Origin of the sequence: Campylobacter sp., assembly GCF_052169515.1 — a bacterium.
Lineage (GTDB): Bacteria > Campylobacterota > Campylobacteria > Campylobacterales > Campylobacteraceae > Campylobacter_A.
This window is the reverse complement of the sequence record NZ_JBQNCH010000004.1, coordinates 1-99,573: the sequence shown is the minus strand read 5'-3', so window position 1 is coordinate 99,573 and position 99,573 is coordinate 1. Positions and strand designations below refer to the sequence as shown.

Here is a 99,573-nt window from a genome sequence, read left to right as displayed (position 1 = left end):
TGGAGCTCATAGCGGGACTTGAACCCGCGACCTCTTCCTTACCAAGGAAGTGCTCTACCTCTGAGCCATATGAGCGAAAACGCTTGGCTGAGATGATTTTAATCAACATAACAAACAACTAAAATTTATGAAAATAAAATTGGAATAACTGTGTTTAGTAAAATCTAGATACAGCTCCCAGTTTATCTTCCCAAATTTGGAGCGGGAAACGGGGCTCGAACCCGCGACCCTCAGCTTGGAAGGCTGATGCTCTAGCCAACTGAGCTACTCCCGCATAACAATGGTGGTGAGACGTGGATTCGAACCACGGAAGACATAGTCAGCAGATTTACAGTCTGCCCTCGTTGGCCGCTTGAGTATCTCACCTTAAACATTAATAAAATTTTTTGGTATTTTCTGGTCAAACACTGTTACAAAAATGGAGCTGGTGAACGGACTTGAACCGCCGACCTACTGCTTACAAGGCAGTAGCTCTACCAACTGAGCTACACCAGCACCTGTTTTGTGAAGTGGCAATTATAGCCCAAAATAAAATAAAAGTCAAGAATAATTTGAAAAATATTTCACAATAGTTAAAAATTTAAAATGCTGGATCAAAAATCCCATCAAAACTCTTTTTTATATAACACAAGTAATCATTTTAACTGTAAAAATTTTTACATCAATAGTTTTAAGCTCTTACAATAATTCTAATTTTATTTTTTTTAAAAGCTAAAATTTCTATAATTACGAAAAAAACAAAGGACTTAGTATGCAATTTCTACCTTGGGCAGTGATTTTATTGCTGATTTATGTGATCTACTTTTTAATGATTCGCTACGAAAAAAAGATCGCTACGCTTAGTAAATTAATTGAGCAAAACAGCATGGGCATCAAAGAAAACAGAGATCTTATCGGTCAAAATAGATCACTCATAGAGAAAAATAAACACAACATCGAGAAAAACGCAAAAGATATAACAACAAACGTTGAGAAAATAGATATAGATTTGGAAGACTAGTTCTTTCAAATTTTTATCGTTGTAGACTTTTAAGGTCTACGCTCTTGCTTTTGTTGCCGCATGCTTTCTTGACTAGCGATTAGCATACCTATAATAAATAATTTTATACATCTAATTGCTTCATTAAAAGTACAAGCCCTATTCTATCTTTTACATTTAGCTTACTGTAAATAGATGTCGTGTGGGCTTTAACTGTTCTTAGTGTAATGCCTGTTTTTTCAGAAATTTCATTATTTGTTAGACCCTGATAGATTAAATTTGCAATCTCTCTTTCCCTTGAACTAAGCTCAGAAAGATCGGCCTTTTTGTCTGCCTTTTCGCCTTCGCTATTTATGTATGAGCCAGTTAGTTCACCTATCATTGCTTGGATAAATTCTGGATAAAGCCAAATATTTCCATTAGAAATAGTCTCAAAGGCATCCTCAAAGTGCATCTTTCTCATATGAGAATTTGCATAACCTTTGATTCCTAGTGCGAGCAAGCGTTTGCCCTCATCTATCTTTGGCCTGTTTGAGAGTATGAGTATTTTTATATTTGGATATTTGTCGTTTATGCTTTTTATAGTGTCGTCAATATTGTCTTTGAAAATATCAATGTCAATGCCTACAATATCAGCATCCAAGTGGGAGAAAAATTCTTTTCTATTATGAATAAATTTTATATTATTGTTGTCGGTAAAATAACCTCTCCAAATATTGTTTAATGCACTGCTTTGCGTAAATAAAATAACTTGCATTGCCCTTTTCCTTGGATCACCTACATTACTCTTTCATAAATCTTTTTACTATTTGCAAAAATTTCTATATGGCGACTTTCATCATTTTTGTTTATTTTATAGTCTATTGATGAAAGAAATCTGGTAACTACAGTGGATTTTTCCTCCAGAAAAATAGTCATTTCAAAAAGACCTTGTGTTATAGCATACTTATAAGGAGTACTTAAATTTAAAATCCCTGAGTCAAAATCAAATTTATCTAAAGCTTGATCATAGCCTTTAATCACAATTTTAATACTTTTTACTATATCATCGTAGATTATTATATTTTCAAACAGCTTGTTGCCTCTCTTGGCAACATCTGCTATTTGTAAAAAATTCATCTCGCGATCGCTAAATTTAAACCGTTCGATTTCATCATTAACTATGTCACAAGAGCAACCATCTCTTATAATATATAAATTTTGTAAGTTTTGAAATTTTAAAATATCATACTCACTAAATTTCTTATTATAAAGAGCGGTCTTGCCCATTATCTCTCCGTTAAAGCATTTTGTTTTGCCTTCAAAATAGGCTTTAACAAGTAATCAAGTATTGTCTTTTTACCGGTAATAATATCAGCTGAAACTATCATGCCGACTTTTATTCTAAGCGGTTTTTCTTCACTACCAAGGTAGTTTTTATCGGTTTCGATTCTAACCAAATAATAACTTTCCCCAGTTTTCTCATTTGTCTCAGTATCGGCACTAATCTGTGTTACGGTGCCCTTTAAACCACCATAAATACTAAAATCATAAGCTGTAAATTTAACCATAGTATCAAGTCCAGGCCTCAAAAATGCAACATCAGCTGGCTTTACTTTTACTTCAGCTACTAGCTTGTCCTCAAGAGGAACAATCTCAGCAATATTTTCGCCAGGCTTTATAACTCCTGATACTGTATGAACCATCATTTTACTAACAATACCGTTTACTGGAGATCTTACATATGTTCTCTCAACCCTATCACTTAGGCTGATTTGTGACTCGTTTATCCTAGCAATCTCCGCCGAAACCTCGTTAAGCTCTTTTTTTGCATTATTTTTAAAAGCAAGCTTTGCTTCTTCAATCTTATTTTTCGCTTCTTTTATAGTTGACTCAACTCTTGGTACAGCAAGAACAGCAGCATCAAGCTCGCCTCTTAAATCATTTACACGCCTTTGAAGTTGAATGTATTCAACTTCGCTTACAAGACCTTTTTTAAAGATTGGCTCCATAATGGCTTTTTCTTTTAAAACAAGGTTATAGCTATTTTGAGTTTGGGAAATTTTATTTTTTAGTTCAACCAATTCACTTTGACGTTGATGAATTTGCTCTGTCAAAATTCCTATCTGTTCATTTAAGTGATCGATATTTGAATTATGCAAGCTTATCTCATATCTCACGGCTTTGCTATTATTTGCATCCCTAGCTTCATTGTAGTCAAATTTCTTATCGTTTGCCTCAGCATCAAGTCTCATAAATTTTGCTTGAAGTTCATCGAGTCTTAGCTTTGACTCGCCGTAGCTACTTGTAAAATTTTTATTATCGAGTCTTATTAGGATTTGATCTTTCTTGACTTCATCGCCCTCTTTTACAAAAATTTGATCAACTATACCGCCTTCGAGATTTTGTATCGCTTGGTTTTTTCCAGATGGGATGATCTTGCCACTACCTCTTGTGATCTCATCTATTTGTGCCCATGAAGCCCAAATAAGAAGCCAAAATATAGTTATGGCAACTGCATAAAGTATCTTTTTTGATGTTGATGGGGCTTTTGCCAAAACAGCCTCAGAAAGACTTGACATAAATCTCAAGTCATAAGCATCGTAGTTTTTTGTTTGAATATTTGACTTTATATCATCGACACTATTTAAAATTTTATCACTAGCGTTCTCTTGCTCTTTTATATTGATTTTACAAACCGATCTCTTATCGACTTCTGGTTGTTCATTTTTTTTATTTTTGATATCTTCTTGCATAATTATTTCCCACTAAGTCTAGCTAAAACTTCATCCCTTGGACCATCCAGTAAAATCTTGCCATTATCCATAACTATAAGCCTATCAACAAGATCTAGCATTGATGTCCTATGCGTAACAAGCAGCATCGTCTTATTTATGGTATTTGTCTTTAAATTTATTTTTAACTTATTTTCAACTGTATTATCAAGAGAATTTGTTGGCTCATCAAGCAAAATAATAGGACTATCTAATAAAAATGCCCTAGCCACAGCTATGCTTTGACGCTGTCCACCACTTATGCCATCGCCTCTTTCAAAAACTGGCATATCAAATCCAAGCGGATGAGCATTTACATATTCATCAACTCCGCTTACTTTAGCTGCTCTTATGATCTGTATATCGTCAACATATGGTGCTTTTTGAACAATATTTTCTCTAACCGTTCCTTTAAAGAGCACAACATCTTGCGGAACATAGCCGATATTTCGCCTAAGATCGGCTGGATCGATTTGATTAATATCAATACCATCGATTAGCACTGAGCCTTCGGTTGGTGAGTAAAGTCCCAAAATGAGCTTTTGCAAAGTAGTTTTTCCAGAGCCATTTTTGCCTATAATGCCAACTTTTTCACCTGGTTGAATAACAAAATTTATCCTATCAAGCGAACCTTTTGTGGTATCTGGATATGTAAAGCTTACATTTTTAAACTCGATCTTTCCATCAAAAGAATTTCTTCTAACAAATTTTTTACCTTCTGGCCTTTCAACAGGCATTTGCATAATCTTACTAAGGCTTTGATATGCTGTTTTTGTCTGCTCAAAATTTGCAGCAAGTGAAGCAACCTGTCCCATAGGAGCGATAGCGCGAGAGCTAAGCATAACCGCAGCGATAAGACCACCCATTGTAAGATGCGTATCTTGTATCATATAAACGCCAAGAACGATGATAGCAATAGTATTTAATTGCACTAAAAAAGATGTAACAGTCGTTATCGAAGTTGTAATAATTTTTGATTTGATACTTCTGTTTGCTATCTCACCGGTCGCTTCTTCCCAGTTCCACTGTACATGTCCGCTAGCACCAAGGGTTTTAATAGTCTCAAGGCTACTAAGGCTCTCTATCAAAATTCCATTCTTCACAGCCGAAGCCTCAAATGTACTTTTGATTGCATTTTGAAGCGGATCTTTTATAAAAAATGTGTAACACAAAATAGCCATCATAATAACAATTGGCACAAGCACAATATAGCTTCCTATAAAATAAGTAACTACCAAGAAAATGATAGCAAATGGTAGGTCAACGATAGCAGCAAGCGAAGCTGATGAGAAAAAATTTCTCACCGTATCAAACTCTTTTAGGTTGCTAGCAAATGAGCCAACTGATTTTGGTTTATTGCTAAATTTCATATCCATAACACGTTCAAATAAAATTGAACTCATTATGATGTCGCTCTTTTTACCGGCAATCTCAAGAAAATATGATCTTACAAATTTTAAAAATAGATCTATACCATAAACCACACTCACGCCAAGAGCTAAAACCCAAAGCGTCTCAACAGCATTATTTGGCACAACACGGTCATAAACATTCATCGTAAAAAGCGGACTAGCAAGAACAAATAAATTTATAATAAAACTTGCAATTACAACATCAAAATAAATTTTCTTTGAACGTTTTAGCGTTCCCCAAAACCAGTGATCATTGCCCGCATCAATTAACTTTGTCGAGCTAGTATCTTCTGGAACAAATTCGCGTTTGAGATAGTAAGCATATCCCAAATACTCATCCTTAAGCCTACTCATCTCTATCGCGCTACTACCTGTTGAAAGCTCTGGAGTAATGATATTTGCCATCTTTCTATCCGCACTAAATGACTCTAAAATGCAAGCTTTCTTTCCGCGAAGCATCAAAATGCAAGGCAATACCAAAGGTGAAATTTGTTCAAGATCTTTTCTTACAAGAGTCGAAGCAAAACCGGCACGAGAGGCAGCACGAGAAAATAATGACCTTGAGCTTTTAAGTGAAAAAAGCTCAATATCCTCGCCATCTTTTACCGGCAAGCCAATAGTCAAAGCATCGGCGCTATATGGATTGTTATGAAGCTTGGTAAAGATAACCAAGCATTGAAGTAGTTCGTCTTTTATCTTATCACTATGCATCTATCATCCAATATTTTTAATTTCATCTATATAAATTCCTTGCATATTTTTAATACCAAGATCAATTAACTTTTTCTTTTGTTCTTCGCCTTCTACGCCAATCGCAATCAAAATAATATCTTTTGAACTCAAGACAACATCAAGAGACTGTTTTGTATTTACTCCCGACTTATCACTTAAAAAGTCGATTAAGACATTTGACTGTATTTTTACGTAGTCTGGATTAAATTCTTTTAATTTCTCAATCCCTTTTGCATTAAGCTCAAAGTGGTCAAAGCCAAAACCAAAGCCAAGTTCTTTTAATTTTTTAGTAAGTTTAACTATACTTTCTATGCTAATATCGTCTTTATTTGGAATTTCTATATAGTTTTTATGCTTTGAAATTTGACTTATTTTCTTAAGTGCGATTTCAAGCTTTGAAAAACTCTCATCAGAATTTAATATCTCTTTTCCTAAATTTATAGCCAAATGCCCATTAGGCAAGATATTTTCAGGTAAAATTTTAGCCACTCTGTTTAAGATGTGAAGATCAAGCATAGCACCCAAATTTAGTTCATTTACCATTGGCATGAAATACGAAGCCATACGCCATACACCTTCTTTATCCACAAGCCTCAAATAAAGCTCATGTTGTTCAAAACTTGAGTCAAGGTCTATCACTTTTTGAGTAGCAAATTTAAATTCATCATCTTTTATCGAATCAAAAATAAGCTCTTTGTATTTCTCTTTACCAATGACTAGAGTATTTTGATTTTCATTAAATACTTTACAAGTAAAGCTTCCAGCAAGTCTTGCACTAGCCAACGTAACGTCCGCAGAAGTAAGAAGTGTCTTAATGTCTGTATTTGGCGAATACTCAACAATAGCAGAATTTACAGGACATTCATAATCACTTAGTGCAAAGTTTGCATAAAGCTTTTTAAATTCGCTCATGATATCATCGTTTAAAGTTAAGAAATTTGATGAGTTTTTACCATAAGATAGTACGATAAAATCATTATCGTTCAGTCTTGCTACGATTGCATTTTCGTCATTGTGTGCTAATTTTTCTTGTAAAATTTGAGCTATCTTTATTATAATGCTTTGCCATTTTTCAAAGCCGAGTGCACTTTTTAAACCCACTAGATCTCTAAAGCTAACAAGTAAAACAGCACCACTTGAATATTCCTCGCTAGCTAAATAGTCACTAAACTTAGCTTGAAAAAATCTTCTATTATTGGCACCACTCATTGTGTCTTTATATAAAAGCTCTTGATATTTGCTAAGAGTAGCAACCTCTCTCTCAAATATATCTTTTACTTTACTAACCATAGAGTTCATAGCCAAAACCATCTTCTTAAGGTCTGCCGTAAATGGAATTCTTTTTTGGATAATAAATCTATTATCAAGTATCGCTTCGGCTTGATCTTGAACTTTCATGAGTGGTCTAAATATGGCCTTGAGTGCAAAAAATGCTACTACAAGCGTAATAATTATCATTAGAACAAGAAAATTAAAAATATTTTTTGAATTTGAATAAAGCTCATTATATGCAAGTGCCGTACTACCTTGAACATATAGCGTGCCAAACTTTGCCCAGCCATTCATTATCTCGCTAGATGCCACAGGTGCTTCAAACTTAGCTATTTTATAAAACCACTCAGGAATATCTTTAACAACTGTTTGTTGGGAGTTCTCTATAAGCACCTTACCATCAACATCTTCAAGTTTAATAAGCTTATATCTACCACTATCAAACATAGAATTTATCATTGTTTGAGCCAAAGACATATCCTCTGGATCAACAATAGGCTTTAGAGCAAGTCCAAGTGAGTTTGCCGTATGTCTTGCGTTTTCGCCAAGTTGATCATTAATGTATCCATTTAGGCTTCTAAAATTTAAGTAGCCAACAGCCATAAAAATCATGATTCCAAATGTTATCACTGCGATCATAATTTGTTTAAATAGCGTCATAAATCCTCTTTTCCTATCCTATCTATTAGTTCCATCCACTTAGGATTTTGTTTTTTATTTCCACCCGGTATCGCCTGACCAAGACCTTCTTGTTTTGCTAAATATAGTGAATCACCGTTAAAACTATAAACTGGAACGAGATCTGTTCTTTGTGTTGCAATTTTTATTTTACCATTTATGTTATCTAAAATTAATGGAATAGATTTTGGTGTATCATAGTATGCTAAAACCATATGAGCTTGATTATATTTTAAAGCTTTAACATATGTGAAGTATAATTTTTGAGTTGGAATTCCTAGTTGCTTTAGTGTGAAATATTTTGCGATAACATAGTCTTCGCAATCACCAGCACCCTTTCCTATAAATTCCATTCTGGTGGCCCAATAATCTTTTTTGTGCCAAAGTTGCATATCATCAACCCATCTAAAAGAGTTAAAAAAGTCATTTACTTTTATTAATTTCTCTTGTTCGGTTGCATCTTGCAAAGATGTCATTAAATAATTTAAGCCCGATGCTCTTCTTCTAGCATCTTCTCCATAAATCTTAGCCACCTTTGCTATAGTTGTTGATTTTATAAAATCCCCAATAGCGCTTATTGACAATAATAAAAAAAGGACGCTTGTTATAAGCGTCCAAAATTTTGTTTTGACCATCATGGTCATTATTTTATTTTAAATTATCTTAAATCGTTTTGAATGCTGCAAGCGCCTTGAATATATCTCTTCGCAAAACCTGGTTCAAAACTATCTGAAATCATACCCATATTATCAAGCAATCTATATTTTGCATAAGCTAGCGCTGTTTCGGTAGTAGCAATCTCTTTTAGCGCTGAGTTGTACTCATTTTCAGCATCAAGCAAGTTAATAAGATCTCGACGACCAATTCTAAATTCATCCTGATAAGCATCAAGTGTAGCTTTTGCATATTCAACGTGCTGATTTAGATAACCCATTTTCTCTTGGCTAAGAATATAGTTTTGCCATGAAAATTCCAAAGACTCCTTAAGCTCTCTTACAAGATTATCCATAGTTTGTTGCTCTTGTTTAACAGCAAGTTGGCTTTTTTCTTTATCTAATTTGTCGTTGCCTTTATTGTAAAGGTTGTAGTTTAGTCTTAAAAGCGCATCAAATGTTTGCTCTTCATAATTATCATACAAAACATTTGAATGATCATAAACACCAGATACAACAAGGTCTAATTTTGGTAAAAATGGTGCATTTTTCTCTTTTACTACGGACTCAGCCATAGCAATATTTGACTTTTGCACTAAAAGTGTTGGGTTGCAAAGAACTGCTTTGTCATAAACAGCTTCTTTTGTGTTTGGTAATACAACATTAAATTCTGGCATTACTAAATTTTTAGCAGCAATTTTTCTTCCATATAGTTTTTCAAATGTAGAAAGTGCATCTTCATAGTTGTTTTTAGCTGCGATGTAGTTTGATTGAGCCAAAGTATAGCGTGATCCAGCTTGTCTTTCTTCAGAAGCTACACCATAGCCCGATCTTGCTCTATCTTTAATTTGGCTATAAATTTCTTCATGGCTTTTTACATTTTCTTCTTCAATATCTAAAATTCTCTTAGTTTGAAGAACTTGTAAATAAGCGTTTGCAGTGTTTAATGTTAGTCTATCTGCAGCTTGAGCTACCGCATAGGCTGCAGAATCAAGTCTTGCACTTTGAGAATTGATTCTATTTTTATCAGCTCCGCCATTGTATAGATTTTCAACCAAAGTTAAAGATGCGCCAGAAACTCTTCCATCTCCTCTTCTTGTTGAAACTCCGTCATCAAGACGCTTTTTCTCATATCCCACTCTAGCCGCTGCATCAAGTGTTGGATAATAGGCATTTTTTGCCATTTTTAGATCTTTACCAACTTGCAAATAGTTAAATTCTGTGGCTTTTAGGCTTGGGTTTTCATTTAAAATAGTTTTTACAACTTGATCTAAAGTTAAGACACTATCATCAACTTGTGCTACCGGTTTTGCTTCTGTTGATATTGTTTGCTCTATATTAGATTTTTGAGCTGATTGACTTTTTGTAATAGGTGCTTTTGCTCTCATTAGAGCATCTTTATATCCTGATTCGTTTTGAACTTTAGCCAATAATTCATTAGCTTCATTTTCAGAAACTGGAACTGTGTCAACATATAAAAATTTTCGTCCACCAACCTCATAGATACCTGTAGTTAGTCTGCTATCAGAGATTTTGCTATTAACTTTATTAACAGCGCTATCAACTCTAGCCTGATTATCATCTTGTGCAAATGAAGCCAGGAAAATCCTATAAGAGACATCTTGAGCATATAGGAGTGTTGCTGCAGCCAAAGCACTAATTGCTAACATCTTTTTCATAGCTAAGATCCTTTTACCTTTTTATTAACAAGCCTAGACTTGAACTTTTTCGTACTAATTATACACCAAGAAATATTAAATGTATTTTAAATATTTTATGACAAAAAAATAATTTTTATATCGTTTTAGAGAATCGTCTCAAACTCTCAGGAATTTTCTTAAGATACTCATCAAAGCACATTGCAATATTACGTATTATTAGTGTCCCTGTTTCATTTACGTTAATTTTTGTGGGTGTAACATCAACAAATTCACTTAAATTTTTTAGCTCCGCAAGCTCTTCCTTAAAGTGCTCAAAGAAATTTATATTAAATTCATCCTCAACTGACTTGATATTAAGTCCAAAATTACTCATTAAGTTCATAATCACACTCTTTCTAAGCAGATCTTCATCACTTAGATAAATTCCCTTTGCATATGGCAGTTTTCCACTATCAATTGCTTTTTCGTACTCATCCATATCTTTATAATTTTGTGCATAGTGTCTTTTGCATTCGCCTATGCTGGTCACTCCAATACCAATCAAGTCGGCACCACCTTTTGTCGTGTAGCCCTGGAAATTTCTATGTAAAGTACCATTTGCCAAAGCACCAAAAAGTTCATCATTTGACTTTGCAAAATGATCCATTCCGATCATTTTATAGCCATTTTTAGTTAAAAACTCAGCTGTAAATTTCAAAATCTCAAGCTTGACTTCAGGATCTGGCAATGTCGTCTCATCAAATTTACGCATTGACTTTTTTATCCATGGCACATGAGCATAGTTAAAAACTGCAAGCCTATCTGGATCAAGTGTGAGAGCAAGCTCAAGTGTCTTTTTAAAACTATCTAGACTTTGATATGGCAGACCGTAGATTAGGTCCATATTTATCGACTTTATGCCCTTTTCTCTAGCCATTTTTACAGCATTTTGAGTGATCTCATAGGGCTGAATTCTGTGAATTTCTTTTTGCACCTTTTCATCAAAATCTTGCACGCCGTAGCTTATGCGGTTAAATCCATGAGAAACAAGTACATCAAGTTGCTCTCTTGTTAAAAATCTTGGATCTATCTCGCAACTTATCTCGGCCTCTTTTGAGAAATTTTTAAATTTGGATTTGATTAATGTAATAATCTCATCAAGTTGTTCGGCGTTATAAAATGTCGGTGTGCCGCCACCAAAATGCATCTGCAAGACCTCAGTGCTGGTGTCCAGGTGACGAGCTAAAATTTCAAGCTCTTTTTCTATATATCTTATATATCTCTCTTTGCGGTCCTCTTTGCTAGTGTAAATGACGTTACAGCCGCAAAAATAACAAGCACTTCTACAAAATGGCAAGTGCAAATATAACGAAAGCGGTCGCTTTAGATCACGGCCTTCAAGCTCTTTTATATATGCCTCATAGCTAAATTTATCACTAAACTCTGGTGCTGTCGGATAGCTAGTATATCTTGGCCCTGGCCTTGAATACTTCACATAAGCACTAAAATCAATCATCTGCTCTACTCCTTGCCATTTGAATCACCTCTTTTATGTCTACAAATAAATTTGGGTGCTCTTTTTTGATATTTTTTACTAGTTTGTCAAGATCAATATTAAATTGTCTGCTTTTTTTATCGCTTGCAATCTTTTTTATCTCATCCATAGCAACTACCCAAACATCACTAAAATCAACCGGTATATTTTGCCAGATCGTCTTTTCAAGCCTTAGATCAAAATTTTCTTTTTGAGACTCTTTGTAAGCCTCAATCAAAGCCGAAAGCGATTTTACAGAGATTACTGTGTGTAAATTTTGATTTTCATCAATGCCAAACCATGGTTCTTTTGAGTCCCAAGAGCCACTTTTTAAATTTAAAATATGCTCATTTGGATTTTTGGTTGACACTATTTCAAAGATCGTCTTTTCAGGACTACTCAACCCAAGACTATTGCCGATCTCATCTATCTCATCATATATACTTTTTTCTTTGCTCATCTTCTTCTCTCATTTAGCCAGACCATTACACCTTTTTGGGCATGAAGTCTGTTTTCAGCCTCGCTAAAAATTTCATCCGCGTGCTTCTCAAAAACTGTCTCGCTCACCTCATAGCCTCTATAAGCTGGTAGGCAGTGCAAAAATATCGCATCTTTTTTAGCTAAACTCATCAAATTTTCATCCACGCAGTATCCAGCAAAGTCTTTTAGTCTCTTTTCTTTCTCAGCCTCTTGCCCCATCGATACCCAAGTGTCCGTAGTCACTACATCGGCACCATTTACCGCTTCTTTTATATCATCTGTGATAAAAATTTTCGCACCTGAAATTTTTGCGTTTTCATTAGCTATCTTTAAAATTTCAGCGTCCACCTCGTAGCCTTTTGGTGTGGCGACTCTTAGCTCAAGTCCTAGCTTGCTTGCTAGCATGAGCCACGAGTGAGTCATGTTGTTGCCGTCTCCTACGTACGCAACCTTCTCTCCTGCGCTAAATTCTAGCATCGTGAGATAATCCGCCATAAGCTGCACTGGGTGAAATTTATCGCTTAGGCCATTTATAACTGGCACGCTTGAAAATTTAGCAAATTCTTCTAGCGTTTCATGCTTATCGACCCTTAGCATAGCCATGTCGCACATCCTGCTTATCACTCTAGCGGTGTCACGGATTGGCTCGCCACGGCCTATTTGTATATCATTTTTGCTTAAAAATAGCGCGTATCCGCCAAGCTCGTGCATGCCAACATCAAAGCTAACTCTAGTTCTAGTCGAGCTTTTTTCAAATATCATCGCAAGCTTTTGATCTTTTAGATATGGTTTAAATTCTCTAGATTTCGCCTCTTTTTTTATCTTTCGAGCTAAATTTATCATCTGTAAAATTTCATCTTTGCTAAAGTCATTTAGCGTCAAAAAATGCCTCATCTTAGCCCCTTAAAATTTTAGCTGCTTCTTTTGCGTGGTATGAGATTATTAAATTTGCTCCTGCTCTTTTAAAGCCAACGAGCGTCTCCATCATAACGCGATCATAGTCGATGATGCCAGCTTTTGCACCAGCTTTTAGCAGTGCATACTCGCCACTTACGTTATATACACAGATCGGAAGAAGGGTTAAATTTCTAAGCTCTCTAATGACGTCAAGATAGGCAAGTGCTGGCTTTACCATCAAGATATCAGCACCCTGAGCCTCGTCTTGCAAGCTCTCATTTATCGCTTCTAGGCGATTTGCACTGTCCATTTGATAGCTCTTTCTATCGCCAAAGCTTGGTGCACTCTGTGCCACGTCACGAAATGGTCCGTAGTAAGCTGAAGCAAATTTAGTCGAGTAGGCCATCACTGGTAAATTTTCATAACCGTTATTATCAAGCGTCTGTCTTAAAGTAGCGATAATGCCGTCCATCATGCCGCTTGGTGCGATCATGTCGGCGCCATTTTGAGCGTGGATCAAGGCTTGTTTGGCTGAAATTTCAAGCGTGGCGTCGTTGTCGATAGTGTTATGCACGTGATCGATAATGCCGCAATGACCGTGGTCTGTGTACTCGCAAAAGCAAAGATCTGTGATGACAAATAAATTTGGAAATTTATCCTTTATAGCTCGAAGTGTCGTAGCTATGATGCCGTCATTGCTTAGTGCGTCGCTGCCAACACTATCTTTTAGGTTTGGTATGCCAAATAAAATGATCGACTTTATGCCTAAATTTACTATCTCTTCGCACTCTTTTAAAATCTCATCGATACTCATTTGATAAACGCCAGGCATCGAAGAAATTTCGTTTTTTACGCCTTTGCCCTCAACTACAAAAAGTGGATAAATAAAATCATTTACGCTAAGGCTTGTCTCTCTTACCATATCTCTTAGGGCTGGATTTATTCTCAATCTTCTAAAACGTTTAAACATATTTTTGCCTTTTCTTTGTTAAAATGCTTGATTTTTAGCTAGTTTAGCATAGTTGGAGTAAATTTAAAATGAAAATAGAAATTTCAAATGTAGCAAATCTACCTTCAAGATTTGGGGCTTATAAGGTTCAAGCTTTCAAAGAAGGAGCAAAAGAGCATTTAGCGATTTTTAAAGAGCCTTTAAGCGAAGTTGTAAACCTTAGAATTCACTCTGAGTGCCTAACTGGCGATGCGATCGGGAGCCTAAAATGTGACTGTCGCGATCAGCTTGAAGCGAGTCTAAAATATATTGAAGAAAATGGCGGCATGGTCATATATCTTCGCCAAGAGGGCAGAAATATTGGGCTTTTAAACAAGATAAACGCTTACAGCCTCCAAGACAAGGGCTTTGACACGATAGAGGCCAATCACCAGCTAGGCTTTAAAGCTGATGAGAGGACATACGAAGTGGTTGATTTTATCCTAAATCACTACGGTATAAAAGAGATAAATTTACTCACAAACAACCCTTTAAAACTTCATGGTTTAAAGTCAGCAAAGATCGTAAAACGCGTGCCTATTATCATAAAACCAAACAAGTTTAACGAAGAGTATCTTCGTGTAAAAAAAGAGCAAATGGGGCATATTTTGTAATGAAAAATGAGCTTTCTCTGCCAGCTAATTTTGACGAAAAAATAAAAATTTACGCTCAAATTTTTACAAAATTTAATGCCGTTCATAGTTTAAGTAACTATAAAGATATAGGTGAGCAAGTACTTGATAGCATAGAACCGCTTGAAATTTTTGACCTAAGTGCCAAAACTGCGATAGATGTAGGAAGTGGAGCTGGCTTTCCAGCAATATTTTTAGCACTCGCAATGCCACAAACCAAGTGGCACCTTTTTGAGCCAATAGCCAAAAAGTCGTCATTTCTAAGCTACGCTAAAATCGAGCTTGGCTTAGAAAATCTAGAAGTTCACAGCCAAAAGATCGAGCTTACAGATAAATTTACAGCTGATCTCATCACCTCAAGAGCGCTTAGCAAAACAAAAGAGCTTATAAGAATTTGCGATGGGTTTTACGATGAAAAGACAAAATTTCTCATCTACAAAGGTTCAAGCGTCATGGAGGAAATTTCAGGCATAGACGCGCAAATTTATAATGAAAAGAATAGAAATTATATATTTTTTAATCTAAAAAATCATGGAGAAAGACATTGAAATACTTGCTTTTTGCGGCGATTTTAGTTGCGATTTACATTATATTTTTTAAGAATAGGAAAAATAGCGACAAGATAAGCAGCAGTAACTTCGAAGAGTGTAGCAAATGCGGTGTCTTTACAGACATCGATCAAATGGTGCTGCGAGACGGAAAATACATCTGCAAAGAGTGCATAAAGAGTGAAAGATGAAAATTTTAGGTGATGAACTAATCAAATTTGAACCGCTGTTTCTTTGCAAAAGCGAGACTGAAGTCCTAAGCGGTAGGCAAAATCTTTTTAAATTTGATAGAAATTTGATAAAAAGATCGATAGCTCTTGGCGCTAGTTTTAGCGTCTTTGCCTCAAATTTAAATGAAGCTATCATCGCAAATGCGGCTGGAGCAAAATTTATTATTGCCGATATTGACATTGCAAAAGATTTAGCAAAGATTGCTGAGAGTTATTTATTTGACGCGCTTATAGCTGTTTTAATAAAAGACGAAATCGAGCTGGTAGAACTTGCAAAATTTAACATCGATGCTGCGATCTTACCAAGCGCTATAAAACAATAAGGAAAAAAATGGAAATTTTTAAAACCGCTTTTTTGATGGTTGCTTTAATGTTAATATTTATCGCTATTGGCGGATATGTTGGTGGCGAACAAGGTATGATGATCGCTTTTTTGATGGCAGCTGGCACAAACATTTTTTCATACTTTTTTAGCGATAAGCTTGTGCTTAAAAGATACAATGCTATCGCTGTCAATAAAAGCAACGCTCGCGGCCTTTATGAGATCGTCTCTCGCCTCACACAAAAGGCGAATTTGCCGATGCCAAAAATCTATATCATCCCAGAACAAGTGCCAAATGCCTTTGCTACAGGTAGAAATCCAAGTCATGCAGCCGTAGCAGTAACTGAAGGGCTTTTAAAAATTTTAAACGAAAACGAGATAGAGGGTGTGCTAGCCCACGAGCTAAGCCATGTAAGACACTACGACATACTAACTGGCTCAGTCGCAGCCATACTGGCTGGAGCAATAGCAATGGTCGCAAATTTTGCCAAAATAGGTACCGTAGCCGGCCAAAATCAAAACTCACAGCGAAATAGTAATGGCATAGTTATGCTAATCATCGCGGTCGTAATGCCAATAGCTGCCACTATCGTACAAATGGCAATCTCAAGAGAGCGCGAATATAAAGCAGACAAAGGTGCCGCCTTGCTAACTGGGCATCCAGAGTGGCTAGCCAGCGCACTAACCAAGCTTGAAAACTACTCAAATTCTTACGTCATGCAAAACGCAAGTGAGCAAAGTGCTCATATGTTTATAGTAAACCCGTTTGGCTCGCTTACCGACAAGCTTAGCGTGCTTTTTAGAACGCATCCAAGTACCAGTGACAGGATCGCTGAGCTTCAAAGGCTTGAACGCGAGATAAAAAGAGGTATGTAAAAATTTAGCTCTTAGTGAAATTTGAGCTAAATTTCTCTACCATATTTTTCGGCTTTAAACTTGTATACAGACAATTAAAAATTTTAAAATTTATAAACGAGTGATTTTGGCTCTAAATTTAACCACAAATTTCACTGCAATTTCTTACAGTCACGATCTTCTATAATATATTCAAAAATCAGCTCGCCATTTTCTGAATAAAAAAGCTCATCTAAGGTGACACCGATACTTAGCATATTTAATATCTCTTTGTCTTTACAAGCGGTTCGCAAATTCTCTTTTTTGATAGCTTCGATAAACTCTAAAAGCTCTTTTTCTTCAAGTCTTTTGATCTCTTGCTTTCTAGCATGTTTGATGACATATCTATAGATAAGTGTATCGCCAACATTTAAGATATCATTTAACGTAAGTGTTGGTGTACAGATAAATGGAAGCTTTTTTTTATAATATGCTGCGTGATTTTTCGCTGCCATATCTGGCGTAAGCGCCAGAGCATGCAAGCAAAAAAATAACAAAACAAGGACTACTCGCAACTACTCTTGTCCAAATTTAGATCAAAAAGGTGTTTGCCATCAAAGCCATAGCTACCACTTAGTGTAATACCACGATTTAGTGCGGCCCTAGCCATATTTGAGTTGCAAAGCGCGTCTTTTCCATTCTTATAAAACTCATCTTTTAAGGCTAAAATTTGAGCTTTGTTGTAGTTTTTTAACTTTTTAGTTTTTGTCTCGTTTAGTAAAAACTCACCGTGTATATTTAGTCCATTTGCACTTACATCTTTTAGCGTTATCATCTCATCAACTCTACTTGGCAAATTTGGCTTTGCTACCTGCACAACAAACGCTGGAATTTGTTTAGTATCAAGCTGATTTAATATCTGCTCATAAATCTTAAACTCGCTTTCTTGCACACCAAAAGCAAAAGTTGTAAGGAGCAATAAAACAATCTTTTTCACATACTGCCTTTATATAAATTTTCTAGTAATATTTGGCGAAAGCTTTACCAAAATGTCATAGCTTATCGTATCAAAAAATTTTGCCCAAATATTTGCGTTCTCAAACACACAGACCCATTCGCCGTTATCTTTGCAGCTAAAGCTATCCATTGAAATTTTGCCTAATATTGGCTCGTTATTAGCAAGTCTTAGTTCGCCGTTGCCATTATATCTAAGTAGACCATCGCCATATCCAAGATCATATGTAGCCAAATTTATATCTTCTTTTGCATTAAATTTAGCACCATATCCAACACTTTGGCCACTTTTTAAAATACGCTTGCTAACTCTTTTGGCCCAAAGCGAAAGAACCGGCTTTAGATCCAAATTATCATTGAACTGAGAGTATCCATACTGGGCAATACCAATACGTACCATATCATCCTCAAGTTCGCCTGCTCTTTCAAGTGCAGCAGAGTTATGTGAGTGAAAGATGGGCTTTTTAAAGCCAAACTCTTCACAAAGAGATAAAATTTTCTTTTTTGCAGTTCTAAAATTTTCCCTTTGCACAAAATAATCAGCGTTTACTTCATCGCTTGCACGAAAATGGGTATAAGCGCCCAAAAGCTCTAAATTTCTTCTTGCTAAAATTTCAAACGCATAGTCAAGCTCACTTATATCAAGACCATTTCTATGCATACCAGTATCGATTGCAAGATTAATTTTTGTATTTTCTTTTACATTTAAAAGCGCGTCCACATCATTTATAGCATATACAAATTTGTCACTTTCATTTCCATTTGGAATGTGAGAGAGAATTAAAATATTTTTAAAAATATCAGCAATCTCATTTGCCTCAAACTCATTTTTTACAGCACAAATTTCTATGCCAAATTTTTTAGCCTCACTAGCAACAAGCCTTACACCATGACCATAGGCATTGTCTTTTAATACGATGATCACTTTCTCTACACCACCTGCTTTAGCAGAAATTTGAGTTAGATTATGGATATAAGCTGCTTTGTTTAAGCGTATTTCAGACATTAAAGCTCACATTATAAGCTTTATAAACATCTGGCAAAAGCTTTCTTACGTTGTAGTCAAATGCATAAAACTTGCTATAAATTTCTTTTAGATCGGCTTCTTTGACCTTGCTAAAGTCAAAAACATCGGTACCATTTACCTTTGGCACTTGTCTGTCTAGCTCAGCAAAAAAAGCAGCCCTTGCCTCTAAAATTTTCTCTATTTTTTCTTTTACGATTTGAGATTTTTCTTTATCCACCTTTACTCCTCTATAAAAATTTTCATATTATCATTGTAGAGCTTTACATAAAGTGTCTTTTGACCTGCAAATTTATGAGTATCTGAAACATAATCTTCATAAAAACTTACACGGAAAAGCTTATCGTTTTTGAGGTTTGGATAGGGCGTAATAAGGAAATTTGAAAAGGCAATTCTTTTTTTCTCTTTTTTAGAAAAGATCGCTCGTTTCATATTTTTAAAATTTTCCAAGCTCATGCCATCATATCGCTCGAAATCTTTATCGTAAAATTTGAGATAGTTTTCGATGTCGCTCTCACTCCAGGTTTTTTTCCAGCCAAAAAGTCCAGAGATTATCACAGCTATATCGTTTGCACTTGCTTCTGGACGCTTATCCTCGTAAATAAATGCTAGTGTTTTTTTGTGATCTATCACTTCGTCAAACTTCATTAAAATATCATTTTGCATAGCCACGCAGCCTTTGGTCTTTAGCTCATCCGTCCTTTGACCATCAAGAGGATAGCCGTGTATCCATATTCCGCCGCCGTTGCGTTTTGCTAGTTTATCAAGCAAATTTGGATACGAAAGTGAAAAAGCGAGTGGTCCAAGATATCTGTCATTTGGCGTAAATCTACGTGTTAGCTGATAGACACCAACTGGCGTTTTTAAGTCGCCCTCTAGTAGCTTGTCTCCGTTTTTACCGACAATAACGTTTGAGTTAAAAAGCTTTTTTAAAGCACCGTTGCTATACGAAATCACTTCAAGCTTTTTGCTAGTCTTATCGACGACGCTTAGCAGTATTTCGTTGTCATAATATCCATATCTTACATCCTTGTCCTTAAGCTTTTTTAGCCAGTAATCCTTACTTAAAATATTTTTTTCAATGGCTTCAATAACGGCAGCTGAGCCATTTTTTAAGTAAATTTCTTCATAATTTTGGGCAAAAAGACAAGGCGATAACGCGATGAAGAAAAATATAATTTTTTTCAAGTGAAATGTCCCAAAAAGTAAAATTTAGTCCGTAATTATAGCCTAAAAAATTTATATTTTTAGAATTTAAATGTAAATTAAGCGGTCTTAAATATATAATATGAAAACTATTATTAATTTTATCACAAAGGAAAAAAATGAAAAAAGTTGTTTTTGGTGCGCTGCTTGCGGCTTCTACTCTTGTGGCGGCTGATATAAGCCTAGATAATGTTAGAGCTAGAGATACAAAGCCTGGCACAAACAATAGTGCAATTTTTATGGATATCAAAAATGATTCAAATTCTGATGTAAAACTTATTGGGGCTCATTCAAGTGTTTGCAAAAGTACAGAGATCCATACTCACAAAATGACTGATGGCATGATGGCTATGATTCAGATTGAAGATGCGGTGATACCAAAAAAAGGTGAAACAAAACTAGCTCCAGGCGGTCTTCACATTATGCTTATGGATCTAAACAAACCACTAAAAGATGGCGATAAAGTTGACTTGGAGCTAAAATTTAGCAATGGTGAAAGTATAAAGCTTGATAACATCGGAGTAACTAAAAACTTTAAATAATGAAAAAAATCATAACTGTTTTTTCGTTTATATTTATTGTTGTTGGCATCTTTTGGATGAGTTATAATTTTATAACTACAAGCACGGAAGATCCGCCAGAATTTGCCGACGTAAATAATTCGCTAGATCCTCTAAAATGTGATCTAAACAATAAAGCTTGCGAGATGGAGTTTAATGGCCAAAAGCTAAAAATAGACATCTCTCCAAGACCTATTTACGCCATGAGACCTTTTAGCTTTAAAATAATCAATGGTGCAAATTTGGGTCTAAAAGATCCTAATCTTGTAATAGATGGCATAAATATGGACATGGGATCAATCAAGACAAGACTTGAGCAAAAAGGCGATAATCTAGTTGCTCAAGTAGTACTAAGTGCTTGTGTTGTTGAAATTATGAGATATAGATTTAAAATACTTGATGGCAAAAAAGAAACTGGTTTTTTTGTAGATTTTGATCTAAAATTGTAGGAGATTATGATGAAAAAGACATTTTGGGGCTTGGTGATAATCTTAATTTGTGCAAGTCTTGCGCTTTTGCTAATAAAGCCGAATAAATATGATTTTAAAGCACTTTCACAAAATGGTGAAGTGAGTCTTAAAAATTATAATGGAAAGTACAAAGTTCTATATTTTGGTTATCTCTTTTGCCCCGATGTCTGCCCTACTGCGCTCTCTTTAATTGGCGATGAGTTAAATAAATTAAAAAGAGATGACTTTGAGCTACTCTTCATTACACTTGATCCTGAACGCGACACTCCTGAAAATTTAACACTGATGGCGAAAAATTTCTATAAAGATGCTGATGGGCTAAAACTAAATGCTTTAAAAGAAGTGGCGAAAAACTACGGCGTAAAATTTCAAAAAGTACGTCTTGAAAACTCTGCCATGGGATATTCGGTCGCACATAGCTCATCGATATACCTGATTGATAAAGCTGGAAATTTCTACAAAGAAATTTCAAATCTAACAAATGAAAACATTGCAGAGAATCTTTTAAATCTAATTAAAGATAGGCCTTAAAAGCTATAAAATTCTAGTAGCCTATCTGGATTAGTAGAAATTAAAATTATTTTTGTCTACTTGCCAAGAAGCAAACAAAGAGGATTTAAAAATTTATAGAGATAAAAATAAAAATTTCCAAAACGAATCTAAGAGCTTTAACCCCTTTTTTATTACTTAACCTTATAGTGCACACTGCCGCCATATGCAATATTTTCAGCTTTTACATTATCGTTCATTAAAATTTCACTTATTTTGCCGCTTTCTTCTAGTTTTTGTCTATTTTCTTCGGCATCTTCTTGATAGCTATAAACCATTGCAACGCTTACTACGCCACTGATAGCCTCTATGACTTTAAAATTTCTTATCTCATCCTCAATACCATTTGAGCTCACTACAACCACGATCCTATCATCTGCATCAGCTATGATCTCGCACTCTTTTAGTTTGCTTATTTCAGCTTTGACGCTCTCGTTTTTATTATCTGTATAGACTATCAGACTTGAAATATTCATCTAACTCTCCAAAATAAAATTTTCTTCTCATAGGCAGAAGTCACCACCTCGTTATCGCCTATAAAAACTATGCTATTTATAGTGCTTTGTCCGGTTTTTAACATTGCTATCTTCTCTAGGCTCACACTATCAACTAAATTCACATCACTCATCTCATCACTCATATATGCTGCGATCTTTCCGTCATCGCTAAGCCCAACGCCATAAACCAAAAAGCCAGTATTTATCTTTTTTAGGCTTCCTGCTGAAAAAATTCCAGCTATCCTGTCAGTACTTCCGGTGATTAGTACATTATTTTTATAAGCGATATCGTAAATGTTGTCGGTATGGATATCTAAAACTTGATCCATTTTTTTAGTTTTTATATTATAAAGATAAACTTTTCCACTCTCACATCCAATGGCAAGCGTATTCCTATCTTCGCTTAGCTCCATATCTGAAAGCATTGCGATTGAAATTTTAAAGTTTTCATAAATTTCACCGCTTTTTATATTTAAAAAGTAAATTTCATTGCTAATTGAGGCAAGCACAATGTGTTCGTCATCTAAGAAAAGAGCTTTTTTTATCGCTTGATTCGATAGTTTTATACTCTTCATCTCACCATTTTCTCTAAGATAAAGCACCTTTGTCGCATAATCGCCCTCACTAAGTATAAGAGTTCTGCCGTCAAGTTCATCGACACTTAAAATTTTTGGCCTCTCATGCTCGCTTACGTAAGTTTTTATATCATCTATCTTTATGATCTCTTCAAATTTATCTTCTTTAGGATTATAAATTTCAACTGTTCCACCATCAGTTGCCACAAAAAGTTTGCCGTTTATTAGCGTAGTGCTAAGCACATTTGCACTAGCCTCTATTTGTTTATATGGTGTCGTGATCTCGCTTGCAAAAGCAAAACCTAAAATACAAAAAAGAAAAAACAAAGCTCTCATAAAGCCTCCATTTGAAGTGAATTTTTAAAACAAACATCAAAGCACTCGCCACAGCTCACGCAGTTTTGATTAACAATAGGACGAAAAACGCCAAGAAATTCAACCGCTTTAAATTTACAAGCATCAAGGCAGTTATAGCAGATCGTATCATTCCATGCTAGACAGCTGCCAACATCTATGCTGACTTTTGCATTTATACTCTTTGGCGAGTTTAAATTTAATGTCGTTTTGCCAATGCTTTGGCATGCTTTTGCACACTCTTCACAAAAGTCACAGCCTAGCTTTTTAACTTTAAAAACAACTCTTTCGTTTTCAAAGCTAAGAAGCTCTTTATCGCAAGCATTTATGCAGCTAGCCTCACAACCATCACAGTTAAATTCTCCACTAAAAAATGGCGGAGTTATAAATTTGGGAGCAGGTTTTGCCCCCAAAATTTTACTAAAAAGCTCGCGCCTACTTTGCATTATTTAATGCCGTCATTTAATACGTCTAGTAAATTTGACTTATGTGATCCGTTTTTATCTCTAAAGTCAGGCTTAAATTTATTACCAACTAGCTGTGTAACGCCGTTTTGTTGCTCGACGTGGCAAGTCGTACATACATATCTTTCATCATGAAGCTTGCCCGCAAGGTCTTTTTTGTTTCTAATGTCGTAGAAGTGTGACGCAGGGATCGGAGTAGCTCCACTATCTTTTGCAAACTCAGGCATATGGCAAGTTACGCACATATTCATATCTTTAGTGATAGGCACTAGACCCTCAGTGTCATGTGGGATAAATGGTGGGGCATTTTCAAAAGATCTATCAAACCTCTTCGCCATACCAGCTGGTTCTTTTGTGTAGTTGACATCTTTTATAGCAACGTCTTTCTCATCTAGCAAATCAACGTTTCTAAGGCCAATTTGCGAATCATTAATACTTGGATTATTAAATGCACATGCCGCAAAAAAAGCTGCACATAATGCTCCAAGTACCATTATTTTTATTTTCATTTTTCTCTCCTTAAATTTCTAATACTAAATTTTAAAGCCCCATCTCCACAAACATCGATACATCTACCACAGCTTATGCATTCGCTTGAGCTAACCGAGCGGCTTTCTTTGCCGATCATGTCAAGTACTTGCATTTCAGGACATATGAGCTTACACTTCATACACTTTGTACAGGCCTGGGCATCATGTTTGACTCTAATAAGAGCAAATTTTGATATCACTGCATAAAATGCACCAAGCGGACAAATGTGTGAACAGATGCCACGCTTTAATACAAACATATCAAAAGCGATAATGGCGACCGCTATACCCAAAGCACTAAGCGAGCCGTAAATAATACCACGCTGGACAATACCCACAAAGCTAATGCTCTCGAACGCAGGAAATGATAAAGCAAGACTCAAAACAAGAGTCAAGGCCAATAAAAAGTAACGAAATTTTTTACTTACGTTTAAAATTTTCTCACTCTTAAAGCCAAATTTTTCTCTTAGCTTAAAAGCTATGTCAGTCAGTAAATTTACTGGACAAACCCATGAGCAAAATACTCTTGGGGCGATGATGGCATAAAAGGCAAAGATAATGATTGCTCCGATGATTGCATTTATACCAGCACTAAAGCTTGCAAGTAAAATTTGGAGCAAAGCAAACGGATCGCTTAGTGGAATTTTTCCAAAAAGCAAAGATGAGCTTAAATTTCCGCTAAGTATCTTAACCCCATAAATATTTCCTAGAATAAATAGCGCTAGGATAGAAATTTGAGTTATTCTTCTTAAGATTAAAAATTTCATAGCTCACCACCATTTAGATAATTAGTCGCTTTTTTAATGTCAAGCTTTATCTTGCTGTCTGTATCATCTATGCGCTTTTCGTCTTCTTTTATCCAGCCTTTTACGTAGTTATCGCCAACCTTACCAAGCACCGCGTCACGGTTTAGCACTGTTATAGCTGCTTTTTCGGTGATACAGGCTCGCTCACAAACACCGCACCCAGTACAGATATCGCTATCAACCACTGGAAGCAAAAACGCATGCTTTTGTGTTCTTTCGTTGCGACGATACTCTAGATATAAAGCCTTATCTAGAAGCGGACAGGCCCTATAACAAGCATCACACTGTATACCCCAATAGGCCACACAGTTTTTCATATCAACAACTGCAACGCCCATCTTAGCCTTATTTATATCGAGTTTATCGTTTGTGCTTACTAAATTTAAATCCAAGGCACCAGTTGGGCAAACTGGCACACAAGGAATATTTTCGCACATATAGCAAGGAATTTTTCTAGGCTCAAAATAAGGCGTTCCAATACTCACACCATCTCCCAGAGAGGCAAGCTTGAGCGTATCAAATGGACATGCTTCCACACAAAGTCCGCACCTAATACAGCTTTCTAAAAACTGCTTTTCGTTTTTTGCACCAGGAGGTCTAAGAAGCATGAGCGGCGAAGCTTTGGCACTAAGCGACCATATAAAGCCTCCACTAAGCGCCAAAATCGCAGCCTTAGCTCCAAATTTTAAAGCCTCTCGCCTACTTGAAAATTCCATATCAGCCATATTTACGCCTTATAAATTTTAACCGCACACTTTTTATAGTCAGTCTCTTTTGAGAGTGGGCAAGTAGCGTCTAGTGTTACTTTATTGATAAATACGTTTTCATCAAACCAAGGCACATAGATAAGACCTACTGGCGGCTTATTTCTACCTTTTAGATCGACTCTTGCTTTTACCTTACCACGACGTGATTCAACCCAAACGATCTCGTTTTGCATTACGCCAAGTTTTTTAGCATCATCCTCATGCATGTAGCAAAGTGCCTCTGGAACAGCCCTGTAAAGCTCAGGAACACGCATAGTCATAGTGCCTGAGTGCCAGTGCTCTAGAACACGGCCAGTACATAGCCAGAATGGATACTCCTTGCTTGGCATCTCGCATGGATCCATATAAGGGCGGAAGAAAATTTTTGCTTTATTTGCAAGAGATGTTTTATCTTTATTTGTAACGCCTTTTAGATCTCCTGTTGGAAGTGCTGCATTTTTGTTGCCATAGAATGCAAATTTCTCATTTGGAGCAGCTTTTTTAGCATATGGGTCAAATTTAGTGTTAAATCTCCACTGAGTCTCTTTACCATCAACTACTGGCCATCTTAAACCTCTTACCTTATGGTATGTGTCAAAGTCAGCTAGGTCGTGGCCGTGGCCAACGCCAAATTTTCTATACTCTTCCCAAAGATATTTGTGAACGAAAAATCCATATCCTTTAAATTCTTTACCATCTGAACCGATCACTTTTCTGCTATCACCAAATACTTCTGTATTGTCGTAGTTTTCCATAATAGGATCGTTTGCACTAAATTTCTTAGCCTCTTCGTTAGCAAAAAGTACATCAAATAGCGTATCTTCTTCGCTATATCCCATAGCTTTTGCAGCATCGAGCACGTTTGGAAGTGTAACTTTGTCATTTACTTTTTTCTCACCCCAAACATCTTTTAGCTTAAAGCGCTTACTAAACTCCATCATTTGCCAAATATCAGGCATCGCTTCACCAACAGGAAGTACTTGTTGTCTCCAGTGTTGTGTTCTTCTCTCAGCGTTACCGTAAGCACCCCATTTTTCATAGATCATCGCAGTTGGAAGAATAAGGTCGGCTACTTTTGCAGAAATTCCTGGATAAGGATCACTTACAACGATGAAGTTATCCATCTCACGAGCCGCTTTTATCCAGTGGTTTGCGTTTGCAGTATTTTGCCATGGGTTGTTTACTTGAACCCAGATAAATTTAACCTTACCATCTTCAAGATCACGCATCATTTTTACGTAGTGAGAAGCTAGTACACCGCTTAGTGTTCCGGCAGGAAGTTTCCAAATTTTTTCAGTTATCTCTCTATGTTTTGGATTCTCAATAACCATATCAGCTGGCAAGCGGTGAACAAATGTTCCAACCTCTCTTGCTGTACCGCACGCACTTGGTTGACCGGTTAGAGAAAACGCTCCTGAACCTGGAAGTGCTTGTTTACCGAGTAAGAAGTGAACCATATAAGCTTGCTCATTTACCCATGTACCACGTTGGTGTTGGTTAAAGCCCATCGTCCAAAAACTAACAACTTTGCGGTTTTTCTCTATATAAAAATCAGCAAGTGCTTTTAGTTTTGCTTTAAACTCATTAATGTCTTCGTTAGGATCGCCTTTTGCCACCTTTGCTGTAAAGTCAAGCGTGTAAGGTGCAAGAGCTTTTTTAAACTCTTCAAATGTTATTTGCCAATGTGCGCCAGCTTTTGCAGCATTTTTATTTTCTAGTGTATCACCAGCTTTTAGTCCAAGATATGCAAGTGTAACACCCTCAGCCTCACTTACCACCTTTGACTTCTCAGTAGCAGCAGTATCTAGCTCGCTTGGAGCATATTTTTTATGATTAATGTCTGTGCGAAGACCATATCCGATATCGGCTGGACCAGTTGTAAATACACAGTGTTTTTTAACAAATTCTTCATCAATCATCTCTGGGTGGTTATAAACTATCTCACGAGCAATGTAGTTCCAGATAGCCAAGTCAGATGATGGAGCAAAAATGATCTCGATGTCAGCTAGATTTGAAGTTCTAGTTGAATATGTGCTTAAATTTACTACCTTTACTTTATCAGGATCGCTAAGCTTTCTATCGCTCACGCGTGCCCAAAGGATTGGGTGCATTTCAGCCATGTTTGCGCCCCAAGCCACAATAGTATCTGTAAGCTCAATGTCATCAAAACAGCCTGATGGCTCGTCTATACCAAATGTTTGCATGAAACCAACAACTGCACTTGCCATACAGTGTCTTGCGTTTGGATCAATACTGTTACTTCTAAAACCACCTTTTATAAGCTTAACAGCAGCGTAACCTTCTGGAATAGTATATTGACCAGAACCTAAAACTCCGATACCGTGAGGTCCTAGTTCATCATATGCTTTTCTAAACTGAGCCTCCATGACATCAAATGCTTGTTTCCAGCTTACTTGCTTAAATTTGCCTTTTTTGTCAAATTCTCCTTTTTCGTTTACACGTAAAAGCGGATGAGTGATCCTGTCTTCGCCGTACATGATCTTAGCATTAAAATAGCCTTTGATACAGTTTAGACCGCGGTTTACCGGTGCTTCTGGGTCACCTTTTACAGCTACTATCTTGCCCTCTTTGGTTGCAACCATGATGCCACATCCAGTTCCGCAAAATCTACAGGCAGCTTTGTCCCAACGCCAGCCTTTTTCTGCTTCGCTTGCTGCACTTAGCGAGCTTGGCACAGCTATACCAGCACTTGCGCAAGCAGCACTAGCTGCGGCACTCTTTATGAATTCTCGTCGATTCATTCTTTCTCCTTTAAAGATTTAAAACAAGTTTAATTAATATTAACCTTGCTAAACTTATTTACAACTGATTTACATTGATTAAAAATTTAAAAGCTTAACTACAAATTTTAGATATTTTTTTATATAAAATTATTAATACTTGCGTAAAATACGTATTTTAAAAGAAAATATGGTCCAATAAAAGCTAAAATCTTTAGAGTAGTTATCAAAAAGCTTAATAAAATATATTAAAATTATTTTTAAATATTTGAGTAAAAAGGTAACATAAAAAGTTAACAGAAATTTTCTATACTTTATTAAAAAAAACAATATCTACACGATTTAATTTTCAATAAAGATATAGCACATTATTATTTACTTGGATTTATAATTTATAAAGTTATTTAAAGTTAATTTCATCCCCTAATCAGGGGATGAAATATTAATATAAAACTCATAAACTAGCAGTTTATAAGATTAAAATTTATTCTTTCTAACGTCAGCTACTATGGCTCTAGACATATCATCTATTTGAACAGTGATTTCGTTTGTTTCGGCCACAATATTGACATTTTGCTTTGTAATATTATCGATCTGGCTTACGCTTTGATTTATCATATTTATGCCTTCGCTTTGCTCCCTGATGCTTTCACTCATCTCGTTGATGCTTTGAGCTAGTACGTTTGCGTTGGCTTCGATTTCGCCAAGTGATTTCTGAGTTCTTTCGGCTAGTTTTCTAACCTCATCTGCAACGACGGCAAAACCGCGTCCGTGCTCGCCTGCACGCGCTGCCTCGATAGCCGCGTTTAGAGCTAGTAGGTTTGTTTGGTCGGCTATATCTCTAATGATAACTATGATGTTTTTGATCTCTTCGCTTTGTCTTATGATGTCGCCGGTCTTTTGACTGATAGCGTTCATCGAGCTACTCATCTGCTCGACTGCAGCAGCGCTTTCTTGTAGCGAGCTTGCTTGTACGTTAGCGCCGTTTGTGAGCTCTTTCATCGACTCGGCCAAAATGCCTGCTTTTTCTTCTAGCAACTTAGCTTGCTCTAAATTTATATTGAGCATATTTGTGATCTCTTCGCCTAGCGAGTTGATGCCCACAGCCATTTTGCCACTATCATCAAGCCTTTTTGTAAAGTCTTGCGCTTTAAAGCTATCTAGCAATCTTATAACCTCATTGCTATTTTCGGCAATCGCATCTTTTAGAGCCGTTTGAAGCTGAGCAAAAGTAGATTTTAGCTGATTTAGTGCAGGGTTAGAGGTATGCGCGTCAAGAGTTGCCATAAAGTCGCCCGCTTTTATCTTATCCACAAAAACGTTTGCTTCTTTGATAAAGTTATTTTCAGCGACATTTGACACCTCTACTTTGCTTATATTTTCATTTATAAGCGCCGCCATAACTCCAAATTCGTCCTTTGTGGCCACATTTGCCTTAAGCGGCTCTTTGGTTTCGTAATTTAGATATTTAAAAAATGCATCTAGCGCGCTTGATATGATACCAAGAGGCTTCAAAAAATATCCAACTATAAACACCAAAATAACAACGATAATCGCTATAAATACGAGTGAAGATATTGACTGGTTTAACAAAACACTATCTAATATAGGATCGTAATCTTTTACCGAATTATCTGAGCAAATAAGCCAATTTGCTTTATCGTATTTTTGGCATGAATAAATTTTTTCATCACCACCAAATTTATTAAAAAATGCTTTACCACCGTCTTTATTGTAGTTATTTACGATAAATTCGATAGCTTTTTTTAACTCTGGATCAGAAGATGAAATATATTTATTATCAGGATGATAAACCAAAAGCTGCGACTCCAAATCTATTATTACTGGGACGCTAGTTTTTGACTCTTTTGATTTTGTTAAGCTGCTTGCGACATCATCCAAATACAAATCCGCAGCTACTACGCCGACAACTTTACCGTCTACCACGATCGACTTTGCCAATGTCAAAGTATACTTTCCACTCGACTGAGCTACATATGGAGCCGTAAAAATGAGTTTATCCTTAGAGACACTTTGTTTATACCAAGTTTTTTCTCTGGAGTCGAATTTGTCCTTTTCAGGTGTCAAATTTAAAAATTTAGGTCCCTTGCCCTCTTGAGCGACTGCGTCATAAAGCTCGCCATTATCAGCAAAACCTATAAAAAACTCTGGTATATCTACCGTAACAGCCATGGTCATCAAGCGATCTTTAAGTTGTTCTCTATCTGTCATAAGATGAGGATTTTCCTCTATATATCGCGCTAGACTCTCTACTGCAAAAACCTTAGTACCAAGATACTCTTCAGCATAAACCTCCAAAGAACGCGATATGGCCTCCTTTGAATTTGCCGAAACATCCAAAATAGTATTTTTAGTACTATTGTAGTTCATGGCCGCAAATATAGTAAATAGTACGGCCAATAATGCAAAAATGATAAAAGCTATCTTGTTTGCTACCTTTTTCATCTAAACCCTCCTTTGATAAATTTTATTTTAAAATTTCTTTTTTCTCACCTCTTGTACGATAGCTTGAGCCATCTGATCCACTTCAACAGTAACTGCGTTGGTGTCGTTTGCCACCCTAACGTTTTGTTTAGTTAGCTCATCTACCTGAGATACGCCTTGATTAATTAAATTTATAGCTTCGCTTTGCCATTTGATACTTTCACTCATTTCGTTAATGCTTTGAGTAAGGATATTTGCATTAGTTTCTATTTCGCCAAGTGACTTTTGAGTTCTTTCAGCTAGTTTTCTAACCTCATCGGCAACTACGGCAAATCCTCTACCATGTTCTCCTGCGCGTGCTGCCTCTATTGCTGCGTTTAGAGCTAGTAGGTTTGTTTGGTCGGCTATATCTCTAATGATAACTATAATGTTTTTGATCTCTTCGCTTTGTCTAGTTACGTCACTAGCTTTTTGACTAATAGCATTCATAGAACTGCTCATCTCTTCTATGGCTGCTGCACTTTCTTGAAGAGAATTTGCCTGTGCACTAGCACCTTGAGTTACATGTTTCATAGATTCTTCTAAAATTTTAGCTTTTTCTTCTAAAAATTGAGCTTGTTTTAGATTAAATTCAAGCATTTTAGCTATTTCTTCACCTAGCTCGTTTGTTACAAGCTCGACATCGCCTTTGGCGTCTGCGATCCTTGACGTGAAATCAGATTTTCTAAAATCGTTAAAAGCTTTTTGGATTACGTTTAGATCGCTACCGACTTTGTGCTCTAAAACGTCTAGCATTTTATTTAAAACGTCTTTTAGCTCGACTAGTTTCGGGTTGGCCGGGTTGTCGGTTATCCTAGCTCTTAAATTTCCGTTTTCTATCTGTTTTGCGGCCTCTACGGACTGAGATACCGCTCTAGCGTCTTGGTTGGCGTTGTCGCAAATTTTAGCTATATTGTCGTTTATCAGCTTGCTCATTACGCCAAATTCGTCTTTTGTATTTACCTTTGAAACAACTGGCTCTTTTATCTCAAAATTTAAAAATTTAAAGAATCCAACCAAAGCATCTGTGATTGTTTTGATTGGTCCAAGTGATCTTTTGAGTAAGAAGTATACGACTGCCGACAAGACAACTATAAATACGATAGCTAAGATAAGTTGAATTTTTAAGATAGGGAAAGTATGCGAGCTAAATATGCTTTGATTCATTGCCGTTATTGCCAACCAGCCTTTGTCGTTTAGTTCTAGCACATAAGCGTAAACATCTTTACCTTTAGTATTTTTATATTCTATCAGTCCATTTTTATCAAATTTCTTTTCTTGATATTGTTTTACTAAACTTTTAGCAATATCATGAGGTTTGCCTACTAATTCCTTGTTTGGGTGCATGATGACATTACCCTGTTGATCAATGACAAAAGCATAACTGTATTCAGTCTTACTAATTTGAGATATTTTGTTGCTCAGCTCTTCAATAGACGCATCTATACCGGTAACTCCAACATTTTTAATAGGTGTAGCAAAGGTTATAACCATTTCGTTTAATGAAGCAGATATATACGGATCAGTGTATATTGACTTACCTTCGGCTTTAGCTTGCTTATACCAACCTCTGACTCTCGGATCATATCCAGGTTTATTTTTTTGACCAGTTGATCTAAACATAGCTCCATCCTCATAGCCAGCAAAAATAAGAGTAATCTCTTTTCCAGATACTGCTTTTGCTTGAGCTAAGGCTAAATTTATTCCATTAGCATTTAGTTCGCCATCTTTTTCACCTATTTGAGTAAGGGTATCGGCTATTTTTTCTATAGCATATTGATTGTTATCAAAAAAGTTATTTAGCGTTGCTTTTACATCTTTTAAAATTTGCTTTTGAGTTTGGATTATTAGCTCCACTGTTTTATCGTGAGCTGTATTGTAACTAGCTAAAGATATTGCTGAAAACGACACAAACAGTGCTAAAATCAGCATTAGTGATATTTTATTTGCTATTGAGCGCATTTACTTTTCCTTTACAAAAAATTTTAAGGTGTGATTCTATATTTTTTTATATTAAATAGTCTTAAATAATATTAATTACAAAATAGCAATGAATATATTAGTAATAATTTTGGATTATTTTTTAATTTTAGTTGGTCAACATCAGTGATAATAAAATTAGAATTTAGGAGTCAAAACCCCTAAATTCGATACTCTAAAAGTTAAAATTTATTCTTTCTAACATCAGCTACTATATTCTTAGCCATGTCATCAATTTGAGCAGTTATATCGTTGGTATTATTTACAATAGAGATATTTTGATGAGTTATCTCATCTATTTGAGTAACTGATTGATTTATCATATTTATACCTTCACTTTGCTCTCTAATGTTTTCACTCATCTCATTAATACTTTGAGCTAGAACGTTTGCGTTAGCTTCGATTTCGCCAAGTGACTTTTGAGTTCTTTCAGCTAGTTTTCTAACCTCATCGGCAACTACGGCAAATCCTCTACCATGTTCTCCTGCGCGTGCTGCCTCTATTGCTGCGTTTAGAGCTAGTAGGTTTGTTTGGTCGGCTATATCTCTAATGATAACTATAATGTTTTTGATCTCTTCGCTTTGTCTAGTTACGTCACTAGCTTTTTGACTAATAGCATTCATAGAACTGCTCATCTCTTCTATGGCTGCTGCACTTTCTTGGATGGAGTCTGCTTGTTTATGAGCTCCGTCAGTTAATGTTTTCATCGATTCAGCCAATACTTTAGCTTTCTCTTCTAGCATCTGAGCTTCTTTTAAATTTTCACTTAGCATATTGCTTATAGCATCTCCTGCGCTTTGAAGACCGACTATCATATCTTTTAGATCGCTTTCTAGTTCAGGTTTTAGCTCTACTCTAGGTGTATAGTCATTTTTATTGTAAGAGGCTAAAACTATAGCTATACCTTTTAAATTTTCAGAAATTGACGCAAAGAATTTATTTAACAAATCTTTTAGCTGAACTAAAGCTGGATTATTAGGAACAGAATTAATCTTAGCGCCCATATGCCCTTTTATCATAAGATTTGCTATACCGTTCATCTCATCTATTAATGCACTATCTTTTTTAACGCCACTAAGCACTTTTTCTATATTTTCATTAATGGCCTCACTCATTCTGCCAAATTCATCCTGAGTGCTTACTGCTATCTTTTCAGGAGCTTTTGATGTCTCGTAAGTGATAAATTTAAACGCATCTTCAAGACTTGTCTGGATAGTTTTAATCGGGCTTAGTGATCTTCTAAGAAGCACAAATACAATGCTCGAAAGTATGACTATAAAGACTATCGCCAAAACCACTTGGGCTTTTAGTAAAGGCATAGTATTGCTTGAGAATGTATCAGCTCCAATAGCTGCAACAGCTAGCCAACCTTGATCGTTTATAGGAAGAATTTTGGCAGTTACGTTTTCGCCCTTGTCGTTAACATAAGAAATAAGGCCGTTTTCGTCAAATTGCTTTTCTGAATATTGTTTTGAGAGATATAGTGTAGACTCAACTGCCTTACCGACAATGTCTGGATTTGAATGGATCAGTATCACGCCGTCTTTATTCATAACGTAAACGTAACCATACTCAGTCTTGCCCATATCAAGGATTTTTTTGCTTAGAGCGTCTATTTTTAGATCTATCGCCGTAACACCCACAAATTTACCACCATCATATACAGGCACTGCAAATGTCATAACCAAAATCTTATTCATAGCATCTATATAAGGCTCGGTATATATAGCCTGATTAGCAGCTTTTGCCTGTATATACCAGCCACGTTTACGAGGGTCGTAATTATCCTTTTCAGGAACTAATTTAACATTGTTAATTAGGAAATGATTTCCATCAACTTCTCTACCAAAATAAATATCGCCTACTACAGAATTTGACCGATCTTTTTCTAGCGTTAATGTCTTTAACAATTCATCTTCACTATGTTGGACTTTTTGAATACTTGTCCCAAGTTTTTTTACTGTGTCAATATAGTCTTTTAAGAACGAATCTGTGACCGTTTTGACATCCTTTAAAATTTGCGCCTGATTTTGGCTAACAAGCTGAATAACCTTGTTCTCAGCCGTGTAGTAACTGACTGCTGAAATAGCAGCAAACGAAATAACAAGTAGCGAAATTATAATTATCGCTATTTTAGAAGTTATGGACTTCATCTTTCCTCCTTTAAATAAAAATCTGTTTAATCTATCCAAAAATAATTAAAACTAAAATTAATTTTATACTACATTTAACGCCTTTTAAATAATTAATCAAAAATTGTATCTATTAAGGTAAAAAAGTGAGTTTTTTTAGTGATTATTTTATCTTTAAAAGTCCGATAATTTGGCTTTTAAAAAGACTTTATAAAAATTTATAACTGATCATTCAAATCTAGAAATTTTTATTTCAAAATCAACAAAAATTATACCTATCACCTCAACATCCATTGCAAAACACAAATTTATAGAACTATGGGCTTTAAATATAAATTTAAGCTTTTTGTGAATAGAAGATTTGTTTTAAATTTTAAGTTCAAAAGCAGGAGATTGCTCCCCTGCTTTTAATATTATTTAGAAATTTTTGGCTCAACAAAAGCTGTAAGCTTTAACGCCTCGCCACCTTTATATTTCTCGATATTTACAAGAGCTGTGTGACTGATGTTGCCGTTTGCTAGCTTACTTGTTGGGATATCTATGGTTAATACGTTTGCACCGCCGTTTTTGCAAATTCCACTATCAAAGCCGTCATACCAAGCGCCCTCAGCTAGTTTTACAACGCCCTCTTTGATGTTTTTAGTCACGTGAGCACCTGCTAAAACCTCACCACGTGCATTAAATACACGCACCAAGTCGCCGCTTTGTACACCAAGCTCTTTTGCGTCTTTTTCGTTAATCCAGATAGGCTCGCGGTTTGCGATAGCGTAGTTGTCACGAAGTGAAGTTTGGCTTAATTGTGAGTGCAAGCGGTCAGTTGGGTGAGCACTTATCATGTGGAATTTAGCTGGCTTATCTTTCATGCCTAGCCACTCGATCGGCTCAAACCACATTGGGTGCGCCTTGCAGTCGTCGTAACCCATTTTTTCAATAGTCTCTGAGTAAATTTCTATAAGACCGCTTGGGGTTCCAAGAGCATTTAGTACAGGATCTTCTCTAAATTCGCCAAATCTCACCCAGCTATCGCTATCTTGAGATGAGGCAAATGTAACTGGCTTGTTCTCGTTCCAAAACTCTTCAAATGGCTTCATATCAGTAGTTAGCTCTGGCACAGCCTTGACCTGAGCGTAGGCTGCGTCATAGTACTCTTTGATCCAGTCAAACTCATCCTTGCCGTTATCTGTGTAGGCAACGACTAAATTTTTAGCATAAGCCTTGCAAAGATCGATAAAAATTTGGTAGTCATCTCTTGCCTCGTGGTATTTCTCAACGACTTGTTTCATCGGTACGATGTTCATATTTGAGTAGTCACCAGTCATGGTAATGTCGTTTCTCTCATACTCTGTAGTGACTGGGAATACGATATCAGCCATTTTTGCTGTCGGTGTCCAGTATGATTCATGTACGACAACTGTTCTTGGCTTTCTCCACGCTTTTAAATTTGTATTTGTATCTTGGTGGTGCACAAGTGGGTTGCCGCCGACCCAGTAGATAAAATCAATGTCTGGATAAGTGATCTTTTTGCCGTCGTGGTCGATCACCTTACCAGGATGTAGCAATGCATCAGCGATACGAGCTACCGGGAAGGCATAGTTGGTTGCCTTTTGTAGCCAACTTTGGCCTGTACCTGCTGCTGCAGCTGCCTTTGCGACGAAGCGATCGCGTTTGTCAAACTCGCCTGTGTCTGTGCCGATAAACTCGCCTTTATCGTTAAATTTACCCACACTTGCGCTATTTACGCCGCCAATGACTGCGCCCTTGCATGTTGGTGCGCCACCGTTTGAGTAGTGATAGCTTAAGCCAAATCCTCCACCCGGAAGTCCTATCTGACCGATCATAGCTGCTAGTGTCACCATCGCCCAGTGTGGTTGCTCGCCGTGGTGAGCGCGCTGCATACCCCAACCACTCATTATCATAGTGCGGTTTGCGACAAATGTATCAGCTAGCTCTTTGATAGTATCTTTGTCGATACCACAAATTTTACTCGCCCACTTTAAATTTTTAGGAGTGTTGTCTGTCTTGCCAAGTAGATATGGAAGAAATTTATCAAAGCCAGTTGTATAGGTCTCAATAAAATTTTTATCATACTTGCCGCTCTCGTATAGGTAGTGCATCATACCAAGCATCATCGCTGTGTCGGTGTTTGGCACTGGGGCGATCCACTGGGCCTTGTCGAAGTATTGCGCTGTGTCGCTTTTGATAGGGTCGATAATGATCACTTTGATATCTTTTTTGTTTTTTAGCTCTTCAAAGTATTTAAAGCCTTGCTCATCAGTCGATGTCCAAGCTATACGAAGTGTCGCAAGTGGGTTCGCACCCCATATGACTACGACTTTTGAGTTTTCAAGCACGACTGGCCAGCTAGTTTGCTGCTCATAGACCTCGATACTACCAACAACGTGAGGCATGATGATCTGGCTAGCACCTGTTGAATAGTCCCCTAACGAGCCAACAAAGCCGCCACTAAGGTTCATAAATCTATGAAGCAAAATTCTTGAGTTATGCACGTTTCCGCTTGACTTCCAACCGTAACTGCCTGCAAAAACGCTTTGCAAGCCCTTTTGCGCTCTTGTCTTTTTAAGCTCTCTTGCAACTAGCTTGATCGCCTCTTCGTAAGGCACCTCAACCCACTCATCCTTGCCGCGAAGCTCTGGCTTTGGATTATCTGGATTTTCAAGGTAGCTCTTTCTAACTGCTGGGCGTTTGATACGACTTTTGTAGATCATATCTGGTGTGTAGTGCTGAAGTGGGTTGTAAATTTCACTTGTTTTTTGGATAGGCTCTGACTTTACTGCTACACCGTTTTTGGTTGTTACTTTTAACATACCCCAGTGAGCGGCTGTGATAACCTCGCTATCTCTTAAAACACTCTTTTTTATGCTATCAGCAAATAAATTTGAAGCTGTTACGCTTGAAAGCAAAGGTGTTGCTGCAATTGCTGTAGCGCCTTTTTTTAGAAATTCTCGTCTGTTCTCGTTCATCTTATCTCCCTTTCATTTTTAACTTCTCGCTTGAGCAAGCCCAAGCTCCGACAAACCCCATCGGTTTGATCCCGCACTAAAGCCTAAGATCGCAAGTCTGCGATCTAAATTTTGATTTTTCTTAAGTAAAACCTTTTAAATTTAAGCCTTTTTCCTTGCTAAATTTAGTGAAATTTAGCCTGCTAGGTTTTACTTATTTGCCTAAATTTACGTCAGATGAGTGTTTTTGAAGGTATTCAACAACCAACCACTCGTCTTTTTTCTCTATTGCAGTTCTGCCGATCATTGATTTTAGAAGTGATGGCCATTGGTTTGCGTTGAAATGTGTGGTTTGAGGCAACGCATGGCAAACACCACAGCCCTCTTTATACATCTTATCAGCTTTTGCAAACATCGCATTTACGTCAGCACTAAAACCATCTTTTTGAACAAAAACTGTTGTTTCTACCTCATTCCATTTGCCGTTTTTGCCCTCTTTTATGACTTTGATGTCAAAAGGTGCAGTTTTAGCAAATGCCACTGAGATGATCCTAACACCATCAGCAAAATAAACTACGTTGCTAACGGCTGGATTTTGATAGCCTTTTACTTTGATCTGCGCTCTATCGCCGCTTGTTTGTAAAATTTCAACTGCATTGGTTGGTAGCAGTCTACCTATACTTTTTGTTGAGCCAGCATCACCGTAAACATCTTTTACAACATCTGTGTAGTTTACACTAGCACCAAATGCCGCACAAGCCACGATGGCTGAAAAAATGATTTTTTTCATATTTCTCCCTTCAAAATGAAATCATTCAAATTTTAGGAGCTTTTTGATTAATTATAAATTAAAATTAAAAATATATTTTAAGAATAATGCAGAAAATTTTATTTAAAAATGAGTAAAAATACGCCAGACACGATAAGACAGATGGCTAAAATTTCTTTTAAATTTAGCCTCTCACCAAGAAAGATGACAGCCAAAATGATAGCAAGCACAACGCTAAATTTATCAACCAAAGCCACTTGATAAACCTTTCCTACTTGCATTGCTTTAAAATACATGAGCCAAGATAACCCAGTAGCTATGCCACTAAGTATGAGAAAGAGCCAGTTTTTGGGACTTAGAGAGCTTAGTGGCTGCCATTTTTTAGCCACGCTTAGAAGTAAAACAAGCATAAAAACGACAACTATCGTTCTTATAAATGTTGCAAAATCGCTGTCGATGTCCTTTACGCCAAGCTTTGCAAAGAGTGCAGTGAGTGCAGCAAATATAGCTGAAAGAGCTGCGTAGATAAACCACTCTGGCATCTTTTTCCTTATAAATTTAAAGGGGCTTTTGCTTCACCCCACTGTAAATTTAACCCTCGTACTCGCTTAGCATATCGATAGTCGGCGCAAAAAAGAGTGCACCAGTTACTGGCGTGCTAAAGTCAAGTAGCCTATCTGAATTGCCTTTTGGCTCGCCTATGAACATCTTTTTAAGCATTGCCTCAACGGTCGAAAACGTACTCGCATAAGCTATAAAGTAGGTGCCACTCTTGCTGCCCTCAGTAAAAGGCATATTGCCGCGCACGACCTTTTTATCATCGCCAACATTTGCTGCGGCTGAGTGAGAGTTGCTAGGCTTTTCATCCTCGCTCATCTCGATATCAAGCTGCTTTGAGCGGCCTATCACCTTTTCTTGCTCGCTCACGCTTGTGGCGTTCCACTCTTGCATTTTATGAAAGTATTTTTGCACAAAAACGTAGCTTCCGCCCTTAAATTTAGCATCCTCGTCGCCCACTTTTGCAAAAAGATCTCTATCCTCGCCATCAGGATTTTCAGTGCCATCAACAAAGCCAATAATCGCTCTACCGTCGTGGTATTTAAAGCCTTGCACCTCGTCTATAAGATCAGCAAATTCATATAGCACACCCTTTACACTTTGTGCCATGTCAAAGCAATCAGCCGCATTTAACGCACGGATATGAATGTGCAAATCACCTTTTGTGCTAACAGCCTCGTGCTTGTCGCCCTTGATCGCTTTAAAATTTACAAGCTCTTTTGGCAGTGCCTTTGTGATAGCTAGCTTTTTCCACGCATCGTGTCCAATGCCAAGGACACAGTTTACATTTTCGCCCGCACCAAATCTAACCTTTGCGGTTTTGTTTAAATTTATAACCAAAGCACAAAGTCTAGCAAAGCCCTCTTGGCACGCCTTTTTATCATCTTTTAAAACCCAAGTTTGAAAGACGGTGTTATTTCCTGGAGTTTGTGTAACCTCTTGTGAATTAAAACTCATTTTTTCTCCTTTAAATTTATGCGATATTTTCTAAATTTAGCTGTGAATTTATCTGCTCATCGTTATCATCAAAAACAAATTCGACCTTGTTTGCCCCAAAGCTCTTTGCGATCGCTTCAAGCGTGTCGCGAGCCGATTTATGGATCTTGCTTTGAAGCTGTGAGATAAGACGGACGCTCATCTTTTTTACTTCACTTCTAGCCTCTTCTATAAGTCTGTTTTTGTCCTCTTCTGTAAATGTGCTTCCAAAAAAACCATTTAGCGAATCAGGCAGTAAAAATGGTATAAATTTGCCATTTTTCTCATCATAAAATTTCATATCTGCGATTGAGAATTTATACTTACATGTGGGCATTTTTATTTTATAGCTAGAGTTTGCGATCTGCATGATCTCAAGTTTTGGGCTAGTTAGATCGTAAATGAAATTTATCTCAAACTCAAATATCATCGAAAGCTTCTTTTCGCTTACCAGCCACCTTAGATACTCTTTGCCAAAATTTCCAAACGCATGGTCGGTTTTTGTGACGATCTCTTTGCTATATACCTGAAAGACAGATAGCTCACCGATACTTTTTAGCTGTGAAATTTCAGTACTTACAGATAAATTTTGACTCTCATCTTTAGTCTTTTTTAAAGCCCTGCTCGCCCTATAAAATGCAAATGCAAGGACCGCAAGCAAAAGGGCTAATATCAAATTTATATATTCACTCATTCTTTCTCCTTTAAAGCTTTCTATTTTAGCTTAATTTTGTAAAGCAAAGGTGAAATTTTACTTTTATTAAAAATCATATTTACATAATTCTTTTAAGATATAAATGTAATTAATAATACTTTTGTGATAATATCTTGATCATTTTTTCATATCTTATAGTAAAAATAGCGTAAAAAGGGATTATTAAAGTAAATTTTATCATAAATTTTAATATTTTAATTAATAATTTATTTTAAGCATATTACAATCCTTTTAAATTTTATGCAAAGGATAAGATGTGAAAAGACCCATTTTAAACAAAAAATGTATTTTGATAAGCGCGGCTTGTTGTGCTCTTTTGTTTGCAAATTCACTAAATGCCAACGATCAAGAAAGTGGTAAATTTGGCGACATAAGCAGCTGGGAGAGCGCTGAGTATAAAGCATACTGGGGACTAAAGCGTATAAACGCAGCTATCGCTTATGCTCTTGGAGCGACAGGCAAAGGTGTGACGCTTGGTGTTATGGACTCTGGCGCATTACTTAGCCACCCTGAACTTAGTGACGGTAGGATAAGCGCACTAAAAATTTCTGGTAGCTACTACAAAGACGGACAAAAATATCCAGATACTGAGTACGGCAACTCACCTTATCTAAAAAAAGGAAGCAATGACAAAAACAGAGCTGACTTTGGCGACTTTAAAAAAGGTGAAAAATTTGAGGCTGATGGCAACTGGATCGCTGGTGTAAACGACTCGCACGGCACACACGTAGCTGGCACAATTGCTGGCTCAAGAGATGGCAAAGGGATGCATGGTGTAGCATTTGGCTCAAAACTTATAGTAGGAAATACTGGCGGAACCGACGGTATGACATATGGACCAAACCAAGACTACAACTTCTTTTTAGCATCTTATGAGGGACTAGCCAAAGGTGGTGCAAGAGCTATAAATAATAGTTGGGGTTCAAACCGCAAATTTTATAAAGCTTATGAGGGAGCAACTGGATTTGATGGCGGCAATAGCTTAGATATAAAAGACCTTGATGCAGCTTATAAAAGCTACTATCCATTTGTTACAAAAGGCAAAAATTTCATAGATGCTGCTTATGAAGTCGCCAAAAAATACGGCATCATTCAAGTCTTCACTGCCGGAAATAGAAATGGCATGAAAGAGTCATACACAAGAGCAATGCTTCCATATTTTCGTCCAGATGCTGAAAAATACTGGATAAACGTCACTGGAGTGACAGATGGCGATGCACAATACTTTAACACAGCAGGTCACTCAAAATGGTGGAGTATCGCAGCACCTGGTAAAAGTATAAAATCAAGCACAGTTGATCCTAAAAATGGAGAGGCAGGATATGACAGCTGGGATGGTACATCAATGGCAGCTCCACACGTCACTGGCGCACTTGGTCTTGTCATGCAAAGATATTCATATATGAGTAATACTCAAGCAAGAGATGTTCTACTAACTACCGCAAGACAAGTTAGAGATGAGTTTAAAAAGCCAGCTGATACAAGAAGAATTTCTGGTTTTACTGCACCACTTGGCGTACCTGATGAGCGCTGGGGCTGGGGAGTACTTGATATGTCAAAGGCTATGTTTGGACCAGGACAGCTGCTAGGTGTATTTGATGTAAGTCTAGACGTAGATGATCTTTACTCAAATAATATCAGCGATGTAGCTATAAAATATAGAAAGACTGAAGATGAAGCAGAGGCACAAATTTGGGCTAATCGCAAGGCCGAACTTAAACAAATGTCAAATTTAACAGCCGAGCAAAGGGCTGAACTTGATATAGGCAATGCTAGAGAAAAAGCGAGAGAACAAAGAGCTAACGAAGGCTATGAAGGGACTCTTATCAAAAGAGGTCTAGGCACTCTAAAACTAGCAGGTAACAACTCATACACTGGCAAGACTATAATAAAAAGTGGCAAAATCACAGCACTAAATCAATCACTAAAATCAAGCGAAGTAGTAGTTGAAAATGGTGGTGCACTTGAGATTGTTAAAGAGATGAGCGTTAGAGAGATTGATAAAAATAAATTTTCTCAAAAGCTATCTTTTAAAGATGTAACTAGAAAAAGTACAAGTGACACAGTAAAAGCTACTATAAAAACAGGTGGTAGTTATATCATCTCAAATAATGCAGCAAATTTAAATCTAAATTTTGAGAAGAACTCTATTATAGATATAAGCGAGCCAGATGTAGATGTCATGAAAAGACTCTATGATGATAGCTCAAAGGAAAAAACTTACGCCGTAACTGGAAATTTTAGTGGCTACAACGACACCATCTCAAAAAAATACGCATTTTTTGACCTTACTAGAAATTATAGTGACAGCAAGCTAGAGCTCACATTCAAAAAATCAGAAAACACGATGACAAGTATCGCAGCTAACGATAACCAAAAGAGAGTAGCACAGCTCATAGAGAGCACTGCTAGCAGGCCATCACTCCTCGCTTCTCCGTTTAGAAGTAGACCAGCAGTCATCACGAGCGACTTGTATAGACACTTCATCTACGCTACACCAAAACAAGCAAGTGACACACTAAAAACATTTGCAAATAATGCAAATTTAGCTCAACATAATGCATTTTTACTAGAAAACATCTTGCTCAAAAATGCAATCATCAACCATGAATTTGATCCATTCAGTGCAAAAGCAATCGATGCGAGTGGCATGAAATTTTGGTCAAATACCATGGCTAACGCTATGAAATCTGATGATGTAAAAGCAAACTCATTCACCCAGCTTTTTGGATTTGACGGTAGCGTAAATGATGCTTTCACACTTGGTGGTGTGCTTGGTGCTAGCAACGAAAAAGTAAAAGAAGATGGCGATGATGCCTATAAAACAAAAGGCACAAGCATTGGCATCTACGGAAAAAGCCAGATCGCCAGTACAAAACTAGACCTCGGTCTCATATACACAAATGCAAAACGAAAAACACAAAATGGTGCTACAATCGCAAGCTTTTACTCAAATGAACACGTAAAGAGCAAAGAAAAAGCACTTACTACTTACGCAAATTTGGCACTAACTAGCTTTAATAGTGCGAATTTCTCACTAAATCCTTATGTGGGCGCAAGCTATCTACGTATGAAAACTGATAGCACTAGCCAAAATGTAGGAATTTTCAGAATGGACGTTGATGAAAAAGCTAGAAATTTAGGCATATTTAGCTTAGGCTTAAATCCTAGTGTGCCATTTAGTCTTGGCAACATGAAGATGAAATTTGAAGCAGATGTAGCCTACAACAGACTAGTCGGCGATACAAGAGCAAATATCGGCGTAAATATCGCGAATGCTGGATACTTGGAACTTGAAGGAAAAGAGGTACGCGATCTTGGCACAGCTAGCCTTGGTATAAAAGCAAATGTTTATAAAAATATAAATTTGGGCCTATCTTACACAGGTGCTTTTGCTAAAGATGTGAAGTCAAACAGCGTAAATGCAAAATTTGAGATATTGTTTTAGTAGAAGTTATGCTCGCTACTTTAAAGGGTAGCGAGCCATTAAATTAAAATAGTTGAGTGAAAGAAAAACCGTTTTTAGTAAGAACTTCTTTGATCTTTTCTTGATGCTCAAGGCCCTTTGTCTCAAGCGTGATCGTGATATTAGCGTCACCGTAATCAAGCCTTGTTGAAAAACGGTCGTAATCAATCTTCACGATGTTTGCGTTTGCTGATTTTAGGCTATCAGTTAGGCTCATGAGCGCTCCTGGCTTATCTACAAGAGTGATTTGTAATGTCATCTTGCGGTGAGACTTAATAAGACCCTTTTCTATAATGATAGAAAGAACTTGCACATCGATATTTCCGCCACTTAGCACCACGCCTATCTTTGCACCTTTTTTAAATTTTATCTTATCATGCATAAGTGCTGCTACACCTGCTGCACCAGCACCTTCAACTACGATCTTTTGCGTCTCTAGCAAAAACAAAATTGCAGTCGCAATCTCCTCGTCATCGACTTGCACAAACTCATCTACGCACTCAACGATATTTGCCAGTGTGATCTCGCTAGCGTCACGCACAGCTATGCCGTCTGCTATGGTGCGGACTGATTTTGAGTTTATGCTCTTTTTAGCACCATAGCTATTAAACATAGCTGGAGCACCCTTTGCACCAACGCAGACCACTTTTGTCTTTGGATTGACCTGCTTTATGCAGCTTGCCACGCCGCTAGCTAGCCCTCCGCCACCAACTGGGACGATGACCATGTCAAGGTCACTGATCTCATCAAGCATCTCAAGCCCCACAGTGCCCTGCCCTGCCATGACGTACTCGTCGTTAAATGGATGAACAAAGGTCATGCCTTTTTCTTTGGCATAATTGACCGCAAAAGCGTATGCCTCATCAAAGTTGTCGCCCTTTAAGATGACCTCTGCGCCAAGGTCCTTTGTGCCAGCAACCTTTAGAAGTGGCGTAGACTCTGGCATGATGATGCAAGCATGCACGCCAAATTCCTTTGCACTTATAGCTACTCCTTGAGCATGGTTGCCAGCACTTGCAGCCACAACGCCACGTTTTCTCTCCTCATCACTTAGGCTAGCTATTTTATTGTACGCACCTCTTATCTTATATGCGCCAGTTCTTTGTAAATTTTCTTCTTTCAGGTAAACACTTGCGCCTAAAATTTTACTAAGCTTTGCACTCAGCGCAAATGGGGTCTTAGTCACAAAATGACCGATCGTGATCTTTGCTTGGATGATTTTATTTAGTGAAACCATTTTTTTCAAATTTTCCTTTTTAAAATTATTCTTTTGCCCTTAGTAGCACGCCACACTCGATGTGATGAGTGTTTGCGAACTGATCAAAAATGGCAAATTTTATCACTTTATGGCTTTTACAAAGCTCATTTAAATTTTCTTTCAAAGTCTCTGGGTTGCACGAAATGTAGATGATATTTTTGAAATTTTTGATGAAATTTACGACACTTTCGCTTAGTCCTGCACGAGGCGGATCGACAAGTACGTGCGAGAAGTTAAAGTCGCTTAAATTTATCTCTTTTAGCCTGTTAAATTCCCTAACGCCAGCAAATGCACTCATAAGCTCATCAGCATCCATTCGTAAAAATTTGATATTTTTAGCCTCGTTTAGCTCGCAGTTTTTAATGGCATTTGCGATCGAGCTTTTTGAAATTTCAGTGGCAAGAACGTTTTTAAATTTAAACGAAAGCGGAATGGTAAAATTTCCATGTCCGCAGTAGAGCTCAAGGAGGTCATCGCTGCTTTGCACGCACTCTTTAGCCCAAGCTATCATCTTTTCATTTACTGCTCTGTTTGGCTGGATAAAGGCATTCTCAGAGAGGCTAAATTTATAAATTTGCCCTCCAATATTTAGCTCGTCTATCAAATTTAGCTCACCACTTAGCAGCTTTTGCCCGCAAGATCTAGCAAGTATGGTGATATTAAGCTTATTGGCTAAATTTTTAATCTCTGTTTCAAACTCACTATCAAGCTTTTTGTGATAAAGCAACGTGACTAAAGTGCCGCTTTTGCAAGAGATAAATTCTACTCCAAAAAGCTTTGTACGCAGCGTCTCACTCTCTTGCAAACTTTTAAGTAAACTTGGCATAAGAGTAGAAATTTGCTCGCAAACCTTTGGGCACTCATTTATAAAAATTCTCTTACCTTTTTCGCTTGCATGCATAGTATAGCTAAGCTTAATACCTTCGTGCCAGATGCCAAACTCAGCTCTCGTGCGGTAGTGCTTTGGATTGGAGCCAAACACATCAAATTCGCCATCATAAAACTCTGAAAAATTTTGTTTTACAAGATCAGTTTTAAATAAAATTTGCTCATCATAAGGAGTAAAAAGAGTGCAAGAGCCGCACTCTTTTAGATAATTGCAATCCAAATTTATGCTTCCACCTTTTTACCGACAAATCTAACTAATGCCCAAATCGCTAAAAATCCGCATGGAAGTGCTATCCAAACGCTAACGCCAAATGCAACAGGTAGATAGCCGACTAACACACTCACCGCACAAACGCTTAAAGCATAGACCATTTGTGTAGAGACGTGGTCGATGTGGTTACATCCTGCACCCATTGATGAAAGTATCGTAGTATCCGAGATCGGAGAGCAGTGATCACCAAAGATCGCACCTGTAAGTACGCCTGATATATTTACAATCATATATGCATGCATAGCATCTCCGTCTAAGCCGTAATTTTTACCAACAGCGTAAGCTAGTGGAATAGCTAAAGGCATCAAAATACCCATCGTGCCGTAGCTTGTTCCTGTTGAGAAGCTTATAAATGAACCAAGGATAAAAACAGCCACTGGTAGGATAAATTTAGGTGTTGATGAGCTTAGTAGATCAACCAGATATCTTGATGTACCAAGCTCTTTTATAACAGCGCTAAGACTCCACGCAAGAAGTAAGATCACAACTGTAATTATCATAGTTTTCCAGCCTTTTACCCATGTGCTGATAGCCTCTTTTACGTCAAAAATTTTACGCCAAACGCCCATTGTGATAGCTACAATACTAGCAAGTAACGCTGCTTGAAATAGCGATGTAGCTGAGTCTGCCTCACCAAAAGTATCTTTAAAAGTAGAAAATGCAAGTGGGTGCTCAAGTGCATTTTTAAGAGCATCACCCTCAAGTGCAGCAAGGCCACTAAAGTAAAAACTAGTAAAAGCACCAATAACTAGCACAAGAAGTGGCACGACAGCGTTTGAGGCGCTTAGTTTTACGCCTTCTTTTGGCTCAAGTGTTTTATCTTCTAGGTCTTGGATTTGGGTTTTACCTGAGTGAAGTTCGCCCTTTCTGGCACGTCTTTCAGCTAATAGCATTGGGCCGTATTCACGTTGCATCAAGGCAGTACAAACTATAAAAAATAGTATAAAAAGGTTGTAAAATCTATATGGAATTGTCTCGATAAATATAGAATAAGCGTTAATTCCAGTCTCTCCAACTAGCTCATAGCCCTTTTCAATGAGTGAAACCTCAAGGCCAACCCATGTCGAGATGATAGCTATGCCAGCGATCGGTGCCGCAGTAGCATCTATGATGAAGGCTAGTTTTTCGCGGCTTATTTTAAATTTATCACTTATTGGTCTCATGATAGGACCTACGATTAAGGCATTTGCGTAGTCATCGAAAAATACAAAAATTCCCATGAGCCATGTTGAAATTTGAGCTGAGATACCTGTTTTTGCCTTTTTGCTAAGCCAAAGGGCAACCGCCTTTGTACCGCCCATCTTTGTGATGAGTGCGACCACACCACCGATACAAAGCACTTGAAGCAAGATACCAGAATCAGTCTTATCAGCCATTGATTCAACGACCCTTGAGACGATACCTGTAAAGCCTTTTACGATGCCCATAAAGATGTTTTCATTGATGATATTTATAAGAAACGTTCCGCTAAAAACACCGATAAATAACGACAATATAACGTCTTTTGTGATAAAAGCAAGTGCTATTGCCACAACAGGCGGTATAAGCGTAAATACGCCATAAATTTCAGCGTTTCTCTTTGCCACTTCTGGATCGACACCAAAAAGCGCAACGCTAAAAAAAAGTAATAATAAAATTTGTCTCACAAGAACTCCTTAAAATTTTTCTATCGCAAGCCCAGCCCAAGTCTGCGTATTTGCCATGACTTCGACTCTGTTTATATTGACACTTCCGGGCATATTTAGACAATTTACCAAAATCGTCGCGATATCCTCAGATGTGATGAAATTTGTATTTTCATAAAGGCTATCTGCCTTTGCCTTATCTCCCCTAAATCTAACCTCGCTAAATTCAGTCTTGCAAAGCCCTGGCTCAATGTTTGTCACCCTAATATTTGTGCCGACTAAATCATTTCTTAAATTTAAACTAAACTGCTTCACAAAGGCCTTTGTGGCACCATAAACGTTGCTTCCAGGATACGGCCATGAGCCAGCTGTCGAGCCTAGGTTAAAGATATAGCCCTTTTCTTGTTTATAAAGTAGCGGCAAAACCGCCTTTGTAGAGTAGATAAGACCCTTGACGTTGGTGTCTATCATCGTCTCAAAGTCCTCTACCTTCGCATCTATCGTCTTTTCAAGTCCAAGTGCCATGCCAGCGTTGTTTACAAGCACTTCAATGTCCTTAAATTTATCAGGCAAGCTCTCAACCGCTTTAAAAACAGCTTCTTTATCACGTATATCAGCTACGATGATATGCGTATCGCCAAGCTCGCTTGCAAGCTTCTTTAGCCTATCTTCTCGCCTTGCAAGAGCGACTATCTTGTAGCCCTCTTTTGAGAGTCTTCTGGCGATCGCCTCGCCAAATCCAGATGTTGCACCGGTTACAAAAGCTGTCTTTTTCATGATTTTTCCTAATTAAAATTTGGTTTTAAACCCAAGTTTTCTAAAAATTTGATTGTCTTTTCGTTTTGTTCTTTCATGGCATAGTCAAGCGCGTTAAATCCAGCGTCATCAGTGGCATTAATATCAGCACCATTATCCATCAAAAGTTTTAAAATTTCTGGTGTTGCGTGAGCTGCTGCATGCATAAAAACACTTCTATTTGTGTGTTCTAGACCGCATGTATCTTCAACTTGCGTCATACCCAAATTTATCATATTCATCTTGGCATTTTCGTCTATGTAACTCTCGTTTACATTGGCACCATTTTTTAGCAAAAGCTCACAAAGTGGCTTATCGCTAAACTGCACAGCATAAAAAAGCACACTTTTTCCAAAGAAATTTTTATGATTTACATCAGCTTTATTTGCAAGTAAAATTTTTACATTTTCTATATTTTTTAGCGCAAAAAATAGCGGCGTCTCATCACCTAAATTTACATCCGCTCCACGCCTTATGATCTCTTTTATCATATCGCCACTCTTTTCATTCAAAAGTGCAATATTAAGCAAATTTGTAAGCTCAGCGGTACTGAAATTTTTCGAGTAAAGCAAATTTGCAAGCTCATCAAAACTTATCTTTTGGGCGATCATCTTTTGTTCAGGGGTTAAAATTTTAGCCTTATTTATATTTTTGCCAACACTAAATGTCAAAAACTCATTTACTACGCTGGTTACGTAATACGCAGCACTTGGCGTATCAAGTCCAAGGCTTTCATAAAATTTTACAAGCGGAGTTTGAGCATTTTTATAGGCTTCTAAAAATTTTTTATATTTTAAAAAATTAAACAAACTTTCATTTGCCCAGTATCTAAAATACTCCATCCTAGCATCTTTTTGCTCTTCGGCAATATCAGGCTTTTCAAGCTCCTTTGCATAAAATTCAGGTGCGAATGACGCTTTTAGCAAAAGCCATCTAAGCTTATTTAAATTTTCTTTATAAACGCCATCGCCGACACAGCTTTGAGACTCGCTTCTCACAGCTATACTAGTATCAAAAAGCTCTTTTATCTCTTGTAAATTTATAAGTGAGCCATCGCAATAAAATAGACTCTCATTTATATATGCAAGCCCGTTTGGAGTAGTTTTAAAGCTCTCTTTTTTGGCAAGATCACTGCACTCTAAAGCGTGTAGATTTATCAAAAAACAAACGCTAAAAAAGAGAAAAAAACCTACTTTTTTCATCAAAGCTCCTTAAAATTCCGCGATATTGTAACAAATTTATATACTAAACTCACTTATTTCATTAAAATTTAGATATTTATAAATTTTATCTTTGTTTAAACTAAGACTTTCTCTTACTATACTTTTATACTCATCGATGTTTGGTAAACGCCCAAGTAGCGCACAAACAGCAGCTAGCTCGGCACTTCCTAGATAGACCTTCGCACCCATACCCATTCTGTTATCAAAATTTCTAGTTGAAGTAGAAAATACCACTGCATTGTCGTTTACTCTTGCTTGATTGCCCATGCAAAGCGAGCAGCCTGGCACTTCTGTTCTTGCATTTAATCTTTTAAAAATTTCATAAACGCCTTCATCTTCAAGAGTTTTTTTGTCCATCTTTGTCGGCGGTGCGATCCAAAGCCTAGTTGTAAGCTTGCTCTCACGCTCCAAAATTCTAGCAAGTGCTCTGTAATGGCCGATATTTGTCATACAGCTTCCCACAAAAACTTCATCGATCTTATGCACTCTTTTGTTATCAGCTAAAATTTCACTTAAAGTAGCCACATCATCTGGATCATTTGGACACGCCAGGATCGGCTCATCGATCTGAGCTAGGTCGATCTCTAAAATTTCAGCGTATTTTGCATCTTTATCGGCTCTTAAAAGGGTTGGATTTTCAAGCCATTTTTGCATTTTTTCTTTTCGTCTAAGCAGGGTCTCACGGCTTTCGTAACCAGCTTTTATCATTGCGTCTATTAGCGCAACGTTTGAGCGAATATACTCCACAACGCTAGCCTCGCTTAAATTTACCACACAAGCCGCAGCCGAGCGTTCAGCTGAAGCATCACTTAGTTCAAACGCCTGCTCTACTTTTAGATTCTCAAGCCCTTCTATCTCTAAAATTTTACCTGCAAAAACGTTCTTTTTGTTTTTCTTCTCAACACTTAAAAGCCCTTTTTTTATCGCAAAATACGGTATCGCATTTACAAGATCACGAAGCGTCACGCCCTCTTTTAGCTCGCCTTTAAATTTGATCAAAACCGACTCTGGCATATTTAGTGGCATCATTCCAAGTACCGCTGCAAACGCCACTAGACCACTTCCCGCTGGAAAACTAATGCCAATAGGAAATCTCGTGTGACTATCGCCGCCAGTACCCACCGTATCAGGTAGTACCATGCGGTTTAGCCACGAGTGGATGACGCCATCGCCTGGCTTTAAACTCACACCACCACGCAAGTTTATAAATTTTGGCAAGTTCTCATGCATCACAAGATCACTTGGCTTTGGATATGCGGCCGTGTGGCAAAAGCTTTGCAGAACAAAATCCGTGCCAAAACTAAGACTAGCAAGCTCTTTTATCTCATCTCTAGTCATCGGCCCTGTTGTATCTTGCGAGCCAACAGTTAAAATTTCTGGCTCCACATAAGCCCCAGCTCTAACACCAGCTACGCCGCAAGCCTTGCCGACCATCTTTTGAGCCAGCGTATAGCCACCGCTCTGCTCCTTTGGCTGGTCTGGCTTTATAAAAATTTGCTCCTCGCCTAACCCAAGTGCTTCTCTAGCCTTTTTGGTCACTTGGCGTCCTATCATAAGCGGTATCCTACCACCTGCTCTTATCTCATCACTTAGAGTATTTGGGTTTAGTTTGAAATTTGCCACGAGTTTTTTCTCGCCGCCAATAAGCTTATAAATTTCGCCTTTAAATGGATAAATTTCTATCTCATCGCCCATCTCAAGCTCATTTACATTTGCAACTATCGGCAACGCACCGCTGTCTTCTGCTGTGTTAAAAAATATCGGAGCTATGGTCGTGCCAATCACGATGCCGCCCGTTTTTTTGTTTGGCACACCCTCTATCTCATCGCCCAAATGCCACTGGATCGAGTTTATACCACTCTTTCTGCTGCTGCCAGTGCCAACTACGTCGCCAACATACGCCACTTTTTTACCACGAGCTTTAAGTTCTTTTAAAATTTCTAGAGCCTCAGGCATCTTTTTTACAAGCATTGCTTTTGCATGAAGTGGTATATCAGCCCTTGTATATGCCTCGCTCGCTGGACTTAGGTCATCAGTATTTGTCTCACCTGGTACCTTAAAAACGACAGCGTTTATACAGGCTTCAATTGGCTTTTTATGCGTAAACCACTCTGCATTTGCCCAAGAAACAAGCACCTCTTTTGCAAATTTATTGTTGCTACTTAGTTTTACCATCTCGTCAAAATATTCATGCACCAGGATAATATTTTTTAGCTCATTTGCGGCAGTGCTTGCGATAGTTTCGTCGCTATTTTTTAGAGCTCGCACCAAAATTTCTACATTGTATCCGCCAAGCATCTTGCCTAAAATTTTAATGACACGCATAGCGTCAAGACCGCCAACAGCAAGTCCATCTATCACTTCACCAAGAAAGTTTGCCTTTATCTTTGCAGCATCATCAACGCCAGGATTGATGCGAGTTTCAAGCAAACTTATAAGAAATTTTAGCTCGCTTTGCGCCTTTTCATCGCCACTAGACTTGCTGGCAAACTTTATTAGCTCGCAAATTTCACTTGTTTGCTTGGCATTTAGCGCAAGCGGTGGCACGCCCTCTTTTTCTCGCTCGCTCACGTGTTTTTTGTAGTCGGTAAAAAAGCTCATAAAATTCCTTTGTGGTTTTTTGCTCGTTATTTTTGGTCTAAAAATCGCTAGTTTTGCTTGCATTTTATCAAAAAGCAAAACAAACTAAAGTAAAATTTGCCCAAATTTTCAAATTTAAAGGAGCAAATGTGTCAAAAGCTTACCTAAAATCTCCCATTGGAATTTTAGAGATCGTTGCCAGTAAAAATGGAATTTGTGAGATAAATTTTGTAGATAAATTTGAAAAAATAGCGATAAAAGATGAAAATTTAAGGCTTTGCCTTGATGAGCTAGAGGCTTATTTTAAGGGTGAGCTTAAAAAATTTAGCATTAGACTTGATATAAAAACAACTAATTTTAGAGCAAAAATTTACGAGGCCTTACAAAAAGTACCATACGGAGAAACGACCACATACGCGGCCCTAGCACTTGCTGTAGGTCACAAAAATGCCTACCGAGCAGCAGGATCAGCAAATGCTAAAAATCCAGTGCCTATTATTGTACCTTGTCACAGAGTACTAGCTAGTAACGGACTTGGTGGCTACTCTGGCGGAGATGGCCTACCAACTAAAATTTGGCTTTTAGAGCATGAAGCAAAGCATAAATAGCTAAAATTTACAGCAAAAAATCCATCAAATTTTAAAATTTATGAACGAGCATATCACGGCTCTAAATTTAGCAGCGAGCTTTGCAAGACCTAGATTTTATAAAAATATCTTACAAATTTTAGTAGTCCGCCAAAGCGAATAAAAAAGTTTTAAAATTTATTTTTTATTCAAGAGTAAACAAGCTAGCCTAAAATTTTTACTTCGTAGTATATTTATAAAAATTTCCTAGCCCAAAGTGAGGCCAAATAGGGCTAGGATTTGGATTATTTTTTAGTTACAAGAGCGTTTTTTAAGACATCGTCTATCGTATCTACGGCAATGATCTTCATGTCGCCTTTTACCTCGGCAGGTATATCGACAAGGTCGCGGTCGTAGTTTTTACGAGGTATCAGAGCTGTTTTGATGCCAGCTTTGTGAGCAGCGATGAGCTTCTCTTTTAGACCACCGATCGGCAGCACTCTACCAGTTAGCGTAATCTCACCAGTCATTGCTATGTCGTGTCTTACCTTTGTGTCGGTTAGTATAGATGCGATCGCGGTTGCCATCGTGATGCCAGCACTTGGTCCATCTTTTGGTACAGCGCCCTCTGGTACGTGCAAGTGAAGATCATAGCGCCTATAAACATCGCTAGCTTCGAGCTTGCGCTTGTCGTCATCTAGTTTTGGCACGATTGCCATTGGTACTTTTAGTTTTTTGTTATCGATCAGCACTTTAACGACGCTAAATGCGATGTGAGCACTCTCTTTCATTACATCACCTAGCTGACCGGTGATTTGCATGCTGCCTTTACCCTGGATCCTTATAGCCTCGATCCTTAGTACGTCGCCTCCAACGCTAGTCCACGCTAGGCCATTTACTAAGCCGATCTGATCTTTTTTATCAGCTGGCTCTATCTCATAGACCTTTTTCTCTAAAAATTCTTTTAAATTTTTAGCCGTAACGCTGATCTTGCCCTCATTTTTTTTGGTGAGGATATTTTTGGCGACTTTTCTTAATATATCAGCGATCCTACGACGTAAATTTCGCACGCCACTCTCTCTTGTGTAGTCGCTGATTATGAGCTCTAGTGCATCTTTGCTTATGCTAACATCGCTTGGTTTTAGTCCGTGCTTTTTAAGCTCCTGAGGCAAGAGATATTTCTTCGCGATCTCAAATTTCTCTTGTGGAGTGTATGAGCTAAGCTCAATAAACTCCATCCTATCTCGAAGTGCAGCCGGAATCATGCTCACATCATTTGCCGTGGCGATAAAGACAATCTTGCTAAGGTCAATATTGAAATTTAGGTAATAATCTCTAAATTTGTTATTTTGCTCAGGATCTAAAATTTCAAGTAAAACCGCAGTCGGATCGCCTCTATAGCTTCTGCCAACCTTATCGATCTCATCCAAGACAACCACTGGGTTCATCTGCTTGGCTTCTATGAGCCCTTGCACAATACGCCCTGGCATAGCACCTATGTAGGTGCGGCGGTGACCTCTTAGCTCGTTTACATCCTCAAGTCCGCCAAGAGCGATCCTAACTAGTTCACGCTTTAGTGCCTTTGCGATCGAGTTTGCAAGGCTAGTTTTTCCCACGCCTGGAGGACCTGCAAAGCATAAAATAGCGCCATTATTTACTTTTTCGCCAACACCCCTAAGCTCCAAAAGCTCACGCAAGGCAAAATACTCCTCTATGCGCTCTTTTGGCTTTTCAAGACTGTAGTGATCGGCATTTAGATGCTTGCTCACTTCGGTGATGGATGATTTTTTCTTAGCTATATTTTCAAATGGAATTTCTAAAACCCAGTCAAGATAGCTTTGTAAAGTGTTTGCGTCAGCTGAGTCTGGGTGCATACGACTAAGTTTATCTATTTGTTTTTTGATCTCTTTGTAGGCATCCTCAGCCATAAATTTTTTCTTCGCATCAAGTTTTTTGCGGTACTCTTCAAGCTCCTCTTCACGGCTCGTATCCGCTCCAAGCTCAGCTTGAATTTGCTTTAGCTGCTCCTTTAAAAAGTACTCTTTATTTGTCTTGTCGATCTTTGAATGGACTTTATTTTTTATCTCTTTTTGAAGCTTATTTGCCTCGATCTCTTCGATAACATAGTCGATAAGTTTTAGCAAGCGTTGCTCTAAATTTTCCTCTACAAAAAAGCTATAGGCAATCTGTTTTTTTAGGCGAAGTGCACTTGAAACCAGGTCACAAACCCTGATCGCTTCAGCACTCTCTTCGATCGTCTTTAAAAGATCTGGTGGAAAAAAGTGGCTAAACTGCGAAAGCTCTCTTACTTTTTCTCTTAAAACAACGATGAGAGCATCAGTTTTGACCTGTGATGGGCGCTTGACGTGAAGCATATCGACGATACCACGGAGCGGATTTATGCCTGATTGTTTTAAAATTCTGCCCTTGTCGATGCCCTGAAATAGTACTTTTACACGTCCATCAGGTAGTGGCACACGACGCATTATAGTGCCGATCACACCAGCATCATATATTCCCTCAAAATCTCTAGCGCCATCTTGTTGAGGTTTTGTAGGCACTACAAGGATCGGAGTCTCCTCTTGTATAGCAAGTTCAAGTGCCTTTAAATTTTCTTCATCGCTTAAAAAAAGCGGAGTTATCATAAATGGATATAAAAATAGCTCATCCTCAACAATTATAGGAATTTCAGTTGGTAGGCTTCTACTTTCGTTTATTTGCAAAATTTCTCCTATTCAAAAAGTTTTCTATACCATGCTACGTCAGGCTTGATAAGGTCAGAATTTCTAAACGGCGACTCTTCAAGTTTTTGCTCATAAATTTTAGCCGATATGTCCCTGCCTGTTCTATTATAAAGATCAGCTATTTGCATATCTAAAAAGTAAAGTGCGAGCTTAAATTTTATAAGCATTGTCTCGATTAGTGGCTTATATTCAGTATTTGGATACATATAAAGAAATTTTTCGATCTCGGTTACGCTATCTTCCATAAGCTTTTGATTACGATTTGGCTGAGTAAATGAGTCAAAATTTGCTTTTATCTTTAGGTACTGAGCAAACTCTGTTTTTGGGCCATTATCGCCGTATCTTTTGATGTACTCATCAAGATAGTGATTTGCCATTAGATACTCCTCATCGTTTGCATGTGCTTGAGCAAGGATGAGTAAAATTTGCTCTAAAAGTGGGCTTGCCACATGTTCGCTTGCCATTGAAACATAGTGTTTGTCGGCCGCTTCAAGATCGCCATCTTTTATATCGGAGATAACCTGAGCATACCACTCATCAGGGGTTAGATTGTAAAGCTCGGTATATTTCTCAGCACAACCACTAAAAAGGCCTAAAAGAGCTACGACCGCTAGAAATTTAGAAAATCTTTTCATGCTTTTCCTTAAAAAGTTTAAATTCACGTATTCTACATTTTTTGCCATTATTTTTGTATAAATTTTTTAAAACTATGATAAAATACGGTAACTTTACAAAACAGGAGTTAGTATGATTTTTAATGTTAAAAGCCCTATTTTAGGCTTTGAGCATATCAAGACGATGGAATTAATTGAGCTCGATAAATTTTTTGTTAAACTGGCAAGTAAAGATGATGAGACGTCTTTTACGATGATAAATCCTTTTGCCTTAAGAAGCTACGAATTTGATATCCCAAGCTATTATGAAGACCTTATGGATATAAAAGAAAGTTCACAGCTTAGAATTTATAACATTATCGTGGTTGCACTTCCGCTTGAGAAATCAACTGTAAATTTTATAGCTCCTATCGTTTGCAATATGGACAACATGACATTATCTCAAGTAGTTTTAGACATTACCAAATATCCTCAATATGGACAGGCTGAGGTTATAGAAAATTTCATACAAAAATAGTTTTTTAAAAAAATCTAAGGACAGATTTTTCTTGTTATTTAGAGGATTGTTGTGAAGAAGATAGTATGTTTACTCTGCTTTATTACCACGTTTAGTTTTTCTGCATTTAGAGCTTGTACGACAGCAGAAGCAGCTTCAATAGGTTGTGGCGGTTTACTGTATTCTTGTTATATAGATTTAGAAGAATATCAAGATGGCTCTTCTAAAAATATCCCACACTGTATAAAAAAGCACAATAGAACTTGGACAATAGACACGGTTAGTTTTTACCCATCGGGCTTAGCAAAAGATCATTATCACATTTATGCAAAGCAATCTTCTCCGTGGGGACATGAACCGTTAATTGGCATGACAGATGATAACTCCAAAGCCTTGCGGCAAAGAACAATAAATAGCAAGCTCAACACCAGAGTAAATGGTGATATGGCTACCATTGGCGGTACTGTTATTATTCCAGAAAATGGCGAATATAATTTTATTCCAGATATAACTAATGTGGCAAAAACATCATCTACAGCGAATAGAAAATTTTTAAATGATGGTGGATTTACACGGCGTAGTGACAACGTACTTTGTCAAAATGCATTTATTTACAATCCAAACTATCATCCTTATTGCCAAAATTCATCATCCTCTACGTTTGATTTTAGTGATAAAAATACCTTTATACAAAACAACTTAAAAGGCAGCAATGTAGTATACGCTAGGCTCTACTGGGGTGCTTCACTATATCAAAACTGGCTTGTTAAAGATACTGGAACAAATTTATATATGAACGCCTTAAAATATATAAAAGGATATAGCAAGATTGATTTTAAAGTTCCTGGAAATCCAAATCCAATCACAATAGATGCCAAACCAAAAGATGTCTTTTGGTTTGGCTCTTTTAGTCAGTATGCACCAAAATCAATGACTCTTGAATCATACAATCAAAATGAATCCAATAGTTACTCCGTAAAAGCTGGAATAAACTACCAATATGTAGCAAGTGCTGATGTTACAGATTTAGTCAAAAATTCTCTTGGAACTAGCACGCAAGATAGGACATTTTATGCTGGTAATATCAGAGCCACTAGAATTCCTATCGGCAATGAATTTTTGGACCCCAACGATGGAATATATAAGGTAAATAGCTCTACAAATAGAACATTAAAAAAACATATGGCACACTACTATTTTCACCAGTAAAGAGACAAAAAGGCTATTGGATACAGTCAATAGCTCCGCAATTTGCAGCTTGGAGCTTGGTTATTATTTATAATTTTGATGATAAAACCGCCATGGCAAACAATATAGAACCAAGACTTATTAGCATATTTGATGGTTTTGAACAACTAGCTGCGGACTGGATAAAGTCAAGCGATCCATACGGCACAGTAAAAAGCTCAACCGTAGATGTAAAATTTGAAAACATCTATACGCCAAAAGCAGGTGACAAGGATGCCTCTCTTACAATGTTTTCTTTTGGTGGTAAACCAGAAACAAAAGGCGAAGATATCGAAATAAAAAATGTTGGTAGCTATCAGAGCATAACAAGCACAAACAATGCACAAGGTGATCAGTTTAACTCCACTATGACAAAATTTGGAAATTTTATAAATCATGGCAAAAAATTTCACTCTCAAGCAGACTTAGACATCTTTAATATAACAGACAAAATGTCGCATGGTCAAAGGGAGGCAGATGTAAGATTTACAGTCACAACGAAAAAAATCTCAGGCAGTACCACCAATGTCACTAGTGCTGACCGTATAAATTTAGCTCTAGTCGGCTTTTCTACTCGCATATATAAACCAGATGTTTGCTACATGGAATACATTTACGCAAAACAACCTGGAGATACCCATTTTACAAAAGTACAAGAAAATACGCCTATTTCATTATCTCCGAATACTGTTTTAAAAACTTTCGTTGAAGTGACAAATGGCACAAATGAAAATGCTCAGGATTTTGCCCTAAAAGCTACAATAGACCAAAGCCAAGTTTATAATCCAAATTCGACTTATATATACGCAAATAAATCATCGCAAGGGCCTAGTGATCTCCTCACTATGTCAGGACAACTGCATTATAATGACAACACAGGCTTACAGCAGTTAAGCGGCAACGATTTAACTTTTTACTTAGGACAAGGTGCAGCTGCTAATAAAGGTGGAGAAATTTTAATGCACCAAGGCAACTATGCCTATGCCATATATGAAACTACCCTTAAGTCTGCTTTTAAATCAAATAGCTATAAAGCCACAGTCGCAAATAGTGATATAAATTTAGACCCTTATGATACGTATATAAAAAGATGCACTGACCAAAACTATAACATCGCCATAAGTGCAGACAAACCAAATAATTTTATCCCAAGCAATAGACAAGACAACGGCACAGCAGCTTTTAAAACCAAATATAAAAATAGACTTCTAACTCAAATAGTCACCAAACCATTTAATGTCTACATTACAAACTATGGGCCAAATAATAATAAAACGGCACCAGACACTCCAGTAGATGTAAAAGTAGAATTAGTTGAATCTTGTACCGCCACAACAAATTTATATGAAAAAGATATAAGATTTGATGGAGTTAGCGATGTTTTATTACCAGGTATTCATATTGACAGAGCCTATAAAAGTGTTAAATTTAGAATTTCTCATCTTGACTCTACAACACATACAACAAAAATAGCATGCGAAAAATTAGATGATTTTGCCATAAGGCCAAGTCACTTTAGGTTATGGGACACTGAAACAAACACTGCTAATACGAACAATATACTAATAGGTGGCAAACCCTATGATAATATTGCTCTTGCCGCCATGAAACCGCTTGATAGCGGTCTAGCAAATGGATACACAAACAACATAAGTGGCTCCAATGGAGAGATAAGGCTTTTACCAGCATATAGTGCAACTTGCGATCCTAGCTTTTTGGAAGTAGAAAATAAACTAAGCGTAGATTTTAATGACAAAAATAAAGCGTTGGGTAAATTTTTTCGTCATACATCAAGTGGAACTGTTGGTTTTTCATACTCAGATATAGGCGATACATATTTTCATGTATTGGATAAAGATTTTACCTTAACCGATCAACATGCGCCAGCAAAAGCTGATGATTGCGTAAAAAACTCAACTAGCAATGATCCTGCACAAGATCCAGCACAAGAAGGAAGAATTGGTTGTAATATAAAATTAGAGGGAGATAGAGATTATTACTTTAGACCAAAAGATATAGAAATAAGCAATTTAAAGATAATAAAAGATGGCGAAATAACATATCTTGATAACCAAGGTATACAAAAAGCAAAAATCACCTTTGATGTGGTTGCAAAATTATTTGATGACTCACCTGCAAAACTTTACAATGAAGATTGCTATGCAAAAAATATGAACTTTGATATAAAATTAGATAGAGTTCCTTTAAATTTTACAGACAATGATGGCAATGCTGGTACACTAACAAAGGCCAATGAAGAAATTTTATTTTTTGAGATCCCTGGCTCAAATACCAGAAAATCAATAGATCCAGGCGCCACAAAGGCGACATTTTATGTGGACAAAAAGACATTTGTAAGTGGCAAAGCAAAAGGTGAAGTCTATTTTAACTTTGACAGAAAAGTAAATCGCCCTAAAAATCCTTTTACTGTTTCAAGCGATGACTTTAGCTTTAGTGGTATGTCCAATGGTACAAATGAAACAAAAAAATATGAGAAATCGCCTACTAAAACATCAGTAAAATTCTATTTTGGTAGGGTTTATGCTCCATTTTACGAAGGACTTTATAGCGGTTTTTATGCCAAAATTTATTATGGTGCTTACTGCGATGGATGCGATAAAAATGCCTACATGAGAGATGATGGTAAATTATGGCAAGACTTTCCAGCTGCACCATTTTGGTCTACTAATCCTAAACATAGCGCAGGAGTGCTTAGCTATCATGACTTTAGCTTTACAAATACTTATAGCGGTACCGTTTTAAGAAATGATGTAGGCAGTATAAATAATGGTGAGCAGGTAATATTTATAAGCAACCCTGAGTTTTAACACGCTTTTAAATTTATATCAAAACTATTTTCAAAGCAAGGTAGTAAATGACCTAGAAGCACAAACCGAGATCGCTCTAGAGCAAATTTCAGTGCTGCTTAGCCACAGAATAAAACAAAGTGTTATTGCCAGAAAACACGACGGGAGCTATCTAGCACTCAATGATAGTGGTGTAAATTTAAGTAGCGATTTTGAAATTTTAGAATTTATCCCAGCAGCATATGAGCTGTTTGACGGCATCAACGAATATAAAGGAGATGATGCTCACGGAGATCCAATCATCGAAGAAGGCATATATAGCGGTTATGCAGATCTTGCAAATAGTTCTATTGCAGATGGATTAAAAAGCCCCGGAAGTAAATTTAACAACGCTTTTAAAAATGGTGTAAAAGACCTAACCTGTGAAAATGATAGCGACGAAGAAGATATAAACAGTGGCGCCAGATGTATAAACGCCGATGATGAAAATAGCGGTTTAGTAGCGATATTTTCTAGCATACTTTATAAAGTTAGTACCAGCTTTGGCTACCAAGAAAATTTTAACCCAAATCAACTTGATATCGCAAAAGTGGGCATACAATCTATCGATACGCTTAAAATTTCAAATGATTTTAAAAATAAAAAAATTTCAGAACAATATAAACTTGCCTACACAGCAATCGCCATAGCTCCGGCTGAACAAAGCGCCAAGGATATACAAAACGGTGTTTTTGATCTTAAAATGTACTACAACTATAGACCATGGCTAAATGAGAGTTTTAAAAAATTTAGCTCAACATCCACAAAGGCTATCAAAGCCGAAAGTGCAACACTAGCCAAACATGTAACAAGGTTTGTTTTACCGAAAAAAACGGAGTTATCGCACTTAAACTTTGTGTCAAAGCAGAAAAATCAGAAATAACTATTTGTAAATCAAAGGCAGTGTATTAATGAGAAAGGGGGTTACATTATTAGCGGCGATATTTTTCTTGATTGTAGCGGCATCTATCGGCACCCTTGCTCTTTCGATAGCTAGTACATCGGCTAGGCAAAGTAGCGAAGTTTATCTAAGAGAGCAAGCGCAGCTCGTTGCTCAAGCGGCAGCAGAATATGCAATGTTTGAAATTTTTAGAACAAATTTTGAAGACAAGTGCCTAAAAGAGGTCAATGGTGTATTTAATAATATATTTGACTTTAATGTAAAAATAACTTATTTTGGAGATATCGGTATATGCACTCCACCAACCATCATGCCTGGCACTGAGGGAGTCGCAAGCACTGGCAATATGATCTTTGATGTTTTTGTAACATCAAAAGATAAAAAAACACCAAATCCTATAAATTTCCACAAGCGCACTCTTCAGAAACTTTAAAATTTTATAAAGATTTTAATTTAATTTGTTTTTAGTTTTGGCGTGTTATAATCTCATTACTTTCTATAAAGGAGATTGCAATGAATATAAGCATTGTAGGAAAACAATTTGAGCTAACAGAGCCGATCAAAAACTATATCCAAGACGCTTTTGATACACTTGGCAAATACAATCTTGACATCATTTCTGCAAGATGTGTTGTCGCAGCCGATGAAAAACAAGGCAAGAAAGGTTTTAACGCAGAATTTTCTCTAAATATGGCTCATAAAGATACGATAGTTGTTCGTCAAAAAGACAAAGATCTTTATGCTGCGATCGATCTTGCTGTCGAAAAAGCTTCAAAAGTTTTAAGAAGAGAGCATGACAAGAAATTTACCGTAAAAGGCAAAGCTGATGACAAAGACTTTCGCTCAAGAATAGGTGAAGAAAAGATCGAGGGTGTCGAGGAGATCGTGCCTGTGGAGCTTGAAATTTATAAACCACTTGAAGTCGAAGAGGCACTTGAGAAACTAAAATCAAGCGATAAACAATTTTACGTATTTAATGACGTTGACGCAAAAATGCGTGTCATCTACAAAAGAACAGACGGAACTTTCGGTCTTTACTAAAAATAGGGGCAGCTTTGCCCCTAAAATTTATGCCAATCCACTATAAATTTTCTTCCTGGAACCCAAGTATAGGTTGTAGCAAAACAAGCCCTAGTTGCAAAAAACTGCTACGACAGCAAAATTGCTTTAAATTTTCAAAAAAGAGGCGTTAAGCTCTATAAAGATGGCTTTCATGCGAGCAACTTTTAGAAGATCTTGGCTAGCTAAATTTAAACGGCATAAACTGGGTTGCAGCTGGTGGAGAACACGGCAAAGAAGCACGTGCCATGAAAAAGGAGTGGATACTTTCCTTAGAAAATGAGTGCAAAGATCAAAGCGTGGCATTTTATTTTATGGGCTGGGGAAGTGTAGATGAATGTGGCAAATGGCGCAACAGAGCAAACGAGCTAAAAACGCTTGATGGCGTCAGGTATAGAGAATTTCCAAAGATAAAAGAGAGACAAGGCTCTCTGCTTGATTTTTAAAATATCCAATAATCAAAAAATACAATCTACTAAATTATTTCTCTAAATTTTCACTAACCTTTGGTGTAAAAGCCTTATTTATCTTTCTTACCCAAATGATTAGCGAGATAAACAAGATAAAGTAAAGCACATAGCTAGCTATCGGCCAACTAGTATCAGTGCCACTTTCTTTTAGAGAGATGACATTTCTAAACTCGTTTAACATAGAAATTCTATATCCATAATATTTTATGGTGACGTTTCTATCGCTATTTGTGAAGCCCTGGGCTTTAGCTTGCACATCGGCTGAGTTAAATTTAAAATAAAATGGGAATCCCCATGCAGTATCTTCATTTCTATAGGCCATAACTTTATCTGGATTTTGAGGACTTTTAGTGTAGATAAAATAGACATCTCTAGTAGGGCCATCAGCTGGGTTTTTGGCGTCAATTATGCCGTCCTTATCCATACGTTTTACATCACCACCGGTTATAAAAACGCTATCATAATGCGGAAACGAATAATTAACCGCAAGTGCTAACAAAAGGTGCAAGAGGACAATAAAAGTAACGCAAATTCTTCTAAAAAATGTAATCATTTCTTTCCTTTAAATTTACGCTATTTTATGAAAAGATAGCTTAAATAAAGGGGTAAAAATACCCCTTTAGTTTTAAGCTTTTTTATTAAGTATAAATTTTAGAAGTTGCGCAAAGAAGCTAATACCACCGATTATTAAAATCGTATCGCCAATCATTCTAACCCATCTTAAATTTTGTAAGTGTGATTGTTGTAAAAGCTCAGCGCTTCTTGCATACCACATGCCATGCTCTAGGCTTGCAAATGCTTGATAAATTCCTATTGGAAGTAACGAAAGCACGATCATTAGCATAAGACCTATATTTAAGCCCCAAAAGCCTATTTTCATAAGTTTTTCATCAAATTCTTGACCTTTGAATAGATAAGTAGCCACTAGCCAAACAAATCCAAGAGCCAAAAATCCATAAACACCAAATAGTGCAGCATGTCCATGAACTGGAGTCGTATTTAGGCCTTGGATATAAAATAGTGAAATCGGAGGATTTATCAAAAATCCAAACACACCAGCTCCTAGCATATTCCAAAAAGCAACTGCGATAAAGCAATAAAGTGGCCATTTTAATGTCTTAGCCCAAGTTTGAGCAAACTGAAGTCTATAATGCTCATAAGCTTCAGCGCCAAGCAAGACAAGAGGAACTACTTCAAGTGCCGAAAAACTAGCACCAACTGCCATTATAGGTGTTGTGGTACCTGCAAAATATAAGTGGTGGAATGTTCCTGGGATTCCACCTACCATAAAGAGTGACGCGCTAGCAAGCGTTGAAAATGTAGCAAATCTCTTTGAGACAAGTCCAAGACTAACAAACACAAAGGCAAGTGAAGCAGTAGCAAAGACTTCAAAAAAGCCCTCAACCCAAAGGTGCACAACCCACCAACGCCAGTACTCCATCACTGGAAGTGGGCTTCTTTGACCGTAAAATAATCCTGCTCCGTAAAATAATCCAACTGCAACAGCTGAAGCTGCAAAGATAGCAAGTAAATTTTTGTCACCTTTATTTTTAAATCCACCAATAAATCCACGAAGTAAAAGTAGCATCCAGATGACAAGACCGACAAATAAAATAATCTGCCAAACACGTCCAAGCTCGATATACTCATATCCTTGATGCCCTAGCCAAAAGCTTAAATTTATAGGCATGATATTTGCGATTGCCAAATACTCACCAGCAAAACTACCAACCACAAGGATTAGTAATGCATAAAATAACAAATCTACACCAAGCTTTTGAAATTTTGGATCTTTACCGCCATTTATAATAGGAGCTAAGAAAAGTCCAGCAGCTAAAAATCCTGTCGCAATCCAGAAAATACTAGCCTGGATATGCCATGTTCTAGCAAGTGAATAAGGAATGTAGGCTGATAAATTTATGCCATAAAATTCCTGTCCTTCGACAGTATAATGTGCTGTAAAACCGCCTATTAAAATTTGAAATGCAAAAAGAGCCAAAGTCACAAAAAGATACTTTTTAAGAGCTTTTTGAGATGGAGTTAGACTAAGCTTGCCAAGCGGATCTTCACTAACAGCCTCCAACTTTTCATCATCTTTTTTGCCATAAAAAGAGCTAAACCAAACAAGAAATCCAATACCGGCAATAAGTATCACGACGCTTGCAACTGACCAAAATATATTCTCACTTGTTGGCACATTGTCGATTAGCGGCTCATGTGGCCAGTTGTTTGTATATGTAGCATCACTGCCAGGTCTGTTTGTAGCAGTTGCCCAAGCCGACCAAAAGAAAAAGTTATTGAGATCATCTCTATCAGCAGCATTTGGAAGAGTATTTTCTTTCATTGCATAAGCTTCTCTTAAAGGCTTAAATTTAGGGTCATTACCAAAAAGTGAAGCATACTCGCTAGCTACTTGCTTGATCGCTTTTAGTCTGTCAGTACTTAGCACAAAACTATCATTTTTTACGCCATTTTCTCGGTACTCTTTTTTAAGCAAAACTTTTAAATTTGCCTTTTGCTCATCGTTTAGATCAGCGTATTTTGAGTGATAAATTTCATCTGCCTTTATCTGCAAAAATGCAACTAGCTCTTTGTGAAGCCAGTCCGCACTCCAATCGGGTGCTTGATATGCGCCATGACCCCAAATAGAGCCAACTTGCATACCACCTATACTTTGCCAGGCCTCTTGACCTTTATATATGCTCTCTTTGTCGATCACGACATTGCCATTTTCATCTGTAAAATTTACAACTGGAGGCGAGCTTCTATAAACCTCAACGCCGTAGTAGCCTAAAATACCAAAGCAAACTACTAGCACAGCAACAAGTGCTAGCCAATACTTTCTGTATTCACGCATTGATTCTCCTTTTTTAAAAATTCAGGCAAAGTTTATCCCATTTTAAAAAAGCAAATAATGACATATGTCAATAAAAGGAGAGAATTTATCCTATTAAATTTATAAGAATTTACAATATATGCAAATTTTTCATAATGTATATGCAAAATTTACATAGAATTAATATAAATATTATTAATATACATGTTTATACTTCAAAAATAAAGGAAAAAATATGCAAACAAATTTTATGCATAAAGTAACCAAATTTAGCCTTGTTGCTTCACTATTTATGGCTCTTAGCCTAAACGCAGCTGAGTCTGCAAGAAGCATCACTGATATGCAAGGTGTCAAAGTAAGCGTACCTGAAAAGGTAGAAAAGATCGCTGCGCTTTGGCACGCAAACAACGAGATCATCCTAGCACTTGGTGGTATGGATAAGGTTGTAACAACAACAGATCTTATTAAGAAGAACAAGTGGTTTGCCCTTGTCTATCCAAAGGTAAAAGACCTACCAGCTGCGCTAAATGGCAAAGATATTCAAGTAGAAGAGCTACTTAAGCTAGCACCTGATGTTGTCATAGTTTCTAGCAAAAATTACCAAGAAGAGCTTACTAAAAATGGCTTTAGCGCGGTAAATATGATATATAGAGACTATCCAGATATGGAAAAAAGTATCTATGCAACAGCTGAAGTTATCGGCACTGACAAGGCTAGAGCTTTGGCTGAAAAGCTATCAAACAAGATCCATGAGAACTCAAAATTTGTAGAAGCCAAAACAAAAAATATCCCAGCTGACAAGCGTCCAAAAGTACTTCACCTTCTTGGTGGCGCAAATTTATTAAAAGTTGATGGAACAAACACTATCCAAAACACTTGGATAAATTTAGCTGGCGGCAAAAACGCAGTGGCAAAAGAGGGCTCTATGATCGAGCTTACAGCTGAAGAGATCATCAATGCAAACCCTGATATCATCATCGTTGGCGGCAATGACACAGACGCTTTAATAAAAAATGTCAAAGAGCACCCTGCATTTTCAGGCTCAAACGCTGTGAAAAACGGCAAAATTTATGGCAACCCAAAAGGTGTATTTGCTTGGGATAGATATGGCGCTGAGAGCGTGCTCCAAATTTTATGGGCGGCAAAAACTATCCAGCCTGATCTTTTTAAAGACCTAGATATGAAAGCAAAAACAAAAGAGTTTTACAAAGAGTTCCTAGGCCACGAGCTTACCAACACAGAGTATGACTACATGCTAAAAGGTCTAAATCCAGACGGCAGCAGCAAATAACATATGAAAAACGCAAATTTTTCACTAGTTGCTATATTTTTAGCCCTGCTCACGCTTCTTTGCGCCTTTGTAGCGCTTGGTATCGGTAGATTTTACATACCATTTAGCGATGTCTTTAGCGTGCTAGCTCACAGCTTTGGCTATGGCGAGGGCGCAGCTAGCAACATCACAAATGTGATAGAAAATTTGCGTATACCTCGCATCATCGCAGCTATCCTTGTTGGAGCCGCTCTTAGCGTGAGCGGTGCTGCCTATCAAGGCGTCTTTAAGAACCAGCTAGTAAGCCCAGATCTTCTAGGCGTATCAGCAGGTGCTTGCGTGGGAGCTGCCACTGCGATCATCTTTGATCTATCGCTATTTTGGGTGCAGGCTTTTGCTTTTGGCTTTGGCCTAGCAGCTGTTGCTATCACGCTAGCCATACCAAAGATGATGGGGCGCACAAGCACGCTCATGCTAGTTCTTTCTGGTATCATCGTAAGCGGTCTTATGGGCTCGGTGATCGGCTTTTTAAAGTATGTCGCTGATCCTGAAACAAAGCTACCTGACATCGTTTACTGGCAGCTTGGTAGCCTTGCAAAGCTTGATAGCGAAAATTTAAAATTTATAGCCCCAGTGATGATCATCTGCGCCATTTTACTAATCGCCATGAGCTGGCGTATAAATTTGCTATCTCTTGGCGACGAGAGTGCGGCTAGACTTGGCGTAAATGTGGCTTTTGAACGTGCTATCGTTATCATTTGCGCTACACTCCTTACAGCATGCAGCGTCTGTATAAGCGGAATAGTCGCTTGGGTGGGGCTTCTTATGCCACACCTGGCGCGCATGCTAGTTGGTGCAAACAACATAAAAAGCATGCCAGCAAGCATATTTATGGGTGCGATGTTTTTACTATTTGTAGATACATTAGCTCGTAGCATAAGCGTAAGCGAAGTGCCTCTTGGCGTACTTACTGGCTTTATCGGCACAGTATTTTTCGTCTGGGTCTTGTGGCGAAATAAAAAGGTTGCGTGATGCTTGAAGTTAGAAATTTAAACTTTAGCTACCCAAATGGAGCTGGCAAACTAGAAAATGTAAATTTAAAGATAGGTGCAGGTGAAATTTTAACCATACTTGGGCGAAACGGAGCTGGTAAATCAACCACCCTTGGACTGATAAGCGGCTCACTAAAACCAGTATCTGGAGAAATTTTTCTCGATGGTAAAAACGTAGAGAGTCTAAGTAATAAAGACCGAGCAAAGATAATGGCATATGTGGCTCAAAGCGAGATCACAGAGTATGACTACACAGGGCTTGAGTTTATCACGATGGGTCGTGCAGCACACCTTGGTATCTTTGCAAGACCTAGCAAAGAGGACGAGGAGATAGCTAAAATTTATACTAAAAAGCTTGAGATCGAATATCTTGAAGAGAGATTTATCACTCAGATGAGCGGTGGTCAAAAGCAAATGTGTATGATCGCACGTGCGATGGCAGCCCAACCAAAGATGATTATATTTGATGAGCCAACGAGCGCGCTTGACTTTGGCAACCAGTATAAATTCCTACGCACCGTTAAGTGGCTAAAAGAGCTTGGCTACTCGGTTGTGCTAACCACTCACAACCCTGACTTTGCTGTGCTTCTTGGCGGATATGTCGCTCTTGTGAAAGGTGATGGTGAGGTTGGATTTGGTACGGTTGATGAGATCATCAGAAGTGAAAATTTAAGCCAGCTTTACGGACTAAATTTAAACGTAAGCTACATCGACAAAGTCCAAAGAGAGTGCTGCCTAACTTATCCACTTTAAATTTACCTGCTTTCAAAAGGATAAATTCTTTTGAAAGCACTTTTTGTACTTTTTTGTTATTTCACACATACTGCCTTTGGAGTAAAAATGAAAAATAATTTTGATTTTATTTTTTTGCATTGATAGCAAATGCGGCTGATAAATTTGATTGCCCTAAACGCTATTGTAAAGAGATGAAGAGTTGTGAAGAAGCATATCACTATCTAAGAAACTGTGGACGCAGTGGCTTTGACCGTGATCGTGACGGCATACCATGCGAGAATATATGCAAAGAACGTAGAGTAAAAAAATAATTTTATTAAAATTTACTCCACTAAAATTTAAAGCTAACAAAATCAAATCAAAAATTTAGGTTAAATTAAAAGCAACTAGGCGCTATTTTTAGCAAGCGCCGCCACTCTAGCCTTTGCTGCCTGTGTGATATCATCCTCGTAGTCATAGAAGTTAAATGTCGCTCCATGCTGGACAAAGCCGTTTAGTATGTCGCCACTTTGTCGGTTTTTCAGATCAAGCTCGGCCACCTTAAAACCGTCATTTGTCGCACAAAATTCTTTTAACCTAGCAGGCGTCTCTTTTAGCTTGGTAAACAAAAAGCAGTATCCATCGCCGCCGTTTCGCCCCACCCTGCCGCGCAGCTGATGAAGTGTGGCAAGCCCCAACCTCTCAGCGCCCACGATCACTATCGTATTTAGCCTTGGCAGCGAAATTCCGACCTCAACAACAGTGGTTGAAAGCAAGATTTCACCCTCTTCCCTAAAACGCCTTAAATTTTCCTCTTTTTCCTTATCCTTGCCGTGCGTGACAAAGACATTTTTGAAATTCTTTAGCCAAAAGCCCTGCGCCTCATTTAGACTTTGATAGTTTGAGTTCTCGCTGCTCTCAACAAGCGGATAGATGATAGCCACTTGAAAGCCGCCCTCAAGCTGCTTTTTTATGTGAGTTAGCAAAAAGCCAAACTCGCTAGCGCCTAAAATTTGGCTCGTTATATTTTTTTTAAATGGCATCTGCTTTAAAAAGCTAAAATTTACAATCTCAGACTGAATGAGACTGAGCGTCCTTGGTATCGGCGTGGCTGAAAACTGCACAAAATTTGCCCGCTCATCCTCGTTTGAGGCGAGCTCCTCTATCTTTTTGCGTTGATTTGAGCCAAAGCGGTGCTGCTCATCGACCATGACTAGCGGTGAGTTTGGCAGCTCGTGAAAGAGCAGCGCATGCGTGCCAACGATCAAATTTGCCCCACCAAAATCTATCTTTTTCTCTCCACTTTGAACCAACATCACATTCATAAATGGCGGCAATAGCCTCTTTGCTTCGTTAAAAATTTGCTCGCTTAAGATACTTGTTGGCGCCATCAAAATGGCACTTTGAGGATATACGCTAAGAGCAGCTGCCAAGATCACTAGCGTCTTACCGCTTCCCACGTCACCCATTATGACGCGCCTTTTTGCCTGCACAGCACTAAGGTCGTCTCTTATGTCATTTATCGCGCTTATCTGGTCATTTGTCGGAGTAAATGGCAAGCTTTTAAGCCAAGAGCTTATATCAAAAAGCTCTATTTTAGGACTTTTAAAATAAGTTTTTTTCGCACTTAGCTTTTTTATGTAGTTAAAAATTTCTACAAATTTTAAAATGTGCGCGCCCTCATTGTCATTTTTTAGGTGGTATAAAATTTGTACGCTTTGCTCGTCTAGCTTTTGCAAATCAGCCAAAAATTTAGCTTCTCTCTCATCTAGGCCCTCAGCTAATAAATTTTGTAAATTTATATATTTTAAAACAAGCTTTTTGACCTCATCATCTTTGAGCTCGGTCTTAAATTTAGGCACGATCTGGCCTATTTTTGTGGTGATTTTTGGATTTACGATCTGCCACGAGCCAAAGGCGTAGGAGCAAAGCCCATATATCGCCATCTCTTTGCCAACCTTAAAAGCACCGTAGTGCCAAGACTTTGCATTAAAAATGACGATCTTTACGCTACTTTGCCACTGCTCGCAAAAGGCAAGTGCTGTTAGCATACCAGGACGCGAGGCGAGCGAGGTGATCTTTACATTTATGCAGATATGCCCTTCTCTTGGGCTCTTAGCGATCGTCGTATCCTCAAAGCCCTTTGGCAGCACGAGAGCAAGGTCAAGTAGGCTAAGCACGCCTATTTTTAGAAGTTTTGCCCTATCGCTTGCTTCAAATTTCATTTTTTAAAACGCAAAAACTTAGCTCGTTTATCTCTGCGTGGGCTTTTATGAAGCTATTTAGCTCGCTTAGCGAAAGGGCTGAAATTTTATCTAGATCCTTTAAAAACACCCCAAGCTCACCATGCTCATAAAACTCGCCCTGCGCGATATCAAGGCGTTTAAATAGCGTCTCAAGCCTAAGTGGCAACGAGCCAAGTAAAAATTTCTTCGCCTGCTCAAGCTCGGCATTGCTAACGCCTTTTTTACTAAATTTTAAAATTTCCTCTTTTATAACGGCGATGGCCTCATCTTTTTTCTCATTTTTTGTCTGCATGTAGCCATAAAGCTGGCTGTAAGAGAGATTTAGCAAATTTCTAGCGTAGGCGCTATATGCAAGCCCTCTTTTCACGCGGATCTCCTCCATGAGCCTCGAGCCAAAACCGCCCTCACCTAAAATAAATGTCGCCACTGCGGCCTTGTATTTCTCCTCAGGTTTTATGTTAAATGGTGCACCAAAGTAGATATATGCCTGCTCGCTTTGCCTTACTATCTCGCTGGTTTCGCACTTGTTGCTTGGACTAAAACGCTCTAGCTTTCGCACCTTGCCAGGCTCTAAAATTTCTAAAACCTTAGCCAGTTCTTTTGTCTGCTTCTCATCGATGTCGCCGCCTAGCACACAGAGTAAATTTGAAAGGTCTAAGTGCTCGTTTAAAAATTTCCTCACATCTTCAAGCGTTATAGCTTTAATGCTCTTTTTCGTGCCGATACTTGGCTGGGCAAGCACGCTTTTTGGGTATAAAAGCTCAAAAAGTCCCTGCCTTGCCACGTAGTCAAAGTCATTTTCATTTGCTGCGATCTCGCCAAGTGTGACAGTTTTGCACCTATTTAGGATCTCATCTGTCAAATTTGGAGCGCTCAAGAGCTCTTTTAGTTTGCCGCACGCAAAGGCAAAATGTTCTTTTAGGCAGTTTAGATCGATGCAAAATGTCTCAAAGCCACAGCTTGCGTTTAGGCTGATCGCCCTTACCTCAAGCTCTTTGGCAAATTTAGCCGATCCTAGCTTTATATCGCCCTCGTTTAGTAAATTTGCACTAAGTCTAGCAAGGCCTGCAAGCTTACCATTTTGAGAGCTACCGGCTGCTTTTAAAACAAATCTGAGGCTCACTACTGGCATCGACTTTGAGTTTTCAAAAACGACTGGAATTTTTACATTTTTTACATCGATATCTAAAATTTTCATCTAAAATTTCTCCAAAATATCATAGTTTGTGTTGCGCTTAGCTGGAATTTCTCCGACATCTTTTATAAGCTCGATCATCTGGTCTTGATTCATCCTAAAGCTTGCCCCTGCGGCTTTTACGACGTTTTCTTCCATCATTGTGCTGCCAAGGTCGTTTGCGCCAAAAAGAAGTGCTAGCTGGCCTACGTAGCTGCCCTGAGTGACCCAGCTGCTTTGGATATTTTTAAAGTTATCCAAAAAGAGCCTTGAGACGGCAAAAAGCCTTAGATAGACGTTTGAGCTTTGCTTTTTGATCTCTGGAAATTCTTGCATGAGCTTTGTATTTAGCCCCTGAAAACTCCAAAGTATAAACGCCCTAAATCCAGCCGTTTCATCTTGTAAATTTCTGATATGCTCCCAGTGCTCCACGATCTCACGAGTGCTCTCAACCGTGCCAAACATCATCGTCGCAGTCGTCTTCATGCCAAGCTCATGCGCCTCTTTGTGTATGCGAAGCCAGTCTGCGGTGTCGCATTTTTTTGGCGCAATGATATCACGCACTCTATCACTTAAAATTTCTGCTCCAGCCCCTGGCATCGAGTATAGGCCCTTTTCGTTTAAGCGTCTTAAGACCTCTTTTGTAGAAATTTTTGAAACTCTTGCGATATAGTCGATCTCAACAGCCGAAAAACCATGTATCGTGATACTTGGATAGTGTTTGCTTATGTAGCTTAAGAGCTCCTCGTACCACTCGATCTTTAGCTTTGGATGAACACCGCCTTGAAATAAAATTTGCGTGCCGCCAATGGCGATTAGCTCCTCGATCTTCTTGCCGATCTCCTCAAAACTTAGCACGTATGCGTCTTCCTCTTTTGCGTGGCGGTAAAATGCGCAAAATTTACAATCCACCCAGCAGACATTTGTATAGTTGATGTTGCGATCTACAATGAAGGTTGTAATGCCCTCTGGATGAAGCTCTTTTTTTCTAGCTAGCGCCATCTTACCAAGCTCGTGAAGCGGTGCATTTTCTATAAGATCGATGGCCTCATTTACACTAAGTCTTTTCAAATTTAACCTTTTATTTTGCTTATTTTTGGGCGAGAGTTTAGCCAAAAATGCTTTTAAATATGATAAATCATGTCGTTACCAAATTTTTAACTTTAGCAGATAGAATATGCAAACTTTTTGAAGGAGTAAATATGAAAAAAATCGTTTTAACCGTAATTTTTGGCCTATTTTTAGTTGGTTGTGCCAAAAGTGAACCAAAACCGGCAAATTATGAAAGCTGTGGCTGTCCGCATCACAAAGAGATGAAAAGTGACATGCAAAAAACAAACCATCATCATGACTGCATGATGCATGGGTCAATGCACGGCAATATGCAAGGCTGCCCTGTTCACGCAAAATAATAAAGTGCCATTATGGCGCTTTATTTTAATATCACCTTGTCGCCTTTGGTGCCAAGAACCATCACTTTTTCTCCGTTAGCTAAATTTCCGTCGTATTTCCAAAGAGTACCCTTAAAATAGACCATATTTTCTCTAATCTCGCCAACGCCGGCCTCGTCTAAAAATTCCTCATTAAAGCTCTCTTTTCTAGCCATAAATTTGCTCTTTAATGGCGCTTTTAAGAGTGCCAGCAAGACAATAGCAAGTGCTGAGACGCCTAAAATTTGATATGGCCACTCAAAGGCAACTCCAAAATTTACTACTCCAACAACAATAAAAGCCAGTCCGAAAAATAGCAAATAAAATGAAAAAAGCGTAAATTCAAGGGCGCATAAGAGTGCACCAATGGCTATCATTATATAAGGGCTGATCACGCCTTATCCTTAGCTAGAAAATTTTTCAAAACACTAAGTGAGCCTATTAGCTCAGTAGCCTCGTAAGGGACTAAAATTTTATCTTTTGAGCCATTTTTAGCTAGCTCACTAAATGCCCCAACCCTGTCGCGCGCTAGCAGAAATTCAGCCGCATTTGCGTTTTTGCTCATGCTGTCATTTATCATATCCATCGCCTCTTTTTGAGCCGTTGCGATGGCGATTTGCTCATATTTTTTCGCATCAGCCATACGCTCGATCGCCTCTGCTTGAAGCACTTTTTCTTGTTTTAGCGCCTCAGCGTTGCGGATAAGCGCCTCTTTTTCAGCCAAGGCTTTTAGCTCGATGGCGCGTTTTTCACGCTCAGCTTTCATCTGCATATTCATCGCCTCTTCGATGCCAAGTGGGACAGAAATTTCAGAAATTTCTACACGCATGATCTTTACACCCCAGTTGCCAGCGGCGTCGCCAAGAGCCACTTGAAGTGCGGCGTTTAGTCGGTCGCGTGAGCTTAGTGTATCGTCAAGATTCATCGCGCCTATCTCGCCACGAAGCGTTGTCATGGCTAAATTTGCAATGGCACGCTTATAGTTATCTACATTATAAACTGCCATTTTTGCATCAAATACCTTTAAAAAGACGATGCCATCGACGCTTATGTTTACGTTATCTTTTGTGATGACTTGCTGTTTTGTGATATCAACAAGCTGCTCTTTTACCGTGATGATAGCCCTTATCTGATCAACAAATGGAATGATCACGTGAAATCCTCCATCAAGCACCTTGTGAAATTTACCAAGACGCTCGATAAGTAAATTATCCGCTTGCGATACGATCTTTATGCCAGCCTTTAAAAACAAAAACGCAAAGACAACTAAAACTATGACTAAAACACCAAAAGTTTCAATTTCCATTTTCTCTCCTTTAATTTATAATTTGTTATTTTCTTAAGTATTATAATACATTTTTAAATTTTATTTTTAAAAAAGGATTCGCATGAAAAATTTTATCTTTGCACTAAGCGCAGCTCTACTTTTGGCAGGTTGTGCCACATCAAGCCAAAATACAAGCATTCCACAAGGCAAATGTGAGGTAAAAAGCAGTTGTACAGCAGCTCAAACTAGCATCGAAGGTACATATAAGGCTTTCTTGCCGTGTGCTAGTTGCATGGGCATAGACTCTACTCTTACACTAAAAAAAGACGGAACGTTTGTTAGTGTAATGGACTACAAGTCAAAAGATAACTACAAGGCCATGAGTAAAGGCAAATACTCAATAGAAAATGGCGTTATCACAACAGTTGATGAGTATAAAGAGAAGAACTTTTACAAGATAGAAGGCGAGAACCTAAAAATGCTAGATATGGACCAAAAAGAGGTCACTGGCGAGCTAAAAGACAAATATATTTTTAAACGCGTAAAATAAATTTTAAAGGCAAAATGATATAATTTTGCAATTTTTAAGGAGTTGCAAATGAAATATCTTTTTGCCATACTTATCTCATTTTTCATCCTTGGCTGCGTAAAAAATGAAAATTTAGAGCCAAAACAAAGCACACAAAATACAACAAAAGAAGACAAGGCATTAGTTCAGGCAAATACACCTAAAAAGCCAGAAAAACTAATTCTTACAAATTCCATTTACAATAGCTTTTATACCATACTGCCTTGCTCAAACTGCGAGGGGATAAAAACTATCTTAACTCTTAATAAAGACAAAACATATACAAAAACTATGCTCACTATGGGTAAAAAGGCAAGCCTAGTAGAAAAAAACGGTGTATTTGAAGTTGATGAGAGTGCCATTATCCTAAAAGATGAAAGTGGTATTATAAGCTACTTTGTCCCAAATAAAAATTCGCTTTTACAGCTTGATGATAAGAAAAATAAGCGAGTTGGCGTGCTAGCTCAAATTTACAACTTCGAACCAATAGATAAAGCCTATAAAGATAGTTTTTTTGCTAGGTTCTCTAAATTTAAAGACAAAAATGGCTTTTTAGATATTATCATCACGCCAAGTAAAAATGGCGCGAGAGCAACATTTTACTCATCGTTAAAAAATGGCTCCCCACTTTGTGAGTTTAGCTCTGAGCTTTTTTATGACAAAGGGATTTTTTACCTTTTGGATGAAAAAGGTATAGCCTTAAGCATACACAAGATAAATGGCGATCTATTTATAACCGCAAATGATAAAATTTGTAAAAGTGCTCACATTAGCGGACATTACAAAAAAAGTAAAGGCTATAAAAATATCTTTGGTAAAGGATTTTTTTCAGAGATTACGAGCGATTCTGCAAATAGAGATGTGATAAAAATTTATGGCTCAAAAAACATAAAACGTGATAACACAAAAAAAGAAAATAGCTACATCGCAACAAGCAAAAATGAAAGAATTTTTGAATACACCTTGCTAAATGGCATTATCACAAGCATTGACATTTATTCAAAAGAGTTTAAAACCCCAGAAAATATCAGCCTAAAATCAAATTTCAAGGATATAAAAAACGCCCTTGTTATCTCTAAATTTCAAAGCGATACAAACAATATCTGGTTAAAAATAGAGAGCCACGACATGCTGATAAAGTTAAAAAATCCACTCGGAAAAAGCGTGGCAAATCTAAACGAAATCCCAGAAGAGACACAAATAGAGCAAATAACTCTAATGTGGAATCAGTAAATTGAAAGAGTATATTAAGCTTTTAAAAGATGAGAAAAATTTTCGTCTTTTAAGCATCATTCAACTAATGTGCTACTTTGGTGTGTGGTTTTCGCATACTGGCATTTTTACGCTACTAATCAGCCTTGATGCTCCTGTTTGGGCGCTCACGCTAAGTGCTGCGATGGCATTTATCCCAGGTGTCGTTATAGCTCCGTTTAGTGGAATTTTAGTTGATAAATTTAGCCCAAAACCGATGCTTGTCATCATGATGGCGATAGAAACAGTAAGCGTTTTTATGCTCATTTTTATAAATTCGCTTGATTTTTTATGGCTACTTTTACTTATTATTTTTGTTAGAAATGGCACTGGCGGGATGTATTTTCAAGTAGAGATGAGCGTGCTGCCAAAAATTTTAAGCAAAGAGAAACTAAAACTCGCAAACGAGATCCACTCTATCATATGGGCGGTCTCATACACTGCTGGCATGGGACTTGCAGGAGTTTATATACATTTTTTTGGGATAAAAAGCGCATTTTTACTCGATGGCATGCTATACATTTTTAGCTTTGGATTTTTATATTTTTTAAAACTGCAAGGTCTAAAGCCAGACCTCATAGAACGCCCACTAAAAATGTTAAAAAACGGCCTTGTCTATCTAAAAGAAAATAGACTCATCGTTCACCTTATATTTTTACACGCATTTGTTGGCATTACTGCTTATGATGCACTGATAGCACTTTTAGCTGATTATAAATATGCAAATTTACTCTCCGCTTCACTAGTTATCGGCCTACTAAATGCTTCAAGATCTGTCTCACTCATGTTTGCGCCAGCTTTGTTAAGCAAATTTATAAATAAAAATACCATAGTCTATGTCTACATCGGTCAAGGCCTTGGCATCATCATCTGGGCATTGACGCTGAGAAATTTTTACCTAGCGCTTGTTGGCATAGTCTTTGCAGGCTTTTGCACATCAAGCCTTTGGAGCTATACCTATACGTTGCTTCAGCAAAACTGCGAGAAAGAATTTTATGGCCGCGTAATCGCATATAACGATATGGTATTTCTTGGATTTAGTGCACTTATATCATTTGCAATTGGATTACTTTACGAGCTTGGCTTAAGCGTAGAGATGATTGCGGCGTTTATGGGAAGTCTCTTCTTTGTAGGAGCTTTTTACTACCAAAAAATTTTAAAAAGCTACGAAATAAAGTGATTAGCTTTAAATTAAGCCGCCTGATTTAAAAGGCGACTTTGTAAAATTTTATTTTTTCAGATAGTAAGTAATGCCGTTTGAAAAACGTTTTTCATATATTGGGGTATAAGGCACAAGATCAGCATGCCCTGCGTAAAACCTCCCATCTGGCTTTAATAGTTTATGTAAGCGCTCGACGCATTTTAGTCTAAATGCATCATCAAAATATATCATCATATTTCTTGAAAGAACGATGTCAAATTTACCGAGATTAAAGATCGCGTCATCAAAAACGTTCATAATCTTAAACTCACACTTTGGTAAAATTTCACTTTTTATCTTGAATTTATCCTCAGTTTTTGTAAAAAATCTATCTTTTTGAAAATCACTCAGTCTTTGTATGCTTCTCTCGCTAAAAATACCTTTTTGGCAGCTAGCTATAGCCTCTGAGTTTATATCTACACCTACGATAGAAATTTCATTTTGCTTCATTCCCAACTCATAAGCAAGCATCGCGAGTGAATATGCTTCATCCCCAGTAGAACAAGGAGCACATAAAATTCTAGCTCCTCCAAGATCTTTTGCATAATAGATCACATCTTTAAGCTGCGGTAACTCTCTATAAAAATAAGTCTCATTTACAGTCACTAAATTTAAAATGTCTTGACGTAAAATCGAGTTATATCTTATCATTGAGACAAGATCTTTAAAGCTTTTTATCTGACGGTCTTTGACAAAAGCGGTGATTCTACGTAATGTAATATCTCTTTTTGGCTCTAAATCAACGCCGCAAAGAGCCTTGATTGCATTCATAAAATCATTAAAACCATCCATATCTTGTGGAGTATCTGTTTGTGCTATTTTTACATCTTTTGCGTTATTAGTTAGCAGCATTTAAAAAATCCTCCATCTCTTTTTTTATCATGGTTAGGTTTAGTGATTTTAGGCTCTGATTTAGCTCCTTTGCACGTTTTGGCATACCATACACTATCGCACTCTCCTCATTTTCAGCTATACATTTTGCTCCAGCCTTGTAAAGCTTATCAAGCCCAGCCGCACCATCGTCTCCGATGCCAGTTAGTAAGATGGCTAGTACATTTGCACTCTTACAAATGCTGACTCCTGAGTTAAATAGCACATCTACATTTGGGGTATATATCGTTTTTTCTTCGGTATTTGGTTTTGCACTTATTGGCAAATTTGGCGATATAACTGTATTTTGCTCGCAGACATATACGGTATTTTCTTTTAAATTTCTTTTTTCATTTAAAATTTCAACGTCCAAACCGCTTTCTTTTCCGACTTGTGCAGCAAAAGAGCCTATAAACATTTTATTCATATGCTGAGCTATTACGACTATAGCTCCATTTAGCTCTACATTCTTTAGCAACTTTTTTATATGCCCAGGACCACCAGTAGATGCTCCTATTAGTATCAATTTTTGTGCCACAAATAGCCTTTAAATTTTTATAGTTTTTGGCTTATACCATCTTTTTGCTATATCGTCAATATTCTTATCACTCTTTATATGACTCTTTGTCGATTTTTCAAGCAAATTTACAAATAGTCTATTTTGGCTACTTTTGTTGGATTATTTTTTTGTGATTTTATACAAAAAGCTAAAAATTTCAGCCACAGCTTTATATAAATTTGGTGGGATTTCTTGATCTACTTCAACCTTGCTTAAAATTTCAATAAGGTCAGGATCTTCTTTGATTGGTATGTCGTGCTCTTTTGCAAGACCGATTATTTTATTTGCTATCTCGCCAACACCGCTTGCAAGGACCTTTGGTGCGTTATCTTGAGATCTGTTATAGCCAAGAGCGACGGCTTTTTTCTTACTTAGTTGCATTAAATTTTCTTATCAAAGCCCATATCAAGGCCGCCAAAATTTTTAAATCTATCATTTAACTTCACCTTTGGCAAGGTTTTGATGTTAAAATTTGAAACAATGAGCCCAAGCCCAGATATTGCCTGCTTTAGCTCACTTGAACTTGACACTATAAGCTCTTTAAATTCATTTGTTTGCGTAGCCACTGAAATATCTATATAACGTTTGTCTATGAGTCCAACCATCACATTTATCTGGCCAAATTTTTTAAAATTTAGATCGATCTGGGCGTAAAATTTATCTTTTTTACCTTGCTTAAAAGCGACATTTCCACCCTCTACACCGTCCCAAATATATGGCATATAAGTCTGAATGCCTCCTTGCAGACTTGAAACCATTTGATGCATCTCTATTTGTGAGATCATCTTGTTTGCAGAATTTACAGTTTGGGCGTTTTGACTTTTTTCACTGATATTTAAAAGTGTACTTTTTACATCTTGATTTAACACCTTTGAAATTTCACTCTGATTTTTTGTTGTGATGTTATTTATGTCATTTGTAGCGAGTTTTAGCTGCTTTAAGAGTGCCTTACTCTCAGATAGTTCATTTTTAGCCGCGCTAGCATCAGGATCAGCTAAACTTAGACTGTGTGCAAGGCGTCTTGCAGCACTTTGGAGTTTATCTTGCAAGCTACCCTCTTTTGAAACGTCACCTATTTCATTAAATGCCTTTACAAGTCCGGCTTCATCGCCTATATTGTTTAGCATTTTTAGATCATTTTTTAGACTATCAAGCACAGCCTTTAGCTCTTTGTGATTTGAGCTAAAACCAAAGCTTTGGTTTAGTTTTTCATTTGCTAGATTTGCGACTTTCTCGCTTAAATTTGAGATGAAATTTTCCATCTTACCAATCTGATTTTTTATAGCTTCGCCGCTTTGCTCTTTTGAGAAATTTTTATCCAGAAATTTAGCTACATTATCAAGCTTATCGACATCTTTTAAAAGTGTTTTTATGCTTGAGTTATCAAGGACATTTTTAGCTTCACTACTGGCCTTTACAAGCATCGAAGTAAGCTTCATAAATGAGTTTTGATTGTCTAAATTTTCATCATTTAGGGTTAAAATTTGACTTAATAAATTCTGGCTTGATAAATTTTTGATATCGCTTAGTAGCTTTTGAACTGAGCTTGGTAGCTTTTCAGGACTAAGTGCATCTTTTAAATTTGCTTCAAGCATGACACCTGAGTTTTTGATCTGATCATTGAGCGAGCCAGCTTTTAGATCGGCTATTGGCTTTAGAAATTCTTTGAGCTTTAAAGCCAAGCTCTTTATCTCAGAGCTCTCACTTTGCATGGCTTCACCATCTAAACTCTTTGCAAGCTCTGAGAGCTCACTTGCCAAATTTGGAGCGATCTTTGTATCTTTTGCTTGAGATAAAATTTGTTCAGCCTTACTAAGACTTGAAGCACTTTTTAAATCATCAAGCACTCTTGCAACTAGCTTGCCAACGTTATCAAGAGCATTTGAGACAGTCTGTTCGCTCGGAGCCCCAGCTGGCTGACCCTTAAAAAGAGAGCCCTCGTTTTTACGAACGGAGGTGCTAGTAGCAGCATTTTGCCCTGTTTGGACAGAAGTATTTGATATGTTTAAAGAATTTGCTACGTTCATTTTTTACTTTTTGTTTTTTCTATCGGCAAAATTACCATTTTGTTGAATAGTAGCGATACCAGCCGTTCTTGCTACAAGCTTATCATTAAATTCTTTTCTCATATATTGTGGTATTGTTTTTTGAGTCATAGCAAACAAGATAAGCAACACATAAAGCACCAAATAAACATAAATAAAACCAAACGAACCAAAAATTTTCATCGCATAGCTCATAAGAAGTGGCGAGAAAAGTGAGGCAAAAGAGTAGCTAAAAAGCAGTGCACGTGCTACTTGAACGCTCTTTGCCTTGTCTGTGATCTCGTCGTTTGCCCTAGCAAGAGAGAGTCCATATGTGCAAAAAATACCACCGCCAAAGAAAAATGAAAGAATGTATTGAATGTTTAGGTTGTTGCCATTTAATAAAAATAAAACCGCACTCACCAAAGCCACGCTACTGCATAATATCAAGGCTGGCCTTCTTCCGTATTTATCAGAAAAACCTCCGATAAAAATCTGAGCCAAAAAGCCCCCAATCATGGCAACAGTCATAAAAAATGATGCTTCCTTTGCACCGTATCCTTGAAGCATGATAAAGAGGCTTGCCATCGAGAAAAAGCCATTTATCGCTAGGCCTGCAATGAGTGCCCCCACAAGAGCTAGTGGGACTATGCCAAAAATTTTTGGGATATTTATGGGTTGACGCTCTGGGATTTGAGGCTGGTTTATGCGAATTAAATTTAGTGGAATGCTTGAGAGCATGATAAAGGCTGCACTTATTATAAAAATTTCAAATACACTAAGATCAAGAGCTAAAATCAAAATGCCTAGTCCAAAACTGGTGTAAAAAACGCCTTCATAAAAAGCTATCACACGAGATCTTATTTTATTTGGAATTTTTGCATTTAGCCAGCTTTCTATAACCATTAAAAGCGCGTAATAACAATACCCCAAAAACACCCTTAACACTGCCCAAAAGATCAAATTTTGACTGATAGCATGAAGCATGGCCGAGACTGCAAAAATGGCTGAAAAGATGGCAAACGCCCTTATGTGACCAGTGGTCGATATGACTCTATGAGCTGTAATAGTACTAACAAGTGCACCCACAAAAAAACTCATGTTTATAAGGCCGATCTCTAGTTCACCAACGCCACTTTGCTTAAGCAACGCACTACAAGAAGCGATAACTAGACCATTTCCGATAAAAAGCAAACTCATACCAAAAAATAGCGGCCCCATCGAACGGATGATCCTAAAGCTACTTGCCATCTGTGTTCCTTGTTAAACTATGTTTATTTTGCATTATGCCAAAAATAAACGCTCCAATGGGCATGGGAGCAAGCCCAACCAAAAAGCCAGGCACATTTAGTAAATTTTCATTTCTTAAAAATAAAAATCCCAAGAATAATGCTGTATAAGCCACCAAACGGTAAGGCATAAATGCTGCCACATAACTCTTATCCTTAAATGAAAATTTCTGCTTTTTTAGCCTTGCTTTTTCATCTTTTAGGTTAAATTCTTTTATCTCTTCTTGAGGATAAATTTCATCCTCCTCATCCTCTTCTTTTATTGTGGCTAAAATTTCATCTCTTGCATTTTCTAGCCTTGAGTTTATGCGGTTTTTGTAGGCAAAAAAACTAGCCGTTAAGATAATGAACGAGGCAAAAAATGAAATTTGCGAGCTTATAAAAAATGAAAATGATACAAATTTGCCAATCACACTAAGGACAAACCAAAGCACAAAATAGCAAATCAAAAGTCTACTAATCGTCCTCATCATCATCTTTTTCGTAGCTTTTAAACCTATTCTCGTCTTTTAGCTCATCCAAGCTTTTTACTTGTGCCTTATAAGCCTTGTATACGTTTAAAATAGCCGCCAAAATACCAAAAACAAGCCCTATCCAAAGTGCTGGCGTGAAATTTGTAGCCTTTTTTACAAGATATCCTAGTCCAGTGCCGATTACCACAGCTACAACCATCGATATGCCAAGGCTTAGCTGCTCAGCGCCTACTACTATATCTTTTACTTTTAGCTTTGCCATTAAGCTTTTATCTCCAAAAATGCCTCTTTAGCTGCATTTATAGCTAGATCAATGTCGGCTTCACTCATCGCATCACAGATAAATCCAGTCTCAAACTGACTAGGCGCTAGATAAATTCCACGCTTAAGCATCGCTTGGTGAAATTTAGCAAAAAGTTTTGTATCGCTTTTTAGCGCATCGTCGTAGTTTTTCACAGCGTGATCTGTAAAAAAGTAGCCAAACATAGAACCACGAACATCGGTTTGTATAGCGATGCCAGCACTCTTTGCTGCCTCTTTGAAGCCGTCCATTAGTTTTTTAGCTAATTTTTCAAGTCTAGCATATAAATTTGGATCACTATTTATCTTTGAAATCGCTGCTATACCAGCACTCATCGCCACTGGATTGCCACTTAGCGTACCTGCTTGATAGACTGCACCCTCTGGGCTTAGGCAGTCCATGATCTCAGCTTTGCCACCAAATGCAGCGACATTCATGCCTCCGCCTATAACCTTGCCAAATGTAATGAGATCAGCGTTCACTTCGTGAAATGGATATGAGCCAAGGCGAGAAGCTCTAAAGCCACTCATAACCTCATCAAGGATAAGCACAGCGCCAAATTTATCACAAAGTGCTCTAAGCTCCTCTAGAAATTTCTTATCGCCTGGCACAAGCCCCATATTTCCAGCGATAGGCTCGATTATGACGACGCCGATTTTGTCTTTGTTATTTTCAAAGATAGCTTTTACGCTTTCGATGTCGTTGTAGATAGCTAAAAATGTATTTTTCACAACATCTTGTGGCACACCGCCGCTTGAAGCGTTACCGTATGTTGTAGCGCCACTTCCTGCTTTGATAAGAAGTGCATCGCTGTGTCCGTGATAGCAGCCTTCAAATTTTATTAGACCATCTTTTTTGGCATATCCTCTAGCCACCCTGATTGCGCTCATGGTAGCCTCTGTGCCAGAGCTAACGAAGCGAATTTTATCTATTTGCTTAAACTCATCACATATTAGCTTTGCTAGAGCGGTCTCTTTTGGAGAGGGAGCGCCGTAAGATACGCCTTGTTTTACGGCAGAGATGATCGCCTCTTCGATATCTTTGTCGCAGTGGCCAAATATGAGCGGTCCCCAGCTTTGGATAAAGTCAAGGTATTTTTTACCCTCGACATCGTATAGATAAGCGCCCTTTGCGTGATCTATCATCACAGGCTCACCACCAACACTACCAAATGCACGCACTGGTGAGTTTACGCCGCCTGGAATATATTTTTTGGCTTCGCTAAATGCCTCTTTATTTGTCATTTTTTATCCTTTTGATTTTGTGTTTTTAAATTTGTTTTTTGATTATCTTTTGAACTTGCTGGTGTTTTTGCCACTTGTGTAGCAGCTTTTGCTGGCTCAGCCGGCTTAGCTGGGGCTGTCTTGGCTGGCTCGGCAGGTTTTGCAGTGGGTGCTGTTTTGGCTAATTCGGGCTGCTTTTGCGTAGCTGTAGGGGCGGCTGGCTTAGCTAAATTTTGCGCTTTTGCCGCCTTTGCAGGAGTTTTCATCTTGTTTGTGATGTACTCATAAAGGATGGTTGTCTCCTCATCTGTTAAAAAGTAGCTTGGCATGACACCTTTTGGCTTTGTTAGAGCGGCTTTAAAGCTTTCAAATTCTATATCATTTATCTTTGGCGCTCTTAGCTCATCATCAACCGTTTTGTTTGTCTTTTTGTCAAAATGCTTGTATTTGGATATCAGGCTGCCTTCGCCTTTTGCACCGTGACATTTGTCACATCCTATGCCACGTGGATTTAGGTATAGCATCTTGGCGTACTCGGTCTTTGTGATAAAGTCAGCACCAAAAATCGCTACACAAAAAAGCAAAATCAAAAAAACAGACCGCATAAACCTCTCTTTTAAAAATTTAATTTAATTTTAGGTATGATACCACCCTTGTGATTAAAAAAGCTTTTAAATAAGGATCAAGTATGAAAATTTTAGACGGTAAAGCCATATCTTTAAAGGTCAAAGAAAGCGTAAAAGTAAGAGCCGAAGAACTAAAAAAATTTGGCGTAGAGCCTACATTGGCTGTTATCCTAGTGGGCGAAGATAAAGCATCTCAAACATACGTTAGAGCCAAAGAAAAAGCCTGCAACGAATACGGCATAAAAAGCGTAGCTCACCGCCTAAGTGAAAATACAACCCAAGCAGAGCTTCTAGCACTTATAAATGTACTAAATTTAGACGATAGCATCCACGGCATCTTGGTGCAGCTACCACTTCCAAAACATATAGATACAAACACCATTTTGGCAACGATTGATCCAGCAAAAGACGTAGATGGCTTTCATGCTGTAAATGTTGGAAAACTTGTTAGTGGATTAGATGGATTTGTGCCTTGTACACCGCTTGGAGTTATGGAAATTTTAAAAGAGTATGGCATTGACGTGGCTAGGCTAAACGCTGTTGTTATAGGTAGAAGTAATATCGTTGGAAAGCCTATGGCAAACTTGCTTTTAAACGCTTCAGCAACAGTTACGATCACTCACAGCAAGACTAAAAATTTAAAAGAAATTTGCAAAAACGCTGACCTCATCGTAGCGGCCATTGGCAAGCCATTTTTCTTAAAGGCTGATATGGTAAAAGATGGCGCAGTGGTCATTGATGTGGGCATAAATAGACTTGATGATGGTAGGCTTGTAGGCGATGTGGATTTTGATGAAGTCGCACCAAAATGCTCATACATCACACCAGTTCCAGGAGGCGTGGGTCCGATGACGATTGCGATGCTTTTAAATAATACAATCCTTGCAGCCCAAGCTAAGATAGCTAGCCACAAAAGAGCGTAATAATGAAAAAATTTTTTACTAAATTTTATGACTTTTGCTCGAGCTGGACTGGCACTATTATCATTGTTTTACTAGTCATTTTTTTTGTAGCTCAAGCCTTTGTTATCCCTTCAGGTTCAATGAAAAATACGCTTTTAGTTGGTGATTTTTTATTCGCTAAAAAATTTGTTTATGGCATACCAACACCAAGAATTCCGTGGCTTGAAGTAAAAATTTTACCTGAGTTAAACGATAATGGACATCTTGTCACAGGCAGTGGCCCAGCAAGAGGAGATATAGTCGTCTTTCGTTATCCAAAAGACGAAAAGACCCACTTTGTAAAACGCTGCTTTGCCACAAGCGAAGATGAGATAGTATTTACCGAAAAAGCCTTGTATTTGCGTCCAAAAGAGGGAGATGGCTTCATAAAGGCAAATTGCCATGAAAACGCTGGAGACAAGAAGAGCAATCTAAACTACTCATGCAGTGACGTAGTTGATCTTGACGGTAGGCTTTTCATCAAAGAGCCATATAAATTTAGTGGCATCCACTATGATGAAAGTGTAAATTTATTTGAGCAAATGGTTTTTATGCTAAATACAAATAAAGCTAGTGTTTTTATGAAGCCAGCCGTTGTTAACTCGCTACCTCAAAATACAAATTTTGGCTTTAATGCATTTTACGTAAAAGTGCCAAAAGACGAATATTTTATGATAGGCGACAACCGCGACCACTCAAATGATAGTCGTTTCTGGGGAAGTGTGGCATATAAAGACGTTGTTGGTCAGCCTTGGTTTATATATTTTAGTTGGGATAATAACTATAAAGTCCGATGGGAGCGTATCGGGCGTTTTGTAGATACGATAGAAAATGATGAATTTTTTACCAACAAAGCTCTAAAAGAAGGCGAAGTAGATGGACTTCACTAATATAGATCCAATTAGAATAGCTAGCATTGTAATAGCACTTGTCATCGCCATTGTAGGCCACGAAATAGCTCACGGCTATGTTGCATATAAATTTGGCGATAACACTGCAAAAAATCTTGGTAGGCTTAGCATAAATCCTATAAAACATATCGACCCAGTGGGCACCATAATAGTTCCTTTGGTGCTTTATCTAAGTACTGGTATGATGTTTGGCTGGGCAAAGCCAGTGCCAGTAAACACATATACCGTTGTGCGAAACGGTGGATACAATGCGGCTATTTACGTAAGTCTTGCTGGTATTTTATACAATATTATTTTAGGCATCGCAACACTTTTTGTGCTAAAAGTATTGCTAAATATAGAAACATTTGAAATTTTACTTCAGTTTTTGTATACACTTGCGCTTTTAAATTTAATTTTGGCCGTATTTAACCTCTATCCGATCCCACCACTTGATGGTTTTCATGCGGTTGAATATGCTCTTAGAAATTTTGGCTTTCATGCCTTAGCTGATAAACTAGATAGTATGTCAAGATATGGATTTATCATCCTTATCATCATTCTCATTTCACCTTTAAAAGAGACTATCTTCTACCCAACAAGATATATAATACAAATCGCAACAGCCTTTATAAATGGCTAAATTTAGGGCAAGGCAACTTGCTCTATTTCTTTGGTTTTGAAATTTTATAAGAGTATTCTTTTTTAAATTCCTCTTTTGGCGTAAGGCTAAATTTGAGCTCCACCCTGCCCTCTTTGCTGATATCTTTTTTATCAAAGCCCTTTATCTCGACCTTTACGGCCTCATCAGCAGAGACTGGCACGCGCTCAACCAAAGTCAGATCAACACTTTTGCTTGAGTTGTTTTTAACACTTATCTCATAGCCTTCTTCACTTATACGCTCTTTACCAAGGAGTGAGCTTTTTTTGAATTTATTTAGCCTCTCTTTTTTAAGCTCAATTAGCTCATTTTGCCCCAAAAATAGCTGCGAAGCCTCTTCTTTTGTCCTCATTTCAAACTCATGTGAGCTACCAATATTTATACCGTCTACGTAAAATAGCGTTCTAGCTGGCGTTAGATCGTCGTTTAGCTTAAAGCTAGCTACATTATAAGCCTTTAGTGAACCGTAAAAATCAGCAAAAACGCTAAAATTTGCATCTATTTTTTGAGTATCGTAGGTTATATATTTACTCTCGCCTTTTTCTAAATTTATCCCATCTATCTTCCAAATTTTAGCAAACTCAGTCTCGGCTCTTTGCACACGCATATCAGCGACCTCAGCGGACATCTTTGCTGCTCTTGACTCACTCCTTAAAGCAACATAGTTTTCAGTGGCTATCTCGCTCTCTTCATACCAAGGATAGAAGCTACTTGGCGCAAGGGCCTTTTGATATCTGGTTGGATAGATAGTAAGCTGTAAATTTTCAACATCACTAGCAAACGGATTTGTGACTAAAATTTTTTGATTTATTAAGATATTTTTTGCCTTTGTATCAGCGTAAATTTCATTTAAGATCTGAGTTTCATCACCGTATGGATATGAAAATTTAACCTCTTTTGGTTTGCAAGCAAATTTCATATCAAGTACTGCAAATCCAGCTGTTTTGCTCTCTGGCTTATTTTGCTCGAGCTTTTTTATCTCACTCTTTACGGCTGAAATTTTCTCATAATTTTCTAGGCTTAGCTTATAAAACTCATCAGCTCTTTTTGTCACATCGTTACTTTTGTTTGAGTCAATCAACGCGTGTTCTATAAACCTGCCTCTTGCACTTAGTGCATCGAGCTTATTACTTAAATTTTTAAGATCTTGCTGCCACTTGGCACTGCTCTCATCGTTTGCATTTTTACCATCTTTTAAAGTAGCACTTACGTCACAATCAGCATTTATCATGATCCTTTCTTCATCTGCACCTTCAGGTATTAGCACACTAAAAGAGCTGTTTGCGTCACTAAATTTTTGCATGACGATGGTTTGATCAGTATAAACACTTATCAAATTTTCATTTGCAAAGGCTAGCGTTAAAGCCATTAAAAATAGTACTTTTTTCATATCTTTTCCTTTAAAATTTTATGAAAATTATAGCCTCTTTATGGTTGCAAGCAAAATTTTATTTTAATGCAAATTTCACTATAATCGTCAAAAAATTTAATGGATTTTTCATGAAAATAGATAAAATTTTTATCGCTTGCGACCACGCTGGTATAGAGTTAAAAGCAGAGCTAAAAGAGGTCATAAAAAGGCTTGGGCACGAAGTCATTGATCTTGGCACTAATGACAAAAATAGCGTTGATTATCCTGACTATGCGCATTTGCTAGCAAGCAAGCTCGAGCCTAATTGCTACGGCGTGCTCATTTGTGGTACTGGTATTGGTATTTCAATCGCTGCAAATAGGCACGAAAACGTAAGATGCGCCCTTTGCCATGACGAATTTACTGCAAGACTTGCTAGAGAGCACAACGACTCAAACGTCATCGCCTTTGGGGCAAGAGTGATCGGAGCTGGCGTTGCAAACTCAGCACTTGAGACATTTTTAAAGACCGAATTTGAAGGCGGTAGACACGAAAGACGTGTACAAAAGATAGAACTTAAGGCAGGCAAATGATAGGCGAGTGGATCGTTTTTACTGCTTTGGTTTGTGCTGCGATCTACCTTACTGTCATGGTTTTTTACTTTAAGACACTTCTAAAAAAAGAGCGTGCGACAAAAGATTTTATGAAAAACAATCTTCAAGACACCGAGGTCGTCATAAGGAAATTTCAGATCCAGTTACAACGCAGCCTCGGAAATATTGATATCCTAACAGATGAGCTAAACAAAACCAAAAATGACGTCACCTCTCTTCGTACTAGAAATTCTCAGTACCGCTTAGAAAATGACAAGCTAAGACAGCGTATTCGTGAGCTTGAGGGTAAGATCGAAGCGTTGCTATAACATCAATTTTAAGGAAAATTATGAAAATTTTAGATCAAAAAGGCAAAGAATTTTTATTAAACTCTATTCGCTGTATAAACGATTTTCCAAAGCCTGGCATCGTTTTTCGCGACATCACAACGCTTTTAAACAACAAAGAGGCATTTAACTTTTTAATAGACCATTTGGCTGACAGATATGAGAGTACGAGCATCGACTACATCGCTGGTATCGAGTCACGTGGCTTTATATTTGGTGCAGCGCTTGCGGCAAGACTAAGGCTACCATTTGTTCCTATTCGCAAGCCAAAAAAGCTACCATACATCACACTTTCACAAAAATATAGCCTAGAGTATGGCGTGGACGAGGTTCAAATTCATATCGATGCTTTTGGCGAAAAAACAGGTGCTAGAGTACTTTTGTGTGATGATCTCATCGCGACTGGCGGTACTGCAAAGGCTTCAGTTGAGCTTATTAACCAAACAAATGCAACTTGCGTTGAGGCGTGCTTTTTGATAGATCTAGTTGATCTAAAAGGAAGTGAAAATTTAAAATCGCTAACCAAAGTTTATAGCATTTTAGAGGTTTGACATGGAAGCCTTTTTCATCGAACTGCTAAAAGAGTACGGCTACATCATACTTTTCTTATGGTGTATCATGGAAGGCGAGATGGCCTTGATAATGGCTGGCATCCTAGCTCACACGACACACATGCACATCACACTTGCTATATTTGTAGCAGGCATCGGTGGCTTTGTCGGGGATCAAATTTACTTCTATCTTGGCCGCTACAACAAAAAATATATTGCCAAAAAGCTTCACACGCAGCGCCGCAAATTTGCCATTGCTCACATTTTGCTCAAAAAATACGGCTGGCCAATAATCTTTTTACAGCGCTACATGTACGGCTTTCGTGTCATCATACCTATGTGTATCGGCCTTACAGGATATAGCGCCAAAAAATATGCCTTTATAAATTTAATCAGTGCTTGGTGCTGGGCGGCGATCACGATTATACCTGCTTGGATCCTTGGCGAGCACATACTTGACATCTTGAACAAAGCAAAAGAGCACTGGTACGTTGCCGTGCCAGTTGTTGCCATATTTTTAGGAGTCTTGCTATTTGCATTTAAACGCATAGAAAATAAAATTTTAAATGAAAGGAGACATAGAAACCATGCAGTTTCAAATAGTTGATAAAAAATTAAAAGATATAAAAGCTGATATTGAACTCATTTTTGTAGTGGATAAAAATTTAAAACATAAATTTATAAACGATAAAGAGGCCTTTAAATTTCACAACTACAAAGGCGATAGCGTCCTTGTCCTAAGCGAGGCAAAGAGAGCCTACGTGCCACTTGCTAAGCTAGAATTTGACGAACTAAGGCTTGCGGCAGCAAAGGCCTATAGCGCGCTAAAATCGCTAAATATTAAGAGTATAAAACTAGCTTCATACATAGCAGATTGTCCAAAACTAAGCTTTGAGGCGCTAGCTGAGGGCTTTTTACTAGGAAGCTATGAATTTAACAAGTATAAAGAGAAAAAAGAGAAATACACACTTGAAAAGATAATTTTTAGCACAGAGGAATTTAACGCGCAAAAGATTGATATAAAGGTCGCAGAAGAAGGCTTTAAAGAAGCAGTGATCATAGCTGAGGCTACAAACTTTGCAAAAGATATTGTAAATGAAATCCCAGAAATTTATACACCTCAAAAGATGGCAGAGGATGCGCAAAATTTAGCCAAGAGCCACACTAGTATCAAGTGCGAGGTCTATGACGAGAAATTTCTAGCAAAAGAGAATATGAACGCATTTTTAGCAGTAAACCGCGCAAGTGTGCACAAACCAAGACTCATCCACCTAACCTACAAACCTAAAAAGTCTAAAAAACGCATCATCTTTGTTGGCAAAGGCCTAACATATGATAGCGGTGGCCTTAGCCTGAAGCCAGCTGATTATATGCTGACGATGAAATCAGATAAAAGCGGTGCAGCAGCAGCTATTGGTATCATCAAGGGTGCTGCGGAGTTAAATTTACCATTTGAAATTCACGCCATTTTAGGCGCCACTGAAAATATGATCGGTGGTAACGCTTACAAACCTGATGACGTGCTTATTTCAAGAAGTGGCATTAGCATAGAGGTTAGAAACACCGACGCAGAGGGACGTTTGGTGCTGGCTGACTGCCTAAGCTATGCTCAAGACTTTAAGCCAGACATCTTAATCGACATGGCAACCCTAACTGGCGCTTGCGTCGTGGGGCTTGGTGAGTACACAACAGGCATCATGGGCAACAGCGAGAGTCTAAAAAGCGAGTTTAAAAACAAGATAAAAGATAGCGGCGAGCTAGTAACTACGCTTGACTTTAACTCTTATCTTAGCGAGCTTATCAAAAGCCAGATAGCAGACGTTAGCAATTGTGCATCAAGCAGATATGGCGGCGCGATCACAGCTGGCATGTTTCTAGCTAAATTTATCAAAGATGAGTACAAAGATAAGTGGCTGCACCTTGATATCGCAGGCCCAGCATACCGCGAAAAGGCTTGGGGATATAACCAAGCAGGTGCGAGTGGAGCTGGCGTGAGGATGAATTTATACTTTTTACAAGCACTTAGCAAGGAGAATTGATGGGACTTTCAGTTGGAATAGTGGGCCTACCAAATGTGGGCAAATCAACAACATTTAACGCACTTACAAAGGCGCAAAACGCTGAGAGCGCGAACTACCCGTTTTGTACGATCGAGCCAAACAAAGCCATCGTACCAGTGCCTGATAAGCGCCTAAACGAGCTTGCAAAAATAGTAAATCCAAACAAAATTCAATATTCAACCATCGAATTTGTCGATATCGCAGGCCTTGTAAAAGGGGCGAGCTCAGGCGAGGGACTTGGCAATAAATTTTTATCAAACATCAGAGAGACAGAGCTCATTTTGCACATTGTTCGCTGCTTTGAAGATGAAAATATCACCCACGTTGAGGGCAGTGTCGATCCAGTAAGAGACATCGAGATCATACAAACTGAGCTAATACTAGCCGACATCGAACAACTAAATAAAAAGATAGAAAAGCTTACAAGAGAGGCAAAGGCAAACGCAAAAGGTGCTAAAGAGGCGCTTGAGATGGCAAATTTACTCCTTGCTCACCTAAATGATGGCAAAAGTGCAAGTAGCTTTGAGCAAAAAGATAGTGAGGCGTTTTTAGCACTCAATAGAGAGCTAAGGCTCTTAAGTGCAAAAGAGGTAGTTTATGGCGCAAACGTCGATGAAGAAGGGCTTAGCGAAGATAATAAATTTGTAAAAGCGCTAAAAGAGTACGCAAAAGTCTCAGACCACGAGGTGATCAAGCTTTGCGCAAAAGTTGAAGAGGAACTAATAGGTCTAAGCGACGAGGAGGCACACGAGTTTTTGGCATCTATCGGCACGAGTGAGAGCGGTCTTGAAAAGATCATCAGGACATCTTTTGCAAAGCTAAATTTAATAAGCTATTTCACCGCTGGCGTCGTTGAAGTAAGGGCTTGGACGATCACAAAAGGTTGGAAAGCTCCAAAAGCAGCAAGCGTCATCCACAATGACTTTGAGCGAGGTTTTATCAGGGCTGAAGTGATAGGCTACGAGGACTATATCGCACATGGCGGTGAAAACGGAGCCAAAGAGGCTGGCAAAATGAGGCTTGAGGGCAAAGAGTACATCGTACAAGATGGCGATGTAATGCACTTTAGGTTTAATGTCTAAAATTATCATCAATCCCAAAGTGGTGATTTAAATATTTTGCTATTTGCGTATTAATTATTATGGTTTACAAAAACGAGGAGAGTATATGAACTTAACTGATGACATATCAGAAATTTTTTCTAAAATTTTAAAAGAGAATATACAAAGCATTGCTCCACTAGGTGGAATGACAAATTCAAATTTTCTCATTACCACAAACAAAAAAAACAAAGAAACCAGCAATCAATATGTTTTAAGGATGCCAGGAAATAATTCAAATAGTATGATAAATAGACATTGGGAAAAAGAAAATCAAATCATTACTTCTAATTTTGGACTAAATATACCAACTGTTTATTTTGACGAAAATAGTGGCATAAAAATAACCAAATTTTTAAAAGATGCAGAGACTTTAAAGCCAAATACTATTAAAAATCATATAGAAAATATCTCAAAAGAACTCTACAAACTACATACAAGTGATGTAAAATTTAAAAATAATTTTGATCCATTTATAAAACTCAAAGAATATTTAAATTTAATAAAAAAAGAAAATTTATATATTTTTGAAAATGATCTTAAAAAAGCTTTAAACATTTTCAATGAATTAAAAGAATTACTATTTGATATAAATCAATCAAAATATGGTAAAAATTTATTTTTAAGACCAACACATGGTGATTTAGTGGCAGAAAATATACTATTTGACAACGGTAGAATATATATTATAGATTGGGAGTATTCTGGATTGAACGACCCTATGTGGGATATTGCATCATTGTTTCTAGAAAATAATTTTACAAAAGAAGATGAAAAACGCTTTTTTGATTCATATGCAATAGACAAGCAAGATAAACAAAAAATAGAAATTTTCAAAAACATTCAAGATATATTATGGACATATTGGACATTTGCAAAACTAAACGATAATAACAAAGAAGAATATTTAAAGTATGCAAAAATGCGATTGGAAAGAGCACTAAAGTATAGCATATGAACATTGGATATATTGCCGCTCTTGTGAGTGGATTATTATGGGCATTAGATGGTATATTCTTATCTTTTATACAAGCATCAAGCATACTTGTATCGCTTTTTCATGATGGACTAAGTTTTATATTTATACTGTTATTTCTTATTATTTCAAAGTCCTTTAAAGACATATTTAGAATTTCAAAAAAAAGTTTTATAATTATAGCAATAGCCTCCTTTTTTGGAGGGTTTGTTGGAATGGGCTCTTTTATTGCTTCAATCCATTATTCAGGTATTGGTGTAGCAGTTCTTTTTAGTTCACTATATCCCATCATAAGCATAATCTTGTCTAAATTTTTATTAAAAGATATGTTAAGTCGCATAGGACTTTTTGGTATCTTATTGGCTGTTTTTGCTGGAATTTGTCTTTGCTTTGTTTCATATAACGATTACGAGTTTAGTGCTATGGGTATACTTTTTGGTTCATTATGCGCTATTGGTTGGGGCTTTGAATGTGTCATAATAAATATTGCACTAAAAGATGACGTTCCCGCAAAATTTGCTCTTTTTATAAGACAGAGTGTAAGTTTTTCTTGTTTTTTTATTTGTATCATTATAATCACTCTATTTTATAATTCTACTTTTTTTGAGGACAACATGAGTATTGATTTTATATTTGATAAAATAATTTTTGCTTCTTTGTTTGGCACATTATCATATGGATTGTATTATATTGGAATAAAAAAAATAGGTGCACTAAAAGCTATGGGCCTAAACATATCTTATAGTTTTTGGGCTGTCCTGCTAAGCTATTTTTTTGGAGCAAAAATGATTTTAATAAAATTAGTACTGGCAGTAACTTTAATTATCGGATCTTTATTAAGCAATCTCTAGGATAAACATGAATGCAATAATATTAGCAGCTGGACTTGGATCAAGGCTAAAAGAGCTAACAAAAAATAAACATAAGGCGCTTTTTACAATAGATGGCGTACCAAATATAGAAAGAACTATAAAATTTTTAAACGAAATAGGCGTGAAAGAAATCCATATAGTTACTGGGTATTTGAGCGAACAATTTGACTACTTAAGGGGAAAATTTAACATAAACATTATCCAAAATGACAAATATAAAGAGCAAAATAATCTCGCGTCTTTCTCGCTAGCCTTGCAGTATTTTGGAAATAGCTTTATAATAGATGGCGATGTGGTACTAATAAAAAATATTTTACAGATTCCATCTAGCTCTGCATATTTTACTACAATTAGACAAAATAGCGATAAAAAAGAATGGGTTATAAAAACTATAAATAATAAAGTTACAGGAATTGAGATTTGCAATAAAAAAGCTCCTTCACTTCTTGGCATAAGTTTTTTTACAAAAAAAGATGCAAGTATTATAAAAAATCATATAAAAAGCTTATCAAAAAATGCTTTTTTAGATCCAAAAAAATATTATGATGATGCGATAGTGGAAGTCCTTGATAATATAGATATGAGTTTTATTAATATAGATAATAATTTAGTTGCAGAAATTGATGATGTTAGCGATATAAATGAATTAGACGAAAAATTAAGAGCACTGAAATGAAACAAATTTCAATAGATGAAGCCAAAAAAGCAATGCTTGAAGTGGCAAATTTTATTCATAAAATTTGTATAGAAAATGATATAAAATATTCTCTTGCATATGGTACTTTAATAGGCGCGATTAGACATGATGGCTTTATTCCATGGGATGATGATTTTGATATTTTTATGACTAGAGAAAATTATGAAAAACTGATAAAAATTTTGAAACATTGTGAAGATTATTATGTTTTGGATTTTTATCAAGATGACTATATTTTTAACTTTTCAAAACTTTGTTCAAAAAGATTTATAGGAAAGTTAAGCTCAGATGATTTAAGGCCTCATCCACAAAATTTTGGTATATTTATAGATATTTTTCCATTGGATAATATAGTAGGATCGCCTGAAAAATGGATAAAAACACAAAAAAAGTTAGTACATGCGCTTTTTTTTACAAGTTTTTATACATTTAACAAGGCTGGTAAAAAGACAAGAAATTTTATAAAAACTTTTACAAATTTTCCAAAGCTTTGCTTTTATAAATTCATAATTACTAAAAATCGAATTTTATCAAAAATACAAATGTCAATTGACGAATCAAAGAAGGCAAAAGATACCAACTTTATAGGAATTTATTCAAGTGGCTCAAAAGAGATATATAAAAAAACTGATTTTAATGACTATATACTGCACAAATTTGAAGATTGTGAACTAATGATCATAAAAAATTATGATCCTGTTTTACGTTTATATTATGGCGACTACATGAATCCACCAAAAGAGTCTAAACGAAAAGGACACCATTTATATACTTATTTTGACACAAAATAAGTATATATGCTTTCAGCAATCTTTTTTTAATATCCCAACAGACTCAGCGAATTTAAGCTCTTTGTTTTCAAAGAGATTGTACTCAATCGCATCTTTTTCACTAAGTATCACAATAGTTGAGCCAAGTTCAAAATTTCCAAGTCGCTCACCTTTTTTGATATGTAAATTTTCATATTCATAAATTTGCGTAAAATTTGCCATCGCATTTGTCTGGATACGCTCATCAAAGCTAAATTTCATCTTGCCAACGTTTAGCGCACCTACAAAAACCAGCCAAAGTTTTTTACCATTTTTCATCTCGCAAAGTAGTGCCACACGCTCGTTTTTAGTGTATAGACTTTCGACCTTGCCAAGCCATTTTACAGCCACACTATAGAGCTTGCCTGGGATATAGATCGCTTTTTTAACTGTAATATCACAAGGTGCGTGGTAGTGGTGGTAGTCTTTTGGGCTAAGGTAGATATTGGCAAAGTCATACTCGCCATCAAGCTCATCCTGCCCCAAAAGTTCTTTTACGCTGTAGCTCATGCCCTTTATACTAAATGCTTGTAGATCTTTTGTGCTACCAAAACTAAGACATGTACCATCGCTTGGACTAATAAATATCTCATCTGCTGTATCAAATTCTCTTGATTTTATGAGCTCTCTAGTAAAAAGCTCGTTTAAATTTTTATACTCGCTGACTGGCTTAAATTCGCTCATATCAATCTTAAAAAGCTTTATATAAGATGAGTTGATAAATTCTTGAACCGGCCTAATGAAGCTTAGCTTTGCAACCTTGCCAAAAATTTGAGAAAAAAGATTGTCACTATTCATTTTATTCCTTGCTTAAATTTAATATCGCGATCTCGCTTGGCGCAAAGATCCTAACCGGTGGCCCCCAAAATCCAGCACCGCTACTAATATATGCCTGCATTTTATCATTAATCTTATAAAGCCCATGTAAAAATCCCTGATCAAGCAAAACTAAAATACCAAAAGGAAAAATTTGACCAGCGTGTGTGTGTCCGCAAAGAACCAGATCGACATCTTTTTGCATGGTTTTTATAAATTTTGGCTGATGCGAGAGTAAAATGGTAGGCAGTGCCTCATCACGTCCTGATAAAGCCTCATCTAAATTTGGTTCTAAATTTTTAAATCTAAAGCCGGCCAGATCGTAAACTCCAGCCAAATTTATTCCGCCAATTTTTTCATTTTTGTTGCCAAGCACTCTAATGCCAAGCGAGCTTATCTTTTCTAAAACACCGTCCACTCCGTGGTAATATTCGTGATTACCAGGAACATAATATGTACCGTAAGTGTTTTTTAGATCTCTTAATGGATCGAGGAAGTCCCCTATAAACTGCGCGCTCACATCGACAAGGTCTCCGACTATCACAACAATGTCAGGTTTTGCTAAATTTATATCACTAACAAGCTTTGTCATAAAATCTTTTTGCAAAAACTCGCCAATATGTACGTCCGTTATCATGGCAATTTTTAAATCATTTTGTAAATTTTTTATCTTTATATCAACTTGCCTGATCTTTGGCGGCGTTAATGCATTAAAAATTCCCTTTAAGAAACAAGCGATAATAAAAATAACAAATGTCACATCAAAGCAAAATTTTATAAATTGACGCCTTGAGGAATTAAATTTACTCTTAG

At 37.4% G+C, this 99,573-nt stretch carries 95 protein-coding genes, 4 tRNA genes and 5 pseudogenes; 39 read left to right on the top strand and 65 right to left on the bottom strand.

The window, feature by feature from the left end; all coding sequences use genetic code 11:
* From ACTTKV_RS02300 to ACTTKV_RS02285, 4 genes are all read right to left on the bottom strand, one after another.
* Positions 1-75 (bottom strand) — tRNA-Thr (locus ACTTKV_RS02300).
* A 122-nt stretch (positions 76-197) separates the two neighbouring features.
* Positions 198-274, bottom strand: a tRNA-Gly gene (locus tag ACTTKV_RS02295).
* Between the two features lie 7 nt (positions 275-281).
* Positions 282-366, bottom strand: a tRNA-Tyr gene (locus ACTTKV_RS02290).
* Between the two features lie 53 nt (positions 367-419).
* A tRNA-Thr gene (locus ACTTKV_RS02285) sits at positions 420-495 on the bottom strand.
* Positions 496-751: 256 nt separating this feature from the next.
* Here ACTTKV_RS02285 and ACTTKV_RS02280 point away from each other — a divergent pair.
* Complete coding sequence (locus ACTTKV_RS02280; protein ID WP_442549046.1) at positions 752-1,000, top strand: hypothetical protein; 249 nt, start codon at positions 752-754, stop codon at positions 998-1,000.
* Positions 1,001-1,103: 103 nt separating this feature from the next.
* Here the strand turns inward: ACTTKV_RS02280 and ACTTKV_RS02275 are convergent, their stop codons facing one another.
* From ACTTKV_RS02275 to hemB, 11 genes are all read right to left on the bottom strand, one after another.
* Complete coding sequence (locus ACTTKV_RS02275) at positions 1,104-1,736, bottom strand: LuxR C-terminal-related transcriptional regulator (protein WP_442549045.1); 633 nt, start codon at positions 1,734-1,736, stop codon at positions 1,104-1,106.
* Between the two features lie 20 nt (positions 1,737-1,756).
* Entirely contained in the window at positions 1,757-2,248 is a 492-nt protein-coding gene (locus tag ACTTKV_RS02270; RefSeq protein ID WP_442549044.1) for a DUF5416 family protein, read from the bottom strand.
* Positions 2,248-3,714 (bottom strand): HlyD family type I secretion periplasmic adaptor subunit, encoded by a 1,467-nt coding sequence (locus tag ACTTKV_RS02265; protein WP_442549043.1) that lies wholly within the window; start codon positions 3,712-3,714, stop codon positions 2,248-2,250. The genes ACTTKV_RS02270 and ACTTKV_RS02265 overlap by 1 nt, the downstream gene beginning before the upstream one ends.
* 2 nt (positions 3,715-3,716) lie before the next feature.
* Positions 3,717-5,855: a type I secretion system permease/ATPase gene (locus ACTTKV_RS02260; protein WP_442549042.1), complete on the bottom strand. Its 2,139-nt coding sequence runs from the start codon at positions 5,853-5,855 to the stop codon at positions 3,717-3,719.
* Positions 5,856-5,858: 3 nt separating this feature from the next.
* Positions 5,859-7,808 (bottom strand): LapD/MoxY N-terminal periplasmic domain-containing protein, encoded by a 1,950-nt coding sequence (locus tag ACTTKV_RS02255; RefSeq protein ID WP_442549041.1) that lies wholly within the window; start codon positions 7,806-7,808, stop codon positions 5,859-5,861.
* On the bottom strand, positions 7,805-8,464 hold the full coding sequence (locus tag ACTTKV_RS02250) for a transglutaminase-like cysteine peptidase (protein WP_442549050.1): 660 nt from the start codon (positions 8,462-8,464) through the stop codon (positions 7,805-7,807). Before ACTTKV_RS02250 ends, ACTTKV_RS02255 begins: the two co-directional genes overlap by 4 nt.
* Before the next feature lie 20 nt (positions 8,465-8,484).
* Positions 8,485-10,158, bottom strand: coding sequence for a TolC family outer membrane protein (locus tag ACTTKV_RS02245; protein WP_442549040.1), 1,674 nt, complete (start codon positions 10,156-10,158; stop codon positions 8,485-8,487).
* A gap of 115 nt (positions 10,159-10,273) precedes the next feature.
* On the bottom strand, positions 10,274-11,635 hold the full coding sequence (hemN, locus tag ACTTKV_RS02240) for an oxygen-independent coproporphyrinogen III oxidase (RefSeq protein ID WP_442549039.1): 1,362 nt from the start codon (positions 11,633-11,635) through the stop codon (positions 10,274-10,276).
* A complete protein-coding gene (locus ACTTKV_RS02235; protein ID WP_103605032.1) occupies positions 11,628-12,113 on the bottom strand; it encodes a DUF2603 domain-containing protein in 486 nt (161 codons plus the stop codon). The genes hemN and ACTTKV_RS02235 overlap by 8 nt, the downstream gene beginning before the upstream one ends.
* Positions 12,110-13,027: an ornithine carbamoyltransferase gene (gene argF, locus ACTTKV_RS02230; RefSeq protein WP_442549038.1), complete on the bottom strand. Its 918-nt coding sequence runs from the start codon at positions 13,025-13,027 to the stop codon at positions 12,110-12,112. Before argF ends, ACTTKV_RS02235 begins: the two co-directional genes overlap by 4 nt.
* A 1-nt stretch (position 13,028) precedes the next feature.
* Positions 13,029-14,000: a porphobilinogen synthase gene (gene hemB, locus ACTTKV_RS02225; RefSeq protein ID WP_442549037.1), complete on the bottom strand. Its 972-nt coding sequence runs from the start codon at positions 13,998-14,000 to the stop codon at positions 13,029-13,031.
* 68 nt (positions 14,001-14,068) lie between these two features.
* On the opposite strand from hemB, the gene ribA reads away from it, so the two are divergent.
* The 5 genes from ribA to htpX are packed head-to-tail and all read left to right on the top strand — an operon-like array spanning position 14,069 to position 16,626.
* Positions 14,069-14,632 carry a GTP cyclohydrolase II gene (ribA, locus tag ACTTKV_RS02220; protein ID WP_442549036.1) on the top strand — a complete coding sequence of 188 codons (564 nt, stop codon included), beginning with the start codon at positions 14,069-14,071 and terminating at the stop codon, positions 14,630-14,632.
* Positions 14,632-15,198 (top strand): 16S rRNA (guanine(527)-N(7))-methyltransferase RsmG, encoded by a 567-nt coding sequence (gene rsmG / locus ACTTKV_RS02215; RefSeq protein WP_442549035.1) that lies wholly within the window; start codon positions 14,632-14,634, stop codon positions 15,196-15,198. The genes ribA and rsmG overlap by 1 nt, the downstream gene beginning before the upstream one ends.
* On the top strand, positions 15,195-15,389 hold the full coding sequence (locus tag ACTTKV_RS02210; RefSeq protein WP_442549034.1) for a hypothetical protein: 195 nt from the start codon (positions 15,195-15,197) through the stop codon (positions 15,387-15,389). Before rsmG ends, ACTTKV_RS02210 begins: the two co-directional genes overlap by 4 nt.
* Entirely contained in the window at positions 15,386-15,751 is a 366-nt protein-coding gene (locus ACTTKV_RS02205) for a hypothetical protein (protein WP_442549033.1), read from the top strand. The genes ACTTKV_RS02210 and ACTTKV_RS02205 overlap by 4 nt, the downstream gene beginning before the upstream one ends.
* An 8-nt stretch (positions 15,752-15,759) precedes the next feature.
* Entirely contained in the window at positions 15,760-16,626 is an 867-nt protein-coding gene (gene htpX, locus ACTTKV_RS02200; RefSeq protein ID WP_442549032.1) for a zinc metalloprotease HtpX, read from the top strand.
* A 131-nt stretch (positions 16,627-16,757) separates the two neighbouring features.
* Here the strand turns inward: htpX and ACTTKV_RS02195 are convergent, their stop codons facing one another.
* From ACTTKV_RS02195 to ACTTKV_RS02175, 5 genes are read right to left on the bottom strand one after another with little or no spacing between them, the layout of a single operon-like run.
* A complete protein-coding gene (locus ACTTKV_RS02195) occupies positions 16,758-17,099 on the bottom strand; it encodes a hypothetical protein (protein WP_442549031.1) in 342 nt (113 codons plus the stop codon).
* A gap of 50 nt (positions 17,100-17,149) precedes the next feature.
* Positions 17,150-17,581 carry a hypothetical protein gene (locus tag ACTTKV_RS02190; RefSeq protein WP_442549030.1) on the bottom strand — a complete coding sequence of 144 codons (432 nt, stop codon included), beginning with the start codon at positions 17,579-17,581 and terminating at the stop codon, positions 17,150-17,152.
* Between the two features lie 9 nt (positions 17,582-17,590).
* A complete protein-coding gene (locus ACTTKV_RS02185) occupies positions 17,591-18,604 on the bottom strand; it encodes an alanine racemase (RefSeq protein ID WP_442549029.1) in 1,014 nt (337 codons plus the stop codon).
* On the bottom strand, positions 18,597-18,842 hold the full coding sequence (gene cmeU / locus ACTTKV_RS02180; RefSeq protein ID WP_442549028.1) for a CmeU family protein: 246 nt from the start codon (positions 18,840-18,842) through the stop codon (positions 18,597-18,599). The genes ACTTKV_RS02185 and cmeU overlap by 8 nt, the downstream gene beginning before the upstream one ends.
* A 2-nt stretch (positions 18,843-18,844) precedes the next feature.
* Positions 18,845-19,810: a L,D-transpeptidase family protein gene (locus ACTTKV_RS02175; protein WP_442549027.1), complete on the bottom strand. Its 966-nt coding sequence runs from the start codon at positions 19,808-19,810 to the stop codon at positions 18,845-18,847.
* Positions 19,811-19,947: 137 nt separating this feature from the next.
* Between ACTTKV_RS02175 and ACTTKV_RS02170 the strand changes: the two genes are divergently transcribed.
* From ACTTKV_RS02170 to ACTTKV_RS02160, 3 genes are read left to right on the top strand one after another with little or no spacing between them, the layout of a single operon-like run.
* A complete protein-coding gene (locus ACTTKV_RS02170) occupies positions 19,948-20,370 on the top strand; it encodes a copper chaperone PCu(A)C (protein ID WP_442549026.1) in 423 nt (140 codons plus the stop codon).
* Positions 20,370-20,837 carry a hypothetical protein gene (locus ACTTKV_RS02165; RefSeq protein ID WP_442549025.1) on the top strand — a complete coding sequence of 156 codons (468 nt, stop codon included), beginning with the start codon at positions 20,370-20,372 and terminating at the stop codon, positions 20,835-20,837. Before ACTTKV_RS02170 ends, ACTTKV_RS02165 begins: the two co-directional genes overlap by 1 nt.
* Before the next feature lie 9 nt (positions 20,838-20,846).
* Positions 20,847-21,389, top strand: a complete 543-nt coding sequence (locus tag ACTTKV_RS02160) for an SCO family protein (RefSeq protein ID WP_442549024.1) — start codon at positions 20,847-20,849, stop codon at positions 21,387-21,389.
* Between the two features lie 152 nt (positions 21,390-21,541).
* Here the strand turns inward: ACTTKV_RS02160 and ACTTKV_RS02155 are convergent, their stop codons facing one another.
* From ACTTKV_RS02155 to ACTTKV_RS02070, 18 genes and pseudogenes are all read right to left on the bottom strand, one after another.
* Entirely contained in the window at positions 21,542-21,883 is a 342-nt protein-coding gene (locus ACTTKV_RS02155) for a chaperone NapD (protein ID WP_442549023.1), read from the bottom strand.
* Positions 21,880-22,815, bottom strand: coding sequence for a WD40 repeat domain-containing protein (locus ACTTKV_RS02150; protein ID WP_442549022.1), 936 nt, complete (start codon positions 22,813-22,815; stop codon positions 21,880-21,882). Before ACTTKV_RS02150 ends, ACTTKV_RS02155 begins: the two co-directional genes overlap by 4 nt.
* Positions 22,812-23,279, bottom strand: coding sequence for a 4Fe-4S ferredoxin (locus ACTTKV_RS02145; RefSeq protein WP_442549021.1), 468 nt, complete (start codon positions 23,277-23,279; stop codon positions 22,812-22,814). The genes ACTTKV_RS02150 and ACTTKV_RS02145 overlap by 4 nt, the downstream gene beginning before the upstream one ends.
* A complete protein-coding gene (locus tag ACTTKV_RS02140) occupies positions 23,279-23,806 on the bottom strand; it encodes a nitrate reductase cytochrome c-type subunit (protein WP_442549020.1) in 528 nt (175 codons plus the stop codon). Before ACTTKV_RS02140 ends, ACTTKV_RS02145 begins: the two co-directional genes overlap by 1 nt.
* Positions 23,803-24,594: a quinol dehydrogenase ferredoxin subunit NapH gene (gene napH, locus ACTTKV_RS02135; protein WP_442549019.1), complete on the bottom strand. Its 792-nt coding sequence runs from the start codon at positions 24,592-24,594 to the stop codon at positions 23,803-23,805. Before napH ends, ACTTKV_RS02140 begins: the two co-directional genes overlap by 4 nt.
* Entirely contained in the window at positions 24,591-25,358 is a 768-nt protein-coding gene (gene napG / locus ACTTKV_RS02130) for a ferredoxin-type protein NapG (protein ID WP_442549018.1), read from the bottom strand. Before napG ends, napH begins: the two co-directional genes overlap by 4 nt.
* Before the next feature lie 2 nt (positions 25,359-25,360).
* Positions 25,361-28,141, bottom strand: coding sequence for a nitrate reductase catalytic subunit NapA (napA, locus tag ACTTKV_RS02125; RefSeq protein ID WP_442549017.1), 2,781 nt, complete (start codon positions 28,139-28,141; stop codon positions 25,361-25,363).
* Positions 28,142-28,597: 456 nt separating this feature from the next.
* Positions 28,598-29,713 carry a methyl-accepting chemotaxis protein gene (locus tag ACTTKV_RS02120; RefSeq protein WP_442549049.1) on the bottom strand — a complete coding sequence of 372 codons (1,116 nt, stop codon included), beginning with the start codon at positions 29,711-29,713 and terminating at the stop codon, positions 28,598-28,600.
* Positions 29,714-30,022: 309 nt separating this feature from the next.
* A pseudogene (locus tag ACTTKV_RS02115) lies at positions 30,023-30,313 on the bottom strand (PDC sensor domain-containing protein); the annotation flags it as partial.
* A gap of 300 nt (positions 30,314-30,613) precedes the next feature.
* The gene (locus ACTTKV_RS02110) at positions 30,614-31,054 is read right to left on the bottom strand and encodes a methyl-accepting chemotaxis protein (protein ID WP_442549048.1); all 441 of its coding nucleotides are present in this window, start codon (positions 31,052-31,054) and stop codon (positions 30,614-30,616) included.
* 741 nt (positions 31,055-31,795) lie between these two features.
* A pseudogene (locus ACTTKV_RS02105) lies at positions 31,796-32,536 on the bottom strand (cache domain-containing protein); the annotation flags it as partial.
* A gap of 230 nt (positions 32,537-32,766) precedes the next feature.
* A pseudogene (locus ACTTKV_RS02100) lies at positions 32,767-33,138 on the bottom strand (methyl-accepting chemotaxis protein); the annotation flags it as partial.
* An 816-nt stretch (positions 33,139-33,954) separates the two neighbouring features.
* Positions 33,955-34,737: pseudogene (locus ACTTKV_RS02095) on the bottom strand (cache domain-containing protein); the annotation flags it as partial.
* 392 nt (positions 34,738-35,129) lie between these two features.
* The gene (locus tag ACTTKV_RS02090; protein ID WP_442549016.1) at positions 35,130-37,697 is read right to left on the bottom strand and encodes a molybdopterin-dependent oxidoreductase; all 2,568 of its coding nucleotides are present in this window, start codon (positions 37,695-37,697) and stop codon (positions 35,130-35,132) included.
* Positions 37,698-37,890: 193 nt separating this feature from the next.
* Positions 37,891-38,466, bottom strand: coding sequence for a cytochrome C (locus ACTTKV_RS02085; protein WP_442549015.1), 576 nt, complete (start codon positions 38,464-38,466; stop codon positions 37,891-37,893).
* A 98-nt stretch (positions 38,467-38,564) separates the two neighbouring features.
* On the bottom strand, positions 38,565-38,987 hold the full coding sequence (locus ACTTKV_RS02080; RefSeq protein ID WP_442549014.1) for an EamA family transporter: 423 nt from the start codon (positions 38,985-38,987) through the stop codon (positions 38,565-38,567).
* A gap of 49 nt (positions 38,988-39,036) precedes the next feature.
* Positions 39,037-39,960 carry a Dyp-type peroxidase gene (locus tag ACTTKV_RS02075; RefSeq protein ID WP_442549013.1) on the bottom strand — a complete coding sequence of 308 codons (924 nt, stop codon included), beginning with the start codon at positions 39,958-39,960 and terminating at the stop codon, positions 39,037-39,039.
* 16 nt (positions 39,961-39,976) lie between these two features.
* Positions 39,977-40,672 (bottom strand): DUF4230 domain-containing protein, encoded by a 696-nt coding sequence (locus tag ACTTKV_RS02070; protein ID WP_442549012.1) that lies wholly within the window; start codon positions 40,670-40,672, stop codon positions 39,977-39,979.
* Between the two features lie 277 nt (positions 40,673-40,949).
* Here ACTTKV_RS02070 and ACTTKV_RS02065 point away from each other — a divergent pair, with 277 nt between their 5' ends.
* Positions 40,950-44,141 (top strand): S8 family serine peptidase, encoded by a 3,192-nt coding sequence (locus ACTTKV_RS02065; RefSeq protein ID WP_442549011.1) that lies wholly within the window; start codon positions 40,950-40,952, stop codon positions 44,139-44,141.
* Positions 44,142-44,184: 43 nt separating this feature from the next.
* On the opposite strand, the gene ilvA is transcribed toward ACTTKV_RS02065, so the two are convergent.
* From ilvA to ACTTKV_RS02035, 6 genes are read right to left on the bottom strand one after another with little or no spacing between them, the layout of a single operon-like run.
* Positions 44,185-45,396, bottom strand: coding sequence for a threonine ammonia-lyase (ilvA, locus tag ACTTKV_RS02060; RefSeq protein ID WP_149716782.1), 1,212 nt, complete (start codon positions 45,394-45,396; stop codon positions 44,185-44,187).
* Positions 45,397-45,421: 25 nt separating this feature from the next.
* Positions 45,422-46,525, bottom strand: coding sequence for a tRNA (uridine(54)-C5)-methyltransferase TrmA (trmA, locus tag ACTTKV_RS02055; protein WP_442549010.1), 1,104 nt, complete (start codon positions 46,523-46,525; stop codon positions 45,422-45,424).
* A gap of 2 nt (positions 46,526-46,527) precedes the next feature.
* Positions 46,528-48,222, bottom strand: a complete 1,695-nt coding sequence (locus ACTTKV_RS02050; protein WP_442549009.1) for a Na+/H+ antiporter NhaC family protein — start codon at positions 48,220-48,222, stop codon at positions 46,528-46,530.
* Between the two features lie 9 nt (positions 48,223-48,231).
* The gene (locus tag ACTTKV_RS02045; RefSeq protein WP_151227539.1) at positions 48,232-48,978 is read right to left on the bottom strand and encodes an SDR family NAD(P)-dependent oxidoreductase; all 747 of its coding nucleotides are present in this window, start codon (positions 48,976-48,978) and stop codon (positions 48,232-48,234) included.
* An 8-nt stretch (positions 48,979-48,986) separates the two neighbouring features.
* Positions 48,987-50,198 carry an ankyrin repeat domain-containing protein gene (locus ACTTKV_RS02040; RefSeq protein WP_442549008.1) on the bottom strand — a complete coding sequence of 404 codons (1,212 nt, stop codon included), beginning with the start codon at positions 50,196-50,198 and terminating at the stop codon, positions 48,987-48,989.
* A 36-nt stretch (positions 50,199-50,234) separates the two neighbouring features.
* Complete coding sequence (locus ACTTKV_RS02035) at positions 50,235-52,820, bottom strand: bifunctional aconitate hydratase 2/2-methylisocitrate dehydratase (protein ID WP_442549007.1); 2,586 nt, start codon at positions 52,818-52,820, stop codon at positions 50,235-50,237.
* 128 nt (positions 52,821-52,948) lie between these two features.
* Here ACTTKV_RS02035 and ACTTKV_RS02030 point away from each other — a divergent pair, with 128 nt between their 5' ends.
* Positions 52,949-53,407, top strand: a complete 459-nt coding sequence (locus tag ACTTKV_RS02030; RefSeq protein ID WP_442549006.1) for a methylated-DNA--[protein]-cysteine S-methyltransferase — start codon at positions 52,949-52,951, stop codon at positions 53,405-53,407.
* A gap of 263 nt (positions 53,408-53,670) precedes the next feature.
* Here the strand turns inward: ACTTKV_RS02030 and lon are convergent, their stop codons facing one another.
* Positions 53,671-56,088, bottom strand: coding sequence for an endopeptidase La (lon, locus tag ACTTKV_RS02025; RefSeq protein ID WP_442549005.1), 2,418 nt, complete (start codon positions 56,086-56,088; stop codon positions 53,671-53,673).
* Between the two features lie 8 nt (positions 56,089-56,096).
* Positions 56,097-56,744, bottom strand: coding sequence for an outer membrane protein assembly factor BamD (locus ACTTKV_RS02020; protein ID WP_442549004.1), 648 nt, complete (start codon positions 56,742-56,744; stop codon positions 56,097-56,099).
* A gap of 112 nt (positions 56,745-56,856) precedes the next feature.
* On the opposite strand from ACTTKV_RS02020, the gene fliW reads away from it, so the two are divergent.
* The 7 genes from fliW to ACTTKV_RS01985 all read left to right on the top strand — a co-directional run bounded on the left by fliW (position 56,857) and on the right by ACTTKV_RS01985 (position 63,698).
* The gene (gene fliW, locus ACTTKV_RS02015) at positions 56,857-57,240 is read left to right on the top strand and encodes a flagellar assembly protein FliW (protein ID WP_442549003.1); all 384 of its coding nucleotides are present in this window, start codon (positions 56,857-56,859) and stop codon (positions 57,238-57,240) included.
* A 51-nt stretch (positions 57,241-57,291) separates the two neighbouring features.
* The gene (locus ACTTKV_RS02010) at positions 57,292-58,428 is read left to right on the top strand and encodes a hypothetical protein (RefSeq protein WP_442549002.1); all 1,137 of its coding nucleotides are present in this window, start codon (positions 57,292-57,294) and stop codon (positions 58,426-58,428) included.
* Between the two features lie 56 nt (positions 58,429-58,484).
* Entirely contained in the window at positions 58,485-61,274 is a 2,790-nt protein-coding gene (locus ACTTKV_RS02005) for a hypothetical protein (RefSeq protein ID WP_442549001.1), read from the top strand.
* Positions 61,275-61,365: 91 nt separating this feature from the next.
* The gene (locus ACTTKV_RS02000) at positions 61,366-62,175 is read left to right on the top strand and encodes a prepilin-type N-terminal cleavage/methylation domain-containing protein (RefSeq protein ID WP_442549000.1); all 810 of its coding nucleotides are present in this window, start codon (positions 61,366-61,368) and stop codon (positions 62,173-62,175) included.
* A 28-nt stretch (positions 62,176-62,203) separates the two neighbouring features.
* Positions 62,204-62,626, top strand: coding sequence for a hypothetical protein (locus ACTTKV_RS01995; protein WP_442548999.1), 423 nt, complete (start codon positions 62,204-62,206; stop codon positions 62,624-62,626).
* An 80-nt stretch (positions 62,627-62,706) separates the two neighbouring features.
* Positions 62,707-63,234 carry a ribosome hibernation-promoting factor, HPF/YfiA family gene (gene hpf, locus ACTTKV_RS01990; RefSeq protein ID WP_442548998.1) on the top strand — a complete coding sequence of 176 codons (528 nt, stop codon included), beginning with the start codon at positions 62,707-62,709 and terminating at the stop codon, positions 63,232-63,234.
* 218 nt (positions 63,235-63,452) lie between these two features.
* Positions 63,453-63,698 carry a DUF5131 family protein gene (locus tag ACTTKV_RS01985; protein WP_442549047.1) on the top strand — a complete coding sequence of 82 codons (246 nt, stop codon included), beginning with the start codon at positions 63,453-63,455 and terminating at the stop codon, positions 63,696-63,698.
* Positions 63,699-63,732: 34 nt separating this feature from the next.
* Here ACTTKV_RS01985 and ACTTKV_RS01980 read toward each other — a convergent pair whose 3' ends face one another.
* Together ACTTKV_RS01980 and ACTTKV_RS01975 are read right to left on the bottom strand one after the other, a co-directional pair.
* A complete protein-coding gene (locus ACTTKV_RS01980) occupies positions 63,733-64,275 on the bottom strand; it encodes a DUF1523 family protein (protein WP_442548997.1) in 543 nt (180 codons plus the stop codon).
* Positions 64,276-64,347: 72 nt separating this feature from the next.
* On the bottom strand, positions 64,348-66,579 hold the full coding sequence (locus ACTTKV_RS01975) for a nitric-oxide reductase large subunit (RefSeq protein ID WP_442548996.1): 2,232 nt from the start codon (positions 66,577-66,579) through the stop codon (positions 64,348-64,350).
* A 214-nt stretch (positions 66,580-66,793) separates the two neighbouring features.
* On the opposite strand from ACTTKV_RS01975, the gene ACTTKV_RS01970 reads away from it, so the two are divergent.
* From ACTTKV_RS01970 to ACTTKV_RS01955, 4 genes are all read left to right on the top strand, one after another.
* Positions 66,794-67,849, top strand: coding sequence for an ABC transporter substrate-binding protein (locus ACTTKV_RS01970; RefSeq protein ID WP_442548995.1), 1,056 nt, complete (start codon positions 66,794-66,796; stop codon positions 67,847-67,849).
* Between the two features lie 3 nt (positions 67,850-67,852).
* Positions 67,853-68,860 carry a FecCD family ABC transporter permease gene (locus tag ACTTKV_RS01965; protein ID WP_442548994.1) on the top strand — a complete coding sequence of 336 codons (1,008 nt, stop codon included), beginning with the start codon at positions 67,853-67,855 and terminating at the stop codon, positions 68,858-68,860.
* Positions 68,860-69,633 (top strand): ABC transporter ATP-binding protein, encoded by a 774-nt coding sequence (locus ACTTKV_RS01960; RefSeq protein WP_442548993.1) that lies wholly within the window; start codon positions 68,860-68,862, stop codon positions 69,631-69,633. The genes ACTTKV_RS01965 and ACTTKV_RS01960 overlap by 1 nt, the downstream gene beginning before the upstream one ends.
* Positions 69,634-69,752: 119 nt before the next feature.
* On the top strand, positions 69,753-69,926 hold the full coding sequence (locus tag ACTTKV_RS01955; protein ID WP_442548992.1) for an excalibur calcium-binding domain-containing protein: 174 nt from the start codon (positions 69,753-69,755) through the stop codon (positions 69,924-69,926).
* A gap of 75 nt (positions 69,927-70,001) precedes the next feature.
* Here the strand turns inward: ACTTKV_RS01955 and recG are convergent, their stop codons facing one another.
* The 3 genes from recG to ACTTKV_RS01940 are packed head-to-tail and all read right to left on the bottom strand — an operon-like array spanning position 70,002 to position 74,085.
* Positions 70,002-71,819, bottom strand: a complete 1,818-nt coding sequence (gene recG / locus ACTTKV_RS01950; RefSeq protein WP_442548991.1) for an ATP-dependent DNA helicase RecG — start codon at positions 71,817-71,819, stop codon at positions 70,002-70,004.
* Positions 71,809-73,038 carry a M16 family metallopeptidase gene (locus ACTTKV_RS01945; RefSeq protein ID WP_442548990.1) on the bottom strand — a complete coding sequence of 410 codons (1,230 nt, stop codon included), beginning with the start codon at positions 73,036-73,038 and terminating at the stop codon, positions 71,809-71,811. Before ACTTKV_RS01945 ends, recG begins: the two co-directional genes overlap by 11 nt.
* The gene (locus tag ACTTKV_RS01940) at positions 73,039-74,085 is read right to left on the bottom strand and encodes a dehypoxanthine futalosine cyclase (RefSeq protein WP_442548989.1); all 1,047 of its coding nucleotides are present in this window, start codon (positions 74,083-74,085) and stop codon (positions 73,039-73,041) included.
* Between the two features lie 131 nt (positions 74,086-74,216).
* Between ACTTKV_RS01940 and ACTTKV_RS01935 the strand changes: the two genes are divergently transcribed.
* A complete protein-coding gene (locus tag ACTTKV_RS01935; RefSeq protein WP_442548988.1) occupies positions 74,217-74,426 on the top strand; it encodes a hypothetical protein in 210 nt (69 codons plus the stop codon).
* 20 nt (positions 74,427-74,446) lie between these two features.
* On the opposite strand, the gene ACTTKV_RS01930 is transcribed toward ACTTKV_RS01935, so the two are convergent.
* Positions 74,447-74,839: an NfeD family protein gene (locus tag ACTTKV_RS01930; RefSeq protein ID WP_442548987.1), complete on the bottom strand. Its 393-nt coding sequence runs from the start codon at positions 74,837-74,839 to the stop codon at positions 74,447-74,449.
* Entirely contained in the window at positions 74,836-75,750 is a 915-nt protein-coding gene (locus tag ACTTKV_RS01925) for an SPFH domain-containing protein (RefSeq protein WP_442548986.1), read from the bottom strand. Before ACTTKV_RS01925 ends, ACTTKV_RS01930 begins: the two co-directional genes overlap by 4 nt.
* An 82-nt stretch (positions 75,751-75,832) precedes the next feature.
* On the opposite strand from ACTTKV_RS01925, the gene ACTTKV_RS01920 reads away from it, so the two are divergent.
* The 3 genes from ACTTKV_RS01920 to ACTTKV_RS01910 are packed head-to-tail and all read left to right on the top strand — an operon-like array spanning position 75,833 to position 78,710.
* Entirely contained in the window at positions 75,833-76,261 is a 429-nt protein-coding gene (locus ACTTKV_RS01920; RefSeq protein WP_442548985.1) for a copper resistance protein NlpE, read from the top strand.
* Between the two features lie 48 nt (positions 76,262-76,309).
* Complete coding sequence (locus ACTTKV_RS01915; protein WP_442548984.1) at positions 76,310-77,512, top strand: copper resistance protein NlpE N-terminal domain-containing protein; 1,203 nt, start codon at positions 76,310-76,312, stop codon at positions 77,510-77,512.
* Between the two features lies 1 nt (position 77,513).
* On the top strand, positions 77,514-78,710 hold the full coding sequence (locus ACTTKV_RS01910) for an MFS transporter (protein WP_442548983.1): 1,197 nt from the start codon (positions 77,514-77,516) through the stop codon (positions 78,708-78,710).
* Between the two features lie 48 nt (positions 78,711-78,758).
* Here the strand turns inward: ACTTKV_RS01910 and ACTTKV_RS01905 are convergent, their stop codons facing one another.
* From ACTTKV_RS01905 to ACTTKV_RS01865, 9 genes and pseudogenes are all read right to left on the bottom strand, one after another.
* Positions 78,759-79,583: a CheR family methyltransferase gene (locus ACTTKV_RS01905; protein WP_442548982.1), complete on the bottom strand. Its 825-nt coding sequence runs from the start codon at positions 79,581-79,583 to the stop codon at positions 78,759-78,761.
* Positions 79,570-80,139: a CheB methylesterase domain-containing protein gene (locus tag ACTTKV_RS01900; protein ID WP_442548981.1), complete on the bottom strand. Its 570-nt coding sequence runs from the start codon at positions 80,137-80,139 to the stop codon at positions 79,570-79,572. The genes ACTTKV_RS01905 and ACTTKV_RS01900 overlap by 14 nt, the downstream gene beginning before the upstream one ends.
* A 141-nt stretch (positions 80,140-80,280) precedes the next feature.
* Entirely contained in the window at positions 80,281-80,541 is a 261-nt protein-coding gene (locus tag ACTTKV_RS01895; protein ID WP_442548980.1) for a FlhB-like flagellar biosynthesis protein, read from the bottom strand.
* Positions 80,541-82,187: a hypothetical protein gene (locus ACTTKV_RS01890; RefSeq protein ID WP_442548979.1), complete on the bottom strand. Its 1,647-nt coding sequence runs from the start codon at positions 82,185-82,187 to the stop codon at positions 80,541-80,543. Before ACTTKV_RS01890 ends, ACTTKV_RS01895 begins: the two co-directional genes overlap by 1 nt.
* A 3-nt stretch (positions 82,188-82,190) precedes the next feature.
* Positions 82,191-83,435, bottom strand: coding sequence for an MFS transporter (locus ACTTKV_RS01885; RefSeq protein WP_442548978.1), 1,245 nt, complete (start codon positions 83,433-83,435; stop codon positions 82,191-82,193).
* Positions 83,425-83,943, bottom strand: a complete 519-nt coding sequence (locus ACTTKV_RS01880) for a hypothetical protein (protein WP_442548977.1) — start codon at positions 83,941-83,943, stop codon at positions 83,425-83,427. The genes ACTTKV_RS01885 and ACTTKV_RS01880 overlap by 11 nt, the downstream gene beginning before the upstream one ends.
* A complete protein-coding gene (locus ACTTKV_RS01875) occupies positions 83,930-84,208 on the bottom strand; it encodes an AtpZ/AtpI family protein (protein WP_148821290.1) in 279 nt (92 codons plus the stop codon). Before ACTTKV_RS01875 ends, ACTTKV_RS01880 begins: the two co-directional genes overlap by 14 nt.
* Positions 84,208-85,491 carry a glutamate-1-semialdehyde 2,1-aminomutase gene (gene hemL, locus ACTTKV_RS01870; protein WP_442548976.1) on the bottom strand — a complete coding sequence of 428 codons (1,284 nt, stop codon included), beginning with the start codon at positions 85,489-85,491 and terminating at the stop codon, positions 84,208-84,210. The genes ACTTKV_RS01875 and hemL overlap by 1 nt, the downstream gene beginning before the upstream one ends.
* A 248-nt stretch (positions 85,492-85,739) precedes the next feature.
* A pseudogene (locus tag ACTTKV_RS01865) lies at positions 85,740-86,075 on the bottom strand (c-type cytochrome); the annotation flags it as partial.
* An 83-nt stretch (positions 86,076-86,158) separates the two neighbouring features.
* On the opposite strand from ACTTKV_RS01865, the gene folD reads away from it, so the two are divergent.
* The 3 genes from folD to ACTTKV_RS01850 are packed head-to-tail and all read left to right on the top strand — an operon-like array spanning position 86,159 to position 88,570.
* On the top strand, positions 86,159-87,019 hold the full coding sequence (folD, locus tag ACTTKV_RS01860; RefSeq protein ID WP_442548975.1) for a bifunctional methylenetetrahydrofolate dehydrogenase/methenyltetrahydrofolate cyclohydrolase FolD: 861 nt from the start codon (positions 86,159-86,161) through the stop codon (positions 87,017-87,019).
* 2 nt (positions 87,020-87,021) lie between these two features.
* A complete protein-coding gene (lepB, locus tag ACTTKV_RS01855; protein WP_442548974.1) occupies positions 87,022-87,927 on the top strand; it encodes a signal peptidase I in 906 nt (301 codons plus the stop codon).
* Positions 87,914-88,570: a site-2 protease family protein gene (locus ACTTKV_RS01850; RefSeq protein WP_442548973.1), complete on the top strand. Its 657-nt coding sequence runs from the start codon at positions 87,914-87,916 to the stop codon at positions 88,568-88,570. Before lepB ends, ACTTKV_RS01850 begins: the two co-directional genes overlap by 14 nt.
* A gap of 22 nt (positions 88,571-88,592) precedes the next feature.
* Here ACTTKV_RS01850 and ACTTKV_RS01845 read toward each other — a convergent pair whose 3' ends face one another.
* On the bottom strand, positions 88,593-89,978 hold the full coding sequence (locus ACTTKV_RS01845) for a DUF4139 domain-containing protein (RefSeq protein WP_442548972.1): 1,386 nt from the start codon (positions 89,976-89,978) through the stop codon (positions 88,593-88,595).
* A gap of 110 nt (positions 89,979-90,088) precedes the next feature.
* Here ACTTKV_RS01845 and rpiB point away from each other — a divergent pair, with 110 nt between their 5' ends.
* The 10 genes from rpiB to ACTTKV_RS01795 all read left to right on the top strand — a co-directional run bounded on the left by rpiB (position 90,089) and on the right by ACTTKV_RS01795 (position 97,926).
* Positions 90,089-90,532, top strand: coding sequence for a ribose 5-phosphate isomerase B (gene rpiB / locus ACTTKV_RS01840; RefSeq protein WP_442548971.1), 444 nt, complete (start codon positions 90,089-90,091; stop codon positions 90,530-90,532).
* Entirely contained in the window at positions 90,529-90,861 is a 333-nt protein-coding gene (locus tag ACTTKV_RS01835) for a hypothetical protein (protein ID WP_002939538.1), read from the top strand. The genes rpiB and ACTTKV_RS01835 overlap by 4 nt, the downstream gene beginning before the upstream one ends.
* 20 nt (positions 90,862-90,881) lie before the next feature.
* Positions 90,882-91,430, top strand: coding sequence for an adenine phosphoribosyltransferase (locus ACTTKV_RS01830; RefSeq protein WP_442548970.1), 549 nt, complete (start codon positions 90,882-90,884; stop codon positions 91,428-91,430).
* A gap of 1 nt (position 91,431) precedes the next feature.
* Positions 91,432-92,037: a DedA family protein gene (locus ACTTKV_RS01825; RefSeq protein ID WP_442548969.1), complete on the top strand. Its 606-nt coding sequence runs from the start codon at positions 91,432-91,434 to the stop codon at positions 92,035-92,037.
* Positions 92,018-93,469: a leucyl aminopeptidase gene (locus ACTTKV_RS01820; RefSeq protein WP_442548968.1), complete on the top strand. Its 1,452-nt coding sequence runs from the start codon at positions 92,018-92,020 to the stop codon at positions 93,467-93,469. The genes ACTTKV_RS01825 and ACTTKV_RS01820 overlap by 20 nt, the downstream gene beginning before the upstream one ends.
* Entirely contained in the window at positions 93,469-94,572 is a 1,104-nt protein-coding gene (gene ychF / locus ACTTKV_RS01815) for a redox-regulated ATPase YchF (RefSeq protein ID WP_442548967.1), read from the top strand. Before ACTTKV_RS01820 ends, ychF begins: the two co-directional genes overlap by 1 nt.
* A gap of 85 nt (positions 94,573-94,657) precedes the next feature.
* Positions 94,658-95,548, top strand: coding sequence for a phosphotransferase (locus ACTTKV_RS01810; RefSeq protein ID WP_442548966.1), 891 nt, complete (start codon positions 94,658-94,660; stop codon positions 95,546-95,548).
* Positions 95,545-96,417 carry a DMT family transporter gene (locus ACTTKV_RS01805; protein ID WP_442548965.1) on the top strand — a complete coding sequence of 291 codons (873 nt, stop codon included), beginning with the start codon at positions 95,545-95,547 and terminating at the stop codon, positions 96,415-96,417. The genes ACTTKV_RS01810 and ACTTKV_RS01805 overlap by 4 nt, the downstream gene beginning before the upstream one ends.
* A 7-nt stretch (positions 96,418-96,424) precedes the next feature.
* On the top strand, positions 96,425-97,114 hold the full coding sequence (locus ACTTKV_RS01800) for an NTP transferase domain-containing protein (protein WP_442548964.1): 690 nt from the start codon (positions 96,425-96,427) through the stop codon (positions 97,112-97,114).
* A complete protein-coding gene (locus ACTTKV_RS01795) occupies positions 97,111-97,926 on the top strand; it encodes a LicD family protein (RefSeq protein WP_442548963.1) in 816 nt (271 codons plus the stop codon). The genes ACTTKV_RS01800 and ACTTKV_RS01795 overlap by 4 nt, the downstream gene beginning before the upstream one ends.
* A gap of 12 nt (positions 97,927-97,938) precedes the next feature.
* Here the strand turns inward: ACTTKV_RS01795 and ACTTKV_RS01790 are convergent, their stop codons facing one another.
* Both ACTTKV_RS01790 and ACTTKV_RS01785 read right to left on the bottom strand, forming a co-directional pair.
* On the bottom strand, positions 97,939-98,742 hold the full coding sequence (locus ACTTKV_RS01790; RefSeq protein WP_442548962.1) for a phosphatidylserine decarboxylase: 804 nt from the start codon (positions 98,740-98,742) through the stop codon (positions 97,939-97,941).
* A 1-nt stretch (position 98,743) separates the two neighbouring features.
* A partial coding sequence (locus ACTTKV_RS01785) for a metallophosphoesterase (RefSeq protein WP_442548961.1) occupies positions 98,744-99,573 on the bottom strand: 830 nt, incomplete at its 5' end.

Excerpts from the sequence above, each read along its gene's own strand:
- ACTTKV_RS02280 (WP_442549046.1), top strand. The coding sequence starts at position 752 with ATGCAATTTCTACCTTGGGCAGTGATTTTATTGCTGATTTATGTGATC.
- ACTTKV_RS02275 (WP_442549045.1), bottom strand. The coding sequence starts at position 1,736 with ATGCAAGTTATTTTATTTACGCAAAGCAGTGCATTAAACAATATTTGG.
- ACTTKV_RS02270 (WP_442549044.1), bottom strand. The coding sequence starts at position 2,248 with ATGGGCAAGACCGCTCTTTATAATAAGAAATTTAGTGAGTATGATATT.
- ACTTKV_RS02265 (WP_442549043.1), bottom strand. The coding sequence starts at position 3,714 with ATGCAAGAAGATATCAAAAATAAAAAAAATGAACAACCAGAAGTCGAT.
- ACTTKV_RS02260 (WP_442549042.1), bottom strand. The coding sequence starts at position 5,855 with ATGCATAGTGATAAGATAAAAGACGAACTACTTCAATGCTTGGTTATC.
- ACTTKV_RS02255 (WP_442549041.1), bottom strand. The coding sequence starts at position 7,808 with ATGACGCTATTTAAACAAATTATGATCGCAGTGATAACATTTGGAATC.
- ACTTKV_RS02250 (WP_442549050.1), bottom strand. The coding sequence starts at position 8,464 with ATGATGGTCAAAACAAAATTTTGGACGCTTATAACAAGCGTCCTTTTT.
- ACTTKV_RS02245 (WP_442549040.1), bottom strand. The coding sequence starts at position 10,158 with ATGAAAAAGATGTTAGCAATTAGTGCTTTGGCTGCAGCAACACTCCTA.
- hemN (WP_442549039.1), bottom strand. The coding sequence starts at position 11,635 with ATGATTGATTTTAGTGCTTATGTGAAGTATTCAAGGCCAGGGCCAAGA.
- ACTTKV_RS02235 (WP_103605032.1), bottom strand. The coding sequence starts at position 12,113 with ATGAGCAAAGAAAAAAGTATATATGATGAGATAGATGAGATCGGCAAT.
- argF (WP_442549038.1), bottom strand. The coding sequence starts at position 13,027 with ATGAGGCATTTTTTGACGCTAAATGACTTTAGCAAAGATGAAATTTTA.
- hemB (WP_442549037.1), bottom strand. The coding sequence starts at position 14,000 with ATGTTTAAACGTTTTAGAAGATTGAGAATAAATCCAGCCCTAAGAGAT.
- ribA (WP_442549036.1), top strand. The coding sequence starts at position 14,069 with ATGAAAATAGAAATTTCAAATGTAGCAAATCTACCTTCAAGATTTGGG.
- rsmG (WP_442549035.1), top strand. The coding sequence starts at position 14,632 with ATGAAAAATGAGCTTTCTCTGCCAGCTAATTTTGACGAAAAAATAAAA.
- ACTTKV_RS02205 (WP_442549033.1), top strand. The coding sequence starts at position 15,386 with ATGAAAATTTTAGGTGATGAACTAATCAAATTTGAACCGCTGTTTCTT.
- htpX (WP_442549032.1), top strand. The coding sequence starts at position 15,760 with ATGGAAATTTTTAAAACCGCTTTTTTGATGGTTGCTTTAATGTTAATA.
- ACTTKV_RS02195 (WP_442549031.1), bottom strand. The coding sequence starts at position 17,099 with ATGGCAGCGAAAAATCACGCAGCATATTATAAAAAAAAGCTTCCATTT.
- ACTTKV_RS02185 (WP_442549029.1), bottom strand. The coding sequence starts at position 18,604 with ATGTCTGAAATACGCTTAAACAAAGCAGCTTATATCCATAATCTAACT.
- ACTTKV_RS02170 (WP_442549026.1), top strand. The coding sequence starts at position 19,948 with ATGAAAAAAGTTGTTTTTGGTGCGCTGCTTGCGGCTTCTACTCTTGTG.
- ACTTKV_RS02165 (WP_442549025.1), top strand. The coding sequence starts at position 20,370 with ATGAAAAAAATCATAACTGTTTTTTCGTTTATATTTATTGTTGTTGGC.
- ACTTKV_RS02160 (WP_442549024.1), top strand. The coding sequence starts at position 20,847 with ATGAAAAAGACATTTTGGGGCTTGGTGATAATCTTAATTTGTGCAAGT.
- ACTTKV_RS02155 (WP_442549023.1), bottom strand. The coding sequence starts at position 21,883 with ATGAATATTTCAAGTCTGATAGTCTATACAGATAATAAAAACGAGAGC.
- ACTTKV_RS02150 (WP_442549022.1), bottom strand. The coding sequence starts at position 22,815 with ATGAGAGCTTTGTTTTTTCTTTTTTGTATTTTAGGTTTTGCTTTTGCA.
- ACTTKV_RS02145 (WP_442549021.1), bottom strand. The coding sequence starts at position 23,279 with ATGCAAAGTAGGCGCGAGCTTTTTAGTAAAATTTTGGGGGCAAAACCT.
- ACTTKV_RS02140 (WP_442549020.1), bottom strand. The coding sequence starts at position 23,806 with ATGAAAATAAAAATAATGGTACTTGGAGCATTATGTGCAGCTTTTTTT.
- napH (WP_442549019.1), bottom strand. The coding sequence starts at position 24,594 with ATGAAATTTTTAATCTTAAGAAGAATAACTCAAATTTCTATCCTAGCG.
- napG (WP_442549018.1), bottom strand. The coding sequence starts at position 25,358 with ATGGCTGATATGGAATTTTCAAGTAGGCGAGAGGCTTTAAAATTTGGA.
- napA (WP_442549017.1), bottom strand. The coding sequence starts at position 28,141 with ATGAATCGACGAGAATTCATAAAGAGTGCCGCAGCTAGTGCTGCTTGC.
- ACTTKV_RS02110 (WP_442549048.1), bottom strand. The coding sequence starts at position 31,054 with ATGAATGCTATTAGTCAAAAAGCTAGTGACGTAACTAGACAAAGCGAA.
- ACTTKV_RS02090 (WP_442549016.1), bottom strand. The coding sequence starts at position 37,697 with ATGAACGAGAACAGACGAGAATTTCTAAAAAAAGGCGCTACAGCAATT.
- ACTTKV_RS02085 (WP_442549015.1), bottom strand. The coding sequence starts at position 38,466 with ATGAAAAAAATCATTTTTTCAGCCATCGTGGCTTGTGCGGCATTTGGT.
- ACTTKV_RS02080 (WP_442549014.1), bottom strand. The coding sequence starts at position 38,987 with ATGCCAGAGTGGTTTATCTACGCAGCTCTTTCAGCTATATTTGCTGCA.
- ACTTKV_RS02075 (WP_442549013.1), bottom strand. The coding sequence starts at position 39,960 with ATGAGTTTTAATTCACAAGAGGTTACACAAACTCCAGGAAATAACACC.
- ACTTKV_RS02070 (WP_442549012.1), bottom strand. The coding sequence starts at position 40,672 with ATGAGTGAATATATAAATTTGATATTAGCCCTTTTGCTTGCGGTCCTT.
- ilvA (WP_149716782.1), bottom strand. The coding sequence starts at position 45,396 with ATGGTTTCACTAAATAAAATCATCCAAGCAAAGATCACGATCGGTCAT.
- ACTTKV_RS02045 (WP_151227539.1), bottom strand. The coding sequence starts at position 48,978 with ATGAAAAAGACAGCTTTTGTAACCGGTGCAACATCTGGATTTGGCGAG.
- ACTTKV_RS02040 (WP_442549008.1), bottom strand. The coding sequence starts at position 50,198 with ATGAAAAAAGTAGGTTTTTTTCTCTTTTTTAGCGTTTGTTTTTTGATA.
- ACTTKV_RS02035 (WP_442549007.1), bottom strand. The coding sequence starts at position 52,820 with ATGAGCTTTTTTACCGACTACAAAAAACACGTGAGCGAGCGAGAAAAA.
- ACTTKV_RS02020 (WP_442549004.1), bottom strand. The coding sequence starts at position 56,744 with ATGAAAAGATTTTCTAAATTTCTAGCGGTCGTAGCTCTTTTAGGCCTT.
- fliW (WP_442549003.1), top strand. The coding sequence starts at position 56,857 with ATGATTTTTAATGTTAAAAGCCCTATTTTAGGCTTTGAGCATATCAAG.
- ACTTKV_RS01995 (WP_442548999.1), top strand. The coding sequence starts at position 62,204 with ATGAGAAAGGGGGTTACATTATTAGCGGCGATATTTTTCTTGATTGTA.
- hpf (WP_442548998.1), top strand. The coding sequence starts at position 62,707 with ATGAATATAAGCATTGTAGGAAAACAATTTGAGCTAACAGAGCCGATC.
- ACTTKV_RS01980 (WP_442548997.1), bottom strand. The coding sequence starts at position 64,275 with ATGATTACATTTTTTAGAAGAATTTGCGTTACTTTTATTGTCCTCTTG.
- ACTTKV_RS01975 (WP_442548996.1), bottom strand. The coding sequence starts at position 66,579 with ATGCGTGAATACAGAAAGTATTGGCTAGCACTTGTTGCTGTGCTAGTA.
- ACTTKV_RS01970 (WP_442548995.1), top strand. The coding sequence starts at position 66,794 with ATGCAAACAAATTTTATGCATAAAGTAACCAAATTTAGCCTTGTTGCT.
- ACTTKV_RS01965 (WP_442548994.1), top strand. The coding sequence starts at position 67,853 with ATGAAAAACGCAAATTTTTCACTAGTTGCTATATTTTTAGCCCTGCTC.
- ACTTKV_RS01960 (WP_442548993.1), top strand. The coding sequence starts at position 68,860 with ATGCTTGAAGTTAGAAATTTAAACTTTAGCTACCCAAATGGAGCTGGC.
- recG (WP_442548991.1), bottom strand. The coding sequence starts at position 71,819 with ATGAAATTTGAAGCAAGCGATAGGGCAAAACTTCTAAAAATAGGCGTG.
- ACTTKV_RS01945 (WP_442548990.1), bottom strand. The coding sequence starts at position 73,038 with ATGAAAATTTTAGATATCGATGTAAAAAATGTAAAAATTCCAGTCGTT.
- ACTTKV_RS01935 (WP_442548988.1), top strand. The coding sequence starts at position 74,217 with ATGAAAAAAATCGTTTTAACCGTAATTTTTGGCCTATTTTTAGTTGGT.
- ACTTKV_RS01925 (WP_442548986.1), bottom strand. The coding sequence starts at position 75,750 with ATGGAAATTGAAACTTTTGGTGTTTTAGTCATAGTTTTAGTTGTCTTT.
- ACTTKV_RS01920 (WP_442548985.1), top strand. The coding sequence starts at position 75,833 with ATGAAAAATTTTATCTTTGCACTAAGCGCAGCTCTACTTTTGGCAGGT.
- ACTTKV_RS01915 (WP_442548984.1), top strand. The coding sequence starts at position 76,310 with ATGAAATATCTTTTTGCCATACTTATCTCATTTTTCATCCTTGGCTGC.
- ACTTKV_RS01905 (WP_442548982.1), bottom strand. The coding sequence starts at position 79,583 with ATGCTGCTAACTAATAACGCAAAAGATGTAAAAATAGCACAAACAGAT.
- ACTTKV_RS01895 (WP_442548980.1), bottom strand. The coding sequence starts at position 80,541 with ATGCAACTAAGTAAGAAAAAAGCCGTCGCTCTTGGCTATAACAGATCT.
- ACTTKV_RS01890 (WP_442548979.1), bottom strand. The coding sequence starts at position 82,187 with ATGAACGTAGCAAATTCTTTAAACATATCAAATACTTCTGTCCAAACA.
- ACTTKV_RS01885 (WP_442548978.1), bottom strand. The coding sequence starts at position 83,435 with ATGGCAAGTAGCTTTAGGATCATCCGTTCGATGGGGCCGCTATTTTTT.
- ACTTKV_RS01880 (WP_442548977.1), bottom strand. The coding sequence starts at position 83,943 with ATGAGGACGATTAGTAGACTTTTGATTTGCTATTTTGTGCTTTGGTTT.
- ACTTKV_RS01875 (WP_148821290.1), bottom strand. The coding sequence starts at position 84,208 with ATGGCAAAGCTAAAAGTAAAAGATATAGTAGTAGGCGCTGAGCAGCTA.
- hemL (WP_442548976.1), bottom strand. The coding sequence starts at position 85,491 with ATGACAAATAAAGAGGCATTTAGCGAAGCCAAAAAATATATTCCAGGC.
- folD (WP_442548975.1), top strand. The coding sequence starts at position 86,159 with ATGAAAATTTTAGACGGTAAAGCCATATCTTTAAAGGTCAAAGAAAGC.
- lepB (WP_442548974.1), top strand. The coding sequence starts at position 87,022 with ATGAAAAAATTTTTTACTAAATTTTATGACTTTTGCTCGAGCTGGACT.
- ACTTKV_RS01850 (WP_442548973.1), top strand. The coding sequence starts at position 87,914 with ATGGACTTCACTAATATAGATCCAATTAGAATAGCTAGCATTGTAATA.
- ACTTKV_RS01845 (WP_442548972.1), bottom strand. The coding sequence starts at position 89,978 with ATGAAAAAAGTACTATTTTTAATGGCTTTAACGCTAGCCTTTGCAAAT.
- rpiB (WP_442548971.1), top strand. The coding sequence starts at position 90,089 with ATGAAAATAGATAAAATTTTTATCGCTTGCGACCACGCTGGTATAGAG.
- ACTTKV_RS01835 (WP_002939538.1), top strand. The coding sequence starts at position 90,529 with ATGATAGGCGAGTGGATCGTTTTTACTGCTTTGGTTTGTGCTGCGATC.
- ACTTKV_RS01830 (WP_442548970.1), top strand. The coding sequence starts at position 90,882 with ATGAAAATTTTAGATCAAAAAGGCAAAGAATTTTTATTAAACTCTATT.
- ACTTKV_RS01825 (WP_442548969.1), top strand. The coding sequence starts at position 91,432 with ATGGAAGCCTTTTTCATCGAACTGCTAAAAGAGTACGGCTACATCATA.
- ACTTKV_RS01820 (WP_442548968.1), top strand. The coding sequence starts at position 92,018 with ATGCAGTTTCAAATAGTTGATAAAAAATTAAAAGATATAAAAGCTGAT.
- ychF (WP_442548967.1), top strand. The coding sequence starts at position 93,469 with ATGGGACTTTCAGTTGGAATAGTGGGCCTACCAAATGTGGGCAAATCA.
- ACTTKV_RS01810 (WP_442548966.1), top strand. The coding sequence starts at position 94,658 with ATGAACTTAACTGATGACATATCAGAAATTTTTTCTAAAATTTTAAAA.
- ACTTKV_RS01805 (WP_442548965.1), top strand. The coding sequence starts at position 95,545 with ATGAACATTGGATATATTGCCGCTCTTGTGAGTGGATTATTATGGGCA.
- ACTTKV_RS01800 (WP_442548964.1), top strand. The coding sequence starts at position 96,425 with ATGAATGCAATAATATTAGCAGCTGGACTTGGATCAAGGCTAAAAGAG.
- ACTTKV_RS01795 (WP_442548963.1), top strand. The coding sequence starts at position 97,111 with ATGAAACAAATTTCAATAGATGAAGCCAAAAAAGCAATGCTTGAAGTG.
- ACTTKV_RS01790 (WP_442548962.1), bottom strand. The coding sequence starts at position 98,742 with ATGAATAGTGACAATCTTTTTTCTCAAATTTTTGGCAAGGTTGCAAAG.